The following is a 115,343-nucleotide window of genomic DNA, read 5'->3' on the forward strand; positions in this document are numbered from 1 at the left end:
ATCCGCTGCCAAGACATTAAGTGTCTTATACAAATCATCCATCGCTTGCACAACTTCCCCGAAGTACTGCCAAGACTGATCTGTCATCGGCTCATAAAACAACTGCTCTACATCATTACAAGCCTGTATCAAGTTAGGCAAAAACCTGCGGACTTCATCCAGCGTCGCAGTGAATTCAGTTTCTGTCCGTTTCATCATTATACCCCCCAGCTTCATACTCTATATATCGGATAGCTGTATGGTTTGTATAATATAAACCTTTATCCAGTTATAAAAAAAGACCGTCAGATTAATACTAACGGCTTTCAAGTCATTATTCTTTTCGATCAAAGAAGAAGCTGCCCGGGGTGTAGGAATCTTGATAGGCCTTTTTCTGAACCCGGGTCTTACTGAGCTTCTGTATTGCTTGTGCTGCTTCTTCCTTTAATTCCAGCATACGATTCAGGATAACGGAGTCAAACTCGCCGATTTGACGCAGCATATGCTTCTCATCTTCAGACATATCAGGCTTTTGCTGCAATTCCTGCAGAACGTTGTCCCTTAAAACAACCAGTTCGGTAAACTCCTCATATGGAGCGGTATCTAGCTGTTCCACTAAACGGACCACTGTGTTGTAGAGAGCGGCTACAGAGCTGCGAGCAGCCATTAGATCGAACCCGCTTCCTTCATAAGAGTCCCGGCTGTTTGTTTCGCCGCCTGCTTCCATGCATCTCTCAGCTCAGATAGATGCTCCAGAACTTCCGCAGCCTTGGACGCTTCCTTCTTCACATTCGCCTGGATTAACAGGTGCAGCATGTACTCGTAAATACGAAGCAAATCGTTGGCAATTTCATACTTGGTATCCAAGGAAGCAATAAGCTCATTCACGATCGCCTGCGCCTTCTTGAGATTTGTATTCGCCGCCTCGTAATTGCGGTTGTTGATGCCTTCAATTCCTGACTTTGTGAATCGGATTGCACCTTCGTAAAGCATGATTAACAGTTGGCTGCCACTGGCTGTCTGGACGGAAGATTGCTGGTAAATACTATATGGCGAGTTCAAAACCGTTCACTCCTTTAACCGCTGAAGAAGCTTGAGAGACTTCCAGCTTGACTGTTATATTTATTAATGGCTGTTTCCATTGCAGCAAACATTTTGTAATAACGATTTTCTAATGAGACAAGACGGCTTTCTTCTCTGGTCTCCCGCTGTTTCATACTGCGTATCTGATCACTAAGCAGCGAGCTCTCCAGAAAGCTTGCATTGAGGCTTGTGCTGGTCAGCGAGGTACCCGCTTTCTTCTGCATACTGTTCAGCGCATCCATTGAAGAGTCCATCATCTTGGCAAACACTCCGGAAGTCGTGCTGGCAGGAGAAGTATCCGAGCTCTTGGCGCTGAAAAGATTAATGACTTCGTCCGGATTGGACTCCAGTGCCTTCCGGAGCTTATCCTCGTCCAGCACGAGTCTTCCCTTCTCCGTGTAGCTGCCCGTGGTGATACCAATCTGAATGGAATTGCCTTGGGCATCTTTAATACCTGCTACCAGGGAAGTGGCGGCTGTCCGCAATTCACTGATCATGGTGCTCAGCGAATCATCATTGCGTAATGTACCGTTGCGGGCTCTGCCCTCCCACAATTTAATCTCATCTTCGGTCATGCCCTTCTTCTCTTCGCTAGTCAGCGGGTTGTAGCTGTAACTCCGTGTCTCGGACAGTTCACCGTTAATGTCACTGATCAAGCTATTGTAATCGTTAACGAAGGATTTAACCGTTTCGATTATTTTGTTGGTATCCTGTGTCGCTGTAATGGTTGTGCTTGTGGCGGATACAGCCTTGACAGTGAAATTAAACCCGTTAACGGAGAAGATATTGCTTGCCTGGTTGTACGAGATCCCGTTAATTGTAGCTTGAGCATTCTTCCCTGCTACGCTGTTCGTTGTGTCCAGAGTTCCAGCAAACCCCTCGACAATCAGTTTATCTGTGCCAGTTTGCGTGGCGGTGAGTGAGAATTTCCCACTTGCTTCGTCATACAGAGCCGATGCCTTCACCTTGCTGGAATTGGTATTGATAGTCGCTGCCAGATCTGCCAGTGTGCCGTCCTTACTTAAGGATAAGGTCGCACCGTTAATCTTAACGGCCACATTATTAGCATTCGCACTGTCAATCGTAAACCCCAGACCCTCCAAAGTCTTTGTCTTGTCAGTAGCAGAGTAAGTGTAAAGTTTAAGCTCCGAGCTCGCCACTTGAGTGACCTTAACGTCTAAACTTCCCGCGGCTGTCCCGCTGGTAGAATTAACAGTTAGAGCATTCATGTCGCCACTTACCGTTGATGTCTTAGCGTTAATAGCGCTCGACAGATTGTAGTTTGCCAGCTTATTATTCCGGAAATCGACAATCTTTGAAGCCATCGTCCGGTAATCATCACGCTGCCATTCAATTCTTGTGCGCTGCTTCACTATATTGTCAATCTTGGAACGCTGAGCCTGCATCAGTTCCTTGACCATGCTGTCGATATCCATGCCGGATGCTAAGCCTGATAGTCTCACTTCACAACCTCCTTCTCTTAAACCTTCTTGTCAATAAGCAACCCGTTCAATTCCATCAGCTTGGCTGCCATATCGAGCAGCTTCCGTTCCGGAATTTCCCGGATCAGCTCTCCTGAAGCTTTATCCGAAATCTTGTATATAATTTGGTTGGTTTCCTCGTGGACACTGCGTTCCACCGTCGTCTCCCTACCCTGCATTAACTGAATCATTTCATTAATATCTTTACTGAGTCTCTGTTCAATCGCACCCGATTTCTTCTCAGAGTCAGCTGCATCCTTGGAGCTGGCTGCACTCTCATTCGACGGCCTGCTGCTAATGGTCTCTTGTGTAAATCCTGCCGTGGCATTAATCGATGAAATATTCATCGTCATGCTTACCACCCCGAATTCCATATTCGATTGTCTATTAACTATATCGGATACTGCTATAGAGAATATTAGACTTGTTCAGTCATTAAGATTAAGAACAGTAGAATTTTATAAAGGAATATATACAAAAAGAGACCCTAGAATTTCTAAGGCCTCTTCTCGTACTGAAGATATTATCTGAGAAGGGACAGAACGCCTTGCGGCTGCGAATTTGCCTGGGAAAGCATCGACTGGGAAGCTTGCAGAAGAATGTTGTTCTTCGTCAGCTTAACCATTTCGCTGGCCATGTCTGTGTCACGGATACGGGACTCAGCAGCTGTCAGGTTCTCAACAGTAGTGCCCAGGTTGTTGGATGTGTACTCCAGACGGTTCTGAACTGCACCAAGCTTCGCACGCTCAGACGATACACTCTTAATAGCAGTCTCAACTTGTGTAAGTGTGGTAGTAGATGAAAGTGTATTGAAATCAGTTGTAACAATAGCGGAGACCGCAATCGTCTGTGAAGCATCGTCAGACTGAATTGTTGCGCCACCAGTGATATTCATGCCATTGAACTTTGTGTTGGACATGATCTTAGTGATCTGCGATCCGAGTGCGTTGAGCTCCAGGTTGATGTTGGACTTGTCGCCAGCGCTGTAAGTTCCGTTCAGCTTCTGAACATTCAGTTCTTTCATACGAGTCAGCATGGAGCTTACTTCGTTCATTGCGCCTTCAGCTGTTTGCACGAAGGAAATACCGTCTTGTACGTTACGCTGAGCTTGCTCAAGACCACGGATTTGACCGCGCATTTTCTCGGAAACTGCCAGACCTGCTGCATCGTCAGCTGCACGGTTGATACGAAGACCGGAAGACAGCTTCTCCATACCTTTACCAGCTGCTGAAGTGTTAAGTGTCATGTTACGGTGAGTGTTAAGAGCTGTGATGTTGTGATTGATACGCATTTTAAATTTCCTCCCTGAAGTTGGTTGTTTAATCCCACATCCATGTGGTGCACCGGTTTGAGGTCGGCCGCCCTTCCCCGGTGTTAATATATATATCGGGAGGTTTTACGGATAAGTTTATAGCTGTTACGAATTTTTTTTCGCTTTTTTTATAAATCCCTGCAGCTCCGTAAGATCCATGGTTGGAGCTGCTGATTCACGGTTAGTCTCCTGCACCTGCTGGTGAATTTCCTTACGCAGAATCTCCACGTGACGCGGGGCCTTGATCCCGATCTTCACGGTATCGGACGTTACATCAAGTATAGTGACCTCAATCTCATCTTGAATGACGATCGTCTCGCCTTTCTTACGCGACAGAACCAGCATATGTCGCCGCCTCCTCTTTATTTGGAATGGGATCGTAACAAAGGATGTCTAGTCGTATAGTCATTCGTCCCTAACACAATCTGCCGCCCCAGCCGATTCTCCATGTTCAATATAATGGGGGCCACCAAATTAATCGTAGCCTGCTCCCAATTATCTCGTACGCTTACAATGGAACGAATCATCAGCTGCTCCGTCCCTTCCAGCTTCAGATCCTCTTGAACGGTCTCAGGAGCGTCAAATTGGTATTCCGGATAGAATACGAATGGGTCTGCAATGATAAACATCAAAGCCGGATTTGTCGTTGAATGCAGATAGGATAAGGCTCCATCCTCATCCGCCTCCAAAATAACAAACTCAGTTTCATCTTCAAAACCTGGAATACCTTTGGTGAACGTGTAAATATCCTCTTCTTTAATAGCAAGCGTTCCAAAACGGCTTGTCTGCAGTTCCATTCATGTCAACTCCCGTTCTATAGCTCATATATCGTTCTGGTTTAAAGCTAAAAGAAAAAGCTATAGAACCTTTACGGTAACTATAGCCTGTATTTACCTACAATATAACATACCTGTATGCCTGATTTACAACAACACGCAAGCTTTAACGCAGAAAATCGACCAGTGTCGGTGTAATAATCTTGGCGCCTACTGACAAGGAAGCCTGATAAATATTTTCATTGATTTTGGAGCTGATCAGCAGATTCTCAATATCCGCATCTTCTGTCCGTGATTGCAAATCCGTCACATTGAGTTCCATGTCCTTCAACCGGTTCTGGACCAGCTCGACACGGTTCACACGGGCGCCGATCTCTGAACGAATAGTCAGAACTTGGTTCATGCGTGAATCAATACTGGTAAGCTCAGCGGCTACATCATCGTATTGCCCTGTCGAGAGTGCAGTCGATATACGGTCAATTACCGAGAATATATTATCGGTATCCGTCTGGCTTCCGAAGACTTCATTGCCCGAGATGTTAACAGGCAGGGTTACTCCTACACCCAACGCATATCTCACTTCACCCGTATCGGTTACTACTGTCTTCGCATCGAAGGCAGGGTCTGCCGTATTGTAAGGGATCGACGTATAATTTTCCCCGTTGAAAATGTATTTGCCGTTAAGCTTACTGTTGCCAATATCGATTAGCTGTTCCTTCAGCATTACAACCTCGTTATTGATCGCATCCAAAGCAGTTTGAGGGTTTGTTCCGTTGGAAGCCTGCACCGTCAGTTCCTTCAGCCGGTTCAGTACATCGCCCGTTTGCGACAATACCGTATCATTAAAATCCAGCCATGACAAAGCCGAATCCACGTTCTTCTGATATTGGGTGTTAGCGGACAGCTCGCTGCGGTAGCGCAGGGAATACGTAATACCCACCGGATCATCCGAAGGCTTATTAATCTTGCGGCCTGTTGCTGTCTGATTCTGCAAGTCCGACATTTGCGTTAAATTTTTGTTTAAGTTCCGGGTAAGCTGCATATGCATCATACCAGGGGTTACGCGCAGAGACATCGTTCTCAACCTCCAATATTAACGGCCAACAACACCGGTTCCATTAATTAATTTGTCCATCATTTCATCGAATGTGGTCATAATCCGCGCTGCAGCTGAGTAGGCATGCTGGAACCGGACGAGTTCTGACATCTCTTCATCAAGGGAAACTCCGCTTACAGATTGGCGGCTGCTGTTCACCTGATCAACCTGTGCTTGAGCATTCGTAGCCTGTCTAACCGCTTCCTGAGTCTGTACACCAAGCGAGCCGACCATCGAATTATAATAGTCAGATATGGTAGAAGCGGTGATATTCCCGCCCATTACTGACTCGTCAAAACTAAATTTGAAGTCTTTCAATTCAGACATAATCAGTGCAATCGTATTGTTCCCTTTAACAACTTCTCCGTTGGAGTCTAACCGGGCAGATGTAGCTATATTGTTCGAATCCGTCACAATATCCGGGTTAACTTGAATGCTTGCGGCTGTAATACCATTTGCGCCCGTGCCGAAGGTGAAGAAATCTCCACCGGCAGTCGCCGGAGATTTGAGTGTATAGCCTAGCTTATGCAGTCCGTTAATACCATTCACCTTCATCACGCGTGGCGCTGCAAGAGGGGCTGCTTCTCCTGGGATCGTCGATCCGGCGGGAATGGTAACCTCAATTTCGCCAGTAGCAATCGTGTTTGCCAACAGATTCAGCTGATCCTGGTACTCTTTCACATATATATCCCGGGAAACAATCATACCGAATACTTCACCGTTGTTCAAATCACCTGAAGTATAAGCAGCCTGCAGAGACGCCGCGGTGACAGGGGTAGTATTGATGCCCTGCACCAGCTGCTGGCCTCCCATTGTGATCGTATAGCCCTGCGCCCCATCCGTTACCTGAACATTGACGATCTTGGACAGCTTATCGGTCAACAGATCCCGCTGATCCCGCAAATCATTCGCATGATCACCAAGTCCCTCAATCCGTTTGATCTCATTATTCAGCGATGAGATCGTCCCCAGCATGGTGTTAATCTCCGTGGCTTTCACTTCTATATTGCTGGTCAAATCTACACTCAGGTCCGATAATTGTTTACTTACCTGATTAAATGCGTCTGTCAAAGCCAAGGCATTCTCTCTGACAATCTTTCGTCCCGTCACATTCTCCGGATCCTTGCTCAAGTCTGACCAAGCATTCCAGAAATTCTCCACTACAGTACGAATTCCCGTATCGCTAGGTTCATTCACAATCCCTTCCAGCTTCTGCAGCGTATCGCTCTGAACGCTCCAGCTGCCCAGATACTTGCTCTGGTTACGGAACTGATCATCCAGGAATGATACGCGAACCCGCTCAATGGATGTGAATTCCACACCCGTACCGAGCTGACCCGCTGCTACAGAACGGCTCATGCCATAGGCTTCAATCGGACGAGCCGCGGCCATCTTGACGATCTGGCGGGAGTACCCTTCTGTGTTAGCGTTGGCAATGTTGTGGCCAACGGTATTGATGGCAGCCTGCTGTGTGAATAAGCTGCGCTTCGCTGTCTCCAGCGTATGAAACGTTGATCTCATGACAGGTCTTCCCCTCCCTACGCTCTGGTGTCAAAAGCTCCGGCACGCCCTGCGCCCGGCATTCCCTTCATCGGATGCTTGTAAACAAGATCCTCTGTTGGATCATCTATTACTAAATCTATCGAATAATTAATGAATGCAAGTGATTGTTCGATTAATTGCTGATTGAGTGCATTATTGCGCTGCAGCTCCCCTAGAATACTCGACAGCTGCTGCTGTTTATCAATCAGTCTCTTCTTCTCTTCCGGATGATGGACCGACTGGACCAGCTCACGCAGGGTATTCAATCTGGAACGGTGCTTGATCTCGGCAAAGTACCAGTTCGTCTGCTGAATGCGGGCACGTTCTAACACTTCTGCCTGAGCAATAAGCTTCCGTTCCTTCTGAATGATGCCATTGAGCTTGTCCACATCGTTGTGAACCAGAACAGGGGTCTTTTCCTTCGCCGTCTCTAATAGTTGCTCATATAACTCCGTCTGGTGCTCCAGCGTTTGCATAATGTCTGCCAAAGACATGTTCTCGTTCACCTGTCCTTCAAATGTTATGGTCTCAGATATGGCAGGAGCTTCTCCGCAACCTTGCCGGCATCAACTTTATAGGTGCCTGTCGCTACCGATTGCTTCAGCTTCTCAATCCGCTCTGCCTGCTGCGGATCATTGATCCGGCTGCTCGTAAGCAGCTGCTTGGCTTCCGCAGAAATTTGAACCTCATCCTTCTGCCGCTTCTTATTAACTTGCCCTGCACGATGGTCCAGCTGCTTCTGATAGGAGTTCACAGCACCAATACGGTTTGTTTCATTGATCTTCATAGACGCCACCTCTTTTGTTAACAGCAATTAAAAAAACAACCGACAATCCCTTTATAAAGGTATTATCGGTTGTTTTGCAACAAAAATTTATAGATTGTAAGCAGATACCCAAATTATTCACGCTGTTTGTCTATCGAGTAGGTGTTATAAGTCCCTTCTGATGCGGATCTCGACTGGTCAGCCTTCTGGACTTCCCTGAAGTCACGGCTGATTCTATGGCGGCATTCCATGCAGAGATTGCCTTCACGAATCGGCGTGCCGCAGGACTCACATGCGAGCGCCATATTGGGGTGATTAAGAATTGAGATCCGGCCTTCCCGGATAAAGCGGGTTATCTGCTTCATCGGAACTTCAGTTGCTTCGGACAGCTCATGAATCGTGCAGCCTTTATTTTTCCTTAAATACTCGGCACACAGCTCATACTGCTTATCAACCTCTTTTATACATACAGGACACATATCACGAAGATTTTTGGCATACAGCTTACCACAGCGCGGGCAATTTCCAAGGTTCATGAGCAGTCGCCCCTCCATTAATCCTATTATGACTTATCACGGTTGCTAGTCATTTTATTGTAACGGATATGCGACAAAAATGCGATATTTTTCGACGCTTCTTTGATAAAAATCTGTCGAAAGCTGAGGGCTAGGAACGGGACCATGTAAGCGAATAAATTTCACACGCTGACTGACTTCGCTGAGTCAGCACCTCTGAGCAGGCCTGAATCGTACTTCCCGTCGTATAGATGTCATCTACCAGAAGAATACGGACAGAGGAGTAAATGGAACGATCGCCGGACTGATTATCCTTATATCTCTTCCCTGCAGGGTTAATCCGCTGATGGTACTGCTCCTCCCATGCTGCCCACCCTGCCTCGTCCGGAGCGAATAGGGAATGCATATCAATCATCCGCTCTCTCCGGGTCTTTAAGCTCTGCTTGCCGCTATGGCGTGTACGCACAAGCAGCGCTTGAACGGGCAGATTGAACCGGCCGCCCAGTACCGCTGCAAGCCGCTCCGCCTGGTTAAAACCGCGTTCTTGCGCGCGCTCGCCGCTAACCGGAACATAGGTAATCAAATCCCACGGCTCACAGCCCGGCGATACGGTACCGCTCCCGGCCGCCAGCCTGCTCAGCTCATAATAAGGGAGGTACAGCATTTCGGCAAGCAGCGGCTCAAGCCTCTCAAGGCCGCGGTACTTGTATAGCGCCAGCCAGTCCCGCATAGTTGAATCATACTGCACGGCACTCCGGTTATACAGGAAAGCTGGGCGTGAACGTCTATTGCAGTCTGGACATGCTATTCCCCGACCGCATACCCCGCATCTGATGTCGGTCAGCCATGGTATCAGGACCAGGCAGTCCCGACATAACTTATTTGAAATCGACTGGAAGATGCCGTAGACCGGGCGTCTATGCTGAGGAAGGAGATCACGGTACCAGCCGTTAAAGCTGTGAAAGGCGGCTGTACTATCCCTCCCGCCTGTTCTTCGGCCGCAGAGCAGGCAGCCGCAGCCTTGCTCTTGAAGGAATCCGGCTCCCGCACGCAGTCCTTGAGCAGCCCATGATCTTATGCGGTTTAACAGCATCAGCCTCCGCTCCCTTCACCCGACTGAATAATATATCCTTTAGCCGCCGCCATGCGGTTCATCACCCGGATATGGCGCACTGCCTGACGCTGCGCTCGGCTTGGGATAGAACTGCAGTAGTACACGCGGCCTGCCGGGTCATCCGCAGAGCGGCCGGCCCTGCCTGACATCTGTACGAGCGCCGCCTCATCGAACAGCCGGCTGTCGGCATCCAGAATGAAGACGTCGCTGCGGGGGATGGTGACGCCGCGTTCCAGAATCGTCGTGGTCACCAGGACGCGCAGCTCCCCGCTGCGAAACCGGTTCACCTTGTCCGCCCGCTCCTCATCCTGTGACGAGGTGCAGCCAACCTTCAGATCTGCAGGGCAGAATGTGCGCAGCAAGGCGGCAATGGGCTCGCACAGGTTGATCCTCTGGACAAAGACAAATACCTGGGCTCCCCTGGAAACTGACGCCAGCAGGACCTTCTTCAGGCCCGCAGGCACCTGCTTCTGCCTGAGTATCTCAGCGGCCGGCGGGACCCGAAGCTGTACAGGCACCGGCAGCGGATGTCTGTGGAACCGGACCGGTACTCGCGCATGCTGCAGACGCCCCGAAGTGGCTGCACGCTGAAGCAGGGCAGGAGGAGTGGCGGAGAGCAGTATACATCTGCCTTCAGATGCTGCCGCATGCTCCGCAGCGAAGTGAAGTATGGGGTCTCCATGATAGGGGAAGGCGTCCAGCTCATCGATAATGACAAGGTCAAACGCTTCACGGAACCGCATCAACTGATGGGTTGTGGCAAGCGTTATCGTTCCCCGCTCCCAGCGCTGCGGACTGCCTCCGTACAGCGTCACAACAGATAAATCCGGGAAGGCCTTTCTTATACGCGGGTCCAGTTCCAGCACGACATCCCGTCGCGGGGTTGCAATAAGCACCTGTCCGCCGCGGGCTGCTGCGGATTCTACAAGCGGAAAAATCATTTCGGTCTTGCCGGCGCCTGTTACAGCCCATAACAGAAACTTATGCTGATAATTGTTGGCCTTTGTCCATCGCAGCGATAGGCTCCTTAATAATGAGCGAAATGTGCTTTCAGCCGGGCCTGAGGAAACCTGTTCTGCCCAGCAACTAGATAACCTCTGTGCCGCTTGACTTGTCGGGGAGCGAGTCACCGGCTGCTCAATGAATGCCAAAGCAGCACCCGCAGCCTCAGCTTGCGCGGGACTGAGCTTCCAGCGTCTGATCCGCTCGTGGGCAGGCGCCTGTCGGGCAGCTGTGAATTCTTCCGAGTGTTGGCCTAGTCTGTTGGGTGCCGGGAACTGCCAGGCTGCCGGCATGCCAAGGCTTCGCTGCCCGCTGCCGATAATAAGCAGTTCGCATTCCCGGCTTCGGCCCAGCAGGATGCAGGCCTCGCAGCAGGCGCATACCCGCCCGCATGCTGCGCAGGGCGTGCTGCGCATCTTCGCCTCCCCGCTGCCGCAGCGCAGGCAGCGGAGGCGCCGCCGGGGGCGCGCCCCCGGCCATCGCCGGACTTCGTCCCGGGCGATGGCGCTGCAGAGGCGCAGCCTGCCCAGCAGGGCCGCCAGTTGGAGCACACCGCTCCAACCGGCGGCTGCCGGGCACTCGGCGCCCGCGGCGCCGAGCAGGGCGTGCGCTTCGCTGCCTAGCAGCGCACGCCCCTGCAGCGCAGCGGCGGCTGTCTGCGCCGCCGCTGCGAGCGCACGGGCCTCCCCCGCCGTGGCGGAGGCCCTGTGCGTCCCGCCGGTTCCGCCCGTACTGCCGGGGCGAATCCGGCGGACCCGGCCCCCGCAGCTGCTGCCCGGCGGCCTTCCTCCCGAGCCGCTTGCCATCCGCAGCGGCTCGCCCTCCAGCCCTGCCTCGAGTACACTTCTCTTCAGCACTTGTTCAGCAGAAAGACCTGCTCCGCTGAACGTTTTTTTCATACAGACTTCAAAATCTCTGCCCCTCTCTATACACCGTCTATGCGAGTCCCCCCTTCCCAAGGTCTCTCCCGTTCCTCTGCCTCCCGTCAGCCGGTCAAACCGCTTTGCAGCAGCAAGCGCAATGCCTAGCGGCAGCGGCTCATCCCAGATCATCATATCCTTGGCAGCAGCTGCAAGGGCCCCCTCGTCTCCATCTCTACTTTCCGCCCTGACTTGCTCCCGAAATAATTCATCCAGGTAGTACCTGATTACAACATCCATATCTACGGCTGCTCCTGCCTCCCAGACATTCTTCAGGCGCACCGCATACACGACTGCCTTCATTCGACACCTCCTGTAAATAAATATGGTCTCTCGCCATTTCCGCTACCCAGCATGACCCAACAAAAAAACACCCGAACAGCGCTTCTTAAGCGCTATCCGGGTGTGCTTCACACGGGTCGGTACTATTATGGCGGCCAGCCGCAGCTGCGAGCCGAACTGATGCCTGTATTATAAAATGTCCGCAGCCTTTTGACAAGCTGAGCCCCTTCGTTCTTCTATAGCGGCAGCTTATTGAGCTCTGCCGGGTTACGAAGATCCACGACTACAGCGTGATCGGCCGCATGGACATAGCCTTCACGCTGCAGCTGCCACAGCAGCCGGGAAGGCTCCAGCTCATCATTCTCTTGACCCAGAAGCTGGCTGGCACTATAATTTGCCCTTCTCATATCAGGACCCTGCTCATGTATGCGCTCCCATTTCTGAAGCCCGCTGACGGTCCCCTGAGTACCTGTTCCGCCGGTGCGGCATACCGCAATCCCGCTATCCTGCTTACGGAACCGCTTCACAATATCCATTGTCTCATCGTTTGTGTTGCAGTCCACAACCGTCACTTTGACCTCCGTTCCCGAACGGAGCGAGAATCCGCGAAGCACTCTGAGATACCATTCGATTCTCGGTGCCTGGTTATTTGCCATTAATACATAATGTCTGCCGCCCTGCTGTTTATCCCCACTAACTGCTGTCCAATATATGGCAAGGCCCGCAAGCATGTAGCAGCAGACAATCAATAAGAGGATATGAATCACCGCTCCCCGCCTCCTTCATGCCAACCTGTAATGATCGGGTATGGCTGTTGTACCAGATGCCACACTATATGCGTTACCCTGCCTACTGGTGAACATGAAGAAGGGACAGCCATAACAATATCCGGCAATAAGAGTTATTAAATATCCTGTCCACAGTTTTATCCACATGTTATACACATTATCCACAGCGGCGATCAGCAGCCTGTGTACATAGCAAAAACAGCTCCCGCCGGGGAGCTGTTCGCTTGTGAACCATACGTTTATATTATAAGGTTACCCAGCCAAACTTGATCGAATTAATAACCGCCTGCGTGCGGTCATCAACCTCCATCTTCTGCAGGATACTGCTGACATGGTTTTTGACTGTCTTCTCACTGATATACAGGTATTCGCCAATCATCTTGTTGCTCTTGCCTTCCGCCATTAAGCGGAGCACTTCCGCCTCGCGGCGTGTAAGCGGATTGTTATCGCCTGCAACGAACTTAACGCCAGGCTCCTGCGTTGCAGCCGCTCCGGATACCACACCAATCTCATCCAGATAGGTCATTCGGCGGAGCTGGTTAATCAGCTTTCCCGTCACCTTCGGATGAATGTAGGCGTGGCCATTGACTACCGAGCGGATCGCGTTGATCAGCGACTCGGCTTCCATATCCTTCAGCAAATAACCAGATGCGCCTTTACGGAGCGTCTCGAATACATAGCTTTCATCATCATGGATCGACAGGATAATAACTTTGATGTCGGGAAAAATATCACGGAGCCGCTCGGTTGCCACGACCCCGTTTTCTATTGGCATGTTAATGTCCATCAGAACCACTTCAGGCTTGGTATGGTTACAGAACTCCAGAACCTGGATCCCGTCTCCGCACTCTCCGATGACCTCAAGGTCATCCTCCATGTTTAAAATCCGTTTAAGGCCTTCCCGGAACAACTGATGATCGTCTGCAATCAACACTTTAATTTTCCGGTTGCCCGCGGGCTTCTGATCCATCGTCAATTACTCCTTTCTCTGTTCCGCATTTATCGGAATTTGAATCGAAATTTTCGTCCCCTGATTGATGGCGGATTCGATATGCATCCTCCCCTCCAGAAGCTCGACTCTCTCTCTCATGCCGATCAGGCCGAAATGAGTGCTATCCTTGGATCTTGCTTCTACTACATCAACATTGAAGCCCGAGCCGTTATCCTGGATGAGAATCTTCACCATGTCAGTTTGGTACTTCACTTCTAGTCCTATAAAAGTAGGATTCGCATGTTTTAACGCATTTGTACAGGCCTCTTGCACTAGCCGGTAGATCGCTGCCTCCATTGCGGAGGGGAGCCGGGTCTCACGGCCAATCGTCTCAAACACGGTGCGGATTTGCGTCTTTTCCTCAAAATCCTGCATGTATTTGCGCAGAGTCGGGACGAGTCCCAGATCATCCAAGGCCATCGGTCGCAGATTGAACATGATTTTCCTGATTTCTTCCAGTCCGGACCGGACCTGTCCCTTTAAGTCTATTAATTCGTCCTGCACTAGCTTAAATTCCTGCTTGCCGAGCATTCTTTCTGCAATTTCCGTCCTAAGCACTATATTGGCAAGGGACTGAGCAGGACCATCATGGATCTCTCTGGCTATCCGTTTGCGTTCTTCTTCTTGGGCTAGAATAATTTTTAAACCGAGCAGTTGGCGGTTCTTAGCTGACTCCAAAATTCGGGTCACCTGATTCAAGTCTCCAGAAAGGTACTCCAGCACTACATTAATCTGGGATCCTATTGTTTCGGCGCGCTCAAGAGAGAGCTCGACGTTCTTGACCCGCTTCTGCAGGTCATCACGCCGAGCCTTCAGATAAGCTTCCTTTTCCCTGTATACCATTAAATCCAGCTGCAGCTGTGTAGCTTTCTCATAAGCGGATTTAATATCGGCTTCCTTATAACGGATGAAATCCTTGCTGACCTCGGTCAGACGAATCCGCGCACGGCGGTATTCCAGCTCCAGCTGATCGACCTTCTCGATCGTATCAGCTGTCTCCCTCAATACCTCCTCAAGCTCCTGATTCAGCAGCAGAAGCTCCTCGCGCGCGGTTTCCCCTATCTCAAATATTTGGTATTTGCTGTCTTCCATCACCGTAATCGCATTCTTGATGACACGATCAATGTTGTATGTCCGGTCCTCCACGTGTTTTACGTCACCCTCCGGTTAAATTCACTAACCATTATCATACCATAAAACACGTTCGGGATGCCCGGGATCATTGGATCGTTATTGTTTTAGTTGTTCCTTCCCATTTTACACTCATGCCAAGCTGTTCCGACACCAATCGAACTGGGACTAAAGTGCGCCCATCCCGGACAATTGGCGATTGGTCCGCCTCGTTTCGTACGCCGTTTATAACAAAAGCCTTCTTGCCCAGCCACATATCCAGCATTCGGTCGCCGCGGATAGCCGTTGCACGCTTGGCCGGCTGATCCCAGTCTACCTGGCCGCCCATCGTATCAGCCACAAACCGCAGCGGCAGATAAGTCACACCCTTTAATGCTATTGGCGCTACATCAAGCTTAACCTTTTCCCCGTTCACGGTCGCCGATTTACTGCCGAGCTTCAGTATGACTTTGGCTTTGGAAGGGGCTGCAGTCACCGGATATTGTACGTTAATATTGTCAAAAGCCAGCTCGCCGGACGGCTCCCGTTCATCCTGTCCCTCGGCAAGTGTGACTACGTACAGATTTTTCAATTTAACCGGGTAGGCAATTCCTGTAGACGGAAATGCCGCTTTCACAGTCTTCCAGCCTGTCCAGCTAATCGCATCCGCCAAGGTCACCAGATGCTCCTTCCCGTTGGCGTCTACTAGTGTGGCCCGCAGCCAGTTTCGTCCCGCATCGCCGTATACATCCAGACTGAAGCCGTTAGGCGTCCCCGCAAGCGGGATACCTCCCCCACTGCTGTTGAGTACGGCGTAGGCCGCCTTGGTCTTATTCTCCGTACTTCCCTGGAAGTCATAGCTGAACTTCAGCACCTTGGAAGTCTCTCGGCCGCTGTAGCCTGTTACGAGCTGCACCGAGCCCTTCACACCGGCAGGAGTGCCGCTGGTTGTAATGCCATAGCTGACCTTCTCAAAGTCTTCCAGCCGCTGGTCAGTCGTTCCACCGGCAGACATCACCAGCACAGCTGAGTAGCCGTCATAACGTGCGATTGCATAGCCGGCCTTCGTTTCTGGCTTCACTGTATCAACCGTAAGAATGCCATCCTTCACGCTCCCGGTAAATCCGATGAGCTCCCACTTCAGCGACGCAGCCGGCACATGATATGCTTTCCCATCCTCCAGCACTGCCGTTACCGGTACCTGAACCGAAGAGCCTGCGTTCAGAACTGTGGACGATGCATTGATCGTCAGCTTATTAATCTTCGCTTCCCCTACCACTTCAATCGGGAGCTTGCTCGATCCCGTCCCGGATTTTACGGTCAAGTTCGCCTCTCCCGGCTTAATGCCCGTCACAGTCCCGTTATTCACTTTGGCTACCCCCGTCTTGTCAATACTCCAGGAGGCAGTGATGCCCGATGGGTCTACCGGATTATAGTACGTATCATAGGCTTTCACGCTATAGGCTGCCTGCTCGCCGATGAAGAGCGTCTGTTTGCCGCTGGCCGTGATCCCTTTTACTGAACCCTTGGGCGCTAATGTATAAACGCCGATGCCGTTAACGACCGGACGCTGATACGTCCCCCCGCTGTTATCTTCCGTCGGATGCGACAGCTTAATATTGAATTCACCGAGCGGGCGGTCTACCATCGTTGTCGAGCCTCCGCCATCGAGATTTACGCCCTTCCAGACCCCCAGCTTCACCATCACGGATTGAAGCTCCGACAGCGTCATTCCCTTACTGCTTCCGAAATCCTCCACCGTGATAAGATAAGCCTTCTTCCCATCCCTGGAATAGCCCGCAGCCGTCCTCGCCCGGTCCGAGTTAGGGCTGATCCCGCTCACGCTACGTGAATAGGAGGCCGCCTTACCTTCATTGACGAGAATAGTATGTCCGCCCACCATGAATTGAAAGGCTGATTCCGTATAGCTCTTCCCTGTTGTCACCGACTTTAGCTGGTAGTCGCTCTGAACCGGTGAGCCAACTGTCAGATTCTCGCGGACAAACTTGGCTGCCGTTCCATGGGCCCGGAGAATATAGCCATCCGCCGGAGCATTGGCCGCAAGCGAAGCGTTATCCGCTATCTGTGTGACGATCCCGTTCTGTACCAGCACTTCCGTTGGTGAAGTGGCACTAAGCACTGTATTCGGACGCTGAGCCGCCGTCCAGCTGCTGGTGTAGATATATAATGCGTTAGCATGACTATATGCATTATCGGGGGCCATCCGGTAAGATGACTCGTTAATGCCCGTGAGCGGAAAAGCAGCTCCGTTCGCTGCCGTCACGGTGCCCTCGAACGTAAATTGATCCACCATCGGCACCTTATCTGCTGTTACCGCAAACATATACATGCCCTGAATACGCTTCGGGCTCTTCACTAATTTACCGCTCGTAATCTGCGCGCCGAAAGGCACGGCCTCCGAGCTGCCCGTATCGAAGAAATCCGCATTAATGCCGGCCACGGCCCCGGTGTCCTTTGCCATCTTCATGACAGTGGACTTGCCCGGAAGGCTGCTGTTTCCGTTCATGGCATTAAGCTGGACATGAGGATTCGTCAGATCAACCTCAATGACGTGAATGTTAGCTGTATCCGTTTCACCGCTGCGTACAGAGGTCCACTTGTAATCCTTGCGTACCGCGCCAGATGTAATAATATTTTCGGCAAGAAGTTTTAACTGCTCGTTCCCCACAGCAGCCGCAGCTGTGCCGCCCAGCGTGATCCCTGTTCCCGCCATAAGGCCGGAAGCCCCTGGCTGAACCAGCAGTGCGCTCCCGAGTGCGAGTACAAGCAGTGTTTTTGCCGCCTTCTTCCGCTTTCCTGGCCGCAGTTGTCCGTTCCCGCTGCTGTGATATTTCAATCTATGCATAACCGTTTCATCGCTCCCATTCTAAAAGTCTATTAGTAATAGACTCCTAGAGGGAAGAAAAAGTTCCGCTAGATTAGAAGACTCTCATTTAGCAAAAGCTTCAAATAGAAAAAAACGCCCGGAATCCTATAGATAGATTCCAGGCGTTTATTGGTCATTTTCTCAATACTAATTTTTGGTGCAGGTCAGTTCCTTACTTTAAACATCCATAAAGTCTACATAATCGAGCAGACGTTTAATCATCACGGCCGCCTGGGCACGTGTGGCATTTGATTTCGGACTGAAAACAGTGGAAGATGTGCCGTTGATCAATTCGCTTGATACGGCTTTGGCGATATCCACCTGCGCCCATGGTGAGATCGATGTGCGGTCCTTGAACCGGGACAGGACCGACAATGTCGTTCCCGAGAGGGTCAGATCCTTACCGGCGGTATTAGCCGCCCGCACCAGCATGGCCGCAATCTGCTCTCTTGTAATCGGAGCATTAGGTTTGAACGTGCCATCCGTGTAGCCCTGGATAATCCCAGCCTTAGAAGCCGCTCCGATATACGCGGCCATGGTCGTCGCGGTGTTCACGTCCTTGAATTTGGCAGCCGCCGCCTTATCTCCAGCGAGGCCAAGACCTTTGGAGATGTAAGCTGCGAACTCACCCCTGGTAATCGCTTTGTCCGGTTCGAAGGCTGAAGCTGTTTTACCTTCCGCTACGAACTTATTTACCATCAATAGGACATCGTTGCGTCCCCAGTGCTTCTCAACATCTTTATAGGTCGTTGTTCCCTTAACAGCTGCAAATGAGCTGCTGATTTTGCTCTTAAATGTAATCAATGTGTAGCCGTCAGTCTGCGTCATCTTGGTCGGTGCATAAGACAAGATTCCCGTCTGCGGATCAAGCCATACCATACCGCTCTGACGCGGCGTAATAGCTTGAGCCGTCCGGATCGTGCGCGTGACATAGTCCTTGAATGCCGGAAGCTCAATATTTGGTCCATTATTGTGAAGAAAGGTTTGGTATATGACCGGACTTGTCATCAACTGTGCCTGAGATCGGTTAATGGCCGAGGTCAGCTCCGCCGTCTGAGTGGAGGTTGTCGGCTCCATCTTCAGCAGCAGATACCCGACCGTCCCCCCTGCGTTAAGCAGCTTGGCAGTTTCTGCGTAATCAATTGCGGATACAGGCACCTCATAGGTGGTGTCTTTGTACTTCACAATGAATGCCGCGTCAGCTGTCATACTCTTCACTTCTTCCAAAGCCCGCAGTGGTACGGCTACTACTGCCGCCCGTTCGGTCTCCGGTACGGCGAAGACAACGCGCCCTTTCGATGCACTTGAATTCCTTGCTGCACTGAATGCTGAAGACAACTTTTCGTTGGTAATCGTGTAGCGGTTAACCGTCATTCCCGTAGGCGTCGTATCTGAGGTAACCATAGCGCCCGCCTTATCCATCTGAATGGCGCCGTCGGTTGCCTGTGTCACACCATCGGGCAGCGTAACGGCTGTACCTGTGCCTGCCGTCTGGTTCAAAGCTGCGTTATCCATAAATCCGGGTATCGTTGTCCCGCTAGATGTACGGAGACCGATGCCCGAATTATAATAGCTTACGGTTACGACCTCGCCTGCCAGCACAGGCGAATGCAGAGTCAAGTATACAGAGGTTCCTGATACCATTACGGAAGCCACTGACCGAAGTGAGCCGCCCACCTTAACCGTAAATTGACTGGACAGCGGCGTGTATGCCGCATCAAGTGCCTGTGGGTAGGTAATCAAGATCTGGCTGCCGCTCGCATACAAGCCGCTGTACGTGCCCGTCGTGACGACGCCTGCGTTCATGCCACTGAATGGCAGTGCTGCATTGCCCGAAGCATCTGAAACGGCAGGTGTGCCTCCTGTGTAGCTGACAAGGACGGACTGTCCCGCTGTCACTTCCGAAGCCAGTGTTAACAGGACGGTTCTGCCTTCAACTCGTACATTCGTTATAGTCCGGCTGGTACCGTTAACAACCACTGTGAATTGACTGGCTGCAGGTACCCGCGCGGTGCTTAACGCCTCATCGTAGGTGAGCGTTACGGTAGATCCATTTACCGCAGCGCCCGTAATGACTGGCGCTCGCGTATCCAGGTTGTTTACAACACTGAATCCTGAGAATGCCTGTACGCTGTTGCCGCTTAAATCCTTAAGAGGGTAAGAACCAGGCGTATAGCTGACCGTAACGCTCTCGCCGTTGCCCGCCGCACTGCTCAGGGTAAGCGTCAGAGTCGAATTCGATCCGCTGATTTGCTGAACGTACCGTGCCGAACCACCGATCATGACGGAGAATTGGCTCCCTGCATAAGGAGATATTGTATTAAGGCTCTCATTAAATGTCAGGGTCAGCGTATTCCCGACTATCGTTCCGCTGGTTGGACGCGGCAGCACGTTATCCGATGTATTCGTTACTTCGTAATTATTAAAGGCTATTGCTTTGTTCTCGGAAAGGTCCTGTACCGCTTTGGAATCCTCTGGCACCGTGTAGGATATCTTCACCGTCTGTCCGAAGACAACTCCGCTCTGCAGTGTTACGAAGACGGTCTGACCTTCAACTGACACTGCTGTTACAGCTCTGGATACACCATTGACTGTGACATAATAGCTGCCGGGATACGGATAAGCACTCTTGGCCAGCTCCTCATTGTAGATCAAGGCAATCTTAGATCCGCCTGACATCTGCGCACCCGTAAGTGCTGGTGCCGTCCGGTCTGAGCCGATGGTTTGGAATGTCCACTCATAAGGATTCAGAATACCGCCAAATCGGTTCCCGGACATATCCGTAATCGAATCTGCAGCTATTTCCACGTAATAAGAAGTGGCTGCCGCCAGTCCTGCGTCACCTTGAGCTGGCGTAATTACTAGTTTGCGATTATCTTCCGGGCTTATGCTGAGGGTCGTCGCTATACTGGTCTGGCTGCCATTCATAGCTGTTGATGCCCGTTTGATGACAACCCCTGCCGGATTGGCAATACTGATGGGCTTGCTGAAGGTGGCTGTGAACTGTGAGTCAAGTCTGACACTGTTCGTGCCGGCAACAGGCGACAGAGATACGATCGTAGGAACTGTGCTGTCAGAGCTTGCCGTAAATTTCCATCCGTTCGTGTCGTGAATACCCACATAATAATTTCCTGAGGCATCCACGAAGGCTGAGCTTGATACCTGGACATAATATTGCGAGCCATTTACAAACTGCAAGCCTGTTTTAACGTTAATTTTCGTCGTGCCACCGCCCGTAACCTGATTGGAGGTTACAGGAATTGAAGTAAAGGTTGTGTGGTTGGCTGCATTACGAATTGTGATCGAACCGCTGCCCGGGAATACCGGTTCATCGAAGAGCAGCTCCAGTTCCCCCGCCAATATAGCCACTGTTCCATTTGGCTGAGGCTTCAGCCCTTCCCTGACGAGCTGCGGCGCTCTGGTATCGGAGCTTAGCCCTGTAGAGAAGTTCCATGTGCTGGCATCATAGATTCCCTGAAACGCTACATCTCTTGCAGCTTCGTAGACCAGCACCCCCGCATCCACCAATATGTAATACGCCGTGTTCCCTTCAAGCGCGGCAGAGAAGGATGCTGTATTGCCTGTAACTGTTACACTGCTCAGTGGAATCGTACGCACTGTCTCATTGTTGGCAAGCTTGTTGATTTTAATCGAGCCGCTGGTGCCTTTGACAATATTGGCATTAAAGGTCATGCTGAACTGCGGACTTGTTGAAACAGCATAGGCATTGTCCTCTGGTTTTAGTACTGGCATAGGCATCGGTGGGGCAGATGTGGTAAACGTCCAGCCGCTATACGCCGCAAAGCTGTTGCCCGCCGTATCCTGGAATGCACCTGCTGTAATGGATACCGAATACGAGGTATTCGATTTGAACGCTGTCAGCGGGGTGATGCGTATCTTATTAGTTCCTCCCCCCTGGACATTGGAGGATAGGACGCCTACGGTCTGGGTATCACCAGCCGAAGCAAACGTTACGGTACCGTTCGATGCAACGACCGGCTTGTTAAAGGTCAGTTCCACATAAGCGCCCGCATAGCTGACCGCTCCAGAGACCGGATACTGCTCCGTTACTACTGGAGCTGTCGTATCGCTTGCAGCAACCGTGAAAGACCAGTCCGTCGCATTGCGGATACCCGCATAGCTCTTACCCGAGTTGCTGACAAAGGCTCCCTCGTCTACAAGCACATAGTAGCTGGCGTTCACCAGCATATTTTTCTCTGGATCAATCGTCACTACCTTGGGATTGGTAGGCGAAATGGAGACTCTGCTGCTCGTCGCCACGGTATAGGACTCGACAATTTCATTAGTCGCTACATTCCGGAGCGTAATAGCGGCTGCTCCGCTTCCTTTGGTCACATCCTCATCAAATGTCAGTGTCAGATTACTGCCTGGCGAAATATGAACAGCCTTGTTCGCCGGGTATGTAGCAAGCAGCAGCGGGCCGTCTGATCCTGCTGATGCTTGTGGCAGTACCTGTCCTAACGGCGCTGTACCCAGTTGGATCATGACGATCGCCATTAAGCTTAGAATGAACTTCTTCCCTTTCCAGAACAAACCGGATCACTCCCCATAAAATTACACTTGTATCTTTATTGTCGGTTTTAACCAGTACGAACTTTAGGTTTTAGACGAAGTGTTAATATCTTCATGCAAAAAAGCCTGCATCCAGCTAATGCTGTTTGCAGGCTTCTATGGTTAGAACACATAATATAGAACGACTAGTTACGACTAGTTTAAGACCTTACAGACCAGCGTCAGCTTTCAGCTTGTCCGCTTTGTCTACACGTTCCCATGGCAGATCAATGTCCGTACGGCCGAAGTGTCCGTAAGCTGCTGTCTTGCCGTAGATCGGACGACGCAGGTCGAGCATCTTGATAATGCCTGCAGGACGAAGATCAAAGTTGCTGCTGATGATTTCAACCAGCTTCTCTTCGCTTACACGGCCTGTGCCATATGTATCGACACTGATCGATACCGGGTTGGCAACGCCAATCGCATAAGCCAGCTGAATCTCACACTTGTCTGCCAGACCAGCTGCCACAATGTTCTTCGCAACATATCGGGCAGCATAAGCAGCAGAACGGTCTACCTTTGTAGGATCCTTACCGGAGAACGCACCGCCGCCATGGCGAGCATATCCGCCGTACGTGTCGACGATGATTTTACGGCCGGTAAGACCTGCATCACCCTGTGGTCCGCCGATTACAAAACGGCCAGTTGGATTAATGAAATATTTAGTCTCATTGTCGAGCCACTCTTCCGGAACGACAGGGCGGATAACATGCTCGCGGATATCCCGCTGGATCTGTTCAAGTGTAATCTCTTCAGCATGCTGAGTCGATACAACGATCGCGTCGACACGGACTGGTTTACCGTCCATATACTCAATTGTAACCTGCGTCTTACCATCCGGACGGAGGTACTCAAGTGTGCCATCCTTACGCACTTCTGCAAGGCGACGGGAAATGCGGTGTGCAAGCGCGATCGGCAGCGGCATCAGTTCAGGGGTTTCATTGGAAGCAAAACCAAACATCAAACCTTGGTCGCCTGCACCGATATCCTCGTTCTCCTGCTGCACATCTTTGCCTTCGCGCGACTCGAGCGCTGCGTTGACGCCTTGGGCGATATCAGCGGACTGCTCGTTGAGGGAAGTCAATACGGCGCATGTACTTGCGTCAAAGCCATATTTCGCACGGGTATACCCGATATCTCTAACTGTACGGCGCACAATCGATGGAATATCCACATAATCAGCCCGTGTGCTGATCTCGCCGATGACGAGCACCAGACCTGTAGCAACCGAAACTTCACACGCAACCCGCGCGTAAGGGTCAACCTCCAAAAATGCATCTAATACCGCATCCGAAATCTGGTCACAGATCTTGTCCGGATGTCCTTCCGTAACCGACTCGGATGTAAATAAGTGCCGACCTTTCATCGTCATCCCGTATCGACCTCCTATAAATAGTATGAGTACAAGGCGTACCGTCTACACAAAAAATGAACCTTTTCCATGATGGAAAAGGTTGTTAGACAACTCTTCTAGGACAGTATGATACCGGATATGTTGCTTGATGTCAATTAAACACTGCTATTATAGCCCTCTGAGCACCTGTTCAGCCTGTTGCACGAGCCGTCTTGTAATCATACCGCCAACTGCGCCGGCATCACGGCTGGCGATTGTCGGCCAATCGACTTCACCATATACAGCAGCCGGTGACGAGCCAAGCTCGCCAGCGAACTCGCTGCTAAGGTCGCCAGTCACTCCCTTGGTCAGGCCAAGCTCTGCGGCAATCTCATACTTCATAACATCCAGTGCCTGACTACACCCGGGTACTACCTTCAGATTATTTCGGTTACGCGCCATTACGGCACCCCCTTAGCGGTTGATGCCAGTAGTATATGGAGCGATCCAGATACTCAAGCGTATAAGATGTTGTCACCAGGGGAAAAATGTCTCATTCACGCTATTATTTTATTTCGTAACCGCCACGAACCATTACCGTCAGGCTGGAATCAACTCCGGGGGCCGTCATAATGCCGCGCCCGCCTCTCGGAAATAGAATTAGGTGGTTATTCGGGACGGGCTTGCCGTTCGTGATATCCTTGCCATCCGTTACATCAGCGATGCCATTGGAGTCTTCGCTATAGGCTACTGCTTTGCCAGCACGTACCACGACCTCTGCACCATCCTTGGCAATCAATATTTTACCTGCCTTAACGGTTACAATCTCTATAGCACCGCTAGATGTATTAGAAGGCTGCTGCGCGCTGGCACCCGTATTGCCGCCTGCTGCAGCAGCCACTTTCTGATCGACATAACTCTTCGTCACAACCGGATCATCAACAGAGCCAGGTGTAATCACTTCGGAATCTGCATGAAGCTCTCTCTCCGGTGACAATATGGTTCCTGCCCACATACCGATCCCCAGAATTACGGTTGCTGTCATCATCCTAGCCACTTTGCTATTCAATGAATTGGCTCCTTCCTATCTAGCATCTCCTATTTATCATACTAGAATTTGAAAGGTATGACTAGCTTAAGGTCTACGACTGATCCTTCTCATACCAGGTCAGCTGTTTAGATGCAATTAATATCTTAGCGTCATTAATGACATCATAAACATTGATTGTATAGTCCTTGTACTCATTAATTTTCTCAAGTATTGCAGTATCTTTAAATGTAACGGTGGTATGCAAATTGCTGCCTTCTGATAAGAACTGAGATGATCCTTCGGATGCAGATACTAAATCATAGGTGGTCCTGTACGTTGATTTATTGAAGCCATGGTCAACAAATTCAAACATGATTTTGTGCTTGGTAGCAATGTAATCATATTCTCCTGATTTGGTGAGTTCATAGTCAAAGTCAAGCTTGACTCCGTCAACTGAACTGCCCTCTACCGACAGGGTATTGTACAGATTTCGCAGCGATAGATTATATCCACCAATTTCGAGATTTTTGAAATCAGTCTTGACTTTGGTCTCAGTGTTTAATTTATATGCTACAGGCTTAACAATAACCGTTCCCGTTTCGGCAGCTGCGCTATCTGTACCTGTTCCCGTTGGCGTTGTTTCAGTGATAGCTTGTCCCACGACCAGCTTATAGTTAGTAGAATCAAAATTACGGTTTAATTGTCCCCAAGCTGATAACAAGACTCTGCCGTCAGGCAGTACTTTTTCTTTTACTTTTGAAACTTCGACCGGGATTACTACACCTTGACTGTCTTCAATATAAGCACCAATATTTCCAATCACAGCTGCTCTTGATTCCTTATTAACAGCCGCAAATTCGGCATAAAAATATTTCGATGTATTAGAGGTATATACGGATGACTTTACGACATCAACACTTGTTCGCCGTCCCACACTTTTAATCTCGTAAGTTTGATTCGCTCGGTACAATGGTATTGTACTAACCGTCTGACTCTTGAACTGATAAAGAGTTTTTGATGACTTGTCATCAATCGGTGTAGTGAGAACGAAAGTTATATCGTCAAATGAGGCTGTATAAGGAATTTCAGAATAAACGACTAGGCTGTAAGTTCCGTTTGAAGCAATACTAATAGTATCATCCAGTTTGACAACTTTTGCATCAGAATTAACCTTCACACCATTTATCATGAAATAACCTGACAGATTCGGTGTCGCTTTGGAAGATGGGCTTATGTTCTTTATTTGTAATTCCGCGACTAATAAATCGTTATCCTTCTGAGGAGAACGCTGCACAGAGGCCATCTTGATTTCATATGTTTTATCATGTGTGTAAGCACCGCCTACAGTTCCTACTTGCGTAGACGCGGATAATAAATAAGTACCGATTACATAACTTTTTGTTGATTCAGTAGCTGCCTGGCGCACGACCAGTTTACTCGTTTTGGGATCTACCTTTGCTGCAATCTGCCCCGTAAGGCTGATCGTTTTCTCAATGCCCGGAAGAAGCTTTGCTCCCTCTTCTTTGGTGTAGGTAAGCGGGTATTCTTTACCTTCCTTAGTACGAAGCGCAAACTCCAAGGATGGCATTGCAATTGAAGTAGAATCTGCATTAGTAAGCGAGTAATCAAGCGTAACATTGCTCTGGGTTTCGGAAGCGTCTACGTACACTGTACCTGCAGAAGTCTTCACACTTCTTCCATCCATGAAGATCGCTCTTGACTTATCTGCGCCCACGGCTGACGAAGCTTTCAGAACCGGCATACTAAATGCACCATTAGCCAAATTAACCTTATTCGTCTCATCTAAGGTATAGGTATGCAGGGTTAGATTCTTGCCTAGTAAAGCCAGAGGAACTTCAGCTGTTAGATTGACGATCTTCCTCTGTCCTGGTTGAATAGTCTGATTCGCTAGTGATGAAGCATCCACATCATATACGGAATAACTTGATGACTGTAAGGCGAATTTCAACTTAGAGAGATCTGTACTCGAATATCCCACATTTTCTAACAAGAAACTGAGTGTTACATAAGCTGCATTGCTATCTTGGGTCACATAAAACTGTTTAAGTGCCCCTTTGATCTTGTTGCCGTTGAACTGAACTGTCTGGGCCTTAAACACAGGAGCCACCAATACTGAGGACGAAGAGTAGTTTATGGATCCAATTCTTCTTTCATAATTAGGGGCGCTGAAATCCCACTTAATTACGTCAAAGACCAGGTCTTTAACCTTTGTTCCTTTATCAACGATTACGTAATAAGTCAGATCCTTGGTAGTGTTCGGCGTTACTCTTGTTTCCTCTTTACTTTCCGTAGATGCTTTACCTGTGAACACCTTACCTGATTTTCCTCTTACCCGTATAAAATAATCAAGCAAGTCTAATGACTTGGTCCCATTATTAGTAATGGATACAGTGTACGCAGCCACAAGTCCTTGCTCTTGCATTAATAAGTGGATGTCTTTAATCGCCATCGTACTAGTTGCGTTCAGCTTAACACTTTTGACTGCTTTAACTGCTGCAGCCTCAGCTATGTGACTGGATTGAAATGGATCTAACACCATGGTGGGCTGCATTAGCAGAGCGATTGCTGTAGCAGTTGTTATCCCATGCCTCAATAATTTGCCTTTCAAAGCTATTCCCCCTATCAACTATTTCCTAATAATTAGACGGTTAAAAGCCGTACTTTGTTTCGTTTCCAAGAGAATCTTATGTATAAAATTACATGATAAACATGAATGAGTTATGAATAACGTACTAACTGCACATAATAAAACAAGGGACATCCCTTGTCCGAAGACTTAGGATGTCCCTGTGTGTCGGTTAAACTATCCAGAAATCCGAATTAGTTAACAGTTACGCCTACAGTACCGATAACGCCGTTAGCAGTGATGTAGGAGATTGTAGCGGAACCTTGACCAGCTTTCACAACAGTGCCATCAGCATTCAGCTGAAGGACATTTCTGTCGGAAGATGCCCATGTGCCATTAGCATAGTTCGTAATATCCACACCGTACTGATCCACAACTTTAAGATCATCAATGATTGTGGAGATAGTAGGGTTAGCCAGGCTCAGAGCTACTTCAGTTTTGTCGAATTCTACCTTAGCTGCTTGAGGAGCTGCATCAGAAGCTTTCACAGTCTTCTCAGCAATCTTCGTTGCACCATTGTAAGCAGTGATTGTTACTTCACCGTTAGCTTTACCAACCAGTTGCTTGCCTTCAACTGCAACAACACCCAGGTTGCTGGAAGTTACAGCAGTATAGAAGCGAGCTTGGTCGATTGCTACAGTCTTACCGTCAGTTGTTTTACCAACCAGTTCGATAGACTCTTTGTACAGAGCTTTTCTAGCTTCGGACATACCGTTTGCTGGAACGTGTACGGAGTTCACAGAGTTCAGGTCCTTAATTTCGAAGGAAGTTACTCTGTTGTCAGCTACAACATATACAGTTGGGTTGATTGTCGAACCCTTAACGTATTCAGTTTCGCCGTTCTTTTTCAGACCGATTGTCAGCGTAGTGCTCTTAACACCTGCGTTATCATTGATAGGTTGACCAATAACTTTGCCATCATAAGTTACAGATACTACGGAAGCATCCTTAGGGGTAGCTACGATGCTGTAACCAGTCAGCTTAGTCATTGTACGGCCATAGTTGTCAATAACTTTCACGCTGTCGATGTCAACAGTGTCCGAACCGTTAACGCCATAGTACAGAGCCAGATCGTTAACTGCAGAAACTTGCTTCGGAACAGCTGCTTCTCTGACCGTCAGGTTCAGAGTGCTGGTCATAGGAGTTTGGTTAACCGTAACATGGACATATGCTGCACCTGCAGTAGGGAAAGTAAGGCTCATTTCACCTTTAGAGTTGAATGTAGGTGTAACTTGTTGACCATTAAGGTTAACTTTCAATTGGTTCTTGTATTCAGCTTTTGCAAACTGAGATTGAGCAATTGCATTGCCATAGTTATCAGTTGCTGTGAAAGGAATTGTTACCGTTTCACCAGCAGCAATCAGTTTACCAGGGTTGCTCAGTTGGAACTTCGCAACTTTGGTTGTGTCAGCAACCACTACAGTGATACTTGTGGAAGCACCAGCGCTTGGGTTCATAACGTTGATCGTTGCAGTACCAGCTGCGTTAGCATTGAAAGTCAGTTTTCCTTCGTTGTCAACGCTGAAAGTAGAAGCGTCGATAACTGGAGTTGGTTGACCGTTAATGTAAGCATCACCATACACTGTGAAGATGAAAGGATCAAATACTACACGACGAGTTGGCTCGTTGTTCTCTGCAGACGATTTTTCGGAAGGCAGAGTGTATTTGTTGCCTTGAGCGTCTACGAACTCATAAGGCAGTACCAGACCAGTGTCGCCAGCAGTAATACGAGTGTTACCTTCCAACGGCTGAACTGTACCCAGTTTCAGGGATACGATCGCGCTAGCGTCAACAGCAGTGTAAGTTTTGCTGGCACTTACACCAGTACCTGTTACAATAGCGGATACGACGATTGCGTCGCCTTTTTGAACGTTAGGGTTGTTAGGTTCGCCAACAGTCATGTCAACAGATGTACCGCTAACATTCAGTGTACGACCTTTAGAACCATTGTAAGCGTTGATTTCCAAAGATGGATTAGTGATTTCTTCACCAAACTGGTTGAATACTTTCACACCCAGATCACGCTGAGCACCGATCATCAGGGATGCAGTACCGAACTCGATTTTTGCAGGAACAGCTTCAGTAACGTTTACTGTTTGTGCTGCGAAACCAGTAACTTCAACTGTGTACGTACCTGTGGACAGGTAAGAAGCAGTCAGCTTTACAGTTTTGTTGTCTTCAGAAAAAGTCTTAGTAGTTTCTACAGTAGTAGCATCATTCTTCACTGTGAATACCAGTTCATTCTTCTCTGCATCAGTCAGAGCGCGGTTGAATTCAACCGAAATTGCGGAAGCGCCAGATTGAGCAGCTTTAGCGATCGAAAGTTCGCCAACTGGAGCTTTAACTTCGCCACCAGAAACTACGTAAGCAGCTTCTACAAGCAGTTCGCGTGTAGCGTTTGACTTGTAGTTGGATTGTGCAGGGATGATGCCAGCTTCTACAGCTGCTGCAACATAACCTTTTGCCCAATCGCTTACAGTACCTTGAACTGCTACACTGGACTCTTCAAGACCAGCGGACAGAACAACTGTTTTAGCCATTTGCTCAACCGTTACTTTACCGTTCGGGTTGAACTTGTTCAGGCCAACACCTTCCATCAGACCAGCTTTAGTAACCGCACCGATAAAGCCAGCTGCCCAGTGACCCTTAGCAACATCAGTGTAGTTAGCTGCGGTTGCCTCTTGAGTCAGGCCGTTAACCAGTGCCAGAACTTTGGAGAATTCTGCACGAGTCATTTCTTTGTTAAGACCAGCAGTACCGTCCGGGTAACCCTCGAAGATACCAGCTTCTTTCAATGCATCAAACTTTTGTTGCGCAGTCAGCTCAGCTGCGGATGCCATGGATGCAAAAACGGAGAACACCATAGCGATTGCAACGAGCAAGGATAAACTTTTCTTCATAACCTTTTTTTCTCCTCCTCTAAAATGCTTCGGTTGTTGAGAGTTTTGTAAAGATAATTGATGGCTCGTTTCCCTCATCGGCCGATTCACCCCCTTCCCAGAGTAGAGCGCGATAATATAATTGATGTCTGCGTCCATGTTTAACCCTTTGTAAGAACATGTCGCAGAAACTCGTAAACACTAGAAGAAAATAATGGTAGAGCCCGTATAACACTATAACATTATACAATGGGTAATTTCTACCGTAAAGAGAAAGTTGCGATAACACTCTTTCAAGCATCCTTCCCGCTTCTCGTTTCGAGTCACATGTAATTAAACGCACGTTTCCCGAAAAAGTTGCGAGCCGGAGAAAAAAGTTTTAAAACTTTTTTTCTTCATGCGCTCAGCCGTCTCTCCGAAGCTTCTCAGAGAGCTCATTTTCCGAGTATCTAGCTTAGTATAGCTCGTACATACAACCTTCGTCGATGCAAAACATTTTCCATAGTAAAGGACGTTTACCGTCGAATCAAGGAAGATGTAACCCTGCAGCTTCTGACACGCAAAAGCCGGACAACCAGTAAACTGTTTGTCCGGCCGTTCACGGCTGCTTCCCGTTAATTGATTGCAGGGAGCTTTTTAAGGTCCTTCATCATCTTGGAGACAATAATGGCCGCGTCTGAACGCAGGAGATTGGAATTAGGCTCAAATACATAGCCTTTCTTCGGATCCTTCGCATCGACAGGAGAGCCTTGGATATAGCCCTTCTTAGCGATCGCTGCTACAGATGACTTTGCATAGTAACCAACGGATGCATGGTCCTTAAATGCCTTGGACAGAGCCGCATCAATCTTCTTCGGATCGGTTTCCAGCTTCATTTCCAATGCACGAGCAATAATGACTGCGCCTTCTGCTCTGGTCAATGTGTTACCCGGCTCGAAGGTACGCGGTTGTGTCCCGCGAATAATACCCTTACGAGCAGCTGTTTCTACATAACGGAAGTCCCACAGCGCATCAGGATTAATAATCCCTGGCACGTCGTCAAAATGAGGCTTGCTGAGCTCGTAATCGAGCGGCAGATCAAGCGCCTGAACCACCATGCGGGCAAATTCCCCCCGTGTAATGTACATATTTGCTCCAAACTCATCGAAACCAGCGGAGTTCATGACACCTTTGGAGTACATAGCCTCCATATAGTTCCGTGCATACGGATGACTTGTTATGTCTGTAAAGGAGTATACCATTTTGCCTACAACATAGTAGCCAAACTGGTCAAACGGAACGGTAATCGTATTTTTCTTGGCATCTACAACACCACCCATGTTCTCCCACACTTTGTTCTTTACGTCATAACGGAAGACGGTAATCATCGTGTTAATGCCTTCCCTCATGCTCGGATCAAAGCTCAAGGTCAGCTTGCCCGTCTTGGACGTTACCAGCTCACGCTCATCCGGACGGTCATCATAGGTTGGAATCTTCGTTCCTTTCGGTCCAGTAGCTCCAGGGAACTGATAAGGGTCCACCCCGTACGTCAGCGGATCATAGGTCCCTCTGGACAGTCCGCTGATATCATCAGCCAGACCGGCATCAATCCAGTAGACGTTGGACGCCTTCGTAAAGCGTGTCGGGTACGATACCCGGAATCTCGTGCCAAAGCCTTGCTGAATGGCGTCGAAGTTCGCAGGGAGCGTCTCAAACTCATGGCGGTCGACAACGCCGTCTTCACCATTAGCTATACCAAACAAAATCTTATGGTTCGTATATACCTGGTTCTTGAACTCAGCCGGTACATTATAATCACGGCGGACCAATGTCGTGCCTTTCGCGAAGGTCAGATTTACCGCGCCGTCAAATACTTTGTGCGAATTCTTCATTGCTTCCAAGTACTGTGCACCAGGTATGTTCGTAGGTGCATACACCACTTCGAATGAATCCGTTACTTTATCAGTGCCGCTGGTAATGGTGAACGAAATTTTGTTCGTGCCGACCTTCAGCTTATCCACTGTTACACGGAAAGCTTTTGTATAGTCTGGCACTGCGTCACCATCAATATCCAGGTTATTGACTTGCTCGGCTTTAAGCTTGTTCACTTCAACCGATTCAGCGCCGCTGGCGCTAATAATGACTTCAACAAAATTCTTGTTAACGATACGTTTGCCTGCTAACGGACGAACCAGCTCATATGGCAGCGCGATCGGGTCAACTTCGATACGGTAACTCGCCCGCGGGCCTGCTTTGCCAGAGTTATACACATAGATATTGTAGACGCTCGAGCTTCCATCAGCGTTCAGCTTCTGATCTTGAAGGATAAACGAGAATTGTTGGGTCTTGAGGTCATACCTCACAACTAGTCCGCCTACATTATTAGCAGTATTGGCTACATCAATCGTAGCATTTCCGGTTGGTTGACCGCTATCGTAAATCTCCAATCTTTTACTAAGATCCCATTCCAGGTTTCCGCCCGCATTCGTGCTCTCTATTCGAAGAATATAGTTTGCACGAGATAAAGCCGTAGTTGACTCCACTTTTGTCTTAACGGCGGAAGCCACTTGGCCTAGGTCAATAAAATCAAATGTACCGAATAGATGCATTGACTCACGTTTTGTAGTATAAATACTGCCGCTTTGCGGGAACTCCGGATCGTTGGGTGTCGGCGTATTTAGGTTAGTGCTGTAAGGGAACACACCAAGCGAGTCTTTAGCCGGAATCTCCGGTAAGTTATTCGGTATTAAATACAGTTTAAGCTTTTTCTCATACGAACTCTTGGCACCTTGGAAGACAATGCGAATTTCATTTTCTCCATTGAACAAAGCATCAAAAGCCGTTTTATGTGCCACAGATGGAACTAAGAAATCTTGTTTTGTCGTATTTTGAGTCGTTGGATTTCCTTGAACCATTTTGCCCTGTACTAAAGGAACAAGAGTGTTGTTAACGTACAGGAACACCGTCTGGGCTCTTCCATTTTCCGCTGCATAGCGGATTTCGCTGATATCATTAATGTTCTCCAGACGACCCGCAAGTGAATCCAACCGGGTCATGACCGACGACATTCTTGCACCATCAACTTCAGTTGTATCAACAGATAAATTCATCGTATCAAACAATTTATTAAAGGCAACGAAGGGACCGAACAGCAGGGTAGTTGTAGCTGTACCAGCGCCATTTACCCCTCCCAAGCTAAAACTAAGGGTTTGTGTTCCCTCGAAAGGCAGCTTCTTTGCCACAAGGATCGCTCTGTAGAATGTCCTAGGTGTACCATTAACTGTTCTGCTCACATAACCGGATGCTGTTGTATCAAGAGTTACTTCATAGTCCGTACCTGGATTTCCGTTTATATTCTTGATCTCATCAACAGCTACTGTCGGCGCAGTAGTCCCAGGATTACCTACGAGCACTTCAATAGCAATTGGCATGCCAAATTGGTTAGATCCATTTAACGGAGCTGCGCTCAAGCCATTAAATGTTCCGCCATCTTTGTACCCCTGAAGATAATTAATCTCATGGATATATGGTGCGTTCGCAGCCTTCAATGTAAAAGAAAGACCGCTTACCCCTTCAAACAGGGCCATCTTAGCTTCGTTTGGTGCTTCAAGACTCAGAGAATACAGCTTATTGTAAGTCAATGGCTCAGTTATATCAGCTGCTCCAAGACTTTTAGTGAATTCATATACGAAAAATGTATCCGTCGCTTGAGGATTGCCGGTAGGCAGGTTAGAAGACTTAAACGTCCCTGCATACGTATGTGCCGTGCCTGGCTTAGGTGAAAGATCATACTTAATGTCAATACCGTTCGTTATCGTAGGGAACGGAACAGGATCAAGAACATTGTCATTGTTCGTGTCGCGGCGTCCGCTCGGCACAATAACTTTACCCGTAACCTTCACCTTATCGATATCAGTAACCAAAAGCGTTGGACTATATTCGAGAGCCTCAGAATTAGTCGTACCATCCTCGCTAATATTCACATCAAAGAAGGTCACATTGCCGTTGTAGAAAGCTATTTCCCGTGTTGTTTCAACAGTTTGTGTTGAATTAAATACCCGGATGGTCACCAGGTTCTTGCCCTGTCTAAGGGTGATTGGCGAGGCTGCAAATGTATACCCGTTAGATGTGTTTACGGAGTAAGTTTTACTGCTCCCGTTAACAATAACAGTTACCTGCTGAGCATTCATCGCTTTACCTGTAATACTAATATCTGCTTGGCTTAATCCATTAGTTTGAGTCGAATGGACAACCGTAGTACCTGTTTCATTTAACGGAAAATTGTTTCCGTATAGACTGGCTACGAGATCAGAAAACACCGGGCCATTTCTAAAGTCAATGAAGAACGAACTGCTTACTTGTCCTCCGCCCTGGTTCCCCTTAAATGTGATCTGGTTCAAACCAGGGAATAATTGAACGTTAAAGACTTGAATATTAAAGCCGTTCACATAAACATTGCTCGTCAGGTTCTCTCTGGAAGCAGCCTTCTCTCCATTGATTAGCTGAATAACATCATACGTAATGGATGATGGATCAACATTACTGATTGAACCTGTTAAGGTAATCCTCTCTTCCGTTACGGTTGTAGGTGAACTTTGGTTTGTACTTATCCCATTAAAAGAAAAGTTCCCTGTGTTTGCTGAAACCTCCGAGGTACCTGTGTATGGCACCATTTGGAGGGCCATTGCGACGATTACTAGCATAATACTGAATTTCTTAAGCACGTTTAGCCTCCTCCGTTAGTCTTACGGTTTATCTGTACGTACCGTTAATATCGGCTATCGGTTCAGTAAACTTTAGGTTTTCGGCGGTTATTTTGACATAAAAAAGACTCCGTTTCCAAGGAAACGGAGTCTTCCACCTTTTATAGGAGTCAGATTAATTCCTTATTTCGTATTCGAATCGGTCTCGGTCTTCAGGCGAAGCCGCTGCAGCATATTGAGTACAGGACGTCTGGACTTATCGACGAGTCCAATCAGCTCGGCACCAATCTGCATCACAAACAGCAGGATAACGATTACGGCAAAGGTAACCCAGTTGGCTGCCGGGGACTGAACAACTGCCGCCTGGACAATTGCGCACGCACCGAAGAAAGCAGCGATGCCATAGATGATAAGGACTGTTTTACGATGACTGTACCCAAGCTCACGCAGGCAGTGATGCAAATGGCCCTTGTCGGGCGCAAAGATTGGCTTGCGCTGGACCATCCGGCGGACGATTGCAAAGAAGGTATCCGACAGCGGTACACCAATAATAAGCAAAGGCGTCACAAAGGATACAATGGTAACCTGCTTAAAGCCGAGCATAGACAGCGTGGCGAGACTGAAGCCCAGAAACAACGAACCTGAATCACCCATAAAAATCTTGGCTGGATGAAAGTTAAACACCAGGAAACCAAGGATACCGCCCAGCAGCAGAGTGCTCAGCAGAATGACCGGCTCAAAGCCCATCAGAACAGCCATCACTAGAATGGTACCAATCGCAATAGCCGACACGCCGGCTGCCAGACCATCTAGACCGTCAATTAGATTAATCGCGTTAGTTACACCGACAATCCAGAAGATCGTCAGCGGAATAGCAATCCATTCAGCAATCGGCTGCATGGAGGCACCGAAAGGTATGTTCAATAGATTAATTTTCACATCAAATCCAAACACTACAACACATGCTGCGGCAATCTGTCCCAGCAGCTTCACCTTCGCTGACAGCTCGAACCGGTCATCGAGTGCACCAAGCAGGACGATAATCGTGCCGCCGATCAGCATGCCCTTAATTAAGTTCATATCATAGCGGTTCAATAAACCATCCGGCAGGAATGGGTAGAGAAGCAGGAACGCCGCCACAAAAGCCGCATAAATAGCCAGCCCGCCCAGTCTTGGCATAATCCGCGTATGGACTTTGCGTGCGTTAGGTTTGTCAATCGCCCCCACTTTAAATGCTAACTTCTTGACCAACGGGGTCATGGCTAACGCAACAATTAATGCAATGACAAAACCTGTGACATAATAAACGCCCTCTGGCATCTCGACAACTCCCCTTTTTTTCTACCGGATAGAATTATACTCCGATCGAAAAATAATCTCCAACTCCGTTTTAAGGCGATTTTCACTGTTTTCATCAAATATTCACGGAGTTGGGCGGCGTTTTGTGACGTTTTCTTTCTCTCGGACGACTTTGAGCATGAATTTCGGAAGAACAAGCATCCTTTTGTACCTGCTAGGCTGCTGCAACAGCCGATAAAACCACTCGAGGCGCAGCTTCTGAAAGAGCACCGGGGCACGCTTCAGCTTGCCGGCGATAATATCGAAGCTGCCTCCTACGCCCATCATAACTGGAACGCCAAGCTCTTGCTTATAACGTCCAATCCAAGGCTCCTGGTTATCCAGCGCCCGGGCAACGAAGAGCATATCCGGGTTTGCTCTCCGGATTTCCTCAATGACCTTCGCATCCTCGCCCGGCCCGAAGAACCCGTTCCTGACACCCACAAAACGGATGAGCGGATATTGTTGTTTTAACCGTTCTGCGGACTCTTCTATCGTCTCTTGTGTTGTCCCCAGCAAAAAAACTGACCAGCGGTGCTTCTCGCCCGTCTCGAGGAGCCGATGCATCAGATCAAAGCCTGCTACTCGCTCCTTCACCGGCTGGCCTACGTATTCGGAAGCCCAAACTACACCTGCCCCATCCGGGACTATTAACTCTGCCTCCTCCATCACACGGTAATAATCCGGGTTCTCAAGACCCGCCATGACCATGATCGGATTGCCGGTAATAACCTGTGTAGGTATCCTAAGGTGGATCACATTGCTCAGGTAGTTTACAGTCTCCTGCATGTCCATCTTCGAGAACGGCAGCCCGTAGATGCTGACAGTGGGGTAGGATCTCGCCCCGCTGTCCTGCTGCTGACTGGCGTTCTTGTTGTTCGTATCACTCGTTTGTGCTTGTGCCTTACGATCTGTATTTGAGCTCATGTAACGGTTGTCACCTCTATTTATACTGACGCAGGAAGTCCGCGATTTGTTTCGCGGGCCTCTGGGCTTCAGCTATCAGCTTCAGGATCGCATCCCGATGCTTATCCCGCCAGGCAGCCGCGCCGCCAGGGGCCAGCAGCTCCCCCGCCGCGTCTGCGAATGCCTGCTCATCAAGTGCATCAGTCGATCCTACCGGCCGCAGGCCAAGCCGCTTTAGGAAGCTGTCTATCTTCGGATCATACGACAGCCCGAGCATCGGAACCTGCTGGTTAGCCGCGTAGATGAGCGCGTGGAGCCTCATTCCAAAGAGAATATCGCAGCGGCTGACTTCGAGCAGCATCTGCTGGGGATCATCTCCCGGCGCAGCCAGCTCAGCTGTACTGCTTCCGATTGCTCCAAGCCGCTCCATAACGAATTCGGAAGCCATAGCATCATCCGGTGTATGAAAGGGAAGAAAGCGCAGCCTGACCGGATGCTGCCTTGCCAGCAATGCGAGCGCTGAGGCAGCCCGTGTCAAATCAGCACAATCCTTACGCCAATAGCGGAGCGATACACCCACTACCGGAAGCCTTTCGCCGTCTGGCTCAGCCGTCCGGGCGCCACTGCTGCCTGTCTGCTGATCTGCGGCCAGCGGCAGCCCCATAACCGGGTCAGGCACGACCTCGATTCTACCCCGATCCACACCTATATCAGCAAGCAGCCGTGCGGACGCTTCGTCACGAACCGATATATAGCTGGATTTCTTCATCATAGTTCGGATTAGGGGATTCATCCATCCTCTGTTCACCGGACCTATGCCCTGCGAATAGATAAATGTCGGTTTGCCCAGCAGCTGCGCAAGCTTAACAATTCCCGTGTAGTAAGGGATTGTCTTCGCGCTTGTAGCATCCTGCAGCAGGCTGCCTCCGCCGCTGATCAGCCCGTCGCTACTCCGGATTGCTCCCAGAACATCGGAAGGGCGCATCCGGTGAGCGGCTTCTACTCCGTACATCTCTCTGGTCCATGACGGGTCGCATGAAAGCACGATTGGCTTTATATGGATGCCAGCTTGCTCCTGCGCTTCCGCCAGCGCATTAAGTATCGATTTCAGCACGGCCTCATCGCCGCTGTTGCGAAACCCGTAATAACCGGATATAACTAACCGGTACGTCCTGCCTTGAACTTGGGTGCCCATGCCTTCCATACTCCTTCCGCCAGCTGCCATGCTGCAATAAGCAGCAGGCCGATTATCCCGCCAAGACCAAGACCCAGCAGAACTCGGATCAGGGAAATGGCAATCGGTGTGTGGATATGTGCAAATGTATCTACCATGGACAGCTGTCCAATGGAGGCTACAATCATCAATACCCAGGCAGCCCTGTAACGAAGCGACAGGAACAGACCTAGCAGAAATACCGGATGCGCCAGCATAAACTCCTTATTGCGCGGCCGTACACCGAATGTCTCCTCCAGCAGGTTCCGGAAGACCAGCTCAATGCTCGATACTTGGCCCGCATTACCTGTACGGGAGAGATAGTACATGCCCACAACGCCCAGTACACCTGCAACAGCAACCATTAGAACGGTAATATTAAGACCAAGCAGCTTACGCAGGTTGTCCTTGACGGAGTGTCCTGTATACAAGAAGACATACAATGCTGTCAGGCCTATTGGCGCCAGATGCAGCAGGCTTACGCCCCTGAACTGCTCCAGTACAAGGCTGTAAGTGATATTGTTCAGCAGCCCGAACACATAAGCCGCACCCAGAAGAGAGATAACCGCTGTCAGGATATACAGGCTGATAGCCGATACAAGCCGCTTTCCAAACGAAGGGGCATCGAACAGCCACCGGCCGCCAAACAGTCTATCACTGCGGTCTGCAGCCAATGACGGCTGCTCCTCCCACGTGCCGCCAACAATCCGGCGGTCGCCTTCCGTATGCGAGCGAACCCGGCTAAGCGCCCAAATCACCCCTATGGTAGGGGCCGCTATCGAGGCGCCAAGCGCCAGCGCCTGCTCAAGAAGGGACGTCGATAGTACATAGAGACCCGCACTGCCGATCACCCCTAGGATGAACGCAGGCAATGTAAGTATCGGGATAAACAGGCCGATCAGCAGCGCAATGATCGCAATCGCGCCGAGCGCCACAATAGCGCGCAGCACTTTATGCCACGAAGGATATTCATAATCAAAAGGCTGTGCCGGTCCCGGTTCAAAGCCGAGCTCCTTAAGCTGCTCCACCGCACCCTTCTTCTCTGCATCCCCGCCAATTGCCAGATACAAATTCTCCATCGGGTGGGTAATTCCGCCTTTATCCAAGCTTCTGGCAGGGGAAGCATTCATATAGAACATTCGAATATTCCGGTCCTTGGCCGCCAGCTTGAAACGGTCAATAATCGCTTCAGGCGTCATCACTGACGCATCAGAACTGGACAGGGAATAAAGACGCGTAATGTTATAATTCGTCATATACGCCAATTTATTCATGCCGCTCTGAGGATTCTTGAGGTTTTCAATACGCACAAGCCCGATGTTGTGCTGCTTTAGCAGCTCTCCGAAGTGATTCAGGCTCTTCTTATCTGCCTGATCCGTATAGCCGGTAACCTTATCACCATCAAACAGAATTCTTGCAATCCCCAGGTCTGCATAAGACTGAAGAAGCTGACTCATTTCTTCCGGATCGTAAGGTCTGATACGGTCCGACAGACGGGGAAGCACATGGAACCCAGCCTCGAGGATCTTATCAATCGCTACGGGATCCGGCTGCATCGAGCGCAGAGAGGAATTCTCTACTGATGTCTCCAACCGGAGGCCCGGACGTTCTCCGAACGACCAATCACCTACGGAAATGCCTGCCTTCTCAAAGGCGGATCGGATCATCGGAGCATAAGCTGCCTCCGCGTCAGCATCCGCAAACAGAATATAAGTGAAATTCTCGCCCAGCGGGGCCGTTTCACCATTCAAGAGAGCCTGCTGAGCGGAATTATACACGGACAGTCTCCCGCTCCAAACCAGTTCTTCTAGAGTACTCTCAAATACCGCAAGCGTCGTGAAGCCGGCTTCCTTAAGCCTTGCAAGCTGCTCACTTACAAATTCCTGCGGTCTGGCTTGATAGTTCGAGATCAGCAGCAGGTCCCGGTAGTTAAATACATACTCCACATGATTACTGGTCTGCTCCATCTGATGGCGGGAGAAGCCGATCGGCAGCGCTGCGAGCACCCCCAGTATAGTGAGCCCCCACAGCAGCGTCCGCGCCCTGCGGTTCCAATTTTTTAGCATCTGAAACAAGCTGTCCACTCCTTAACCTCTATGATCTACCCGCGCCATGACTTCACTTGTCAGCTTAGAGATTGCAGCGGAAGCTTCCTCTTGCGTCGAACCCCGAACAGCAAAATAAACTTTTATCTTCGGCTCCGTGCCCGAAGGACGCAGGCAGAACCACGAGCCGTCCTCCAGCATATACTTCAGCACATTCTCAGGCGGAAGGCTGTCAATACCCGGAAGGTAGTCAAGCACCTTCGAAACCTTCACCCCGGCCACCTCGGCAGGCGGGTTGCTCCGCCAGTCTTCCATAATGGCGGCGATCTGCGCTACTCCGTCTATACCTTTAAGCGTTCTGGATTCCAGCTGCTCCAGATAGGTGCCGAACTGGGCATAGAGCTCCTGCAGAACTTCATACAGGGTTTTCCCCTTGCTCTTGTAGTAAGCTGCTGCTTCACAGATCAGCATGGAAGCAATCACCGCATCCTTGTCACGGGCATACGTTCCGGCCAGATAGCCGTAGCTCTCTTCGTATCCGAACAGGAACGTCCGCTCACCCGACTGCTCGTATCCGGTCATTTTCTCCCCGATATACTTAAAGCCGGTCAGCGTATTCACAACATCCACGCCAAAATGCCGGGCGATGTCCGCTCCCATCTCACTTGTTACAATCGTCTTTACGACGACACCGTTAGCCGGCAGCCTGCCCTGTTCCTTCAGCTGGCTCAGTACGTAGTAGACCATAAGTGCACCCGACTGGTTGCCGGACAGAACCACATACTCGCCTTCATTATTTTTGACTACTGCGCCCATACGGTCCGCATCAGGGTCGGTTCCGATAATAATGTCAGCTTCCGACTTCTTCGCCAGCTCCATCGCAATGGTGAAGGCTTCACGCTCTTCCGGATTCGGCGACTTGACCGTAGAGAAATATCCGTCAGGCTGCTCCTGCTCGCTGACCACCTGCACATTGCCAAAACCTGCTTGCTTCAATACATTACGAACCGGTAGGTTGCCCGTGCCGTGCAGAGGGGTGAAAATAACGCTCAGTGCGTCGCCCGCTCCGCCTTTCAGCAATTCAGGGTTCAAGCTTTCCGCTGTTACCGCATCTATGTATGCCTGGTCTTCCTTCTCGCCGAGCCACTGGATGAGTCCGGCCGCTTCCGCATCCTTACGGCTCATACGGTGGATTTCCGCGAAGGATTCCACCTTGCTGATATGAGCGATTACCTGCTCCGCATCTGCCGGCACAAGCTGGCAGCCATCCGGTCCGTATACCTTGTAGCCATTGTACTCCGGGGGGTTATGGCTGGCTGTTACAACGATGCCGCTGCTAGCCCCCAGCGCACGCACCGTGAACGACAGCTGCGGAGTCGGACGCAGGCTGGGCCACAAATATGTCGTAATTCCGTTCGCCGCCAGAACCTCTGCCGCAACAAGCGTGAATTCCGGCGAATTATTCCGGGAGTCATGCGCAATCACTACCGACGGCTTCTCACTACGGCTCAGAAGCCAGTTAGCAAGCCCCTGCGTTGCCTTGCCAACCGTATACGCATTCATGCGGTTAGTTCCCGCGCCCATCACGCCGCGCAGTCCGCCTGTACCGAAGGCCAGATCTTTGTAGAAGCGGTCGGCGATCTCCTTCTCGTCCGAGCTTATGCCGCGCAGCTCCTCCTTCGTCGCTTCATCAATCAGCGAGTCCTCTAGCCAGTCCTGATATCTCTTTTGCACATCAACAGTATTTGTCATAATAGCCCACTCCTTATTGTGAATTAAACTACCTCTATCCAAACACCATTTTTTTATCTTTTGAAACCTGTTGAATTATGTAAGTAAGCTTCATCCCTTCGTTTACGAAGGATTGGTCAGGGCAAACATCATTTCGCCTTCACAGACAACCTTGTCTCCGACCATGGCCGTAGCCTGACCCTTGCCGATAGAACCCTTAAGACGCGTAATCTCAACCGTCAGGGTCAATGTGTCACCGGGAACAACCTGTCCCCTGAAGCGCCAGTTATCAATTCCGGCAAACATTGCGATCTTCCCGCGGTTTGCTTCGACCATCAGAATCGACACCGCCCCTACCTGCGCCAGAGCTTCAACAATAAGCACACCTGGCATAACAGGGAAATCAGGGAAGTGGCCGGCGAAATAAGGCTCATTCATCGTGACATTTTTCAGACCGACCGCACGCACGCCCGCTTCGACCTCCAAAATCCGGTCAATCAGCAAAAACGGCTGGCGGTGAGGAATAATTTCCTGAATTTGTTTGATATCCAGCATAGGTTACAGACTCCTTCGGTTATCGTAATGTATAAATTTCATGGTCTACAGAAACAATAGAAACATCCTTTCTGAGCTGCAGATCAGAAGGTTGAGATAGGGAGTTGTCCATCTGGAATCTGAAGCATTCCGGGGGACAGCTCCTTTTCAGTGTGCAGTGTGCAGCAAGACGCTACCCGCATGTTAAGCAGGACCAGAAATATCGCTCCGCTCTTCCTGCGCCTTCCCCTTGTTTACCGCCAAAATCTGCACGACGTACAAAAAGGCCGTCACAAACGAAAAGCCCACCACGCTCCACAGCAGCTGCAATGCATACGGCAAATCGAAGAAAATAAACATAATAGCGGCATAGAGCAGCACTGTCGTTATTTTCCCCATTCGGTTAGCCGGGATCGTACGTTTTCCTTGAAAATGAAACAGAGCCGAACCCGCGATTAGTCCCGCATCCCGGATAATCAGCGCAAGGGCAGCACTCCACGGAATGTGCTCGTACAGAACAAGCGAGCCGAAAACGGTCAGCAGCATCAGCTTGTCCGCAAGCGGGTCCAGAAGAGCGCCTGCAGACGTGACCAATCCTCTCGAACGCGCAATATAGCCGTCAAGCACGTCAGTGATTCCAGCAGCTGCAACGACCAGAAAGGCCGGTATGAGATGTCCCTTCAGGAAGATTACCACATAAACGGGAATAAGCAGGAAGCGGACTCCGGTAAGCATGTTTGGGAGGTTCAAACGTCTCCTCTCCTTTTTTCTGTCTATGGAGCCGTTTATCCGAGTTCCTTCATCATTATACCTCTACCCCGTGAAAAAAAAAACCATTGTTCTCTCTCCTCCACGCAGCCGCTAACCCTTGACTGGCAAGGGTTTTACGTATTTACGCTCAAAAACTTCTGTTCTCCCGTATCCAAAATTTGTTATGAAATCTTCATTTTTATACCAGATTATCCGTTATTAATAGATAGAAACCCATCGACCAGGAGGTTCATATGCACGACTTATCTATTATTTCCAATACCGGTACCAGAAAAAGTAAACGCCCTTGGCATTTGTCCGCTTTCCTCGCATTGGTTATGATCAGCCAGCTGCTTGCCGGTGTTGCCGCCGCTGCAGAGACAGTGGATTCCATTGCCTTCGAGACCGTACCTGCCCCTCTCTCCCTCTATGTAGGAGACGATGCGTATCAGCTTAAGGTTTGGGCGAATATCTCGGGCGGCACAACCACGACCCGCGATGTTACAGGGGATGCCACCTGGACTTCTTCCAACAGCTCGGTTGTAAAAGTGACCAAGGGTCTGCTTACGCCAGCGGGTGAAGGCAGCGCCACTGTTACAGTTAAATATCAGACTGCCGCGGCTATTTCGCTTCAAGTGAAGGTGCTATACCAATATGACAAGGTGGAAATACGCTCCGGGGGCTCAGTTCTAACAAACGAACAGCATGTTAAGCTAGGTGAGACTCTGTCGCTAAATCTGTCGGCTTATCAAGGGAGCACCTCCACAGATGTTACCGCTGATGCGGCTTGGAGCTCGTCCAGCAGCTCTGTAGCAACAGTGGACGCAGATGGCGACGTTACACTGCTGGCCGCTGGTACAGCCGTTATCACGGGCTCCTATAAGGGCCGCAGCAGCAGTGTAACACTGAAGGTAACTAGCCCTTACAGCTCGATTAGCGTCTCTCCTGGACAACTGGTCGAGCTTAAGGTTGGAGACGACGATAAACTAATTACCGCTACAGCAGTCCGCACAACCGGCGGCAGCGAGAACGTGACCGCTGATGCTGCCTGGCATTCGGGTAATACGGCTGTCGCAACGACTGACAAGGGAGCGGTACGCCCTGTGGGTGCGGGAACAACAACCATCACAGTATCTCACCTGGGAGTTTCCAAGACGATCACTGTTGTTGTGCGCCCCTCCCACCAGGCGATGAAGCTTTCGAGGGATTCCGCACTGCACATGATCGTTACCGATGCTCCTGAAGCCTTGACCGCATTTGTACTTGATGATGCCGACAAGGCCCCTGAGGATGTCACTTCACGGGCCGAATGGACTTCCTCCAACGTATATACCGCCACCGTATCCGGCGGCGTTGTCACACCTAAGGCAGCAGGAACAACTAAGATTACCGTTACGTATAAAGGCTTATCCCGCTCGCTGAATGTTACCGTGTACCCGAGCCTGACAGAAATCAAGACCGGTGAGGATGCAATTAACGGTTTCATTGAAGGCAGCGGTTCTCTCCCCAAGGTTCAGGGGGTTACAATCGCTGAGGAGACGATCGATGTCTCATCGCTTGTTACCTGGACATCCAGCAAGCCCGGAGTTGTCGAGGCCGAGAACGGCAAATGGGTCGCGAAGAGTACCGGCGATGCGATCCTGACCGCATCGGCAGGCGGCAAGTCAATTGAAGTAAACATTGTAATCCATGAGAAGCCGCTGGCGCTGCTCAGTGAGTCAAATCAAATGAGCATTGTGCTCGGCAAGGAGACCGAGCTTCCGGCTCTGCGGATGATGTATGAGAATGGAGTAGAGGAAGAGGACCTGGCGGACAAGGTGACATGGAAGAGCTCCTCGCCCAACCTGCTCATCAGGAACGGCAAGATCAAAGGGCTTCTGGCGTCTAACGCAACCCTTACGGCATCCTATCTGGGCAAGAGTGTTTCCATTAAAGTCACCATAGAGCAGGAAATTACCAAGCTCGCAGCCCAGCCTGTTTCCGTGACGCTTAACCCCGGGAAGAGCAAATCCGTTAAAGTAATCGGCTATTATAAGGATGGCAGCAAGGTTTCGCTGGCTTCCAAGATCAATTGGTCTTCCGGTAATGAGAATATCTTTACGGTTAAAGGTTCGACAATCAAGGCCATAGCGGCGGGAAGCAGCAAGCTCACCGGAACTTACCAGGGCAAGACGGTAACCGTTAATGTAACAGTTGTACCCAAGCTGAAAAAGCTTACTGCATCATCTGCTTCCATTAAGCTGGCACCAGGTGCTGTATCAAGTGTCTCGGTGACTGCTCTGCTGGATACCGGAACAATCGTCAGTCTTAATGTTACGGAAACAGCTGCCTGGAGCAGTTCCAACACCAAGGTGGCCACGGTCACGGACGGCAAGATTACAGCTGTCGGCAAAGGCAGTGCCAGGATTAAAGCCGTTTATGAAGGTAAGAGCGTAAGCGTACGGGTTTCAGTTAAATAGAGATAACCGCCTCAACTAACTAATGGAGGGCTGTCTCCCCGGATGAAGATGAAATTCATCCGGGAGGCAGCCCTCGCTCTTAGGTATCTATATAGTAAAGCCGTGCACCAACAAGCGGTGCACGGCTTTACTATAGGCTATTCATTAGAGAATATAAGATCATACATGTGCTTCCACGTCTCCCACTTCCATACATCCTCAGCAGGACCTTTACCAAGCAGCACATATCCGGCGTACAAGCCTCCGACCAGAGCCACCAGCATCAACAGAGGGACAATGCTCTTGCGGAGCAGCCATAGTACTATCCGGGTGCCTGAAGGCCTTGCGGAAGAGCTTGGAGCCGCTTCGCCCTCTTTTACCTGATCCGCTACTCGTTCCTGTTCGCGTTCAGGGGTTCTTGCCGTTGTCATTGCACAATCATCCTATTCCTCAAGCACGGAGGTTATTCGCCAAGCCCATCATGGTATCGCTGGACGATAACGCACGCGCGCTCATTTGATATGCCCGCTGTACAATCATCAGTTCGGACATCTCCTGGGTCATATCCACATTGGACTGCTCCAGGAAGCCCTGCATAACGCGAACATCGTTCGTATCAGCCGGTAGAATTCGCTGCACAACCTGATCGGCATCCGTACCATCCGCTATGACGTACAGATTGTCGGCGGTCGCGGTAAGCGAGCCAGGCTTAACCGGCTCTACCAGCTTGAGCTGACCCAGATTGTTAACGGTATTCCCATCCGGGGATACTGCTTGAATATTACCATAAGCGTCTACCCGAGCGGAATAGCCCGCCGGTACAACGATCCGCCCTTCACCAGCAGGCGTTTGCGCGATAACCGGGTATCCGTCTGCTGTTGTCAGCACCTGCTCATTGTTGCGGTCAATGGACAGCTGGAATGAGCCGCTGCGCGTGTACGCACGGTTACCCTGGTCATCCACCGCAACCTCAAACAAAGCGCTTCCCTGAATAGCGAAGTCATAGGCATTGCCTGTCTGCTGCACAGTGCCCTGCGTCATGTCCGGCTGTATAGCAGATAGCCGCGAGCCCCATCCTACATTATACCCGAGCGGCGTCAGCCGTACCGGCTGTTCGAAAGCCTGCTCCTGCTGCTTCACGTTTGTCAACAGATCTTGAAAGGTTGAATCCTTGCGCTTATAACCGGCTGTATTCGCATTCGCGATATTATCAGAAATCATATCAAGCTTCTGCTGCAAACCGCCCATCGATACCATAGCGTTAATCATCGAATTGTTCAATGTGTATTCTCCCTTCCTATGCCGTTACCCCGTTAGACGCGGCCGATCTCGTTGACCGCCTTCTCAAGGCTCTTATCATAAAATTGTATCATCTTCTGGTTGGTCTCATAGGCGCGCTGAGCCGACATCAAGTCGACCATCGCTTGGGCAGTATCCACATTAGAACGCTCGGTGTAGCCTTGGCGTACTTCGAAGCGGTCTTCTCCGTTAACCGGTCTGACCAGGCCTTCTTCGCCATCAAAACGGAACTTCCCGTTTCCTTCCCGAACCAGCTTGTTCGGATTCTCGATACGGGATACCAGGAGCTGCCGGCCCGTCGGGTTTCCAGTTGCCGTATCAATAAAGTTAAGATCCTTTGAGAGATAAAGTCCTTCTAGAGAGGTCCCCGGCTCGAATTGAACCGGCTGATTGTCGGCCCCGAGCACATTAGAGCCGTCGGATGTGACCAGGAATCCCTGGTCATTCAGATGGAACGAGCCATCACGTGTATATTTCACTTCTCCGCCGCGGTCCTGTACCGTAAAGAATGCCTGCGGCTGAAACGTAACCGTACCATCAGGAGCAACATACTTGCCGGAAGCGTCGAACGCCATGCCGGGCACAGCGAGATCGGACACAAGGGCAAAATCAGAGACTCGTCCCGTATTGGATAAGTCACCCTGCAAATGAATGGACAAGCTTTCTTCCGCAAAAACCCCCGTATGGATCGAGCCGATCGATTTGGGCTGTTCGCCCTTAACGCCGCTGAGCTCAAGAAGCATTTCTGGGAAAGATCTGGAAACCGAATTGACCTGCTTGTAGCCAGGCGTATTTGCATTCGAGATGTTGTTGGTTACTGTATCATGGCGGCGCTGCTGGGTAACCATACCTGCTGCTGCCGTGTATAATCCGCGAAGCATAAATGACCTCCTGCGGCTGCCCGGCTCCGCTGCCGGCTAATCAGCCTTCTCAGTATACATGTCTATATTAGTTATCGGTCAGAAGGCTGTTACTTTTAATAGGCCGGGACCCTGTCTTAAGCACCATTCCTGCTGCCGGCGTATCCCCCCAGATACCCGGCACAGAATTTGGTTAGAATAATTTCTTGGCGGACACCTTGTCCAGGTTGTCAAGCATAATTCCCGTGCCCTTGACAACACACAGCATAGGGTCTTCCGCAATCAGAACCGGAACCTTCAGCTCCTCCGCGAGCAGAGTATCCAGCCCGTCCAGCAGCGCGCCGCCGCCAGTAACAATAACACCACGATCTATTATATCAGCAGACAATTCAGGCGGCGTCCGCTCCAATACAGACTTGGCAGCTTGTACGATCAGGGATACTGAGTCACTCAGCGCTTCCTGTATTTCCTCTGAACGAATCGTAACCGTAATAGGGAGCCCTGTGACCATGTCACGACCCCTGATATCCATCAATTCGCTGCGTCCGCCCGGATAGACGGTACCGATCCGCATCTTGATTTCCTCACTGGTCCGCTCACCGATCAGAAGCTTGTACTTGTTCTTGATGTACTTCATAATCTCTGAGTCGAACTTGTCCCCCGCGACCTTAATAGAAGAGGCCGTCACAACGTCACCCATGGACAGAACGGCAACGTCCGTTGTGCCGCCGCCGATATCAACGACCATATTGCCGCTGGGCTGGAAAATATCCATTCCAGCCCCGATCGCGGCAGCTTTCGGCTCTTCTTCAAGAAACACTTCACGGGCTCCGCTTCGTTCCGCAGCCTCACGGATCGCCTTCTGCTCGACGGATGTGATGTTCGTCGGCGCGCAGATCAAAATCCGCGGCCGGCTGTACCAGTTGCGGCCGCCCACCCGATCAATAAACTGCTTAAGCATAATTTCCGTAATCTCAAAATCCGCGATCACTCCGTCCTTCAACGGACGGATGGCCACAATGTTGCCAGGAGTCCGTCCAACCATACGGTGAGCTTCTTCACCGACCGCCAGCACACGCTTAGAATCACTTTCGATCGCTACGACCGAAGGTTCATCGAGCACGACTCCTTTCCCTTTCACATGAATGGATACGTTCGCCGTACCGAGGTCGATTCCGATATCCTTGCTCAACATAAGTCTTAAGTCCCCCAACACCGTGATAAATTAAGCGGCCGGCAGAAGCCCCCGCAGCCGAGAAAATTCTCTGAACCATAACATTCGCTGTTCTGGACGAAAATCCTCTATTTTTGTAGAAAAAAGGTCAGGATTTTCCGGCTGTGAGCACTTCCTTTTTCTTGCTCGGCGTTTTCTTATATTTGATCTTCGTTGCTTCGCCTCCTCTGAGATGCCTGATTGATTTGTGGTATTCGAGAATGTGCTTTACCTGATCAGCCAAATCAGGGTTGATTTCCGGCAAGCGTTCGGTCAGATCCTTATGAACCGTGCTTTTTGAGACACCGAATTCTTTGGCAATGGTCCGAACGGTATTTTTCGTTTCTACGATGCACCGACCGATTTTTATCGTCCGTTCCTTGATGTAATCATGCACGTTCCCGCCTCCCAACTCGAGATAGATTGGTACATTATATGAGGGGAGCAGGCATATATTCTTTGTGTCCAAGCGTGACAAGCCGATTCGTGCAAATATTTTCACACATCCGTACCGGACGACATTCCGGCAGCCCTTCTTTTAAATGCTGGCTCGTGCCAATAAGCAAAGAGCAGGGATTTCTCCCTGCTCGCATTATGATTCAGATCTGTCTTTGGGTAAGCTGCCTATTCTTCGAGGAGAATGGCCGGATTGATTGGAGAGCCGTTCTCGCGGACTTCGAAATGCACATGAACCCCAAGATCCTTCTCCAGCTCATTCTGGCCCGCTTTGGCGATTAGATCTCCCTGCTTAACCTGGTCGCCTTCCTTAACCTGAACCTCGCTCAGGCTTTGGTATACGGTTACGAGCCCGCCTTCATGCGTTATTTCTACAAAGTCGCCGTTGGTGGGGTGACTGTCGGCCATAGTAACCGTACCGCTCATAGCTGCTGCTACATCAAAGGTGCTGTTATCCGGCTTGGCCAGATCGATACCCATATGCGGGTAATACGTTGAGCCTGATACAACCATTGCCTTTTCGCGCTCATCCGCAGAGGCTGCAGCGTCGTAGAACCCGAGAACCGTTTCGATTCCTTCCCGGTCAGCTACAGGCCACTGAAGAGCCTCATTGCTCGTTGTTACCGGAACGCTGTCTTCGCCAGTTTCAGCCTCTAATTGATCACCGACGTTCTCGCTGACCCCAGCCGGATCGGTAATCTCGGATGTCGTAACTGCCTTGTCCGTCCCCTGGTAGACCCACATTAACGTTACGATGATTGCCGCGGCGGCCATAAATGCTGCTGGAGATACCCATTTCTTGGACAGGAACCTCTTCCATGCAGACGGCCCGGCGGCTTTGCTACCCCGATTCATTTTTGGGGCTTCTTCAGATGATTGGTTCATTTTCTCTTGATCATTCATCATCTCTCATCACCTCACTAGCCATTGTTGCCAGATGCCTGTCTTTTATACGTGAGGTGATAGCTAATTTTACAGATTGGTATCTTCCCGCTTTTCTCAGGCCCCATACAGGATCTGCACCGGTATGCACCAGGATGCGCCCGTATAATCTATCGGATCAGGAAGACTGAGGAAGCTTCGAAGCTTGCTCAATACGGACATCCGTATAATAGTGGGCGATAATGTCGGCTGCTCTCTTGCCCTCTTTGGCTAGCGCATTGGCTCCCCACTGGCTCATTCCGACTCCATGCCCGTAACCGTACGTTGTAATGCGAATATGATCCCTGCTTACCGTCCAGGAGAACGCAGAGGACCTTAGCCCCAGCTTCTCTCGAACCTCCCGTCCTGTAAAAGCTTTCCCGCCGATCATGACCTCCTTGACCCGGTGGCCGTCTGTCCTGCTGATGACCTGCATGGCAAGTCCGGCGTCCTGGCCAAGCCCGAGCTTGCGGCGTGCATCGCTGTGAGAGAGCTCAACCGTATCCTTATAGCGCGGCGATAGCTGCTTGTCCCAGGGACTGGCCACGCTGCGCAGGTACGGGAGGGCAAGACCCCAATAATCCTCCGAGTTTTCCGTGTAGCCATTGCTGGTTGAGAAGAACGCCGCCTGGATCGGCTCTCCCTTGTACGTGATAATGAGATTAGCGGTCTCCTCGACTGCCTGCCCGATACGTGCCAGCTTCTCCTTCGCCTTACCGTCGGTCCACAGTTCGTCGAGCCGCTCCAATGGGATATAAACCTGATCATCTGTCGTATCACTGACAAGCGGTTCATCCGACTGTCCACTATGCAGCAGCTTTCGGACAACATATGTCCTGGCGGCAATCGCCTGCGCCTTCAATGCTTCCATCTCGAAATCAGCCGGCATTTCCCCCGCAACTACGCCCCGGACATACCACTCCAGCGGTACAGTCTCTACTTTGTTGTCATGATTCAGCTTGACTCCGATCTGTACGCCTCTGGTAAAAGCGGATAGAGACCCGTCGCTTGCCGGTCTTGAGTGGCCACCGGACTTCTTCGCCTGTCCGTTCCCAGGCACTGTCTGACTCTCTCTCTCCTGCTCGTATTCTTGCCCCAGAGCAGCAACCCCTCCTCTGTCATCCGTCTGTTCCTTAGGCTGCATTCTCTCCGGCAGTACGCTTAGGCAGACAATTAACATACCGGCCGCGAAGCAGCACCACCACAAGGTATGCCCAGCCTTCATTCCCGGGCCGCGCTTGACCGGTTGCTTGTGCTTCATCCGCTTCTTCCCTCTCCTCCATGGTCCAGCATATGGAATCTCGTAATCGTCATGTAGTACATCCTATGAGCAGAATTGGTAGAATAGCACTCCAGGGCAGCACGTTAAGAAAAGATGAAAATAAAAAAACCGCTGCACTGGCGAGAGGCTTATTCAGCCTTTCATCAGAACAACGGTTTTTTAACTAATTGCTGCTAGCTGCGCTTCCGGGCCACTATGCCCAGGTTGGCTGTACTTTAAGGATCTTCAAATCCTTATCACGTGCAAAGGCAGTCTCTGCAATCTTCGCATCATCAGCCTGCTCTTCCAGCTCCAAAGCTGCAGTAACGGCCGCTACTGCCTGAGCCGCTTCGGTCGTTTCAACCGGAACAGGCTCTTCGCGTATAATATCAGCCCCGAGTGCCGCAAGCTTCTGAGTAATATTAACATAGCCGCGGTCGATATGATGCGTGCCCGTAATTTCGGATACGCCCTCTGCCCGCAGAGCGGCACAGATAAGCGCAGCACCTGCGCGAAGATCGGTGGCGCATACTTTCGCGCCTACAAGGCCTGTTCCGCCTGAAACAATTGCCGTTCGTCCTTCTACCTTAATCTGACCGCGCAGTTTCTTGAACTCCTCCACGTGCATGAAGCGATTTTCGAATACCGTTTCCGTCACAACGCTGGTTCCTTCCGAAACCATCAGCAGCGCCATCATCTGCGACTGCATATCGGTTGGAAATCCAGGGTGAGGAAGCGTCTTGACATCGACAGCACGCAGCTGCCCGGAGGCGGTTACGCGGATTCCATTCTCACACTCTTCAATTCCTACACCCATCTCTTCCAGCTTCGATATGACCGGAGCCAGATGATCGGCAATCGCATTCTCAATATATACATCGCCACCCGTAATGGCAGCAGCCACCATATAAGTGCCTGCCTCAACCCGGTCCGGGATTACCGTATGTACCGCTCCATGGAGCGACTCTACACCCTCTATCCGGATCATGCCGGTGCCCGCTCCGCGAACGACAGCACCCATGCTGTTCAGGTAATTCGCCAGATCAACGATCTCCGGCTCCTTGGCAGCATTTTCGATTGTCGTGGTGCCCTCTGCAAGCGTGGCTGCCATCATGATGTTCTGGGTAGCGCCTACACTGGCAACATCCAGATAAATTTTGGCGCCCTTCAGCCGGCTGCCCTTCCTGCTGGCTTCTATGAAGCCTTGCCCAAGTGTTATATCGGCGCCCATCGCCTCAAAGCCCTTCAAATGCTGATCGATCGGACGTGTACCGATGGCACAACCGCCTGGCAGCGAAATCCGGGCACAGCCCATCCTTGCCAGCAGTGGTCCCATAACCAAAAACGATGCGCGCATCTTACGCACCAGATCATAGGGGGCCTCGTATGAATGCAGTTGTTCCGCGTTTAATCGTACTGAATCGTTATCAAATGTAACTTCGGTGCCAAGAGAAGCCAGCACCTGATGAATCGTAATCACATCGTCAAGAAGAGGAACGTCATGAATGACACTCTCGCCTTCATCTGCCAATAAGGATGCCGCGAGTATCGGTAGCACGGAATTTTTTGCACCATGTACACGTACCGTACCCGATAGTCGCCGACCACCGCGGACGATTATTTTACTCATCTTTGGTCCCCCCGCGCGCTGTAGTTTCACTTACCACTTTGTGAATAATTTGGGATCTATCCCGTCCGATACCCATTAGACATCTTAACATTACCCTACACAAATCGACAAGCGTTATTTTCTGTGGTATCATAGCCAGTTAAAATTCCTGTTCCTGCCATAGCTTTCGTGCGATTTCACTGTTTTCGGTCCGTCATGTACTACCCATTGTTGACATGTTTCGTCCCGGTTATTCGACAATGTACCGGAGCAGCTGAGACCAGTTCCAGTAATCCAGAATAAACCTGGCGAACAAGTGTCCCATTATGACGGCAAGCATAATCTGCAGCAGCTTCGCCTGACCGCTCTTGGGACGCTTCAGAAAAGCCTCAAGCTTAACCTCCTGAATAACAACCCAGGCAAGATAGATACTAAGCAAGGTTACAATAATGGATAACAATCCGGTTACCCCAAGCGGTGTAAATGATTCCGCCATCCTGTCCTTCAACCCCTTCTGGCGAGCGCTCTGTAAACCATCGTGGCGAATTCCGCACGGCTGGCCGTTCCGTTAGGCTTAACCGCAAGGCCCGGATATCCGCCAATTACCCCGTCCGCGTGCATTCGAACCAGCATACCTGCTGCCCAGTGATCCGGACTCAGGTCCGAAAACGGCTCCATCACCGTCATGACCGGCTTGCTTCCGAGCGCCCTCCCAAGCATAACCGCAACCTCTGCTCTGGTTACTGCCCGCGAAGGATCAAACCTGCCATCCGGAAGCCCGGACACATAGCCGGCCCTGGATGCTTGCCTGATCAGCGAAGACGCCCAATGATCCTTGCCGACATCTTTGAACTCAGATACTGGCGCAAGGTTATTGTCCGCACCGAATGCGCGGACAATAACCGCAGCTGCTTCTGCCCGGGTAATGGAACGGTCGGGGCTGAACCTGTATTCTCCCAGACCGCTAACTACTGATTTATGGCTGAGTGAAGCGATCGCCGTCTCCGCCCAGTGGCCTTCTATATCCCGAAAGCCTGCCACTAGTTTATCGGCAGTCATGGTGAATTTGTAAAGACTTTCCGCAAAAGGCCGGTCTGCGGTCAGTTTTACATAGTATGTTCCCGCCTGCAGCAGCTGATTGGTCACGAGTGACCGCTTGCCGGGCTCTGACTTCGTACTGAATACGAGCTTCTGCCTCTTGTCATAGCCTTCTATTCTCATCTCCCTGTTACTCGGGAAATCATCCAGCCGGAGCGTCACGATATGCGTACCATCCAACCTCAACTGGTACCAATCCTGATCCTCCAAGCTATCTATAACACCCTTATAGTTCGTTCTAGGATTCAGGACAGTAGACGAGTAATACTCGTCGTTCGGTTCATTCGGATCCTCGAACCGGGTTTCAACTTCAAGTTTTAACGTGTAGGTTCCAGTAACCGGGCTTGCCTCGGCTGCAGCGGCATTATGCACACGGATGTAATATTTCCCGGGCTTAACGGCGATGGCACCCGATTGTTCAGCCTCTCCGTCCCCCTTCTCATCGTAAAGCGCTTCACGTTCACCAGCCCGTTGAATCATAAATGCCGGGTCAATCCGCGCAGTGTCTGTAGCGACATTAACCCTTATGGTGCCTGCTTTGTCCAACGTAACGGAGTACCAGTCCCGGTCACCCTTCTGATGAAAGGTGCCGGTCAGAGTCTGGGTAACGGGGGACAAGGTATAGGCCTCATACGGCTTGTCATTCTTCTCATAGGCATCGGCAGCAGGCTTCATCTGTGCGGATAACTGGTAGGGCAGGACGGTCTTCTTGCCCGAATCGGCCAGCCTGACCTCCAAATAGGCAATTCCCTGCCTGACCGGCCACTCCATGGTTCGATCCGAGATCCGCACGTCAGCTTCCTGCGCCTGCCGGCTGTCATCATGAAGGATGATCCGGACCGGGGGCATAGCAGCGTCCTCCTCCCGGGTTCCCTTGAAGCGGACATGCAGGATACCATCCTGCTTAAGGTTCAGCTTATACCAATCCGCATCTGTACCGCCTGTCAAGCGCGCCGGTCTCATCTTGCCCAGCGGAAGCATCCCCGCCGTACGCCGGGTATCATTAGGCTCGAAGCCGTCGACTGTCAGCTTGGCAGCAAGCAGGTCGCCGATTTGAAGCAGCCCGTAGCCCGACCAGTCATCTCTGCCTTTGGCGCCGATATCCTTGGCACTTTGCCTAAGCTGCTCCCTAATCTGGTAAGGTTTAAGCTCCGGTGATGCCGCCCACAGCAGCGCAGCGGCAGCGGCAACCTGAGGAGCCGCCATGGAAGTGCCCTGATCACGTTTATAACCGCCGCCGAGTGCTGTAGTATACACCTGCCAAGGCGCAGCGATGTCTACTTCCGGACCCGGGTTAGAGCGTTTTTCCGGCGCGCCTGAAGCTGTGACACCGGCAACAGCCACCACTGTCGGGTATGCCGCAGGATACTTGACGGCGGCCCGGCTGCCGAGCAGCTGGCCGTCATTGCCGCTGGCGGCGACCAGCAGCACGCCCTTGCTTTCCGCATAGTCTACAATGTCAGCCATATACGGCGAGTGGCGGTACAACCCTACCGACAAAACAACAATCTTTGCGCCATTATTGACGGCGTATAGAATGGCCTCGCCGAGCCGATCCTCCTCTCCCTGTCCCTTGCTGTCCAGAGCCTTGATCGGCATCAGCTTTGCCTTCCACAGTACGCCAGTTATGCCTTTTGAATTGTTCCCCACCGCAGCAAGAACACCGGCCACAAGCGTACCGTGACCATTGTCATCTGCCGGAGGTTTTCCTTTACTTACCAAATTTATACCTTCCACGAGGTTATCCTTCAAGTCAGGATGGTTCAAATCCACCCCGGTATCAATAAGCGCAATCTTGAAGTCAGTCTGCTCCCTCGCTACCCTCCAAGCCTTGTCGGCTCCAATCTGTTTCAGATACCTCTGCTGATCATAAATCGGGTCATTCGGAACGGCATCGTCTGCGGATGAGGGAGAAGACAGCAGTCCCACCGCCCCATTCGGGTGCACATACTCTACCTCGGGCATCGCCGCAAGGATACCCAGCCACTTGTCCGTGTCCATACCCGGTGACGGGCGAACGATACTGATTCCCGCCTCCGGCTGGCTGCCGAGCATGACGGTGAACGGCAGCGCATCCCCGCCCTTCGTCTTAGCGCCGTGCCATTTTACCAGCCAGGTTGGAAATTCAGCTGTTTGCGTTCCCAGCAGGCTGTCTGCGTAGGCATGGCGGTAGCTTCCCGTCTGGAGATGGTGTGGACTTACAGCCGTCCAGGCCAGTAAGAGTGCGAGCACGGACAGAACGAAGCAGGGGCGTGCGCCTCTCACACGTCCCGTTCGACTCGACTGACGCCGCCAGTCTGCCTGTTGTAAACTGCTTTGTCGGTTATCTTGTAAGGTTCCGTTAGTCATAGCGATTCAGCCTTTTCAACCATAAATATCTCATCCGTAATCTTTTCGACTTCAGCAGCCGTGATTCCTCTATTTGTCTCCTTATTTCACCGGAGGGGCGCAAATTTTTCTGTGCCCGCATGCTGTAATATACGAGCGGATTACAAATTTAAACCTAAAGATTTTATATGACCTGCGGGAGCCCCTTATAACAGGAAAGCCCGGATGCCCCCTAACCGCTTAGGTTAAGCATCCAGGCTTCAATCATTAATACCCAGTCTCCAAATTAAAATTACCAGTTTAGTAAAAATAATTACCATTTTATCAGCTGGACAGGACTTCCGTCTCATCCGGACATTATCCAAGAAGAATATCACGTAGGACCGATATCGTACTGTCCATCCAGTTCATCGCGAGACCTGGGAACAAGCCCAGCGTGATGGTAGCGGACACACACACCCATATCGTCAGCCCCGAACCTAATGGCATAGGAATACGACGCTCGGTCTCCCCTGCACGCATGAACATCTGACGGATAATAGCGAAGTAGAAGTAATAGGAAATAACACTGCTCAGCAGCATGATCCCTGCCAGCCAGTAATCTGAAGATTTAATAGAGCTCAATAAAATAAACAGCTTGCCAAGGAACCCTGCTGTCAGCGGAATACCCGCAAGGGACAATAACAGGATGACCATCGCCCAAGCCGTCCAGGGCGCCCTGTAATAGAGCCCCGCGTAACCGCTCATTTCGTCATGCCCCGCCTCCCGGCTGATCACAAGGTGAACGGTAAAGACACCAGTTGCCATCAACGCATACGCAATCAGGTAAAAACCCAGTTCAGCAGCGTTGCTCCACTGCACGAAGCCGCCCACCCCTACCGCTAGCGGAACCAGCATGTAGCCCGTATTGGCCGTACCTGACAGAGCCAGAAGACGCTTCATATTACGCTGCCTAAGAGCCGCCGTCGTTCCCGCAATCATCGCGGAACCGGCCAGCAGCTTTAAGGCCAGCAGGATATCTTCACCAAACGGCGTCTGCATCTGAGGCAGCGCCGTGTTAAACAAGAAGCGCAGGAGGGCAGCCAGGAATGCCCCCTTCGTGACCACCGCGAGAAATGCGGTCACAGATGCGGGCGCACCCTGATACACATCCGGCGCCCAGGCATGGAAAGGGAAAGCCGCGAGCTTAACGGCAAAGCCGCCGATCAGGAAGAAGAACCCCACATATACCAGTGCCTCATAATCTGACAAAGCGCGGGTTAAAGCCCCTCCTATTGCTCCATAGTTCGTCGATCCGGTCACACCGTAAATATAGGACATGCCAAACAATATAAACGCCGACGAAATCCCGCCCATAACCAGGTATTTAAATGCCCCCTCCTGGGAGCGTCCAGACCATTTACGGATGCCAACCAGTACATAGGTCGATATGCTGAGCAGCTCAAGACCGACGAACAATGTGATTAGATCACCCGTGGAACACATTACTAGCGCCCCCGCTGCAGCAGGGAGCATCAGCGTGTAGGCTTCCCCTTTATCCGTTACCTTTTCATCCCGCTGAACGGCGCGTATGCCCGGAAGGATAATCAGGGCCGAAGCGCCAAGAAGAATGATTTTGAAGACACTGGCATAGCCATCAACACGATAGCTGTCGCCCAGTAACCTGACTACACCGGGTCCTGCTCCATCCCCTGTCCCGCCCAGCTGCAACATATGCCAGCAGACGAAGCCAAGGGAGCCAAGTATACCCAGGAGAGTAAACCATCCTGTAAAGGCACGGTTAATCCGGTCAGGCAGCGCCAGATCGAGAAGCGTGACCAGAACCGCCATTGCAATCAGCGTGATTTCGGGGGCGAGGTAGCCCACGTCCTGCCAGGTTAAACCCTGCAGCAAGTCTGTGCTTGTCATGTTCTATCCCCCCGCCCTTAACTGAGATAAGATTTCCTGCACACTGTCGGCCGTCGTACCGTTAAGAACTGAGGGATAGAGGCCCAGAAGAATAATGAATGCTAACAGGGCAATCATGGGAACAGCCTCGATCAGCCTGGCGTCCTTCAGTTCCTCGCCGTTCTCCCTAAGCGGCCCGAAGGTAATGCCGAGCACACTGCGAAGCACATAAGCCGCCGTTATGACCATACCGGCAGCAGCCAGCACCGTCACCGCCTTCATGGATTCGAACAGCCCCAGGAAGGACAGTAACTCTCCGACAAAGCCGGACAGCCCCGGCATACCCAGAGAGGCCAGGCCTGCCGCCAGCAGAACACCGCTGATAAACGGCATAGAACGCGAAAGTCCGCCAAGCCTAGCGAGCTCCGTTGTGCCCGTTCGCTCCTGGATGCTCCCTGCAATAAGGAAGAGCAGAGCGGATATCAGCCCATGCGACACCAGCTGGAACACCGCGCCCTGGACTCCGATCTCGTTGAACGAAGCCAGCCCCAGCAGGACAATTCCCATATGGCTTAGCGAAGAATACGCGAGCACAAGCTTGAGATCTTGCTGCCTCAGGGCGAGCAGCGCCCCACACATAATATTCGCCAGTCCAAGCCAAGCGATAACTGCCGCCGCCTCCCGTGCCTCGGCCGGGAACAGCAGCATGCCGAAGCGCAGCACACCGTATGCGCCCATCTTAAGCAGCACGCCCGAGTGAATCATTACAACCGGTACCGGCGCCTCCTTATGCACGTGCAGCATCCAGGTATGGAGGGGCATGACCGGCAGTTTGATACCGAATGCTACCAGGAGCAGGATGAAGACGACCCACTTCATCTCCCCGCTCAGGTAGAATGGATTGTCTCCGCCCATCAGGTTCGGCGCCAAGTTAACGTAGGCTTCCGGATTTAGTAAGTTGGCAGCAATAATATCATAATTTCCGCTGTAGACAAGCTCTACACGATCAGCTGATTCGACCGCCTGGAAGCCGGCTGTATAGATGAGCAGAATAAAGGCGAACAGCATAACGGCCGAACCGAGACCGTTGTAGATCAAGAAGGTATTGGCTGCCTTTTCCCTGTCGAAGTAACCCCAGATGGCGATCAGGAAGAACATGGCGACAAGCGTGAGCTCGAAGAACAGGAAGAAGAGCAGCAGGTCACGGGCCAGAAACACGCCCAGCATGCCGGTCTCCAACAGCAGGAACCAGACATAGTAGGATTTTCTCCGCTTCCTGATGTTCACGGAAGCCAAGGCTGCCATGCATCCGATAAAGGCCGCCAGCATAACAAGCGGAAGCGATAATCCGTCTATCGCCAGATCATACTGGAACTGATAGATAAAGGATGTGACCGAGCCGTTTAACGCTTCGCGGTTCAAGGCCACATCCATCCAGGCCGTCTGTTCCCGGAATTGATCTGCTGTTGCAGCATCATATTGTCCGAACAGCCATAGTGAAAGCATAAACGGCAACAGCGCTGAGACAACAGCAGTCAGGCGCAGCAGCCGGGTCTGCCTGCGCGGCACAAGCAGCAGAACACAAACACCGAGAATCGGTGTAAACACCAGAAGAGTTAGCCATGGGATGGTTTCAGCCATTACCAGAACCTCCTTCCGGCGACAGCCACAATCAAGACAACCAGACCCGCTACGGCCAGCAATCCATACGTCTGCACCTGTCCGTTCTGCATGCGGGTTCCCGCCCTGCCCGCAAGCATAGCAAGGCCTCCGGCTAACCGGACTGCCCCGCCAACAACATAACGGTCAATGAGCACAAGCAGCGTTCCGAGCCCCAAGACCGGCCGCACAATGCAGTAGTGGTACAGTTCGTCGATGTAATATTTATTGTCCAGCAGGTTAACCAGCCATGGTAACCGGGCAGCTGCAGCCGACCGGGAGATCATGCCTTTCCCGTAGACAAGCCACCCGATGTAGAGGCCAAGAGCGGCAACTGCCGTTGACATGATCATAACCTCAGCGCCGCTGTCATGCTGCGGGCTGTACCCGCTGCCCAGCAGCCAGCTGCCGAGACGTCCCCAGCCCTCCCAAGGCAGCTCCACCAGACCCAGCAAAGCCGCCGGGACGGCCAGAATGATGAGCGGCACAGTCATGATCAATGGTGATTCGAGCGACTTCCGAGAACCTGGCTGCGCGCCGGATTTGCCGCCGAAGACCAGGATGAATAAGCGTGACATATACATTGCGGTAAGCAGCGAGGCTGCCAGCCCGGCAGCGAACAGCAGAGGATGGCCCTTATCCAGAACAGCGGCGAGGATTGCATCCTTCGACCAGAAGCCCGACAGCGGCGGAATGCCCGCAAGCGCGAGCGCGCCGATTGCGAAGGTGAAGGCCGTTACCCGCATCCGCCGTCCAAGGCCGCCCATCTCATGGATGTTTCGGGTATGGACGGCATGAATCACACTTCCCGCCCCCAGGAACAGCAGCGCCTGGAAGAAGGCATGTGTCAGCAGATGGAAGATGCCACCGGTCAGCGATCCTGCGCCCAGCGCCAGCATCATAAAGCCTAGTTGGCTGATGGCGGAATAGGCCAAAATCCGCTTTAAATCCTTTTGAACCAAAGCGATAGACGCCGCAAACAGGGCTGTAAAGGCCCCAATGATCGCTACAGTCTCCATCGCTGCCGCAGAGGCTTCGAATATACTGTATGTACGGGCGATCAGGAACACACCCGCTGCCACCATCGTAGCCGCATGAATAAGTGCGCTGATCGGCGTCGGGCCTTCCATCGCATCCGGAAGCCAGACATGCAGCGGGAATTGCCCCGACTTGCCTGCCGCCCCCGCGAAGATCAATAGAGCGATGACAGTCGTTATGCCTTGGGCAATTAGCCCGGACTGCCCTTCATTGAATACATTCTGAATAGCCGAGAACGACAGCTCATGCTCCGGCATATACCAGAACAGCATCAGGACAGCGATGAGAAGACCGACATCCCCGACCCTTGTGACCAGGAAAGCCTTCTTCGCCGCAGCCTTGGCGGCGGGCTTCGCATACCAGAAGCCAATCAGAAGGAACGAGCAAACACCTACAAGCTCCCAGAACATATAAAGCATCAGCAGATTATCGGCCAGCACGAGTCCCAGCATGGAGAAGGTGAAGAGCGAGATATAGGCGTAGAACACCGTTATCCGTTCGTCATTCTTCATGTATCCTGCTGAATACATGCAGACCAGAAAGCTGATTAGCGAGACCATCGCCAGCATCACGGCCGTCAGATTCGTAACGTCAAATCCGATCGTCAACTGAAAGCCGCGGGTTGCAATCCAGTCATAGGACGCATTGTACTCGGCCGCCCTGCCGTCCAGCCGTTCAACAAGCACAAGCATAGAGAGCAGGAATGACGCCAGGGATGCCGCCATAGCCGTCACAATTCCGGCTGTGCGCATTCCTCTGCCGGCCGCCGCGAGAATCAGGAAAGCACCGAGCGGAAAGATCGGAATGAGCCAAGCATAATGCGAATAAACAGTATCCACCCGTCTACCTCCTCATCTCATCAAATTCATCAGCCTGGACGGTTCCCTTAAGGCGGAACAAGGCAATCAGAAGGACGATCACCGCATTTCGCTTAGTCAGGGCCCCGCAGAGCCCAATACAGAACAGGATCGCGGCCAGCATCAGATAGGAAGGCAGCATTCCTAGTCAGCCTCCTTCCGGTGAGCACAATCGACCCAATAAAAGCCACCGTCAGCAGCACCGATACCAGCTCAAAGGGAATGACGTGCTGCGTAAACAGCAGCTTGCCAATCTCCAGTGTGTTATCCTCTGCTCGCTCTGCCTGCTCTGCCGCTGGAAAGGTCGTCGTGCGGATGGCGTAAAACAGGATGCCTAGCAGCGATACAGCCGCCAGCAGGCCGAGCACCTCGGGCGTCTTTCCGTCCGGTTGAGCTCCGAGACCGCCGCGATAATAAAAACTCCAAAAACCGATGATTTACGGAAGGAAATGCCAATTCCATAACCACCCGCCAGACTGCGCTTCTACGATTGTACGCAAATTCATGCTTTCGCTCAACATCACCGTGCCGACAATTGAGATGACCAAAGGCACTTCATAGCTGATCATCTAAGCTGCGGAGCGCATGCCGCCAAGCAGCTCATACTTATTATGGATGCCCAGCCGCCCAGCACAATGGCCAGAGTGGACATTAGAGCAGCCCGACCAGCAGCAGGGCCACGAAGATCAGCATTTCGACCAGCACGAAGAGGCCGAGCTTATGATAAGCGACGGCCCAGGGATATAAGATAACGGTTTCTACATCAAAAATGACAAACATGAGAGCCAACAAGTAGTAGCGGATGTTGAACCGCACTTGTCCTTCACCGACCGGCTCATTGCCCCTCTCGTACGTTGTCCGCTTCTCTTCCGTCGGTTTGTTCGGGCGCAGCAGCCTTCCAGCCGTTAACGCCGCAGCCGGAAGCAGGACACCAAGCAGGATGAAGATGGTTACCACAACATAGTTGTTCATGTACACCATACCGTCACCTCCAGCCGGACAATCGGCCAACTTGACAGAGGGCCGTCAAATTTCCTTCACAATTATAACAAAACCTTCCATTCTAGTCTATGATTCCGTTCACTACAATCCGGTCCTTTACATGCTTGCCCGTGTGCCTGACCTAGTCCTCCGTAAGGCTGGGCTGTGCCCCTCATCTTGTCCCTCACCGGTAAAATAAAGAAGACGAGCCCTCGCCGGAGGAGGAGTCGTCTTCACTATTCTATACACCGTAGCCGTGGCCGGCACTCCAATCTGCTTATTATACCGTCGATGCTTCGCCAAACTGCGCCCGGTGCAGCCTGGAGTAGACGCCGCCGCGAAGCAGCAGCTCCTCATGAGTGCCCTGTTCGGCAACTCCTTCCTCGGTCACGACCACAATCCGGTCTGCGCCGCGAATTGTAGCAAGACGGTGCGCAATAATCAACGTCGTCCGGTTAACGGCAAGCTCATCCAATGCCTGCTGGATAACCCTCTCCGTCTCGGTATCGAGTGCCGAAGTCGCCTCGTCCAGGATAAGAATCGGCGGATTCTTCAGGAACATCCGGGCAATCGCGAGACGCTGGCGCTGTCCGCCAGAGAGCTTCAGACCGCGTTCGCCAATGACCGTGTCCATCCCTTGCGGCAGGCCGGCTATCATGCCTTCCAAATGGGCACGGCGTGCCGCCTCCCATATCGCATCATCGTCTGCATCCAGCCTTCCATAGGCGATATTCTCTCGAATCGTGCCGCTGAACAAAAAGACATCCTGCTGCACAATGCCGATGTGAGAGCGCAGTGACTGCTGGGTCATATCACGGATATCGATACCATCGATGCGGATTTTCCCCATGTCAACATCATAGAAGCGGGGAATCAGGCTGCAGATAGTCGACTTGCCGGCACCCGAAGGGCCTACGAGGGCAATCGTCTCCCCTGCGCGAACCTGCAAATCCACATCCTGCAGAACAGGCAGCCCCGGCTCGTAGCCGAAGGTAACTCCACTGAACTCTATATCCCCCCGCAAATGCTGTACCTCTACTGCGTTTGGCTTGTCCTTCACGTCCGGCTCCGAATCCATCAGCTCACAGAACCGCTGGAAGCCGGCCATTCCCTTCGGATAGGATTCCATCAGGGCATTAATCTTCTCAATCGGCTTCAGAAAGATGTTGACATAAAGCAGGAAGCCAACTAACTCGCCGTAGCTCAGCCGGCCGTTATACGCGAACCATGCGCCGCAAACCAGCACAATGACCGAGATCAGCCGGGTCAGCATGTACATGCCGGATGAGCTGAACGAGATCGCCAAATAAGAGCTCAGCTTGGCTTGACGGAATTTGGCGTTATTCTTACGGAAACGGTTGATTTCAAATGCTTCGTTGCCGAATGATTTTACAACCCGGATACCCGAAATGCTGTCTTCTACCCGCGCATTCACATCGGCGATGCTTCTGAACATCTGGGTGGCCGCCTTGTGCAGCTTCACATTAAAGTACGCAATCAGCCAGGCAATAACCGGAACCACCGTAAAGGTAATAAGCGCCAGCTCCCAGTTCACGGTCCACATAATGCCGAATGCGCCAGCGAATGTCATCAGCGCAATGAACAGATCCTCCGGCCCATGATGCGCCATCTCACCGATTTCGAACAGATCGTTGGTAATCCGCGACATCAGGTGTCCAGTCTTCGTATTATCGAAGTAACGGAACGACTGCTTCTGCACATGGTTGAACGCCTGCTGCCGCATGTCGGTCTCAATATTGATACCCAGCTTGTGACCCCAGTAGCTGACTACAAAATGCAGAGCCATGCTCAGCAGATAGACAGCAAGCAAAATGACGCCAGCCGTCGCAATCTCACCCCACTGATTCTTCGGCAGCAGCTCATCGATCACCCACGATACAGCCAGCGGAAAAGCCAGCTCCAGCAAAGCGACCACTACAGCACAGCCGAAATCCAGTATAAACAGCCGCTTATGCGGCCGGTAATACCCCATAAAACGTCGAATCATCGTACGACCTCCCGGACACCTTACTGATAACAATTCTCACTAATCATAAGGAGTACTTCCCTGCCTGTCAAGTCCGCAGCCAGCTTTAGACATCTTCTGCAGACCAGCAGGCAAGTCAAGCCGTTATCCACTTCGATAGATGTATAAACAGAAAAAGCCGCCCCTCCGGGGTTGATCCCCGTCGGAGCCGCTTGTTTGGTTTCCGCTATGTGCTGGTGCTGGCTGTATAGGGCCAGGCTTCAGAGCGGCCATCGTATTCCTGTCTTATTTTCCCGCGTAGGAATCCAGCATCCAGATATGCTTCTGCAGCTTCTCAACCATACCGATCAGCATATCCGATGTCGGCATATCACCTTCCTCTTCAGCCGCCTCAGCAAGCTCCAGGAAGTCCTTCGCCATAGCGCGGTAGTCATCTGCAATGTTTTGAACCATTTCGGTCGGATCTTCTCCGCCCTGAGCTTCCTTGATTGTAGCCAGCTCCATATACTCTTTCATTGTGGCCGAAGGCTTCTCGCCGATTGCCAGCATGCGCTCAGCGATTTCGTCCATCATCTCAGTCACTTCATTATAGAGCTCTTCGAATTTCACATGCAGCGTGAAGAAGTTTGGTCCCTTTACATACCAGTGATAGTTATGCAGCTTGACGTACAGCACATTGCCGTTTGCCACTTGTTTGTTCAGCTCTTTGCCGATATTCACCTTGGTTGTGGTAGATTCCTTCTTAGCCATCTTCGAAAACCCCTTTCCGTTCCAATAGGATTTGCTTGTCCTGCATCAGGACTAGTCTGCCCTGCTGAACTGTATTTACCCCGGGGCTTTGCGGGCCAAACAGAAGGAGCGGCGTCCGTGCAAGCAGCTGGAGGTAAACGGGGACTCTCCTTAACATTAAATTGTCCATTAACCTGACTTTAGTTGCAGTTCTCTAGGCTTAAACAGATAGATGACTTGCCAAAAAAAAAGCGCAGCCCTGTTGATGAGTAAGGGCTGCGCTTTTCATTTTGTAATAATCTTTTTCAAATTTACGACCGCTTCGTCGAACGGCTGCTTGCGTACATCAACCAAACAAAGTAAGGTGCTCCCAGCAGTGCCGCTACAAGGCCGGAAGGTATCTCTACCGGTGCCAGCACGGCCCTGCCGACAAAGTCTGCCAAGACCAGAAGCAGGGCACCGAACAGCAGTGTTAACGGTACCAGCTTTCGGTGGGTTGGACCAGCCATCAGCCGCACGGCATGTGGGGCGATCAGCCCGATGAAGCCAACCGTACCGACGGTAGCTACTGCCGCCGCAGCCAGAAGTACACCCAGTATACCGATTATCAGTCTCGAACGGGCCGGGTTAACACCAAGACCGGATGACGACTCATCTGTAAATTGAATCATATCCATGCGCTTTGCCTGCCATAATGCGAGCGGAACGAGTATCAGAAGCACCACTCCAAGCTGCGGCAGCTGCGGCCACCCCTTGGCATAGGTACTCCCGGCCAGCCAGGCAAGTCCCGCTGCAGCGCTCATCCCTGACTTGATTACAAGAATATTGATAATCGCCGCCCCCATTGCCGACACGGCCATCCCGATCAGCGCCAGAACCGCAGGCTGTAATCCAGAACGAACTGACAATAGATATACGAGTCCCGCAGTTAGTACAGCCCCAGCACAGGCTGCTGCCGACAGATAATATCCGCCAAGTCCCGGGTAGAAGACCAACAAAGTCAGGACTCCCACTCCAGCCCCTTGGGTCACCCCTATAATCGAAGGGTCAGCGAGAGGGTTTCGCACCACACTCTGCAGCAGCAGACCGCTTAGTGCCAAGGCAGCTCCGGCCAGAGCGGCTATAAGCGTCCTGGGCAGCCTGAGCTTCATGACCAGGCTGCTGCTCATCTCACTGCCGCCGCTGCTGCCAAACAGAGCGGACACAACCTCCTGCAAAGGCAGGCGGATTCCGCCAAAGGCCTGCCCACCTATCATTAGGGCTGCCAGTACCACTGCCAATCCTGCCGCCCACCCCAAGTATGGGACATGCCGCAGATGTGCTCCTGTGCTCTGCGACGATGATTTGGGGACGTCCGAGCCTTTGCCTCTGCTGACCCTTCCAGCGAGCCAGATCAGCCAAGGTGCCCCTATTAAAGCAGTAACTGCTCCTACAGGCAGCTGTCCAATGGAAGAACGGAACATCATAGCAAACATATCTGCACCCAGTACAATGACCGCCCCCCACAGGAAGGCTGTTGGGATCAGCAGACGATGCCTGACAATACCGACCAATCGAAGCAGATGAGGCGCAATGAGACCAATGAAGCCGATAGGACCTACCACACTCACTGTTATGGCTGCAAGAAGCACGGCCAGCAGCAGTCCCGCTGTCCGCACCCGCGTTACATGCTGGCCAAGCGATTGGGCCATCTCATCGCCTAGTGCCATCGCATCCAAGTTTTTCGCCATGAACCAGGCGGCAGCTGATCCCCCGGCAATCCAAGGCCAGGCATACAGGAAGCCGCCCCAGCCCAGCTGTACTAATGAACCGGAGCCCCATAGATATAACCCTCTCGTCTCATTCTCAAAGAGGAGCAGCAAGGCGCTCGTTACCGCAGCCAGCGTCAACGATACAATCATGCCGGACAACGCCATCCGCACCGGTGTAGACCGTGATCCTCCAGCAAGCAGATAGGCGAACAACCCTGCCCCTCCTCCACCCAGCAGCGCAAGGGGGAGCGACAAGGAGGATGCCAGAGCCGGAGCCGCAACCGACGCTGCAACTACGGCGAAGTAAGCTCCAGCATTAATGCCGAACGTACTGGCCGATGCCAGAGGATTTCGGGTCAGTGCCTGCAGCAAGATGCCGGCAACCGCCAACGAACCGCCGGCCAGAAAGCCGATAGCTGTACGAGGAAGTCTGGCTGTCCAAACAATATGATCCTCTTTTTCTCCACTCGGCTGCAGGATAGCCTGCAGCACCCGTTCTGCTGTCAGTCCAGCTTCACCCTGCATAATGTGAAGGAGCGAGATCAGTGCAAGCAGCACGATCCCGCTAATCCCCATAATCCAGCCGGCAGCTGGTCTTCCCTTAACCGTTGCTCCTTGAGTTTGGGGCTGTCCGGTATGCAGGATATGCAGATTCTTCTTCATCTTCATTGACTTAATAGATCAGCTGTCTTCGCTGCAAATACTTCAGCCGCCAGCGGTCCGCCAAACGGCCATGTGTCACCGCCCAGTGCATAAACACGGCCTTCTTTTACAAAGGGATAGGCGTTCCAGACCGCGTTGTCCTTCAGCTGGTTCTCGAAGATATTGTCTTCATCCTGTACCATATGGAGCAGGCTTGCATCCTCGATCTTAGACAATGCCTCTACAGAATTGGTCGAAAAGCCGTACACCTCGAACTTGTCACTTTCCCAAGCATTCTCAAGACCGATTTTCTCAAGAATCTGGGCAGCCAGGGAGTTATCCGTGAACAACCGGAACTCCGGTACATTATTGGTGCTCCATGCTTGGGTCAAAACAACCTTGTGCCCTTCCTTGCCTGCTGCTTTGATCTTATCTGCGGCTGCTGCGAAAGCTTCCTGCATGTTCGCGAGAACCTGCTCGGCTTCTGCTTCCTTGCCTACAGCCTTGGCAATCTCACGGAACGTGCTCTCCATCTCTTCATATTGATCATAGCCTGCATCCTCGGCCGGGTAAGGACCGAATACGATCGTCGGTGCTATTGCCGCCAGCTGGTCATAGTTTGCTGCCGAGCGATAGTCCGGAACAATAATCAGATCGGGAGAGAGACTTGTAATCAACTCCAGGTTTGGCTCCTGTCTTGTACCTACGTCGGTGACCTCAGCAGACAGCTCTTGGGGAATGCTGTACCAGTTCTTATAGCCTTCTATATCCGCATGTCCAACAGGCTGGACACCAACCGCCAGCAGATCCTCTGTGTAGGTCCACTCCAGGGAAACGATTCTCTCTGCCGGTTTATCGAGTGTAACTTCTCCTTTAACGGTATTAATGGTGATTGGCCCATTGTTTGGCCCATTGTTTCCTGCTAGTGTATTATTCTCTGCCGGCTCTTGAACAGCTTCATTCTGTCCACCTGCATTACCCGTATTGCTGTTATTCGGCGCTCCGTTACTGCCTGCGTTATTTCCACCACATGCTGCAAGTACCAGCATCATAATAATAAGTCCGATACTCAAACTTTGTTTACGTATAGTCATTGAACCTAGCCCCCTGTAATAAATAATCATGATTATGTATAACTACCTTTATTATGATAACGATTCTCATTATCGGTGTCAACTGCAAATCAATCATTCATCTCCTGAGTTTCTGCACCCCTGGTACTTCAGCTGATGGCAGGGCAAATAAAAAAGAGGCTGCCAAGCAGCCGTAATGGCTACATGGACAACCTCTTAGCTTGCTTCCTGGTAAGGAAAGCTTATTTTACCCGATTGCTAACTTCCATCCGGTTAATCGCACGCTGCAGTGCGAGTTCCGCCCGGCGGTAGTCAATCTCATCCCGCCGGCCGCTGCCCAGACGCTGCTCCGCACGCTGGCGGGCCGCCAAAGCACGTTCTACGTCAATATCGCCAGGAAGCTCCGCGCTCTCTGCCAATATAACGACCTTGTCCTTACGAACTTCAACAAAACCGCCGTTAACAGCGATTGTCTCTTCCTGCTTGCCCTTCTTCACAATTACCGGTGCAATCTGAAGCGGTGTTACAAGCGGAATATGATTCGGCAGGATGCCGAGCTGGCCTTCCTCGCCCTTCACTACAACCATATCGACTTCCTGGGCATATACTTTACGCTCAGGTGTCACGATTTCCAGCAATAGAGTGCTCAAGTGGATACCCCCGTCCTACGCTTTACAGCGTTTTGGCTTTCTCCACGGCCTGTTCGATCGTACCGACATAACGGAAAGCACTTTCCGGTAGGTCGTCATGCTTGCCCTCAAGGATTTCCTTGAAGCTGCGGACGGTTTCTTTGACCGGTACGTAGATTCCCTTTTGTCCTGTAAACGGCTCGGCCACGTGGAACGGCTGAGACAGGAAGTTCTGAATTTTACGTGCGCGCGCAACAGTCAGTTTATCTTCTTCAGACAGCTCATCCATACCCAGGATTGCGATGATATCCTGCAGTTCCTTATAGCGCTGCAAAATACGCTTTACCCCTTGGGCTACATTGTAGTGCTCTTCGCCTACAACATCCGGGCTCAGAATCCGGGAGCTGGATGCCAATGGGTCAACCGCTGGGAAGATACCCATCTCGGAGATCCGGCGCTCCAGGTTAGTTGTAGCATCCAAGTGGGCAAATGTTGTTGCCGGAGCCGGGTCCGTATAGTCATCCGCAGGCACGTAGATCGCTTGGATGGATGTAACCGACCCCTTCTTGGTGGATGTAATACGTTCCTGAAGCTGACCCATTTCGGTTGCCAGCGTTGGCTGATAACCTACCGCGGACGGCATCCGGCCGAGGAGGGCGGAAACTTCGGAACCCGCTTGTGTAAAGCGGAAGATGTTATCGATGAACAGAAGAACGTCACGGCCTTCTTCATCGCGGAAATATTCAGCCATTGTGAGGCCTGTAAGGGCAACACGCAGACGGGCACCCGGCGGTTCGTTCATCTGACCGAATACCATGGCCGTCTTGCTGATAACGCCCGAGTCCTTCATTTCATGATATAGGTCATTACCTTCACGTGTACGCTCGCCTACACCGGCAAATACAGAGATACCGCCGTGCTCTTGAGCGATGTTGTTGATAAGCTCTTGAATGGTAACCGTCTTACCTACACCCGCACCACCGAAGAGACCGATCTTACCGCCCTTCGCATACGGTGCAAGCAGGTCGATAACTTTGATGCCGGTTTCCAGAATTTCTGCCTGTGTCGACAGCTCGTCGAAAGAAGGAGCTTGACGGTGAATCGGCAGATTAACTTCCGATTGCGCAACGCCAGCATTATCGATTGGTTCGCCAAGCACGTTGAATACGCGGCCCAGCGTAGCAGAGCCCACCGGTACCGTGATTGGCCCGCCAAGATCGACAGCTTCCATACCGCGAACGAGGCCATCTGTCGTACTCATAGCAATGGCACGTACCATATTATCGCCAAGGTGAACAGCCACTTCCAGTGTCAGATCGATATCTGCAGCACCGGCCTGGCCTTTCCGTTCAACCTTGATCGCGTTCAAAATTTCCGGCAGCTGTCCGCGCTCGAATTCGAGATCGACGACCGGACCCGTAACGGATATAACGCGTCCCTTATTCATTGTTTTCCCTCCTGGTTCCCTCATCTGTACTGCTTATCCGAATCAAGCCTCCGCCCCCCAGGGTACATTGCTAGTACCCTGCGGCTTCGAAGCTTAGCCTTGTGCGTTTGCTCCTGCCACGATTTCGGAAATTTCCTGCGTAATGGCCGCTTGACGCGCCCGGTTATACGTGAGCGTGAGCTCAGAGATCATCTTCTTCGCGTTCTTCGTAGCAGATCCCATTGCTGTCATTCTCGCGCCGAACTCGCTCGCTTTGCCGTTCAGTACAGAACTGTAAATCAGCGTCTCTGCATACTTTGGCAGCAGCACGTTCAGCACGCGCTCAGCAGACGGTTCATATTCATAACTAGTCAACTGCGTGCCGCCGCTCACTTCCTCAAGAGGAAGCAGCCGTTTTTCAGTTGGAATCTGAGTCATTGCATTCACAAAATGATTATAGTAAATGTAGAGCTCATCATAGGTGCCTTCCTCAAACTGCTTGACTGCCGTATAAGCAACAGACTTGATGTCCGCGAAGCTTGGGGAGTCAGGCAACCCGATCACTTCTTCCGTAATCGGCATATTCAGCCGGCGGAAGTAGTCCCGGCCCTTACGTCCGATCACGAACAGAACGTATTCATCAGCAGATTTATGCTTTTGACGGATGGTATTGACCAGCTTACGGAGTACGTTGGCATTATAACCGCCCGCTAAGCCTCTGTCCGACGTAATCACCAGATAACCTGTTTTCTTGATTTCACGCTTTTGCAGCATCGGATGAGTAACACCCTTCGTACCGGCTGCAATGCTCGCGACAACCTCTTTCAGCTTATCTGCGTATGGACTTGATGCCTGAGCCGCTTCTTGAGCACGGCGCAGCTTTGCAGCAGCGACCATTTCCATCGCTTTCGTGATCTGCATCGTATTCTGCGTACTCTTTATTTGGCTCTTGATTTCGCGCATGCCTTTTGCCATCTTGTTCACCCGCCTTTATTGCCCAGGCCTCCCAGCGGACAGTCCGCTTTCTCCAGCAGCTCTGCTCCTGTTCGGCCCAAGCCTGGTGTTTGGTGCAGCAGTTGACCGCCTGCCTACTCCATTTTCAGCCGCGGTCATCTATGCTTAGCGCCGGTTATACGGCGAAGCTTTTCTTAAATTTAACGATTGCATCCGTGAGGGCTTTCTCGGTGTCGCTGCTCAGATCCTTCGAATCGCGGATAGCCGCAGCAATCTGCGGACTGTTCGATTCCAGATACAGATGCAGTTCCTTCTCAAAACGTCCTACTGCCTCAACCGGCAGATCATCCAGATGACCCTTAACAGCGGCGAAGATACTGATAACCTGCTTCTCAACAGACATCGGCTGGTTAACGCCCTGCTTCAGAATTTCCATCGTACGCGCACCACGCGTCAGCTGAGCTTGAGTACTCTTGTCAAGATCGGAGCCGAACTGCGCGAACGCGGCGAGTGAACGGTATGCGGCAAGATCCAGACGGAGTGTACCGGCAACCTTCTTCATCGCTTTGATCTGTGCGGAACCACCTACACGGGATACAGAGATACCGACGTTGATCGCCGGACGTTGGCCCGCGTAGAACAAGTCAGCCTCAAGGAAGATCTGACCGTCTGTAATCGAGATTACGTTCGTCGGGATATATGCAGATACGTCAGATGCCTGCGTTTCGATGAATGGCAGGGCTGTCAGTGAACCGCCGCCAAGCTCGTCGCTCAGCTTCGCTGCACGCTCCAGAAGACGGGAGTGCAGGTAGAATACGTCACCCGGATAAGCTTCCCGGCCCGGTGGACGGCGGAGCAGCAGGGAGAGCTCGCGGTATGCAGCCGCCTGCTTCGACAGGTCATCATAGATTACGAGCACGTGCTCGCCCTTATACATAAAATATTCGCCCATTGCGCAGCCGGCATAAGGTGCCAGGAAGAGCAGCGGGGACGGCTCGGAAGCCGAAGCTGTAACAACGATTGTATAGTCAAGTGCACCGTTGCGGCGAAGTGTTTCCACTACGTTAGCAACTGTAGATTGCTTCTGGCCAATGGCAACGTAGATACATTTCACGCCATTGCCCTTCTGGTTAATGATTGCGTCGATGGCGATCGCTGTTTTACCTGTTTGACGGTCACCGATGATCAGCTCGCGCTGGCCACGGCCGATTGGTACCATCGAATCAATTGCCTTGATACCGGTCTGCATTGGTTCATGAACCGATTTCCGGTCAATAACGCCCGGAGCCGGAGATTCAACTGGACGGAAAGCCGTTGTTGCGATCGGGCCTTTGCCGTCGAGCGGCTGTCCGAGCGGATTAACGACGCGTCCGAGGAGCGCTTCGCCAACCGGAACTTCCATGATCCGGCCTGTACGCTTCACTTCGTCACCTTCACGGATGTCCGTGTATGGTCCCAAAATAACGACACCTACGTTGCTTTCCTCGAGGTTCAGAGCCATACCTACAACGCCGTTGGAGAACTCGAGGAGCTCACCGGACATTGCATTCTCAAGGCCGTGAACGCGGGCGATACCGTCGCTGACTTGGATTACAGTACCGACTTCGACGACTTGAATTTCCGTTTTATATTGTTCAATCTGCTGTTTAATCAGCGTGCTGATTTCATCAGGTCTGATACTCAATTCGCTCACCCCTATCTACAGTGCTTAAGATTTGATCGCCTTTTCGAGACGTTCAAGCTTACCGGACAAGCTGCCGTCATAGAGACGGTCCCCGATCCGGACTTTAATACCGCCGAGCAGTGAAGGATCCACTACCTGCTCCGCAACAATCATCTTGCCGACAATCGCGCTGAAGCGGGAAGCAATCTTGTTCATCTCCTCCGTATCAAGCGGCTTGGCTGTATAAACGGTCGCATGCGCCTGGCCCAGCGCTTCGCCCGCGATTTTCGTATAGGCATCGTACACACTGCCGATCGCATCCTGGCGGCCGCGTTCGATCAGCAGTTCAAGCGTATTCAGAACATCCTGCGAGATTTTTCCCTGCAGAGCCTGCTTGATCAGTGCTACTTTCTTCCCCGATTCAATGTTCGGATAGCTGAGAAAAGCGACGATCTGCGGGTCCTTTGCAATGGAATCCGCAACCAGCTTCAACTCCTGCTCCACGCCCGCAACACCGTTCTGCTGCTTGGCTACTTCAAACAGCGCCTTCGCGTAGCGTTTTGCAATGACGGTTTCCCGGCTCATGATTTGTTCCCTACCTGTTTCAGGTATTGGTCAACCAGCTGCTCCTGGGATTTCTCGTCGATTTGCTTCTCGATAATCTTCGAAGCGATCATGACGGACATGCCGCTAACCTGGCTGCGCAGAGCGGAGATCGCTTTGTTCTTCTCGTTCTCGATATCTTTGACAGCCTCTTCTTTAAGGCGCACCGATTCCTGCTTGGCAGCATCCAGAATATCATCCGCCTGCTTGGCGCTTGATCTCTTGGCCTGCTCAATAATTTCGAAGGCTTCCTTACGTGCCTCTTGAAGGGCTAGCTTCTGCTCGTTAAGCTGCTGTTCAGCCTGCTTGCGGCTTGCTTCCGCGTTTGCAATTTCATCCTTCACGAGCTGTCTGCGCTGCTCCATTACAGCGAAGAGCGGTCCGAATGCGTATTTGCTGAGCAGCATATACAGCAGGATGAACGCAACAATCGCGATTACTGTCGATTCCCAATAAAACTCCACAGTTCGGCACTCCTTTCTGAATCTATTAGTTCCCCTGCCGAGTGGCAGATTCATACAAACAGAAGGCGTGGAGGCTTACGCCTTCCCCGCCCCAGGATTTTGTAGATTACTTATATTACGAGAAGAACATCAGGAAGCCGAGGACGACACCGATCAAAGGAACAACCTCGACGATACCTACACCGATAAACATAGTCGTCTGCAGAGCACCGCGTGCTTCTGGCTGACGAGCGATACCTTCAACTGTCTTGCTCACGATCATACCGTTACCGAAACCTGCGCCGATTGCGCCCAGACCAACTGCAATTGCTGCTGCCAAAAATTCCATTTGTAAAATCCTCCTCGATTATCATTCAAATTTTGGTTTGTTCTATTAGTGATCCCGAGATAACCCGCCGTCAAATACATCAGACGGGATTCGAGTTAACAAGGGGAATGCTAGTGATCATCATGATCATCATCATGATCTTCATGCACAATGGCCTGTGAAATATACACCATTGTCAGAATCGTAAACAGGAACGCCTGAATGGCGCCTACGAATATACTGAAGCCCTGCCATACGGCAAGTAACGGGAAACCAACAAAGCCCAGCATCAAAATGGTTGCAATGAGCAGCTCACCGGCGAAGATGTTGGCGTACAGACGTACAGCCAGCGTAATCGGCCTAGCGACTTGCTCAAGCAGATTAAGCGGGAAGAAGAACCAGAAAGGCTGGAAATAGTGCTTGATGTAGTGCTTCCGGTTCTGGGTGAAGCCCAGATAGTGAATCAGGAAGAAGACAACTACCGCAAGGCCCAGCGTAACCATGATATCGGCTGTCGGCGATTTCCACCATGCCACATGCGCATGACCATCATGCTCAGCGACCATCTCGTCGGTCACATAGGTGTAACCGAAGATCTTCGACTCATGATGATGCTCGGTCACAATACCGAAGGGAAGACCCAGCACGTTGGATACGAAGATGAACATAATCAACGTCATCCCTAATGCGATAAACTTCTTCGCCTTCTCTAGCGGCATCGCACTGGCGACCAGGTTATGTACAAAATCCACGACCCATTCCAGAAAATTCTGCATCCTGGACGGATTATGAACCGACAGATTACTTACAGCTACCCTTGCGAGCACGAACACAACCGTACAGGAAACCAGAAGCGCAAGGATGGTTGACAGGTCCAAGTGAAAACCTCCAACCTCTATAACCGGAAATAAATGCATACTGTGTTTTCACCCCTTTCCGTTGTTACCCTTAATATTCTGTGCAACCGCTGTAAAAAAAACCGCAATCTGGACATAAAAACAACCTGCCAATGTTGCGGGCAATGCGAAATACCCGGGAAAGCGGTAAGACACCATGACAGCAAGCAGAATCGTCGCCAACCTGCTGGCCAGACCAAGCGTTGCTCTTCTCCCGCTGTTATCCAGCGCCAGACGTGCAATCAGCTCAATCCTCCTGCGCAATAAAAACGCATTCACAAGACTTGCTGCGGTGCCAAGGATTAGACCGGCAGCCACTGTTCTGCCATCCGGGGCAAGCGCCCACGCCGCGCACAGCGCAGACATAAAAAAAAGCGCAGACCTAGCGGCTCTCTTCAACAGCTCATCCATCGGAGTCCTCCAGTACATACTTGACCAAAACGATGCAGGAGAAAATACCGACGGCCAGCCCGGCAAGAATTCCGCCGACAACCCACCCACGCGAGCCGCCAAGCCAATTCCCAAGGAAATAGCCGAGCAAGATGCACAATGCGATATCAAGGCCCATGACGCCGACCAGACCGGCCGCCCGCCAGAGATTGTCACCGTTTTCTCTCTTGTTCATCTGCCACTACCCCTGTCAACCCTCATCTATTTTATCCAAGCGCCCTAACGTTTGTCAATGAATATAAATTCAAACATTTAGTGAACGAAGTCCCGAAAACCCTTGATACAACAGGTTTTTTTATACTTCCGAACCATACAGTGAAACTGTACACTGTTAAGTTTTTTAACGGTTTTCTAACAACTGCCCCATTTAAGACTTCACTAAGAACGGCTCCGGGCGTTCCGGGCGGCGTCCAAAATGGTGAAGAATTGCCTGCACGATCCGAGCAGATGCCTGACCATCCCCATAGGGATTCGCCGACTTGCTCATCCGGTCATAGGCTTCCTTGTCCGTCAACAGGCGTCTGGCACGCTCATACACAACTGCCTCTTCCGTTCCCGCCAGCTCTAGAGTGCCGGCCTCGATGCCTTCCGGCCGCTCAGTCGTATCCCTTAGCACAAGGGTAGGCACACCGAAAGAAGGCGCTTCCTCCTGCATGCCGCCAGAATCGGTCATAATCATGTAAGCATGCGGGTAGAAATTGTGAAATTCAAACACATCCGGCGGATCAATCAGACGAATGCGCGGATGCCCGCCCAAAATCTCCTGCGCCGGTTCCCGGACAGCCGGATTCGGGTGTACCGCATAGACAAACACAACATCCTCATATTCATCCGCCAGACGCTTAACAGCCCGGAAGATATTCCGGTGCGGCTCACCAATCGACTCGCGGCGATGCGCGGTCATCAAGATCATCCGTTTACCCTTTGCCCAATCCAATACAGGGTGGCTGAAGGACGGATCAACCGTATATTGAAATACGTCTGTAGCCGTATTGCCTGTCGTATAAATTGCCGTTTCAGGCTTGTTCTCCTTACGCAGGTTGCCGGCCGACCAGTCTGTCGGGGCAAAATGGATATCCGAAAGCACACCGGCCAGCTGCCGGTTCATTTCTTCCGGATAAGGGGACATCTTGTTCCAGGTCCGCAGTCCCGCCTCCACATGGCCGACCTGAATCTGCTTCAGGAACGCCGCGTAACTCGCCAGGAAGGTCGTCTGGGTATCGCCATGAACCAGCACAATATCCGGCTTGGCTTCTTCCAGAACCGGGTCCAAGCCCGACAGGACGCGAACCGTGGTTTCCGTCAGCGTCTGGCGGTCCTTCATGACATTGAGGTCATAATGGGGCTGGATTTCAAAGAAATCCAGCACCTGGTCCAGCATCTGACGGTGCTGAGCGGTTACGCATACTATAGAATCGATCTCTTCCTCAAACTTTTGGAGCTCAAGCACCAGCGGCGCCATCTTGATGGCTTCAGGGCGCGTCCCAAATATCGTCATTACTTTAAGCTTTTTCAATCTGTTCACTCCCATTAACTCAGTTCATCCGTGATGCCGCCTAAAGGCCAAGTCTAATTACTTCGTACCAAACAGCCTGTCGCCGGCATCACCAAGGCCAGGAACGATGTAACCATTCTCATTCAGGCGCTCGTCTACAGAAGCAACATAAATATCGACGTCAGGATGCGCGTCCTGCACCGCCTTCACACCCTCGGGAGCCGCTATAAGACACATCAGCTTCAGATGGGTACAGTCTCTCTTCTTCAAGGCTTCTATTGCCGCATTGGCCGAGCCCCCGGTAGCCAGCATCGGATCAATCACGATAAGCAGACGCTCCTGGGCATCTGTCGGTAAGTTTATGTAATATTCAATCGGCTGCAGCGTCTCCTCGTTGCGGTACAGGCCAATGTGGCCCACCTTTGCAGAAGGAATCAACTGCAGAATACCGTCCACCATGCCAAGACCCGCGCGCAGAATTGGTACAAGACCAATCATCCGGCCTGACAAAATATAACTCTCCATCTCACATACCGGCGTCTCGATCTGAATCGTTTCAAGTGGAACGTCTCTTGTAATTTCGTACGCCATCAGCGTAGCGACCTCACTGACGAGATCACGGAAGTCCTTCGTGTTCGTCGCTTTATCCCGGATAAACGTCAGTTTATGTTGGATTAAAGGATGGTCGCAGATGACCAGTTTACCCATGTGTGCTCCTCCTTGCTTGCAGCAGAAAGTCCTTATGCGGACAGCCTTCAAGCGCATAATCCTGTATATTATACCATTGTTTCAAACAAAAAACTGCGGCAGGCCGCAGTTTGTAAAAATAATTATGATGGTGTTAACTGCTGCATCCGCCACCGCAGCTGGACCCGCAGGATGAACCGCCGCCATCTCCTCCGGAAGGCGTGCAGTCCCCCGTATCCCTGCCGTCTCCGCCGTAGTAGCCTGAACTGCAGCTGAATGCAGAATTTTGGCTTCGCTCTGCCTTCTCCGTCAACTGCTCCATATGCCGGTCATACTGCTGAGGTTGTGACATGGAGGCAAAAATCATGGCAGCTCCCATCATGTCTACGGCTGGCGACCAGCTTCCCTTCTGCATACGGCCTTCTCCCTGCTCAATTCGCAGCTTGGCTTCGTTGATCTGCTCGCGTGCCGATTTAATCAGACGATTGACACTGGCCTCCAGATCGCCGAAACGCTCAGCGGCCCGCATATTGAATCTTCTTTCCTTCAAGGCACACTCCGACTTGTTCACTAGTTCCGCCAGCAGCTCAGGTGACATTGGCACCCGGTAGAACGGCCCCCAGATGTCCGGCCGTTGTGCAGGAGGCCCAAACAGTTCACTGTACACCCATTCGAACAGCGCACGCTCATCCGGTCTCGGCTGACCTGCCTTGCCATGCGGAGCATGATGTATCATTGCGCCGCAGAAGCGTTCGCAGAATAACTGGTATTCGCGTGTAAACATTAGCATCTCATGCCATATATCATCAACTTTGCTGCTGTACATAGGGACAGCTCTCATAATACCGCACATCAGAAAATATCGCTTGAGCTCAAACAAATGCCACTCCCACTGCAGCTCCGTCAAGTTTGGCTCCGCTTTCATGATTCGGTCCTTAACCCTCGCTACAAAGTCATCATCCAGCACCGCTTCAAGACGGAGGGCGGCACTGTAAGCGGGATGACCCTCCCGTACACCAAGCACTGGCGGAGGTTTGGTTCCGCTTTTACGACGTCCTCCCGTGTTCTGAACACGGGTTCGCCGGAAAGCAGCTGCTCCTACAGCAGAGACCACAGCAATGACGCCAATTGCAATCCAGAAAGGTTCCATGCCTTACTCCTCTCAGTCGTCCGCTGAGCGGACAGCTTTCATACTATCAGCATATCACAGCACCCGCCCTGATCTTCCTTAAAATTCGCTTAAGTTTGAGGGTTGACGGCAGTTTAATGCTATACATATAATTGTTATAACAACTAAGTTTTGAGGGGATATTATATATGAGCCTGAACGGATCTCCCGGATATCTGATCAGTAATACCGGACGTAAATTAAGTCACCTGCTTACCCGGCTGTATCAGCCGCATGGCATTACATCCGAGCAGTGGTCCCTTCTCCACCTGCTGTGTCAGGAAGAAGGCTTAACCCAGCGGGAGCTGGGCATGAAAGCGGACAAGGACCCCGCCAATACAACGAGAATTCTAGACCAGCTGGAGCGCAAGGGCTTGGTGGAACGCAGGCACAACCCGCTGGACCGCAGATCCTTTAAGCTTCATCCTACGGAAAGCGGGCGATCACTTAACAGGCAGCTCACTCCTGTTGAGCAGCAGTTTGCCGCCTCACTGACAGAGGGCATCAGCGAAGAAGATCTCACCATTTTCTACGCTGTAATGGCTGCTATTAACGAGAACGCCGATCAACAATCAGGTACCTGAATATTTGCCAAATAAGGTATACAAGCAAGGAGATATTAGGAGATGGACCATTATGCAACCAAGCTCTGGACCAGAAGCTTTACCCTGATCTGCTGGAGCAGCTTTTTTCTGTTTATGACCTTCTACATGCTCGCTACTGCACTCCCGCTGTTCGTGGAGAACAGCCTGCACGGCAGCCGCCAGCAAATCGGACTTGCAATGACCGTATTCGTAGCCGCTACTGTTATTTGCCGGCCCATCGCCGGGCGGCTGGCCAACCGGATTGGCAACCGGCCGATTCTGCTAACGGGCCTTATCCTGTTTGTGGCCACTTCCCTGCTGTATTACGCAATACCATCCCTGCACATGCTGCTTATCCTGCGCTTCGTGCACGGTATCGGATTCGGCCTCGCAGCCACTGCATCAAGCACGGCGGCAGCCCTTCTGGTACCGAACAGCCGCAAAGGCGAAGGAATCGGCTATTTCAGCCTGTTTATGAGTCTTGCCATGGTGCTCGGTCCATTCGTCGGGCTAACAGCATCTGAGCACAGCTTCACCTTATTCTTTGCACTTTGCGGCTTATTCGCCCTCTTGGCACTCCTAAGCGGAATACTGGCGAAGCTGCCGGCTCTGGATCGGGCCAAGCGCAAAGAGGCGGGTTCTGATACCAGCTGGGCTAGAAGTGTTTTTGAGCCCAAGGCTGTTCCAATCGCTTTAACCGCCCTTGTACTGGCTTTCGCCTACAGCGGCATTACCACCTTTCTCTCTGTGTATGCAGACGAACTGGGGCTGCACAAGGCAGCAAGCTGGTTCTTCGTCTGCTTTGCGCTCATGATTGTAATACCCCGTCCATTTACCGGACGCGTGTTCGACCGTTTTGGAGCCAGCGTTCTCATCTACCCGGGTCTCGTCTGCTTCACGACCGGCATGGTGCTTCTGAGCCAGGCTCACAGCTCCTTTACCCTGCTGCTCTCCGGGGGTATTCTCGGATTAGGCTACGGTGTGCTCTTTCCGAGCTATCAGACTCTGGCTATTCAAGCAGCTCCGGCAAGCACAGGCATTGCCATCAGCACCTTCTTTGTCTTGTTTGACTCCGGCTATGGTGCAGGCTCCTATTTCCTGGGCCTCTTAGCCTCATATGTTCACTACAACAATATGTATCTGTGCTCAGCGTTTCTGGTAGGCGTATCGACCATCCTTTATTACCGGGCTTCCAAGATTTCCGTTCCGAAGGATCGGCATCCTGCCCAACCCGCTGAAGCCTAGCATGTTGTTCGTAAGAGCCTGTCCTACAATAAGAAGAAGCTGCCGACATGTTGTCAGCAGCTTCTTCGTTTTGCAGATTAATAGTTAATGGAAGGGTAAAGCGGATATTTAGCCGTCAGCTCACTAACCATGCCGCGCGCCTTCTCGAGGACCGCTTCATCCTTCGGATTCTTGAGTGTCATGGCAATGACCTTAGCAATTGTCTTCATCGCAGATGTATCCATGCCGCGGGAAGTCACCGCCGGCGTGCCGATCCGGATACCGCTGGTAACGAACGGGCTGGTCGGATCGAACGGAATGGCGTTCTTATTTACCGTAATCGCCACGGAATCCAGTACATGCTCAGCTTCCTTACCCGAGATGTTCAGGTTGCGGGTATCAATCAGCATCAGGTGGTTATCCGTACCGCCGGATACCAGGTTCAGACCTTCTTCAGTTAATCCTTTAGCCAGTGCCTGAGCATTATCAATCACGTTCTGCGCATAAGTCTTAAAGGAAGGCTGAAGCGCTTCGCCGAACGCTACCGCCTTAGCTGCGATAATATGCATCAAAGGACCGCCCTGCGAGCCTGGGAATACCGCTTTATCAATCGCTGCTGCCCAAGGCTTACGGCACATAATCATACCGCCGCGCGGTCCGCGCAGGGTCTTATGCGTGGTCGTCGTTACAAAATGCGCATGAGGCACCGGGCTAGGGTGCAAGCCAGCAGCTACCAGACCGGCGATATGCGCCATGTCCACCATAAACAAAGCTCCGACTTCCTGTGCAATCTGACCCAGCTTTTCAAAATCAATGATTCGCGGATAGGCACTGGCGCCCGCCACGATCATACGGGGACGGTGCTTGAATGCCGCCTTGCGAACCTCTTCATAGTCAATCGTGAAGGAATCCTCGCTGACACCATAAGCAACGAAATTATAGAGCAGACCCGATGCATTGACCGGGCTGCCGTGCGTCAAGTGGCCGCCATGCGCCAGGTCCATACCCAGCACCGTATCGCCTGGCTTTAGAGCAGCAAGATATACCGCCATATTCGCCTGTGCGCCGGAATGCGGCTGGACATTCACGTGCTCAGCGCCAAACAGCTCCTTGGCACGGTTGCGCGCAATATCCTCGGCAATATCCACATGCTCACATCCGCCGTAATAGCGCTTGCCCGGATAGCCTTCCGCGTATTTGTTCGTCAATACCGTACCTACTGTTTCCAGCACTGCTTCGCTGACAATGTTCTCGGAAGCGATTAGCTCCAGGTTGTCACGCTGGCGCTGCAGCTCAAGTCCAAGCGCCTTGACGATCTCTGGGTCCTGCTTACGTAAGTTTTCCATAATTCCTCTGAATCCTCCTTCGCAAAGTTAACGATCTATCTATGTGCTAAAGCCGTTAATCACAGGTTGGGATGCGAGTTGCACGAGCTTCCCCGCTACCAGCTGTCACACCATTGCCGGGCGGCTCGAGCTGATAGACGGCGCGTGTGCCGCCGATCAGCTTCGGCCGGGTGAAGGCCATGGTGACATGCGCCTCACCGATCCGCTTCACAGAAGGCCTCACCGGGACGGCAACGGGTCGCAGGTGCATGCCGATCAGCGTATCGCCGATATCAATGCCCGCATGTGCCTGAACCTCTTCAATAAGCACACTGTCCTGCAGATGCCGGTAGGCATAGGCGGCCATAGAGCCGCCCGCCCCTGGAACCGGAACAGCTGCCACCTCAGTCAGGCCATAGCGCTCCTGTGCCTCGCGGGTCGTTACCAACGCGCGGTTCAGATGCTCACAGCACTGGTACAACGGGAGGAAGCCGACATCCTTGCGTACTGCTTCTATTCCCTCATAGATCGCTGCTGCCACATCCATAGTGCCCGCAGTTCCAATATGCGCACCTGAAACCTCGCTCGTGCTGGTTCCGATTACAAGCAGCTGGCCCGCTCTCAGGGAGCCTGCCGCCGCCAGCTCTCTCACCGCCGTCTCCACATCCGCCGCGATCGCTTGCGGCTTGCTAAGCTCTCTATTCATAAGGATCACCTCCGGTTACGGATGGATCGTGTATTTCTCTTCCAGCGCCTTTACCTTGCCAATTCGGCCCGCATGTCGCTCGCCGTTCGAGAATGGCGTCTCGATCCAGATACGGACAATTTCCTGCGCCAGGCCAGGGCCGATTACACGCTCTCCGAGCGCCAGCACATTCGTGTCGTTATGCTCCCTGGTCGCTTTGGCTGAGAACATGTCGTGCACCAAGGCGCAGCGGATGCCAGGCATCTTGTTGGCCGCAATCGACATGCCGATCCCTGTGCCGCAGATCAGAATTCCGCGCTCCGCCCGGCCCTCAACTACCGCTTCGCAAACCGGTATCGCGTAGTCTGGATAATCGACCGATTGACTGCAATCACAGCCGAAATCTTCAATCTCATGTCCCATCTCACGCAGCAGCGGAACAATCTCATCCTTCAAACGGTAGCCTGCGTGGTCTGCGCCAATTGCAATTTTCATCTGATAGTACCTCCTGATTATTGTTATGCTGCCTGCTTGGAGTGCCCTTTAACAATTCAGGCTTATTATACCTTAAACCATGTCCAAAAGAACAAAAAAAGAGCAAGACATGTCAAAAGACATGCTGCTCTTTGCCCAGGCGACCGGCCGTATGTTCCGATGCTCCACCGTGGTTACCCACTTCCGTCGCCAGTCACATCGGATCAAAATTCTTATCTTCATCATAACGGAAACATCAGGCAAAATCAATCATTCTTTGCCCGGTGTCCCATACCCAGCAGCAGCTTGTCCAGCAGCTTGTCTACTGCTCCTGTGATCTCATCGGCCACTTGGCGGTACTGCTCCAGAGAGCCGCCAAACGGATCAGCGATATCAAAGCTTGGAATTTGCTGTTCCAGCTGCAGAAGACGCGCCCGCTCCTCATCCGACAGCTGCTCGCCGAGCACCTGCTTCACCTGATATTCCGAATAAAGCCGCTCAAGCTCTCTGATATCTGACATAACATCCTTGCGGTCTTCCACATACTCCATCAGCGTGTGCGTCTTCTCCACCGCAACCGGAAACCGCTCAATCAGATTACGCTTGTGACTGGTCGTCATGGCCAAAATGAGATCGGCCCAGTCAATCATTTGACCTGTAACCGCATGGGACGATCCGGTGTGGGTGATGTTTCTGGCCCGCAGCGTTTCCGCCGCATGCGGGGAAACCGGTAAGCCGTCGACCGTCGAAACACCTGCCGAACGTACCTCTACCTCTATGCCCCTCGCTTTGGCCCGCTCTTTAAGCAGGGCTTCCGCCATCGGACTGCGGCAGGTGTTGCCTGTGCATACGAACAATATGCGTATCACAGCTGCACATCCCCCTTTCAGTCGCTATGCTTTAGACGTTATTGTACCTTACCACATCATATTATATTAAAAACAGAATGCCAAATGCGAATAAAATAATGCCCCCGCAAGCTTCGCCGTATTCCCCCAGATTACGGCTGACACGCTGCCCGAGAAGCAGCCCCATTATGGACATGATGCCGCCAAACAGTCCAAACATCAGCACCGTCGTAACGACATCGGTCGCGAACATGCCGAGCGAAACGCCAACCGAGAATGAGTCAATACTTACGCTGAGGGAGAAGAGCAGCATGCCCCATGCCGTTCTATGGTCAAATGACTGTACCGCATCCCCACGCAGCGAGCTGTAGATCATATGGCCGCCAAGCAGCAGCAGGAGCGCACCCCCCGCCTTGACAGCGACCCCCCCTAGAAGGCTGCCGACGTACTGGCCCATGAACATGCCCGTCAGCGGCATAACTACATGGAAAAAGGCGATCAGCAGGCTTAGTTTCACTATATCCAGCTTGCGTATTCCTTTCAGTCCGATGCCAATACCGAGCGAGAAAGCGTCCATTCCGAGGGCAACTGCCATCACTACGATGGTCATCAGCTGCCCGGCAGCGACAGATGTTCCAATTACAGCTCCATCCATTCCCGTATCTCTCCTTGTCCGCAGCATTCTCTAACCAATGTATGCGGACAAGACGCCGTTCATGACGGAGCCTGTTGTTCAAGTTTCTACACCTGTACCAGCCTGCCGCCCGCCGCCTTTGTCAAGCGGTTCATAAGGGCAGCGCCGATCCCCTCCAGCGGCCAGGCTTGCGCCCATATTTCTTCAATTCCCAGCTGGTCAAACGTTCTTAACGCATCGTAGAGGGTTCGTGCAGCATCAGCCGGACGGCTCAAACTGCCAAGCACAAGGACAGCATCAGCCTCGTAGGCTGCCGCATGCTCTTCATATACCAATACCCCCGTGCGCCTGCCTTTGGCGGCGGCCTTCACAGCTGCTTCCATAATATAGCCGCTTACCGCTTCCGGCGCGCCGGCTACCAGTGTCATGGCACCCGCCGGCGCATAATGCGTATATTTCATGCCGGGAGACCTCGGGGCTGCCTGCTGGCCGGACTGCTCGTCCGTCGCGCCTTCGGCATGTCCAATTACCTCGCACCCGCCCGCTGCCGCCAGTTCCTCAGCTGTAATGCTGCCCGGCCGAAGAATGCGGATGTATCCCTCTTCCGCTTCCACTACCGTAGATTCCAGACCGACAGCAGCAGGACCGCCGTCTACCAGCCCGTCAATACGGCCTTCCAGATCCTCCTGCACATGTCCGGCGCGGGTGGGGCTCGGCCTTCCTGAACGGTTCGCGCTTGGAGCAGCGATCGGGCATCCCGCGGCAGCAATTAACCTCAGAGCCGTCTCATGCGCCGGCATTCGCACAGCTACCGTATCGAGGCCGGCTGTAACCCTCGGAGAGACTGCACCTTGCCTGGCGGGAAGGACAATAGTCAGGGGGCCCGGCCAGAATGCGGCCATCAGCTTGGCGGCCGTACCGCTGTATGGCTTCACAATTGGTTCCAGCTGCCTCTCGGCTGCAATATGGACGATCAGCGGGTTGTCAGATGGTCTTCCTTTGGCCGCGAAGACCCGCTCCACCGCTTCCGTATTGACAGCGTCGCAGCCAAGTCCATACACCGTTTCAGTCGGAAAGGCTACAACCCCGCCTGCCCGGAGCAGTGCGCTCGCTTCCTCAATGGCTGTCCTGGCCTCAGGGGTATCATTATTATCTTCCGGTATTCTCCATAACTTCATCTTCAGCTCTGTCAAAGCCTGTTTCACTCCGAATCATCAAGTTGAATTGCGACTCCATTATATCACAATCTATTATGAAGCCCTCCTAAGGCTTTGCAAACCTTCTATTAACTGAACAAGTTCCGGAAGAAATCACCGATTGCTTGGAGCAGCTCCCACAGGAAGAACTTCACCTCCGGCTCTTGTCCTGGCACTTTTACCGCAGCAGCCCCTTCTCCGTCCTGCTCTGCCGGTGTCTCCTGAACAGCTGCAGCGGCAGCCGCTGCCGGTCCTTCCGTCGCCTCACCGCTGACTGCATCCACGAAGCAGAGCGGCGGAAACAGCACACACCACCAGTTCTGTCCCTCGCCGGCACCTAGTGTTATGCGCAGCGCTTCATAGTCGCCAGCCGGGTATACGCGGCTGCCGTACATTTTGGTAGGGAACGGAACCTCAGCCAGCTCCGCACGCACAGAATAAGTGAATCCCCTCTCGGCCAGCTCTTGACGAACCAGCGCTTCAATCTCAGGCAGACGGCCCCCGATCACCAGGCGGGCTTGCTCAATGGTAGACATTCCGGCTGTATAACGCTCCATATCGGCGACCACGGCATCACGCACATGGCGTTTGACAGCCTGGTCGGCAGGAGAATCGGAATTGGCAAGTATGCGGAGCCGGATCGATTCCTCAGGTACAGCGCCGCCCGCGAGAGCAGCATCGGACTTCAAGCTTTCCCAAGACATGACAAGCAGCATAAGTGCAAGAATCAGGTAACCATAAGAAGCACGGTAACGAATAGGAAATGAGATAGTATGATTGCGGATGACCATAACACAAGCCCCTCTTTCATGCGCCCGTCGGCGGCATTAGCTTGCGTTCCGGAACGGCTCTATCACCAGTATGCCCGGGTCCCGAATCTTTAAACCTAGCAATTCTCATATAGCAGGTATATTCATTTCTGATTCCTTATAGATTCTAAATATTTGCATGATAGACTCAACATAAAATCCGAAACCTCATAAGGAGTTCAGTGCGCATGAAGAAGATTTTACTTGTAGAAGACGACAGCAGTATTGCGGATATGATCTCGATATACCTGCGGGAAGAGGGCTACTCTGTTATTGGTGCCATGGACGGAGAATCCGCCCGCAAGGCTCTCTCTGGCACCGCGGCCGATCTGATTATTCTAGATATCATGCTGCCGGACACGGACGGCATGACATTATGCGCAGAAATCCGCTCCGTCTCGGACATTCCCATTCTGATGCTGTCAGCCAGGCAGGACGTCAACGACCGTGTCGAGGCCCTCTTAACCGGGGCCGACGACTATCTGTCTAAACCCTTCAGTATGCGTGAGCTGGCGGCACGGGTTGAAGCGCTTCTTCGGCGGGCTAACTACTCAGCCCGGACAGTCGGTCTTAGGAACAGCTCCGCCCTTACGCTTGACACTAATCGGAGGAAGCTGTTTCACAATGGAAAGCCCGTCGAAACGACTTATCATGAGTTTGAGCTAATGCGTGTCTTTCTTCTGTCACCAGGTAAGGTATTTAGCAGAGAAGAACTGCTGCGGAAAATTAAAGGCCCCCAGGTTCCCGTAACGGACCGGGCAATTGACGTGCATATTACAAACCTGCGCAAGAAGCTGGAGGCTAACCCCAGGTATCCGCGCTATATCAAGACCGTATGGGGCATCGGGTACAAGTATAACGCCGAGCATTATGATCATTACGGGCGGGGCTTGTACAGCTAGGAGCACCTTCATATGGTTAACACGGCATACAATCTGTTAGCAAGCAGCGCCCTTCTGATTGCTTATTATTTACTCGCCGACCATGCCCTCAAGCCGCTAATACTTGCTCCGCAGCACCCGTGGGCCCGGGCCGCTTCGGGTTTGATGGCCGGCGGGCTGGGTGCTCTGCTGATGCCTCTTGCAATTGAAATTGAGCCGGGGGCCCTCGTGGATCTCCATATTGTTGTAATTGTCCTGTCTGCGGTCTATGCAGGTTGGCCGGCTGCATTGTCCTGTGCCGTCGCACTGGTTACGGGACGGCTGGTGTTCTTCCCGCATGATGAGGGCTTCTATCTGTTAACCGCCCACCTGTTGAGCGCAGCCGTCTTAAGCAGTATGGCCGCCGACCTCTTCTGCCGCCGCCTTGTTTGGCTGCGCTGGTTTCTTGCGACAACTGCCTCGGTCATAACCGGCAGCCTGGCCCTGTATCTTAAAGTGCCGTCCCTTGAGCAGCCTGCCGGCGTTATTGCAGCGCTCTCGGCGCTTGCTTACCCGGTTGGAGCGCTTCTCATCCTGCTCCTTGAATCCATTCGCAAATCCGAGTCTAAGAGCAGCATGCTCAGAAGAATAGTGGAGACTAGCCGCGAAGGAGCGGTCATTTGTGACGCGGAAGGCCGCATTATGTTCCGGAATGCAAGCGCTAGAGAGTACTTCGGGGAAAAACTCCAGGTCGGCAGCCAAATGGCCGCCTGGGCTGGGATGGAAATTATCGGAGGGCGCGGTCCTGCTATCAGCCAGGCGCTGGCCCGCTTCTTGAGCGGCAGTGAAGCCGTGCTTCGTGAGCAGTTCACTTATCAGGGGCCCGCAGGCCAATCCGCCGGTTCCGCCATCCACCGGCATTATGAATTGTATGCTGCCCGCAAGACCAACGGAATAAGCCCAGCCAGGGAGCACATTTTCTTCTTTCGGGACCGGAGTGAGGAAGAGCACCTGCAGAAGATCAAGGACGATATGATCGGTGTGGTCACTCATGAGCTGAAGACTCCGCTCACGAGTATTATGGGCTTTGCCGAAATGATGTTGGATGAACAGCTTGATCAGCCCAGACAGCGCCATTATCTGGAGACCATCCACGAGGAGGCCGATAAGCTGAACCGGTTGGTCCACGACTATCTCGACCTCCGGCGGATGGAGGAAGGCCAGCTCGTGTTTCGTTCCGAACCAGTGGACGTCGGCTACCTTCTGGAAGATATAATCTGCGGCTGGAACGACCGGACAGGCCGCCGCATCGCCTGGAACCCGCCGCAGATCGACGCGATCGCGTATGCCGATCCGGTGAAGCTTATGCACGCGGTCAACAACCTGATCAGCAATGCAATCAAGTACTCCCCAGACACTGCAGCCATCCGTGTTGCCTGCGAGGTTACCCTTGAAGCGATAGGTATCCATGTTGCGGATGAAGGGCTCGGCATCCCCTCTGACGCCTATGAACGGTTATACGACAAATTCTACCGGATAGATACAGTTGACCGCCGCCACATCAGCGGCACGGGACTCGGGCTGTCCATCGTAAAAGAAATCGCAGATGCGCACGGCGGTTCGATCAGCTTCACCTCAGAGCCAGGCAAAGGCAGTACTTTCGTACTCGCACTCAAGCGGATGAAGGAAGATGAAGACCACACATCCATTACAGCCTAGCTCGCACATTCCCCTAATGATGGGCGTTAGGCTGACATGATGCTAATGCCCGCAGCAAGAAAAACAACCTCCAGCCCGCCGCTCAGCGGGGTGAAGGTTGTTTTTGTAAGTAATGAGGGCAGTTTCAGTTGCAGGATGAGCTGGTTCGCAGCGCAATGACGTGGCGGCCAATTCCCGCATAATCGTCAATGATGCGGATCTCATTCCACCATCGGGTGTCGGCCATCATTCGTGCCACCTCATGTGCCTGGCCCTGTCCCAGCTCAAATGCCGCAATGTGCGGAACCTCCGACATACACTGCATCTGCTTTAGCATTTTCCGGTAAGGATTCAGTCCATCCTCACCTCCATCAAGGGCCAGCCTTGGCTCATAATCACGAACCTCCCGCTGCAGCCCCTCGATGTCTCCTGCAGGGATATAAGGCGGGTTTGAGATAAGAATATCAACTGCCAGCGGCTGCTCCGCCGCTGTTACCGGCTCGAGCAGATCTCCCAGCAGCCACAGCATCCGGTCTTCGGCACCATGGCGCTTCGCATTAGAACGTGCCACCTGCAGCGCTTCGCCGGACAGGTCGGTAGCGCATACCTGCCACTCCGGGCGCTGAACTGCCAGTGTCACTGCGATGGCTCCGCTCCCTGTACCCACATCGACCGCTCTAAGCCTTCTTCGGCTCCGGCCTTCCAGCTCGCTCTGGCGCAAAGCTTCCGGTTCATCACCTGTGGCAGCAGGCCACAGCCGGTCAGCCGCAGCCAGCACCGCTTCGACGAGCAGCTCCGTCTCGGGACGGGGTATCAGGACAGCAGGCGTTACCCGAAAAGGCAGTCCGTAGAACCACTGCTCGCCCATAATATATTGGACCGGTTCGCCCTTCGCCTTACGCTCCACGAGCTCTGCCCACGCAGCTTCACACTTGCCAGGGAAAGGATCGCGCCAATCACGAAGCAGCGCGGATTTCTCAAGCCCCAGCAGGTGCATCAGCAGCAGCTCCGCATTGGCCCGTGCCTCGCCAACGCCTGCCTCCTCCAAAAAACAAGAAGCCTGCACGCAGGCTTCCCCAATCGTCATATTCGGCACCGGCGCGAACCGCCGGTCCGGCATTTCATGCTTCTCCATCCGGACATCCTCCTGAAGACGCTGCAATCACGTGCACTTACACGGTTGCGGAATTTTCTCTCTCTAGCAGCTCGGTCTGCTCAGCCAGCGTCAGGGCATTCACAATCTCGCCCATATCGCCGTTCATAACCGAATCCAGCTTATGAAGCGTCAGTCCGATCCGGTGATCCGTTACGCGGCTCTGCGGAAAATTGTACGTCCGAATCCGTTCACTCCGGTCGCCTGTACCGACCTTGCTCTTCCGCTCGCCGGCATACTTCGCTTCCTCTTCCTGGCGGCGGATATCATAAATCCGCGCACGAAGCACCTGCAGTGCCTTCTGCTTGTTGTCATTCTGCGATTTGCCGTCCTGGCATGTCGCCATAATACCTGTCGGGATATGCGTCACACGCACCGCCGACTTCGTCGTATTAACGGATTGCCCGCCCGCGCCGCTGGAGCAGAACGTATCGACACGGATATCCTTATCCAGTATCTCGATCTCTACATCTTCGACCTCTGGCATAACGGCTACCGTGGAGGTTGACGTATGAATGCGTCCGCCGGATTCCGTCACCGGAATACGCTGTACACGATGTGCGCCGCTCTCATATTTCAGCTTGCTGTATGCACCCTTGCCGGCAACCATAAAGATAATTTCCTTAAAGCCGCCGAGATCATTCTCGTTCGCTTCAAGCACTTCAACACGCCAGCCTTGGGAATCGGCAAACCGGGTATACATCCGGTATAGATCGGAAGCGAACAATGCCGCCTCATCACCGCCGGCCGCCCCGCGCACCTCAACGATAACGTTCTTGTCATCGTTAGGATCCTTCGGCAGCATCAGAACCCGGATACGCTCCTCCAGCTCTGTCTGCCGCTCGGACAGCTCCTCGATTTCCATCTTGACCATCTCGCGCATCTCATCATCCAGCTTCTCTGCCTGCATAGCCTTGGCGTCCTGAAGCTGGGTTGTGACTTCCTTATATTCATTAAAAGCATTGTACGCGTCCTGAAGATCCGACTGCTCCTTCGAGTAGTCACGCAGCTTCTTCGGATCAGCAGCCACATCCGGGTCGCAGAGCAGCTCGCTCAATTTCTCATATCGGTCCGCCAGTGCCTGTAAACGGTCCAGCATCATATATAAACACCCCTACTAAACATATATTCCGTCCCTTTATTATACCATAAATCCATCATCAGCGTCCCTAATTTCCTTACCCTCGGCAGCTGCTGATCTAACCTGCAGAAAGCCCCCTCCCTTAAGGCCGGGAGAGGGCTGTATATCTGCCATACCGCTGTATTAACATAAGCGACTAATCACACGTTAAACCGGAAGTGCATGACATCGCCGTCCTGCACAACATACTCCTTGCCTTCGAGGCGAAGCTGCCCCTTCTCCTTGGCAGCATTCATCGAGCCTGCCGCGATGAGATCGTTATAAGATACTACCTCCGCACGGATAAAGCCGCGTTCGAAGTCGGTGTGGATCACGCCTGCAGCCTGAGGCGCCTTCATGCCCTTGCGGATCGTCCAGGCGCGTACTTCCTGTACGCCAGCGGTGAAATAGGTATACAAGCCAAGCAGCTTGTACGCCGCCTTAATCAATCGATTAAGCCCCGATTCCTCAAGACCAAGCTCTTCGAGGAACATCGCTTTGTCCTCGCCCTCGAGCTCGGCAATCTCCGCTTCCACCTTCGCGCTGATCGGCACAACCTCCGCACCTTCGGCTGCAGCGAACTCGCGCACCTGCTGTACATACGGGTTGTCCTCTGCATTAGCCACTTCCGTCTCGCTGACGTTAGCCGCGTACAGCACAGGCTTGCTTGTAATTAGATGCAGCTCACGGATCAGAAGCTTCTCATCTTCGCTGAGCTCCACGCTGCGGACAGGCTGATCGTTGTAGAGCGCTTCCTTCACGCGCTCAAGCACTTCAACCTCCTGCGCAACCTTCTTGTCGCCGCCCTTCATGTTCTTGCGGCTGCGCTCCAGTCTGCGGTCGACTGAATCGATATCCGCCAGTATAAGCTCCAGATTAATCGTCTGGATATCGCTTAGCGGATCAACCTTGCCGGATACATGCGTAATGTTCTCATCCTGGAAGCAGCGAACCACATGCACAATCGCATCAACCTCGCGGATATGGGCCAGAAACTTGTTGCCAAGTCCTTCTCCTTTGCTGGCTCCGGCAACCAGGCCGGCAATATCTACAAATTCAAATGCGGTAGGCACCGTCTTATTCGGGACAACCAGTTCCGTCAGCTTGTCCAAACGCTCGTCCGGCACTTCCACCACACCGACATTCGGATCGATGGTACAGAACGGATAGTTCGCCGATTCCGCACCCGCTTGCGTAATCGCGTTAAACAGAGTCGATTTGCCGACATTCGGCAGGCCGACGATTCCACAGGAGAGTGGCATCTATGAACACTCCTCATCATCTTGAATAATCTTTCGCCATTATACCCGAAGGGCAGAAACAATGAAAGCCCCCGCTCCAAGCGGGCGCTTGCAGCGGGAGCTTTCAGCAGGGGCCTATGCCCCTGACTTAAGGACAGTTTACGGCTGCTGATTGATGCCTTCGGAACCCGCCTCGCCACCGGAAGCTCCAGCTCCGGCGTTACCGGATCCATCCGTTCCCCCAAGACCTTCTTGACCTCGAAGACCTTCAAGCTCCTCTTCCAGCCCCTCCAGATTCTCAAGCTCTTCCAAGTCCTCCGGGTTAATCGAAGGATCAAGCTCTGGAGCCTCCAACGCCTCTTCCGGCACCTCTATTGGCGTTATCGCATTGAACTTGCTGTAATCGGCCGTGAGCTGCTGGGTCATCTCCATTGGCGAACCGGGATCTAGGGCCAGCGTCATATCCGTATCGACATACAGCTTAACCGGGTAATAGGTTTTTGCATCCAGCGTAACCTGGTACACCAGCCGTTGGATCTTGATGCTGTCCTTGATATTGGCCAGGAATTCAGCTCCCCCGAAGGTGCTCTCAAGCAGGTCCTGGAGAAGTTCAATACCCGTCTCCTCCGCCCCTTCACGGAGACTGAGTACATACATCCCCTCCTGACTCTCCACCTCAAAATCCTTAGCAGCCAAGTGAAGCCGCCCGGCCTGAGCTTTCAGGTCGATCTGAAAATCGGACAGCGCTCCGCGGACCAGCTCAATCTCCGATTGCGGAAGCTGGTTCCATACCCCTATGGAAAGGTCTTGTATGAAATACTGTTGCGGCGTAAGTATCGTCTTGTAGACCGTTTCCTCCCCGCCATACTGGCTGGTTACCGTCTGCTGTATCTGGAGAGGTTCGACCTCGATACTGGACTGTGACGAAGCCGAGAAGGTCTCCTGGCCATTCCCGGTGTCCAGGTCCTGCTTCAGCTCCATGGCAAGCGCGTAGCTTCCTATCTTCGCCACCGCTTCCTGAGACCTGCCGAGCAACTCCTCCGCCTGCAGGCTTGTATCCTTATTTTCTGTACACGCTGTAAGCATCAATGCCATCAAGGCAACAACTGCAACCCATAGCTTCGATCTTGTATTCATTCTGCCTCCGTTCTCATTAGGCCTTGTTTTGGGCGAGGCCTCTTGTAGTGACCAGTATAACGATTATGAAACAGGCTGTGCAAGCCGGCAGCAGACATACCGGTGTCCGCAAGGGATGAAACACTGGAATCAATTCCTACTAATGGCTGGGCTGCCCCCCGGATATACTCCTCATGTATCCCAATACCATAGGAGGAGGCGATCCCGTGGAAAACAAAACCCACAAAGGGAACTATAAGGGTACTACAAACATGCATGCCAAGAATCAGGATATGGCGTTTGTTAACGATACGATTGAAGGATCAGAAACCGTAAGCAATTTCAGCAATAAGAACAAGAATCACAAGTAATTCGGGCTGCCATCTGCCTGCACTGTCCATTTCGTAAAGCACCCAAAGATTTACTTACCCGCATTTCTAATAAAAAAAACCGCCCGGCTGCAGCTTTCCAGTAACAGAAAGCCTGCAGCCAGGCGGCCGTTTAATTTTGCAATATTCCCCATAAGCGTACTCTGGCCAATCAGGCCGTCGCAAGCTTATTGGTTTTGAATTTTTGTCTTAAGCGATTCCTTGCTCTGCAGGCCAACCATCTTGTCAACCGGCTGTCCATCCTTGAACAGGATCAAAGTAGGAATACTCATAACGCCGAATTGGGAAGCGAGCTCAGGCTCTTCATCCACGTTAATCTTAGCGATGGTCGCTTGACCTTCCAGCTCAGCTGCAAGCTCCTCAACGATCGGAAGCTGCATCTTGCAAGGACCGCACCATGGTGCCCAGAAATCTACCAGCGCTACGCCGCTTTCAATGCTCTTCGCAAAATTGTCTTTTGTCAAAGCTACTGCCATGATAATCATCCTCTCCTTAGAATTTCATGTATGTTTAGGGGAATCCCGTCATACCTGATCTGCCGCTTCAGGAACACATTCCTGGATTTGCCCTAGAACGGAAGATATCGTAATATCTTCAAAGTACTTCTCCAGCTGCCGCTCGGCAGCACAGAAAATGCTATTCATGACAGACCGCATATTGGAACCGACGACACAATCCATATCCGGATCACCTGAGCACCAGCTCGGCATTACCGAACCCTGCGCCATAGTACGGTAGATATCAGCCAGCGTTACGACCGCTGGATCAATCGTTAGCCTGTACCCGCCGCGTGTACCCTCTCTTGTCTCGACGAATCCGCCTTTGCGGAGAACACCCATCACTTTGCGGACCCTGGCTGCGTTGGTCTGTACATTCTCTGCGATTGTCTCGCTTGAAGCCATCCGCTCCGGCAGATGAGCCAGCAAGACCAGGCTATGGACGGCTATTGTGAATTCGCTGTTCATCACGGCACCCCGCTTTATACTGTAATAATATCAGTTACAGTTGAAGTTGTCAATGGATGCCGTAAACAGCCGTCCTCCATGTATAGTGTGCGTTGCTCGCAGCCATTCCATTCGGCTTCCCGCCGGATACGGCCTGTCTATAGAGTAAGCAGCTATCACTCTAGAAATTAAAATTGTCCGGATCTGGACCAAACCGGTGATTGCGGTTCAGGTCACTGATCTGCTTCACTTCGTCTGCTGTCAGTTCAAAATCAAAGATATCCGCATTCGATGCAATGCGCTCGGCTTTAACCGACTTTGGAATCGTTAAGACACCTGTCTGCAGATCCCAGCGCAGTACGATCTGTGCAGGAGATTTGCCATATTTACCGCCAAGCTCTTTGAGAAGCGCCACATCCAGGTTGCCCTGCATCAGCGGACTCCAGGCCTGAAGCCGGATGTTCTGTTCCTTACAGTAGTCGAGCACTTCACGCTGTGTCAGAAGCGGATGATACTCCACCTGATTCACCGCCGGCTTGACTTCACAATCTGCAAGCAGATCCTTCAGATGATGAACCTGGAAGTTGCTGACGCCAATGGCGCGAACGGCTCCGTCTTTATAGAGCTTCTCAAGCGCCCGGTAAGTCTCTTTATATTTGCCGGCAACCGGCCAGTGTACCAGATATAAATCGATAGTCTCGAGACCGAGTTTTTTTCGGCTTTCCTCGAACGCACGCAGCGTCGAGTCATATCCCTGGTCTGAATTCCACACCTTCGTGGTTATGAACAGCTCGGAACGGTCTGTACCGCACTCCCTGATCGCGCGGCCGACGCCCTCTTCATTACCGTATACCGCAGCGGTGTCGATCAGGCGGTATCCCTGCTGCACGGCAGATGTCACCGCATCAACCACTTCCTGCCCTTCCTTGCTCTGGAACACGCCAAGCCCAAACCAAGGCATATGTACGCCATTATTTAACTCCACTCGGTCAGATAGACCAGTGATCTGTTTGCTTTCAACCATATTATGCATATCTCCTTTAGATGTAATGGTATCACTATACAGTATAGTAGCTTTATTCAATGATTTCATCCGTCAGTGTAAAAAGTTCCAGCTGCTCCGGCTGACGCCTAATCTTGAAGCTCCCTCTTGGCGGCGTCTGTCCCAGCTGTTTCATCATCTCCAGCGCATTGGCTGACGCATGCCCGCCAGAGTTATTGTTGAAGATTACACTGACGGCATCCGCCATACTCTCCAGACGTTTCAGGCGTTCCGCCCATTCCGCCAGCTCTGCCTCATTATAATTATATAGGTAACGAACCTCCCGCCAGTTGGGCTGGCCTGCGCTGTGCCATCCCTCCACATTGCGTCCATGGAACCGGACCATCGTCATCCCGTTGGCGGCGGCAGCCTCCACAATCGGCACCGAGCCTTTGCCCGCCTGGGGCTCGTCACAGACTGTGTGGTACCAGCCTTCAGACCGCATAAAGTCCAGCGTGCGCTCTGCCATGCCTTCTTCAAACCAGCTCTGATGACGAAACTCCAAGGCGCACGGTATTCCTTCCATCCTCGCCTTGGTCTCCCTCAGCTCCTGCACATTAGACTTCGTGCAATCGAACCACGGCGGATACTGAAACAATACCGCGCGCAGCTTGCCCGCCTCAATCATTGGAGCAATCGAAGCTTTGAACGCTGCAAACATCTCATCCGCCGCCTGTCCCTCCGGTGCGGGTCCTCTAGTGTGTCCTGTCATCCCCTGGTATGCCTTCACGATGAACCGGAACCCTGGAGGAGTTTCAGCCGTCCACTTCTCCATGTTGCGGAGCGGCTGAATCGCATAGAACGTGCTGTCGACTTCCACGCAGCTGAACCAGTTGCTGTAGGTGACCAGCTTATTCTTGGCTGAACCGGGTTCGGTGTACAGGGAATTATGGTCCCCCCAGCCGGCCAGTCCGATCTCGATCATGCGCCGCTCCTCCTCGTTTTATCTCCTATTAACCCTGCCGTACCTGTCTCAATCGCAATAACTTGTGATTCAGAAGGAGAGGCACAGGTAACTCAGAGAGCCGTAATCATAACCGCGATAGATTACGCTGCTCTCCGACTGCTCACTCTTGCTGCCCAGTGCCAGCAGGAGCGGGACAAAATGCTCCTCACGTGGAACCGCCCGCTCTGCATGGGGCGCAATCTCCCTGTAGCGGAACAAATCCTCATAGGAACCGCTACCGATGGTATGAACAAGCCAGTCATCGAATGCCACTGCCCACTCCTCCGGCTCCTGCATGTCCCAGCGCAGCTGCCGCAGGTTGTGAACGGTAGCTCCACTGCCGAGAACCAGGATGTCTTCTTCACCGAGCCCTCTGAGCGCTTCCCCGATCCGGAACTGTTCAGCAGGCGGCAGGAATGGATGGACAGAGACCTGCACGACCGGAATATCCGCTTCCGGGTACAGCCGTCTAAGCAGCGTCCACGAGCCGTGGTCCAGCCCCCTCTTGTTATCCATCCGCGTCTGTATACCGTGCTGGCCTAAGCGAGCAGCCAGCCGATCCGCAATTTCTATGGAACCTCGGGCTGGATACTTGATTGTGTACATTTCTGGAGGAAAACCCCCAAAATCATAGATCGTATCATAGCTTCCGTCCATTCGTGATATCGTGGTAACCGGCTCCTCCCAGTGGGCGGTAAATACAATGACGGCCTTTGGCCTCATGCTTTTTCCAAGCCGGGCAAGGAAATCAGTATAGCTGGAATCTTCTATGGCAAGCAGCGGGGAACCATGCGACAGGAACAAAGCTGGAATCATCGGCACGTCTCCTCTTTATCGTTAATTACTTATTGTAAGTAAACATACATGGAATAGTTCTTTCGGTCAAGAACAGCATCCCGCTTACACGGATAAACTTGGATGTCTCTTATGCTGTGCTGCAGAGAAATTTAATCATGCATCCCTCCGACAATCCGCAACCCGGCAACACCTGCTATGATCATTGCAATGAACAGCAGCTTAAGCGCCGCCCTCGATTCCTTGAATACCACCATACCCAGAATGACGCTGCCCGCCGAGCCGATCCCCGTCCATATGCCATAAGCCGTGCTGATCGGAATGTCCTGCAACGCCTTGGAGAGAAAGAAGAAGCTGACAAACCCGGACAGAACCGCGCCGATTGCCGGCTTCCACTTGCGAAAACCGTCTGAAAGCTTGAGGAAGGTGACACCGCTCACTTCTCCCAGCCCTGATATTAATAGGTAAATCCATGCCATGACTCTCTCACCCCTCTCCGGTCTGCGGCGAATTCCCGTTCTTCACATTAGAATCAGGTCCAGAAATCTGGCCCTCTGCCTTATCGGACCCCGCTTCCGCCGTCCCCGCTCCATCTCCTGAGATCATCTTCAGCCCCACAATGCCTCCCAGGAGCAGCAGCACAAAGAACAGCCGCCAAAAGCCCCCAGGCTCGCCAAGAAACAAGATACCGACGATTACGGTCCCCGCTGTACCAATTCCCGTGAACACCGCATACGCTGTGCCAATCTCAATCCGCCTCATCACCTTGGCGAAAAGATAGAAGCTCAGTACAAGCAGCGCGATTGTAACCACACTTGGCAGTGGCCTCGTGAACCCCTCCGACTGCTTCAAACCGAATGCCCAAACAACCTCAAGTATGCCCGCCAAGAACAGCAGCAGCCATGCCATAACCATCTCATCCCTTCACGCTCTGCCAATAATACTGCCAGATCATCTGTTGTCTTTCCCGGTATATTTCCCTGCTATACAGCTGACTCTCCACAAGCAGCCCGTCAATAAGTGCATAAAATACATTAATAAGCGGCTGTGCCGCCTGTTCACGTATTTCACCCTTTTCCATCGCTTGTTGAAGCATCCCGCCCAGCATCTCGCTTACACCCTTCTCATACTGTATAAAATCATGCTGCAGCTTCGGCTTTAGCAGCTTTGGCGGCATCAGCATCGTTTTCTTCAGAAAAGCCTGCATGCCTCCCGCTTCAGGGTCTGTATAATAATCATAAACAGCCTTCAGCCTGTCCTCGAGCGGCCCCGATGGCGAGGTTGACTGATCCACATAGTTGGCAAGACGCCAGCGTTCACTCTCCGCTGCCTCCGCAAATAAGCTGAGGAACAGCTGCTCCTTCGATTCAAAGTGCGCATAAATGGACGGCGTCTTAATACCGACCGCCTTGGCGATCTCAGCCAGCTTCACTCCGTCATATCCTGATTCCGCAAACATCTCGCGCGCCACTGCCTTGATCTGGCTTGCCGACATGGTACACCCCCTTATTGTCCGTCTACTATCGACTAACTAACGTTAGTTAGGTGAATTATATAAGATATGTCCCTCCTCCTGCAAGACCAAACGACTCTATATAGATGTAAGCATTACTCTATACAGCCTCCAAAATCCTCCAAGACCTTGGATTTGTCGCCATAAACCTTTTCGAGATGACTCTCTCCCCAGTAGCATAAATGGTCCAGCGCGGGCTTTAATCCCCAGCCGTAGGAAGTTAACTCATACTCCACTTTAGGCGGCATTTCGTTATAAACCTTTCGCGCAACAATCTCGTCCTTTTCCAGACCCCTTAGTTGGGTGGTCAGCATTTTTTGCGTAATGCCAGGCATTAACCGTCGCAGCTCAGACGTTCGTTTTGGTCCTGTCATCAGATGATAAATAATTAAAGGCTTCCACTTCCCCCCCATCACTTCTAATGCAGCCTCCACCCCAACTCTGTACTTCTTTTGAACACTGGTCCTCTCTTCAGTCATCACTTATCCCTCCGTGGATTGGCTGTATTTGCTAAGACCATTTCTTTCACTTCAGTCCGTTATTTAAGGAAATACCAGTCCGTCTATGCAGGAACTTCTATGTACCTATGGCACATGAAGCTCCCTATAGAACTTAAAAGTGCGTACTTCCAGAATATTTCAGTACTGTTTATAATAGCATCAGCCATTGATGATGGCTACAAGATAGCTGACAAGAAAGGTAGTGAAATACAAGTATGAGAGTATTAAGCGTCGTTTCGCACCCGAGAAAAGAATCCCTGACCTTTAAGGTTGCCGATCGTTTCGTCCAAGGTCTCACAGAGGCAGGCCACGATTATGAGATATTGGATTTACACAGAAATGGCTTTGATCCTGTCTTAAAAGGTGTAGATGAACCTGATTGGTCAGCTACGGAACAAACCTTTTCTCCTCAGGTAGAAACAGAGATAAGGCGAATGAAGGAGCATGATGCCCTGGCCTTTATATTTCCAGTTTGGTGGTGGCATCTGCCAGCGATGCTAAAAGGTTATATTGACCGTGTATGGAACAACGGGTTTGCGTACGGGGCGAACCAGCTCCATCATCAGCATGTCTTGTGGATTGGTTTGGCGGGCGTATCCGAAGAACAGATGAAAAAGCGTAACTACGATGAATCGATTACTCATCTGCTTAATGTGGGGATTGCAGATTATTGCGGCATTACCAATTCGAGGGTTGAATTTTTATATGAGACTATGAACTCCGCTGCCGAGCATCATGAGCTGCTGCTTAACCAAGCTTATCAATTAGGTTTGAATTATGGTAAGGAACAGCCGTCTTGAGTTAGAGGATGTCTTACTGGTGTTTCCCTAACAACGCAAAATGGTCGGTCAGGAATAAGCTTCCGACCGACCATTACATATTTCAAGCCAAACTCGCGAGGAGATGGTCAAGCTTTCCTAGCGGATAGTCCTCCATCCCGAGCAGTTGTCCCCGCAGTGCAACGACCGGCCCGACCACAATGGTCGCCGGGCTTTTCAGCTGCGCCTTCTCCTGCAGCTCGACAATTGTAGCGATCGTACCTGTCACCACGCGCTGCTCTTCCAATGAGCCGCTCTGGATGAGAGCGATCGGCGTATCCGGTGCCTTGCCCTCGCTCATCAGCTTCTGCGTAATGGCAGGCAGCTGCTGCAGCCCCATCAGGATCACGAGCGTCTCGGCCCCTGCCGCCCAGCTCCAATCCACGCAGGCGCCTGTCTTGCCTGTGCATTCATGCCCGGTTATGACTGCGAAGGAGGCGGCAAGCTTACGGTGCGTTACCGGGATACCGGCATAAGCGGGTGCCGCGATGCAGGAAGAAATCCCCGGTACAACCTCGAACAGGATCCCCCGCTCTGCCAGACAGAGCGCCTCTTCGCCGCCGCGTCCGTATACGAGCGGGTCGCCTCCCTTTAGCCGGGTAACAACCTTGCCCCGAAGCGCATGCCGAATGATGAGGTCATTGATATCCTCCTGCTTCATGGTATGGTGGCCCGATGCTTTGCCGACATAGATCATTTCACAGTGAGGCGATGCCTCATGCAGCAGCTCCTGCGATACCAGCCGGTCATAGATCAGCACTTCCGCTTCCCGGATCGACTCCAGACCTTTAACTGTGATCAGCTTCGGGTCTCCCGGGCCTGCTCCAGTTAAATATACGAACCCTCTCTCACTCATAAGCACGCCTCCTTCTAGACCGGCCACCCTTCTCTAGTACAGACAAGCCGCAAGGGAAGCTTCTATTCTCTTATTGCTCCCCCGGCTTCTTCGTACGGTCGGCGGGCTGGTCAGCTGCACATTCCCCGGCCGCAAGCTCGTCGGCGGCATCCTGCTCTGAACGGCCGCCAAAATGCCTGGACATGGCCACGATCATACTGCCCATCCGCTCTTCCTCCGGAAACAGCACACGCTTCACGCCTTCCTCATAGAGCGCCTCAGCGGTCACCTTACCGACCGCAACGGCCAGCACGCCATCATCAAATGCGGCCAGCATTGCATCAAGCATTCCTTGTTGTGCCGCCGATTGCATCACATACCGGACCTGAACCGTACTGGTAAAGGCGACTGCCTGCACCTTTGCGCCAACTATCTCTTCTATAAGCTGTCCGACGACAGAATCCTCTGGGGGGATATGCTGGTAGGGGAGCAGTTCCTCACAGAGCGCTCCCCTGGCAGCCAGCGCACCTGTTACCCGGGGAGCAGGATCGCCGTAGAGCTGCAGTGCAACCCGCTTGCCCTGAAGCTCATACGGAGCCATCTCCTCCAGCAGTCCGGCTGTTGTGCCGTCGTTATCCCGAACCGCCGGCGTCAATTCGAGCTTCCGCAGAACATTAACGGTCTTGTAACCCCTCGCAGCGAGCTTCATCTGACGCAGCGCCGCCATGAAATCTTCCTCAAGCCCAAGCTGCGAAGCCTTGTTCAACAACGCCTCGGTACCCACACCGGTAGTCAGGACAAGCCAATCTGCAGGGTCTGCAATCAGCCCTTTCAGCTGCTCTTCAATCTGCGAATCATCCACAAATACGGTGCCTTGGGCAGGACGGATTACCGCCCGCCCCCCAAACTTCTCAATCATACGGCTCATGTCCTCTGCCTTGCGCGGGCCGGTCACGGCCACCGTTATGCCTTCCAAGCGCGCCATTCACGCCGCCTCCTTGTATGGGTGGTGGTGTCTTACGGGCCGCTCCGATGGCATACCCGCATTACGATACCAATGATTGTACCCCATTCAAGTCGAGAATGACATGACCGTTCTCATCTACGGTGACCGGATAGGTAGATACACAGCCGTCGTCCGGCGCCTGAACCATCCCATCCTCCAGGTCTATCTTCCAGTCGTGAAGCGGGCAGTACACATGGTGGTCGCACACCATACCTTCCGACAGCTTGCCGTTCTTGTGCGGGCAGCGGTTCTCTACGGCCTTCACAGTGCCATCCGACAGCTTGAACAGCGCCAGCTCCAGTTCACCCATCCGGAAGACGCGGCCCCTGCGCTCCGGAAACTCCGAGATGTGGCCAATATTGAATTTTTTCATGGTCGCTCTCTCCCCTCGTTTGTTGGCAGGCATGCTGCCGGTCCCAAGCTGCACTTCCACACCGCTTCCTAGCGGTCCTTATCCGATAAAATCACCTTGCCGTCCACTGGCTCTCCAGCTGCACCGGCACCTCTTTCCGGCGCAGCCGTCAGAGCGTCGAACGCAGAGCGAAGTTCGTCATTCTCAATAATCTGCTTCCAAGGATCCTTCATCAAGCCGAGCGTTTTATCGATCCGGCTGACAAGCGCTTCACGGTCTTCCTTCTTCTCCAGCGCTTTCTTGACGGTATCCAGACCAACCCGCTGAACCCATTCACTTGTACGCTCTCCGAAGTTAGCCGTTTCCCGGTAATACTGCAGATAAGCTGCCGTCCACTCCAACACCTCTTCATCCGTCTTTACCTTGACCAGGAGCTCTGCCGCCCGCACTCTGGTACCGCCGTTGCCGCCGACATAAATTTCGCTGCCGCCATCGATCGCCACGACGCCCAGATCCTTGATCGTCGATTCTGCGCAGTTCCGCGGGCAGCCCGATACTGCGAGCTTTACCTTGGCCGGCGTATTCAGCCGCTCGAACCGCTTCTCCATCTCGATGCCCATCTTAATTGAGTCCTGGGTGCCGAAGCGGCAGAAGGTAGAGCCTACACAGGTCTTGACTGTGCGGAGCGCCTTGCCGTACGCATAGCCGGACGGCATATCCAATTCCTTCCACACCTGCGGCAGATCCTCTTTCTTGACGCCAAGCAGGTCAATCCGCTGACCGCCCGTTATTTTGACCAGGGGCACCTGATACTTCTGCGCCACACTGGCTATCTTCTGCAGATCGTCCGGCGTTGTCACGCCCCCGTAAATCCGCGGCACGACCGAGAATGTGCCGTCCTTCTGAATATTCGCGTGGTTGCGCTCGTTAACAAACCGGGATTCCGGCTCATCATCATGCTCTTCCGGCCATACCATGCCCAGATAGTAGTTGAGAGCAGGACGGCATTTGGAGCAGCCTTCCGGGTTATCCCATTCCATCACATGCATAACTTCCTTGGAGGTGGTCAGGCGCATCCGCTTGATCGCTTCTACAACCTCATCCCGGGTATGCCGGGTACAGCCGCAGATGCCTTCCTTGACCGTCTGCACATTATCTGCCCCAAGCGTGGCCGTCAAAATCGCCTCCACCAGCGGTTTACAGCCCCCGCATGATGCCGATGCCTTGGTGCACGCCTTGATCTCGTTCAAGCTGACGCAGCCGTTCTCGGTAATGGATTCCACGATGGTATCCTTCGTTACGCCGTTACAGCCGCATACGATTTCATCCCCGCTCATGGCCGTCACGAGGTCTTCATTGCTTGCCGGACTTGAACCGCCCCCTGTACCGAACAACACTTCCTTCTCCCGTCCGCTGAAATCCTCACCGCTGCGAATCAGCGAGAACAGCCTTGAGCCGTCGGCCGTATCGCCGAACAGCACGGCGCCCACCACCTTGCCGTCGCGGAATACAACCTTCTTATAAACACCGTCCAAATCATCCTGTACCCGCAGCGCCTTCGTCCCCGGCTCATCCGTGAAGATGCCCGCCGAGAATACATGAACGCCGGATACCTTAAGCTTTGTGGAAACAACGGATCCTTGGTAGCCCTCGTTCTCTACGCCAGCAAGGCTTTTCGCAAGAACCGCCCCCTGCTCATACAGCGGCGCAACCAGGCCATAAGCAATGCCGCGATGCTCGGCACACTCTCCGACTGCATATACATTCGGTATGCTGGTACGCATCTGATCATCGACCACAATGCCGCGGTTCACTTCAATGCCACTTTCCTTCGCCAGCTGCACATTCGGCCTGATTCCAACCGCCATGACGATGAGATCCGCCTCTACATGAGTTCCGTCCTTGAACTTCAGGCCCGCCACACGCTTGCGGCCAATGATCGCATCCGAATGCTTCTCCAGAAGGAACTGCATCCCCTGGGACTCAAGCTCTGCTTGCAGCATTCTGGATGCCGTCAAGTCCAGCTGACGCTCCATCAAATAGTTGTGAATGTGGACGACACTCACTTCCATGTTAAGATTCAGAAGTCCGCGTGCTGCTTCCAGACCAAGCAAGCCGCCGCCAATTACAACAGCTTTCTTATAGGATTTGGCCGTCTCGATCATCGTCTCGCAGTCCTTAATATCCCGGAAAGCGATAACACCTTCCTTATCAGCACCCGGTAGCGGCAGCATGAATGGAAGAGAGCCGGTTGCGAGTACAAGCTCGTCATAAACGACCTTCAGCCCCTTATCCGTTGTAACCGTCCGCCCCGCCGTATCAATATGGTTTACCGCCTGTCCGGTATGAAGCTCAATATGATTGCTGCTGTACCAGCTCCAGTCGTTCAGTACAATATCCTGCATGTTCGCGTCCCCCGCCAGTACGGAAGACAGCATGATTCTATTGTAGTTGGGGTGCGGCTCCGCACCGATTATTGTAATATCATAACGGTTCGGGTTCAGCTTCAGCAGCTGCTCCACGAATGAGACACCTGCCATACCATTGCCGATCATGACCAGTTTCTTCTTCATAATAGCCTCTCCTCCTGTGGCGCAATTCCCCGCTGTGCTGCACCAGCTCCAGTGCTGTTCAGCCTGCAGACAACAAAGACATTGCATCGCTTTGCCTTCAGGCAAATAGTTGGATGAAAACATGAAAAGCCCACCCCTTGTTTCAAGGAGCAGGCTTCATTGCCGAGGAACGCGGCACGCCGTTGTGCCAGAACATTCACTGATGTACTCAGTATACGAGGTCCCTTTCTTTATGTCAATATACCTAACATTAATTTTGAAACTATCTTCACATCGACACCCTATTGCATATATGTTATATTTTATTACACGTGTAACCATAACCATTACGCTAAGGTGGAATGAGGTGAAAATCATGCTGAAGACGGTTCTGCTTGTAGAAGACAGTCCCTCCATTGAACCCTTGGACAATCTTAAACAAAGCTGCCGCACCTTGTACAGGTGCCGGTCTGATGAGGAAATTCTTCCGCTCATTAGCGTGTCCGAGGCCGCTGTCCTCTTAACACCGCTGGAGAAGATGACAGACTGGCAGTCAACAATCAGCGGCATGAAGCGCCTGCCAATCCTGTGGCTGTGCCAGGAAAATCATTACCCGCAGGAAATGGAATGGGGCTATTCATTAGATGGCCTCCTATTCCCAACTATGACACAGACAGAGATGCTGTTCGCCTTGAAATGGGCAGTCCGCTCACATCATCAGCGCAAACGCTGGTTTGAGGAACGGGAGCAGCTGCTCCAGCGGCTTGAAGAGCGCAAGTGGATTGACCAAGCGAAGGCCGTGCTCTGTGAAATCAAGGGTATATCGGAAGCCGAAGCCTATGACTTTCTGCGCAAGCAGGCTATGAATGAACGGAAGCGGATCGGTGACATCGCCGCCTCTATTGTAAAAGTCTATCAGCTTATTCACGGATGAACATAATTATCAAATCATCAAACTTTTTTATGTTAGTATAGTTGACATACAAGAACTGACTCGCATATAATCCAACTAAGTTCACAATGCTGTGACAAATATTCGGAACGCACAATGACGTGCATCCGGTTGGCAATGCGGCCGCCTTTCATCTCTTTGGATGAAGTGCGGCCTTTTGATGTTTACATCAGATTTATGAAATCCCCGGGGATAACCTGCAAGTTAAATGACAGACAGACAATCAATCAAGCAAGCATCACAAGGCTGCAGACAAGAGAAGCATGAACATGGATTCGGGAGAGGAGTATTACAATGGAAAACAAGGGATTTTGGCAAAGCGGGCACAAGCCCTCGCTATTTAGCGCATTCCTGTATTTCGATGTCAGCTTTATGATTTGGGTTTTGATGGGACCGCTCGTAATCGTCATTATGAATGATTACCCGATGGACGCCTCACAAAAAGCGAATTTGGTCGCTCTTCCGATATTAGGCGGTTCTATTCTGCGTCTGGTGCTTGGCTTCTTGACCGACTATATCGGACCCAAACGAACGGGACAGATGGGCATGATTATTACGATGGTACCGCTGGTCTGGGCATGGCAATTCGTAGACTCACTTAATGAGCTGTATTATGTAGGCCTGCTGCTTGGCATGGCAGGGGCTTCGTTCGCAGCCGCGCTTCCGCTGGCAAGCCGCTGGTATCCGCCGCAGTATCAAGGACTGGCAATGGGCATTGCCGGCGCAGGCAATAGCGGCACAGTATTGACAACCTTATTTGCCAACCGGATCGCAGAGTATTTTGGCAGCTGGGAGATAGTCTTCGCTTTTGCCCTCATCCCGATCACGATCGTCTTTGTCGTCTTCAGTATCTTCGCCAAGGATAGTCCGAACCAGCCAGCTCCCAAGAAGCTCGGCGATTATGCTGCCATTCTCAAATACCGTGACACCTGGCTGTTCTGCATTCTCTACAGTGTCACTTTCGGCGGATTTGTCGGCATGTCCAACTACTTGACCATATTCTTCAACACCGAATACGGCTTGTCCGCTGTGAAAGCCGCTGACTTCACAACCATCTGCGTTATTGCAGGCAGCTTCTTCCGCCCTGTGGGCGGCTGGCTGGCTGACAAAATCGGCGGCATCCGCATGCTGATGCTCCTCTATGCCGGAGCAGGCATTATGCTGGCATCGGTATCATCCATACCGCCTCTATCCGTCGTAACCGTGCTCCTCTTCATCGGCATGATGTGTCTGGGTGCAGGCAACGGCTCGGTCTTCCAGCTTGTTCCTCAGCGCTTCCAGAATGAGATCGGCATTGTAACCGGCATTGTAGGGGCTGCGGGAGGGCTTGGCGGTTACTTCCTGCCCAAGATTCTCGGCAACCTGTATCAGTCCACCGGATCGTATACACCGGGCTTTCTGATTCTGAGCGGCATCGCCCTCGGATGTATGGTCCTCATGTTTATTGTTCAAGGCCAGTGGAAGAAGACATTCGTCGGCCATGGCGGCAAGGCATTGGAACAGCCTTCAGCAGCTTCCTAGCTGCCCGTCAACGGCTTGATGCCTAGAGCGCTTGATGGCATACGGGGTACGTCCAATCGGAACCACTAGTCAGGCAGCAGCACGATCGACCAGAAGGCATGCATCCCGCAGCATCCTCTGACGAGATCCCCCTGAATAACCGATCTCATTCCAAGCTCTAATAAGGACTTCACAATAGCGGGCACGGCTGCGCGCGGCAAACAGGAAGCAGAACTGACCACTCCCCTGCTACCCGGGAGCGCCGCCCGTGCCCGTGATTTTTTCATTTATATCGCGAATAGGCCACCTCATCACTTTTCCCTGTGCGCTCCTCACTCCCTTCTCCACTTGCACATTCTTAGCCAATTAACCCCCTTCAGAAGAAGGGGGTTAAGCTTTGTCGAAATAAGTCGATAAATAGGGGAGAAGATCCAGATGAGAAAGGACGAGTTTAATGAAAACATTCAGAGATATGAAGATTGGGTATAAACTTGCAATCGGCTTTGGCCTCATCATTCTGCTGTCATTTGGTGCTATTATCGGCTATAACCTAATGAATACCTATGACAGCAACTTGGCCTACGGTGAGGCTGTAGCCGCTGACACCTCAGCCGAGGCCGCCAAGCCATTGCAAATGCAGCTTGCGACCCTCCACTCCCGTCTTGATGCCGTACGCACCCAGTTGCTGGACGCAAGCATGAACGGTCCGGCACAGCGGGAAGATGTTGTCAGGCAGCTCAGCTCCTTGCTTGGGAATCATCCTGATCTTCTGGCCCTGTACACGCTGTGGGAACCGGATGCATTTGATGGCCAAGACGCAGATAATCGCAACAAGGCCGCTTATGATGATGCCACAGGCAGATTCGTGCCTTACGTATATCGCTCAGAAGGAGGCGCGATATCCAGTGAACCACTGCCTGATTATGTAACGCCTGGTGCAGGCGATTATTATCTCGAGCCCAAGCGGACGAAGCAGGTATATTGGATGGACCCTACTCCTTACTTGGTAGGCGGCAAAGAAATGACCATGACCTCCATCATTCTTCCGATAATCGGTGAAGGCGGCGAATTTCTCGGCATCGTGGGCGGTGACATACTGCTGGATACCCTGCAGCGGCAAATCGAAGAACAAAAACCAATGGGAGGTTATACCGTTCTCATTGCCGGCAACGGACAGTATATTGCCCATGGGCTTGAGCCCGAACGTGCCGGAACCTCCTTTATCGATCGTAACCCCGATACCTGGGAACAGCTTAAGAGAGGCGAGAGTAAGTTATACCAGCATAGAGCTGGCGGCGATGTCCTCCGGTTGTTCGAACCGGTTAGGGTACCCGGCAGTGAGACAACATGGTTTTACATGACGGTAATTCCGAAAGCAACGATTCTTGAGAGCTTCTATGAAGACCTTACCTTCTCCATGATTATTGCCGCCGTATCTCTGCTGATGTTAGCTGGTGTTACAGCACTTATTATCCGGTATATTGTTAAGCAGGTACGCCAGGTTAACCACCTTGCAACTCTCATGGCTGACGGTGACCTAACAGTAACCCTCCCGGTTCACTCCAAAGATGAATTTGGTACTATGGCGCTCAATCTGAACCGGATGAGCGATAATCTCAGAACGATGGTGCAGACGGTATCCCAGCATTCTTTATCTGTGGGTGCTACCTCTGAAGAACTGACCGCGAGTGCAGAGCAGACCAGCTCAGCCTCGGAAAGCATCGCCATCTCCATCCAGGAAGTATCCAGCGGCGCCGAAACTCAGCGCCATGAGCTGAGAGAGTCATCCCGGTCCATGCATGAGATAGCAGAAGGCGTCAACCGGATCGCGGTGTCTGCTTCTGCGGCTGCCAGCGCATCTCAGGAAGCTGCCCAGCGGACACAGCAGGGTAACCAGCGAATGCTTGAAGCGAGCAGCAGGATGGCATCAGCTCTGCAATCGGTTGAGGAAACAACGCTAACAATCCGTTCCCTGCACAGCCGTTCGGAGGAAATCGGCCGGATTACCGGTCTGATTACCCAGATCAGTAACCAGACCAATCTGCTGGCCCTGAACGCATCCATTGAAGCGGCACGTGCCGGTGAGCACGGCCGGGGCTTTGCGGTAGTGGCAGCAGAGATCCGAAAGCTGGCCGAGCAGTCCAAAGCTTCCGCCGAGCAGATCAACAGCATGCTTGCCGCCGTCCAGCAGGATACTCAAAAGGCTGTCCACGTCATGGAGCAGGGCAGCACAGAGGTGGCAGAGAGCGCAGAATCCGTTAAAGAGAGCGGACACTTGTTCTCCCTTATCCTAGAGCAAATCTCGGATGTCAGCAGACAGATGGAGGAAGTATCCGCTACCTCACAGCAGATTTCTGCCGGCAGCGAGCAGGTTTCCTCCACACTTGGCCAGCTGCGTCATGTCAGTGATGCCGCAGCAGATCAAGCCAACCAGGTTGCAGCCGCCTCTGAGGAGCAGCTGGCAACAATGGAAGAGATAACATCGGCATCCGAAGGCTTGGCGGATATGGTGCAGGAGCTGCTGGAGCTGATGTCCAGATTCCGCACCTAAAGGAATATATCTCCCGTCACGATTCAATAAACAAGCCGCACAGCTGCTATTACGCAGCTGTGCGGCTTGTTTTGTGACAGCATGAGTTATTCCATTTCGGATAAGAGCCGTTCGTAATCAACTGGTGTATTCATGTTCATAAAAGCTCTTCGCTCCTGTTCACCGCAAGGCTCCACTAACTCGGACCGCATCATCCGCAGAGCAGACATAAACCGCCGCTCTTCCCTCTCCAAGAGTTCGCCAAGCCTAACTGCCACCCGAGAATGGTACAGAGCATGCAGCGGTTGGTCATGTGCGTGTACGGCATCCGCTCCGCTGCGGACTGCCGCTTTCAGCTCCCTGTCGAACAGCGATACTGACAAGAACGGCATATCGCATGCAGTAGTGAAGGCATAACCCTCCGGCAGAACACTGAGCGCCGCATGCAGACCAGCAAGCGGCCCTTCGCCGTTATTCCGGTCTGTTACCCAGAGTATTTCTTCGGCTGATCGGCTGCCCGCGGACTGAGCCTCCTGGTAGATGCGCTTATACTGTCCCGCCCTCTCCAGGCTGCCGCATGCTATCGCAATACGGCCTTGATCACCAATTAACCGGCCGACACGGTCAATCAGATGCACCAGGATCGGCCTGCCCCCCAGCTCCAGCAGCGCCTTGTCACGGCCCATTCGGCTGCTCCGGCCGCCCGCAAGAATAATGCCGTTGACCCTCATCTCTTCACCACAATTCCTGTTCTGTCGCTAATAACGTATCCGATGACCACGGCTCGCCCAGAAGCCATTCCATTATTCATCTTCAGTCTAACGTTCGGATCATGCTGTGACAAGCCTCCTGCCACTGTCAGTCCACGCGCATTTTCACAAGAGCTTTTCCCAAACTGACCATCTCTTCAAAATACCTGCGGTATTCCTCCAATATGGCTGTACTAAAGCCGCCAGATTCAAGCTCCATCTTCGTTTCCGACAGGATCACCTCAAAATCCTCTGTACATTTTCCAAGCAGCTCCTCGCCCTGGCCCAGCAGCTTATTCCGCTCATCCTGACTTTCCGATTTTAAATACTTGTTAAATAAATCCGTCATATCAGCCTGGCATGCGTTCTGCAGCTCGGTAAGACGCTTTTCCGCTTTGGTGACGATAGCTGTATAAGCCTGGTCCACTGCACCTCCGCCGCCGGGGGCACCACCGCCGGGGGTACCGCCACCCGACGTTCCGCCGGATGCACCGCCATGATCGGACCCTTTGCTTGTAACGGGAACACCCCCAGATGCTCCGCCAGATTCTGAGGATGAATCTGAACCGGTTCCCTTTGCAGGCAGAGCGGAATTCTGTCCCTTCCTATAGGCATCTGAATACCCTGTAATTCGCTTATTGGCGGAATCCCAGACAATTTTTACACCCGCAGACTCCGACATGAAGCGGACCGGAACATAGAGCGTTCCCTTATAGCTGTAAACCTGCTGGCCTGGAGCTAGGCGCTTCTCATCCCCCATGAAAGCAAACTTAGCTTCCACCGGAATAACGGACAGGTTAGCGCCACCCTTGGCTGCCGCTTGATTGTCCTTAACCGCAGCGTCCTTCAAGTAGCCTATCAGCCGTTTGCGCTCCGCCTGATCCGGCTCCTCGACCCGAACGGAACGGTCCTTGGCATTCCATGTCACCTGCTTCAGCAGCGCATAAGAGACAAACCGGATGGGAACATATGCGCTGCCCTTAACCATGAACAGATACTGTCCTTCAGGAAGCTTGAGAGTCTTACCGTCAAACACCAGCTTTAAAGCGGTCGTCGTTACGCGAACAGAGGAAGGGGAAGAAGCGGCAGACACGGATGCGGAGCCTCCAACCAGCATACAGCAGATCCAGATCACAGCAAGCGCATGCAGTTTTGTACGTTTCATATAATCTCCTTCGCAATCGTAATAGCAGCATAAAACGAATAACTTATAAACCTATGATTATTCACTTTGAATAATAACTTTATTATACCTACCGTTTCAATCTCTTGGCAAGGCACCCCTCCGGCATACCTGTACCCGTTACCGCTGCTTGCACACAGCAAAAAGACCGGGCCGCAGGTATACTTCCATACCCGGCCCGGTCTCCGATTATTCTATAGTTCTGCGCTTGCCGCTTTAGCCTTTGACGTCAAATGAGCTCTTCAGCGAAACGATCCGGTTAAACACCAGCTTCTCTGCCGATGTGTGCTTCGGATCTACATTGAAATAGCCGTGACGGAAAAATTGGAATTTATCATGCGCCTTGGCTTCCTTCATGTTCGGCTCAACATATCCCTGCTGAATTTCCAGAGAATTCGGGTTGATGCATTCCAGGAACGGCTTGCCGTTATCTTCCGCTTCATCGGTGATAAGCGGCTCGTACAGCCGGAAATCAGCTGCAAGCGCCTGGGTCGCCTCCACCCAGTGGATGGTGCCCTTCACCTTCCGTCCGGTAAAGCCCGTACCGCTCTTCGTCTCCGGATCATAGGTACAGCGCAGTTCGACCACTTCTCCGCTGCTGTCTTTAATAACTTCCTGGCATGTAATGAAGTAGGCATGCTTCAGCCGGACCTCATTACCCGGAAACAGGCGGAAATACTTACTAGGGGGATTCTCCATAAAGTCATCCCGCTCAATATAGATCTCGCGCGAGAATGGGATCTGGCGCTTGCCCATTTCCTCATTCTCGGGGTTATTCTCCGCCTCCAGCATCTCCACCTGTCCTTCCGGATAGTTGGTTATGACGACCTTCAGCGGCTGCAGTACAGCCATCGTACGAGGAGCCTTCAGCTTGAGATCCTCGCGAATAAAATGCTCCAACATGCGCTCATCAACTGTGCTGTAGGCTCTTGCGACCCCGATCTCACGGCAGAATGCGCGGATGGCTTCCGCTGTGAAGCCCTTCCGGCGCAGTCCGGAAATCGTAGGCATCCGCGGATCATCCCAGCCGTCAACAACCCTTTCGTCCACAAGCATCTTAAGCTTACGTTTACTCATGACCGTATTCGTGAGGTTGAGGCGCGCAAACTCATATTGATGAGGCGTCGCCTCCATCTCGCATTCACGTACGACCCAGTCGTACAGCGGACGATGATCTTCAAACTCAAGCGTACAGATGGAATGGGTTACACCCTCAATCGCATCTCCCAGCGGGTGTGCATAATCGTACATTGGGTAGATGCACCAGGCATCGCCAGTCCGGTGATGGTGAGCATGAGCGATCCGGTAGAGGACCGGATCCCGAAGGTTGATATTTGGGGAAGCCATATCAATCTTCGCCCGCAGCACCTTCTCGCCGTCCTTGAACTCACCGGCGCGCATCCGGCTGAACAGCTCCAAGTTCTCTTCCACACTGCGGTTGCGGTACGGACTCTCCTGACCCGGCTGCGTCAGGGTGCCCCGCGATTCCCGAATCTGCTCAGCCGACAGATCACATACATAGGCCCTGCCCTTCTTAATCAGCAGAACCGCCCGCTCGTACATCTCTTCGAAATAGTCGGATGCAAAGCGCAGATTATCCCAATCGAAGCCGAGCCACTTCACATCCTCCTGAATGG

At 52.1% G+C, this 115,343-nt stretch carries 103 protein-coding genes, 3 pseudogenes and 1 riboswitch (2 of these 107 cut by a window edge); of the genes and pseudogenes, 11 read left to right on the top strand and 95 right to left on the bottom strand.

Annotation, left to right across the window (positions count from 1 at the left end; genetic code table 11):
• From L1N82_RS10895 to L1N82_RS10965, 15 genes are all read right to left on the bottom strand, one after another.
• Positions 1-195 carry the 5' end (the start) of a motility associated factor glycosyltransferase family protein gene (locus L1N82_RS10895; protein ID WP_235287421.1) on the bottom strand. The gene continues 2,067 nt to the left of window position 1, outside the view, so 195 of the gene's 2,262 nt are visible here — the first part of the coding sequence; it begins with the start codon at positions 193-195; the stop codon falls past the left edge of the window.
• 118 nt (positions 196-313) lie between these two features.
• Positions 314-595 (bottom strand): hypothetical protein, encoded by a 282-nt coding sequence (locus L1N82_RS10900; protein ID WP_235287422.1) that lies wholly within the window; start codon positions 593-595, stop codon positions 314-316.
• A 50-nt stretch (positions 596-645) separates the two neighbouring features.
• The gene (gene fliS / locus L1N82_RS10905; protein WP_235287423.1) at positions 646-1,041 is read right to left on the bottom strand and encodes a flagellar export chaperone FliS; all 396 of its coding nucleotides are present in this window, start codon (positions 1,039-1,041) and stop codon (positions 646-648) included.
• Between the two features lie 14 nt (positions 1,042-1,055).
• Positions 1,056-2,525 (bottom strand): flagellar filament capping protein FliD, encoded by a 1,470-nt coding sequence (fliD, locus tag L1N82_RS10910; RefSeq protein ID WP_235287424.1) that lies wholly within the window; start codon positions 2,523-2,525, stop codon positions 1,056-1,058.
• A 17-nt stretch (positions 2,526-2,542) separates the two neighbouring features.
• The gene (locus L1N82_RS10915; RefSeq protein ID WP_235287425.1) at positions 2,543-2,896 is read right to left on the bottom strand and encodes a flagellar protein FlaG; all 354 of its coding nucleotides are present in this window, start codon (positions 2,894-2,896) and stop codon (positions 2,543-2,545) included.
• A gap of 170 nt (positions 2,897-3,066) precedes the next feature.
• Entirely contained in the window at positions 3,067-3,834 is a 768-nt protein-coding gene (locus tag L1N82_RS10920; RefSeq protein WP_235287426.1) for a flagellin N-terminal helical domain-containing protein, read from the bottom strand.
• Positions 3,835-3,960: 126 nt separating this feature from the next.
• Positions 3,961-4,200, bottom strand: coding sequence for a carbon storage regulator CsrA (gene csrA, locus L1N82_RS10925; RefSeq protein ID WP_235287427.1), 240 nt, complete (start codon positions 4,198-4,200; stop codon positions 3,961-3,963).
• Between the two features lie 17 nt (positions 4,201-4,217).
• Positions 4,218-4,652: a flagellar assembly protein FliW gene (fliW, locus tag L1N82_RS10930; RefSeq protein WP_235287428.1), complete on the bottom strand. Its 435-nt coding sequence runs from the start codon at positions 4,650-4,652 to the stop codon at positions 4,218-4,220.
• 145 nt (positions 4,653-4,797) lie between these two features.
• Positions 4,798-5,706, bottom strand: coding sequence for a flagellar hook-associated protein FlgL (gene flgL, locus L1N82_RS10935; protein WP_235287429.1), 909 nt, complete (start codon positions 5,704-5,706; stop codon positions 4,798-4,800).
• Positions 5,707-5,724: 18 nt separating this feature from the next.
• Positions 5,725-7,248 carry a flagellar hook-associated protein FlgK gene (flgK, locus tag L1N82_RS10940; RefSeq protein ID WP_235287430.1) on the bottom strand — a complete coding sequence of 508 codons (1,524 nt, stop codon included), beginning with the start codon at positions 7,246-7,248 and terminating at the stop codon, positions 5,725-5,727.
• A gap of 17 nt (positions 7,249-7,265) precedes the next feature.
• On the bottom strand, positions 7,266-7,763 hold the full coding sequence (locus tag L1N82_RS10945; RefSeq protein WP_235287431.1) for a flagellar protein FlgN: 498 nt from the start codon (positions 7,761-7,763) through the stop codon (positions 7,266-7,268).
• 26 nt (positions 7,764-7,789) lie between these two features.
• On the bottom strand, positions 7,790-8,056 hold the full coding sequence (gene flgM, locus L1N82_RS10950) for a flagellar biosynthesis anti-sigma factor FlgM (RefSeq protein WP_235287432.1): 267 nt from the start codon (positions 8,054-8,056) through the stop codon (positions 7,790-7,792).
• A 113-nt stretch (positions 8,057-8,169) separates the two neighbouring features.
• Positions 8,170-8,571, bottom strand: coding sequence for a TIGR03826 family flagellar region protein (locus L1N82_RS10955; RefSeq protein ID WP_235287433.1), 402 nt, complete (start codon positions 8,569-8,571; stop codon positions 8,170-8,172).
• Between the two features lie 130 nt (positions 8,572-8,701).
• Positions 8,702-9,280, bottom strand: a complete 579-nt coding sequence (locus L1N82_RS10960) for a ComF family protein (protein ID WP_235287434.1) — start codon at positions 9,278-9,280, stop codon at positions 8,702-8,704.
• A gap of 362 nt (positions 9,281-9,642) precedes the next feature.
• The gene (locus L1N82_RS10965) at positions 9,643-11,889 is read right to left on the bottom strand and encodes a helicase-related protein (RefSeq protein WP_235287435.1); all 2,247 of its coding nucleotides are present in this window, start codon (positions 11,887-11,889) and stop codon (positions 9,643-9,645) included.
• Positions 11,890-11,940: 51 nt separating this feature from the next.
• Here L1N82_RS10965 and L1N82_RS23230 point away from each other — a divergent pair, with 51 nt between their 5' ends.
• A complete protein-coding gene (locus L1N82_RS23230; RefSeq protein ID WP_268821935.1) occupies positions 11,941-12,063 on the top strand; it encodes a hypothetical protein in 123 nt (40 codons plus the stop codon).
• A gap of 41 nt (positions 12,064-12,104) precedes the next feature.
• Here the strand turns inward: L1N82_RS23230 and L1N82_RS10970 are convergent, their stop codons facing one another.
• The 18 genes from L1N82_RS10970 to L1N82_RS11055 form a co-directional block, all read right to left on the bottom strand.
• On the bottom strand, positions 12,105-12,635 hold the full coding sequence (locus tag L1N82_RS10970) for a hypothetical protein (protein WP_235287436.1): 531 nt from the start codon (positions 12,633-12,635) through the stop codon (positions 12,105-12,107).
• Between the two features lie 265 nt (positions 12,636-12,900).
• Positions 12,901-13,626 (bottom strand): response regulator, encoded by a 726-nt coding sequence (locus L1N82_RS10975; protein WP_235287437.1) that lies wholly within the window; start codon positions 13,624-13,626, stop codon positions 12,901-12,903.
• A gap of 6 nt (positions 13,627-13,632) precedes the next feature.
• Positions 13,633-14,793, bottom strand: coding sequence for a sensor histidine kinase (locus L1N82_RS10980; RefSeq protein ID WP_328284468.1), 1,161 nt, complete (start codon positions 14,791-14,793; stop codon positions 13,633-13,635).
• Positions 14,794-14,866: 73 nt separating this feature from the next.
• On the bottom strand, positions 14,867-17,623 hold the full coding sequence (locus L1N82_RS10985; RefSeq protein ID WP_235287438.1) for a stalk domain-containing protein: 2,757 nt from the start codon (positions 17,621-17,623) through the stop codon (positions 14,867-14,869).
• A gap of 198 nt (positions 17,624-17,821) precedes the next feature.
• Positions 17,822-22,162 carry an Ig-like domain-containing protein gene (locus L1N82_RS10990; protein WP_235287439.1) on the bottom strand — a complete coding sequence of 1,447 codons (4,341 nt, stop codon included), beginning with the start codon at positions 22,160-22,162 and terminating at the stop codon, positions 17,822-17,824.
• Positions 22,163-22,385: 223 nt separating this feature from the next.
• Entirely contained in the window at positions 22,386-23,588 is a 1,203-nt protein-coding gene (metK, locus tag L1N82_RS10995) for a methionine adenosyltransferase (RefSeq protein WP_235287440.1), read from the bottom strand.
• Positions 23,589-23,738: 150 nt separating this feature from the next.
• Positions 23,739-24,011, bottom strand: coding sequence for an alpha/beta-type small acid-soluble spore protein (locus L1N82_RS11000; RefSeq protein WP_235287441.1), 273 nt, complete (start codon positions 24,009-24,011; stop codon positions 23,739-23,741).
• A gap of 103 nt (positions 24,012-24,114) precedes the next feature.
• The gene (locus L1N82_RS11005) at positions 24,115-24,618 is read right to left on the bottom strand and encodes a hypothetical protein (protein ID WP_235287442.1); all 504 of its coding nucleotides are present in this window, start codon (positions 24,616-24,618) and stop codon (positions 24,115-24,117) included.
• Between the two features lie 73 nt (positions 24,619-24,691).
• The gene (locus L1N82_RS11010) at positions 24,692-27,208 is read right to left on the bottom strand and encodes a hypothetical protein (protein ID WP_235287443.1); all 2,517 of its coding nucleotides are present in this window, start codon (positions 27,206-27,208) and stop codon (positions 24,692-24,694) included.
• Positions 27,209-27,420: 212 nt separating this feature from the next.
• Positions 27,421-30,204, bottom strand: coding sequence for an S-layer homology domain-containing protein (locus L1N82_RS11015; RefSeq protein ID WP_235287444.1), 2,784 nt, complete (start codon positions 30,202-30,204; stop codon positions 27,421-27,423).
• 515 nt (positions 30,205-30,719) lie between these two features.
• Positions 30,720-34,808 carry an S-layer homology domain-containing protein gene (locus L1N82_RS23455; protein WP_235287445.1) on the bottom strand — a complete coding sequence of 1,363 codons (4,089 nt, stop codon included), beginning with the start codon at positions 34,806-34,808 and terminating at the stop codon, positions 30,720-30,722.
• 162 nt (positions 34,809-34,970) lie between these two features.
• The gene (locus tag L1N82_RS11025; protein WP_235287446.1) at positions 34,971-36,107 is read right to left on the bottom strand and encodes a glycosyltransferase family 4 protein; all 1,137 of its coding nucleotides are present in this window, start codon (positions 36,105-36,107) and stop codon (positions 34,971-34,973) included.
• Positions 36,108-36,209: 102 nt separating this feature from the next.
• Entirely contained in the window at positions 36,210-36,920 is a 711-nt protein-coding gene (locus L1N82_RS11030; RefSeq protein ID WP_235287826.1) for a WecB/TagA/CpsF family glycosyltransferase, read from the bottom strand.
• A gap of 148 nt (positions 36,921-37,068) precedes the next feature.
• Positions 37,069-38,226 carry a polysaccharide pyruvyl transferase CsaB gene (gene csaB / locus L1N82_RS11035; RefSeq protein ID WP_235287447.1) on the bottom strand — a complete coding sequence of 386 codons (1,158 nt, stop codon included), beginning with the start codon at positions 38,224-38,226 and terminating at the stop codon, positions 37,069-37,071.
• Positions 38,190-40,310: a DUF5693 family protein gene (locus L1N82_RS11040; RefSeq protein WP_235287827.1), complete on the bottom strand. Its 2,121-nt coding sequence runs from the start codon at positions 40,308-40,310 to the stop codon at positions 38,190-38,192. Before L1N82_RS11040 ends, csaB begins: the two co-directional genes overlap by 37 nt.
• Before the next feature lie 21 nt (positions 40,311-40,331).
• Positions 40,332-42,041, bottom strand: a complete 1,710-nt coding sequence (locus L1N82_RS11045; protein WP_235287448.1) for a phospho-sugar mutase — start codon at positions 42,039-42,041, stop codon at positions 40,332-40,334.
• Between the two features lie 102 nt (positions 42,042-42,143).
• On the bottom strand, positions 42,144-42,575 hold the full coding sequence (fabZ, locus tag L1N82_RS11050) for a 3-hydroxyacyl-ACP dehydratase FabZ (protein WP_235287449.1): 432 nt from the start codon (positions 42,573-42,575) through the stop codon (positions 42,144-42,146).
• Between the two features lie 183 nt (positions 42,576-42,758).
• Positions 42,759-43,304, bottom strand: coding sequence for a CDP-alcohol phosphatidyltransferase family protein (locus L1N82_RS11055; protein WP_328284469.1), 546 nt, complete (start codon positions 43,302-43,304; stop codon positions 42,759-42,761).
• 254 nt (positions 43,305-43,558) lie between these two features.
• Between L1N82_RS11055 and L1N82_RS11060 the strand changes: the two genes are divergently transcribed.
• Positions 43,559-45,763 carry an Ig-like domain-containing protein gene (locus tag L1N82_RS11060; protein ID WP_235287451.1) on the top strand — a complete coding sequence of 735 codons (2,205 nt, stop codon included), beginning with the start codon at positions 43,559-43,561 and terminating at the stop codon, positions 45,761-45,763.
• 137 nt (positions 45,764-45,900) lie between these two features.
• Here the strand turns inward: L1N82_RS11060 and L1N82_RS11065 are convergent, their stop codons facing one another.
• From L1N82_RS11065 to L1N82_RS11220, 34 genes and pseudogenes are all read right to left on the bottom strand, one after another.
• The gene (locus L1N82_RS11065; protein ID WP_235287452.1) at positions 45,901-46,173 is read right to left on the bottom strand and encodes a DNA-directed RNA polymerase subunit beta; all 273 of its coding nucleotides are present in this window, start codon (positions 46,171-46,173) and stop codon (positions 45,901-45,903) included.
• A 19-nt stretch (positions 46,174-46,192) separates the two neighbouring features.
• Complete coding sequence (locus L1N82_RS11070; protein WP_328284470.1) at positions 46,193-47,011, bottom strand: flagellar hook-basal body protein; 819 nt, start codon at positions 47,009-47,011, stop codon at positions 46,193-46,195.
• 44 nt (positions 47,012-47,055) lie between these two features.
• Positions 47,056-47,922 carry a flagellar hook-basal body protein gene (locus L1N82_RS11075; protein WP_235287454.1) on the bottom strand — a complete coding sequence of 289 codons (867 nt, stop codon included), beginning with the start codon at positions 47,920-47,922 and terminating at the stop codon, positions 47,056-47,058.
• Between the two features lie 172 nt (positions 47,923-48,094).
• Positions 48,095-49,096 carry a rod shape-determining protein gene (gene mreB / locus L1N82_RS11080; protein WP_268821936.1) on the bottom strand — a complete coding sequence of 334 codons (1,002 nt, stop codon included), beginning with the start codon at positions 49,094-49,096 and terminating at the stop codon, positions 48,095-48,097.
• Between the two features lie 127 nt (positions 49,097-49,223).
• Positions 49,224-49,511: a sporulation transcriptional regulator SpoIIID gene (gene spoIIID, locus L1N82_RS11085; RefSeq protein ID WP_235287456.1), complete on the bottom strand. Its 288-nt coding sequence runs from the start codon at positions 49,509-49,511 to the stop codon at positions 49,224-49,226.
• 227 nt (positions 49,512-49,738) lie between these two features.
• Positions 49,739-50,476, bottom strand: a complete 738-nt coding sequence (locus tag L1N82_RS11090; protein WP_328284471.1) for a M23 family metallopeptidase — start codon at positions 50,474-50,476, stop codon at positions 49,739-49,741.
• Positions 50,477-50,630: 154 nt separating this feature from the next.
• Positions 50,631-51,752 (bottom strand): stage II sporulation protein D, encoded by a 1,122-nt coding sequence (gene spoIID, locus L1N82_RS11095; RefSeq protein WP_235287457.1) that lies wholly within the window; start codon positions 51,750-51,752, stop codon positions 50,631-50,633.
• 214 nt (positions 51,753-51,966) lie between these two features.
• Positions 51,967-53,382 carry a UDP-N-acetylglucosamine 1-carboxyvinyltransferase gene (gene murA, locus L1N82_RS11100; protein WP_235287458.1) on the bottom strand — a complete coding sequence of 472 codons (1,416 nt, stop codon included), beginning with the start codon at positions 53,380-53,382 and terminating at the stop codon, positions 51,967-51,969.
• A 229-nt stretch (positions 53,383-53,611) separates the two neighbouring features.
• Positions 53,612-53,857, bottom strand: coding sequence for a DUF1146 family protein (locus L1N82_RS11105; RefSeq protein ID WP_235287459.1), 246 nt, complete (start codon positions 53,855-53,857; stop codon positions 53,612-53,614).
• 8 nt (positions 53,858-53,865) lie between these two features.
• Positions 53,866-56,724 carry a S8 family serine peptidase gene (locus L1N82_RS11110; protein WP_235287460.1) on the bottom strand — a complete coding sequence of 953 codons (2,859 nt, stop codon included), beginning with the start codon at positions 56,722-56,724 and terminating at the stop codon, positions 53,866-53,868.
• Positions 56,725-57,144: 420 nt separating this feature from the next.
• Entirely contained in the window at positions 57,145-58,695 is a 1,551-nt protein-coding gene (locus tag L1N82_RS11115; RefSeq protein ID WP_235287461.1) for an NADH-quinone oxidoreductase subunit N, read from the bottom strand.
• A gap of 3 nt (positions 58,696-58,698) precedes the next feature.
• Positions 58,699-60,315 (bottom strand): complex I subunit 4 family protein, encoded by a 1,617-nt coding sequence (locus L1N82_RS11120; RefSeq protein ID WP_235287462.1) that lies wholly within the window; start codon positions 60,313-60,315, stop codon positions 58,699-58,701.
• Positions 60,315-62,210: an NADH-quinone oxidoreductase subunit L gene (nuoL, locus tag L1N82_RS11125; protein ID WP_235287463.1), complete on the bottom strand. Its 1,896-nt coding sequence runs from the start codon at positions 62,208-62,210 to the stop codon at positions 60,315-60,317. The genes L1N82_RS11120 and nuoL overlap by 1 nt, the downstream gene beginning before the upstream one ends.
• Before the next feature lie 67 nt (positions 62,211-62,277).
• Positions 62,278-62,370: pseudogene (locus L1N82_RS23570) on the bottom strand (NADH-quinone oxidoreductase subunit K); the annotation flags it as partial.
• Positions 62,371-62,452: 82 nt separating this feature from the next.
• Positions 62,453-62,596, bottom strand: a pseudogene (locus L1N82_RS23575) (NADH-quinone oxidoreductase subunit J); the annotation flags it as partial.
• 14 nt (positions 62,597-62,610) lie between these two features.
• A pseudogene (locus L1N82_RS23580) lies at positions 62,611-62,880 on the bottom strand (NADH-quinone oxidoreductase subunit H); the annotation flags it as partial.
• Entirely contained in the window at positions 62,880-63,209 is a 330-nt protein-coding gene (locus tag L1N82_RS11135) for an NADH-quinone oxidoreductase subunit A (protein WP_235287464.1), read from the bottom strand. The pseudogene L1N82_RS23580 and the gene L1N82_RS11135, both read right to left, overlap by 1 nt.
• 280 nt (positions 63,210-63,489) lie before the next feature.
• Positions 63,490-65,217, bottom strand: coding sequence for an ABC transporter ATP-binding protein (locus tag L1N82_RS11140; RefSeq protein ID WP_235287465.1), 1,728 nt, complete (start codon positions 65,215-65,217; stop codon positions 63,490-63,492).
• 264 nt (positions 65,218-65,481) lie between these two features.
• Positions 65,482-65,946 carry a Dps family protein gene (locus L1N82_RS11145; protein WP_235287466.1) on the bottom strand — a complete coding sequence of 155 codons (465 nt, stop codon included), beginning with the start codon at positions 65,944-65,946 and terminating at the stop codon, positions 65,482-65,484.
• A 290-nt stretch (positions 65,947-66,236) separates the two neighbouring features.
• Positions 66,237-68,339, bottom strand: coding sequence for an iron ABC transporter permease (locus L1N82_RS11150; protein ID WP_235287467.1), 2,103 nt, complete (start codon positions 68,337-68,339; stop codon positions 66,237-66,239).
• Between the two features lie 2 nt (positions 68,340-68,341).
• Complete coding sequence (locus L1N82_RS11155; protein WP_235287468.1) at positions 68,342-69,412, bottom strand: ABC transporter substrate-binding protein; 1,071 nt, start codon at positions 69,410-69,412, stop codon at positions 68,342-68,344.
• Between the two features lie 221 nt (positions 69,413-69,633).
• The gene (locus L1N82_RS11160; protein ID WP_235287469.1) at positions 69,634-70,041 is read right to left on the bottom strand and encodes a F0F1 ATP synthase subunit epsilon; all 408 of its coding nucleotides are present in this window, start codon (positions 70,039-70,041) and stop codon (positions 69,634-69,636) included.
• Positions 70,042-70,063: 22 nt separating this feature from the next.
• The gene (gene atpD / locus L1N82_RS11165; RefSeq protein WP_235287470.1) at positions 70,064-71,467 is read right to left on the bottom strand and encodes a F0F1 ATP synthase subunit beta; all 1,404 of its coding nucleotides are present in this window, start codon (positions 71,465-71,467) and stop codon (positions 70,064-70,066) included.
• A gap of 93 nt (positions 71,468-71,560) precedes the next feature.
• Complete coding sequence (gene atpG / locus L1N82_RS11170) at positions 71,561-72,421, bottom strand: ATP synthase F1 subunit gamma (protein WP_235287471.1); 861 nt, start codon at positions 72,419-72,421, stop codon at positions 71,561-71,563.
• A gap of 154 nt (positions 72,422-72,575) precedes the next feature.
• On the bottom strand, positions 72,576-74,084 hold the full coding sequence (atpA, locus tag L1N82_RS11175; protein ID WP_235287472.1) for a F0F1 ATP synthase subunit alpha: 1,509 nt from the start codon (positions 74,082-74,084) through the stop codon (positions 72,576-72,578).
• Positions 74,085-74,108: 24 nt separating this feature from the next.
• Positions 74,109-74,648 (bottom strand): F0F1 ATP synthase subunit delta, encoded by a 540-nt coding sequence (locus L1N82_RS11180; protein WP_235287473.1) that lies wholly within the window; start codon positions 74,646-74,648, stop codon positions 74,109-74,111.
• On the bottom strand, positions 74,645-75,130 hold the full coding sequence (gene atpF / locus L1N82_RS11185) for a F0F1 ATP synthase subunit B (protein ID WP_235287474.1): 486 nt from the start codon (positions 75,128-75,130) through the stop codon (positions 74,645-74,647). Before atpF ends, L1N82_RS11180 begins: the two co-directional genes overlap by 4 nt.
• A gap of 115 nt (positions 75,131-75,245) precedes the next feature.
• Positions 75,246-75,458 (bottom strand): F0F1 ATP synthase subunit C, encoded by a 213-nt coding sequence (gene atpE, locus L1N82_RS11190; protein ID WP_111144745.1) that lies wholly within the window; start codon positions 75,456-75,458, stop codon positions 75,246-75,248.
• A gap of 110 nt (positions 75,459-75,568) precedes the next feature.
• Positions 75,569-76,354: a F0F1 ATP synthase subunit A gene (gene atpB, locus L1N82_RS11195; RefSeq protein ID WP_235287475.1), complete on the bottom strand. Its 786-nt coding sequence runs from the start codon at positions 76,352-76,354 to the stop codon at positions 75,569-75,571.
• A gap of 9 nt (positions 76,355-76,363) precedes the next feature.
• The gene (locus L1N82_RS11200; protein ID WP_235287476.1) at positions 76,364-76,744 is read right to left on the bottom strand and encodes an ATP synthase subunit I; all 381 of its coding nucleotides are present in this window, start codon (positions 76,742-76,744) and stop codon (positions 76,364-76,366) included.
• Positions 76,737-76,958 carry an AtpZ/AtpI family protein gene (locus tag L1N82_RS11205; RefSeq protein ID WP_235287477.1) on the bottom strand — a complete coding sequence of 74 codons (222 nt, stop codon included), beginning with the start codon at positions 76,956-76,958 and terminating at the stop codon, positions 76,737-76,739. Before L1N82_RS11205 ends, L1N82_RS11200 begins: the two co-directional genes overlap by 8 nt.
• Before the next feature lie 192 nt (positions 76,959-77,150).
• Positions 77,151-78,299, bottom strand: coding sequence for a non-hydrolyzing UDP-N-acetylglucosamine 2-epimerase (gene wecB / locus L1N82_RS11210; protein WP_328284474.1), 1,149 nt, complete (start codon positions 78,297-78,299; stop codon positions 77,151-77,153).
• 57 nt (positions 78,300-78,356) lie between these two features.
• A complete protein-coding gene (gene upp, locus L1N82_RS11215) occupies positions 78,357-78,986 on the bottom strand; it encodes a uracil phosphoribosyltransferase (protein WP_235287478.1) in 630 nt (209 codons plus the stop codon).
• 133 nt (positions 78,987-79,119) lie between these two features.
• On the bottom strand, positions 79,120-80,115 hold the full coding sequence (locus tag L1N82_RS11220) for a glycine-rich domain-containing protein (protein WP_235287479.1): 996 nt from the start codon (positions 80,113-80,115) through the stop codon (positions 79,120-79,122).
• Between the two features lie 167 nt (positions 80,116-80,282).
• Here L1N82_RS11220 and L1N82_RS11225 point away from each other — a divergent pair, with 167 nt between their 5' ends.
• Together L1N82_RS11225 and L1N82_RS11230 are read left to right on the top strand one after the other, a co-directional pair.
• Complete coding sequence (locus L1N82_RS11225; RefSeq protein ID WP_235287480.1) at positions 80,283-80,717, top strand: MarR family winged helix-turn-helix transcriptional regulator; 435 nt, start codon at positions 80,283-80,285, stop codon at positions 80,715-80,717.
• A 42-nt stretch (positions 80,718-80,759) separates the two neighbouring features.
• Complete coding sequence (locus tag L1N82_RS11230; RefSeq protein WP_235287481.1) at positions 80,760-81,962, top strand: MFS transporter; 1,203 nt, start codon at positions 80,760-80,762, stop codon at positions 81,960-81,962.
• 77 nt (positions 81,963-82,039) lie between these two features.
• Here the strand turns inward: L1N82_RS11230 and L1N82_RS11235 are convergent, their stop codons facing one another.
• The 7 genes from L1N82_RS11235 to spoIIR form a co-directional block, all read right to left on the bottom strand.
• Complete coding sequence (locus L1N82_RS11235) at positions 82,040-83,287, bottom strand: serine hydroxymethyltransferase (protein WP_235287482.1); 1,248 nt, start codon at positions 83,285-83,287, stop codon at positions 82,040-82,042.
• 55 nt (positions 83,288-83,342) lie between these two features.
• Positions 83,343-83,972: a TIGR01440 family protein gene (locus L1N82_RS11240; protein ID WP_235287483.1), complete on the bottom strand. Its 630-nt coding sequence runs from the start codon at positions 83,970-83,972 to the stop codon at positions 83,343-83,345.
• Positions 83,973-83,987: 15 nt separating this feature from the next.
• Entirely contained in the window at positions 83,988-84,446 is a 459-nt protein-coding gene (rpiB, locus tag L1N82_RS11245; RefSeq protein ID WP_235287484.1) for a ribose 5-phosphate isomerase B, read from the bottom strand.
• A 126-nt stretch (positions 84,447-84,572) separates the two neighbouring features.
• A riboswitch (ZMP/ZTP riboswitch) is annotated at positions 84,573-84,653 on the bottom strand.
• Positions 84,654-84,691: 38 nt separating this feature from the next.
• On the bottom strand, positions 84,692-85,294 hold the full coding sequence (locus L1N82_RS11250; RefSeq protein WP_235287485.1) for a low molecular weight protein arginine phosphatase: 603 nt from the start codon (positions 85,292-85,294) through the stop codon (positions 84,692-84,694).
• Positions 85,295-85,355: 61 nt separating this feature from the next.
• On the bottom strand, positions 85,356-85,928 hold the full coding sequence (locus L1N82_RS11255) for a manganese efflux pump MntP (RefSeq protein WP_235287486.1): 573 nt from the start codon (positions 85,926-85,928) through the stop codon (positions 85,356-85,358).
• Positions 85,929-86,014: 86 nt separating this feature from the next.
• The gene (locus L1N82_RS11260) at positions 86,015-87,085 is read right to left on the bottom strand and encodes an L-threonylcarbamoyladenylate synthase (protein WP_235287830.1); all 1,071 of its coding nucleotides are present in this window, start codon (positions 87,083-87,085) and stop codon (positions 86,015-86,017) included.
• A gap of 107 nt (positions 87,086-87,192) precedes the next feature.
• The gene (gene spoIIR / locus L1N82_RS11265; protein ID WP_235287487.1) at positions 87,193-87,894 is read right to left on the bottom strand and encodes a stage II sporulation protein R; all 702 of its coding nucleotides are present in this window, start codon (positions 87,892-87,894) and stop codon (positions 87,193-87,195) included.
• Between the two features lie 206 nt (positions 87,895-88,100).
• Between spoIIR and L1N82_RS11270 the strand changes: the two genes are divergently transcribed.
• Positions 88,101-88,814 (top strand): response regulator transcription factor, encoded by a 714-nt coding sequence (locus L1N82_RS11270; RefSeq protein ID WP_235287488.1) that lies wholly within the window; start codon positions 88,101-88,103, stop codon positions 88,812-88,814.
• 12 nt (positions 88,815-88,826) lie between these two features.
• Entirely contained in the window at positions 88,827-90,491 is a 1,665-nt protein-coding gene (locus tag L1N82_RS11275; RefSeq protein ID WP_235287489.1) for an ATP-binding protein, read from the top strand.
• A 124-nt stretch (positions 90,492-90,615) separates the two neighbouring features.
• Here L1N82_RS11275 and prmC read toward each other — a convergent pair whose 3' ends face one another.
• The 4 genes from prmC to L1N82_RS11295 all read right to left on the bottom strand — a co-directional run bounded on the left by prmC (position 90,616) and on the right by L1N82_RS11295 (position 95,121).
• Positions 90,616-91,605: a peptide chain release factor N(5)-glutamine methyltransferase gene (gene prmC, locus L1N82_RS11280; RefSeq protein ID WP_235287490.1), complete on the bottom strand. Its 990-nt coding sequence runs from the start codon at positions 91,603-91,605 to the stop codon at positions 90,616-90,618.
• 37 nt (positions 91,606-91,642) lie between these two features.
• Positions 91,643-92,722 carry a peptide chain release factor 1 gene (gene prfA / locus L1N82_RS11285; RefSeq protein WP_235287491.1) on the bottom strand — a complete coding sequence of 360 codons (1,080 nt, stop codon included), beginning with the start codon at positions 92,720-92,722 and terminating at the stop codon, positions 91,643-91,645.
• Between the two features lie 182 nt (positions 92,723-92,904).
• Entirely contained in the window at positions 92,905-94,005 is a 1,101-nt protein-coding gene (gene ychF / locus L1N82_RS11290) for a redox-regulated ATPase YchF (RefSeq protein ID WP_235287492.1), read from the bottom strand.
• A 138-nt stretch (positions 94,006-94,143) separates the two neighbouring features.
• Positions 94,144-95,121 (bottom strand): DUF6612 family protein, encoded by a 978-nt coding sequence (locus L1N82_RS11295; RefSeq protein WP_235287493.1) that lies wholly within the window; start codon positions 95,119-95,121, stop codon positions 94,144-94,146.
• A gap of 206 nt (positions 95,122-95,327) precedes the next feature.
• Here L1N82_RS11295 and L1N82_RS11300 point away from each other — a divergent pair, with 206 nt between their 5' ends.
• Positions 95,328-95,471 (top strand): hypothetical protein, encoded by a 144-nt coding sequence (locus tag L1N82_RS11300; RefSeq protein WP_235287494.1) that lies wholly within the window; start codon positions 95,328-95,330, stop codon positions 95,469-95,471.
• A 185-nt stretch (positions 95,472-95,656) separates the two neighbouring features.
• Here the strand turns inward: L1N82_RS11300 and trxA are convergent, their stop codons facing one another.
• The 9 genes from trxA to L1N82_RS11345 form a co-directional block, all read right to left on the bottom strand.
• Positions 95,657-95,965: a thioredoxin gene (trxA, locus tag L1N82_RS11305; RefSeq protein ID WP_235287495.1), complete on the bottom strand. Its 309-nt coding sequence runs from the start codon at positions 95,963-95,965 to the stop codon at positions 95,657-95,659.
• 48 nt (positions 95,966-96,013) lie between these two features.
• Positions 96,014-96,454 carry an RrF2 family transcriptional regulator gene (locus tag L1N82_RS11310; RefSeq protein ID WP_235287496.1) on the bottom strand — a complete coding sequence of 147 codons (441 nt, stop codon included), beginning with the start codon at positions 96,452-96,454 and terminating at the stop codon, positions 96,014-96,016.
• Positions 96,455-96,614: 160 nt separating this feature from the next.
• Positions 96,615-97,457 carry an aldo/keto reductase gene (locus L1N82_RS11315; RefSeq protein WP_235287497.1) on the bottom strand — a complete coding sequence of 281 codons (843 nt, stop codon included), beginning with the start codon at positions 97,455-97,457 and terminating at the stop codon, positions 96,615-96,617.
• A gap of 52 nt (positions 97,458-97,509) precedes the next feature.
• The gene (locus L1N82_RS11320; protein ID WP_235287498.1) at positions 97,510-98,400 is read right to left on the bottom strand and encodes a DUF72 domain-containing protein; all 891 of its coding nucleotides are present in this window, start codon (positions 98,398-98,400) and stop codon (positions 97,510-97,512) included.
• Between the two features lie 69 nt (positions 98,401-98,469).
• The gene (locus L1N82_RS11325) at positions 98,470-99,237 is read right to left on the bottom strand and encodes a DODA-type extradiol aromatic ring-opening family dioxygenase (RefSeq protein WP_235287499.1); all 768 of its coding nucleotides are present in this window, start codon (positions 99,235-99,237) and stop codon (positions 98,470-98,472) included.
• 131 nt (positions 99,238-99,368) lie between these two features.
• On the bottom strand, positions 99,369-99,695 hold the full coding sequence (locus tag L1N82_RS11330; RefSeq protein ID WP_235287500.1) for a DMT family transporter: 327 nt from the start codon (positions 99,693-99,695) through the stop codon (positions 99,369-99,371).
• A gap of 7 nt (positions 99,696-99,702) precedes the next feature.
• Positions 99,703-100,125: a DMT family transporter gene (locus L1N82_RS11335; RefSeq protein ID WP_235287501.1), complete on the bottom strand. Its 423-nt coding sequence runs from the start codon at positions 100,123-100,125 to the stop codon at positions 99,703-99,705.
• Positions 100,126-100,132: 7 nt separating this feature from the next.
• Positions 100,133-100,711, bottom strand: a complete 579-nt coding sequence (locus tag L1N82_RS11340; protein WP_235287502.1) for a TetR/AcrR family transcriptional regulator — start codon at positions 100,709-100,711, stop codon at positions 100,133-100,135.
• Between the two features lie 113 nt (positions 100,712-100,824).
• Positions 100,825-101,208 (bottom strand): winged helix-turn-helix transcriptional regulator, encoded by a 384-nt coding sequence (locus L1N82_RS11345; RefSeq protein WP_235287503.1) that lies wholly within the window; start codon positions 101,206-101,208, stop codon positions 100,825-100,827.
• Positions 101,209-101,444: 236 nt separating this feature from the next.
• On the opposite strand from L1N82_RS11345, the gene L1N82_RS11350 reads away from it, so the two are divergent.
• On the top strand, positions 101,445-102,029 hold the full coding sequence (locus tag L1N82_RS11350; protein ID WP_235287504.1) for an NAD(P)H oxidoreductase: 585 nt from the start codon (positions 101,445-101,447) through the stop codon (positions 102,027-102,029).
• A gap of 82 nt (positions 102,030-102,111) precedes the next feature.
• Here L1N82_RS11350 and cobA read toward each other — a convergent pair whose 3' ends face one another.
• The 4 genes from cobA to nirB form a co-directional block, all read right to left on the bottom strand.
• The gene (gene cobA / locus L1N82_RS11355; RefSeq protein WP_235287505.1) at positions 102,112-102,903 is read right to left on the bottom strand and encodes a uroporphyrinogen-III C-methyltransferase; all 792 of its coding nucleotides are present in this window, start codon (positions 102,901-102,903) and stop codon (positions 102,112-102,114) included.
• Between the two features lie 70 nt (positions 102,904-102,973).
• Entirely contained in the window at positions 102,974-103,867 is an 894-nt protein-coding gene (locus tag L1N82_RS11360) for a uroporphyrinogen-III synthase (protein WP_235287506.1), read from the bottom strand.
• A gap of 61 nt (positions 103,868-103,928) precedes the next feature.
• Positions 103,929-104,261, bottom strand: a complete 333-nt coding sequence (gene nirD / locus L1N82_RS11365; protein WP_235287507.1) for a nitrite reductase small subunit NirD — start codon at positions 104,259-104,261, stop codon at positions 103,929-103,931.
• Between the two features lie 68 nt (positions 104,262-104,329).
• The gene (gene nirB, locus L1N82_RS11370; protein WP_268821937.1) at positions 104,330-106,813 is read right to left on the bottom strand and encodes a nitrite reductase large subunit NirB; all 2,484 of its coding nucleotides are present in this window, start codon (positions 106,811-106,813) and stop codon (positions 104,330-104,332) included.
• Positions 106,814-107,168: 355 nt separating this feature from the next.
• Here nirB and L1N82_RS11375 point away from each other — a divergent pair, with 355 nt between their 5' ends.
• Together L1N82_RS11375 and L1N82_RS11380 are read left to right on the top strand one after the other, a co-directional pair.
• The gene (locus L1N82_RS11375; protein WP_235287832.1) at positions 107,169-107,726 is read left to right on the top strand and encodes an ANTAR domain-containing response regulator; all 558 of its coding nucleotides are present in this window, start codon (positions 107,169-107,171) and stop codon (positions 107,724-107,726) included.
• Between the two features lie 312 nt (positions 107,727-108,038).
• On the top strand, positions 108,039-109,265 hold the full coding sequence (locus tag L1N82_RS11380; protein WP_235287508.1) for a nitrate/nitrite transporter: 1,227 nt from the start codon (positions 108,039-108,041) through the stop codon (positions 109,263-109,265).
• Between the two features lie 65 nt (positions 109,266-109,330).
• On the opposite strand, the gene L1N82_RS11385 is transcribed toward L1N82_RS11380, so the two are convergent.
• Positions 109,331-109,531, bottom strand: a complete 201-nt coding sequence (locus L1N82_RS11385; RefSeq protein ID WP_235287509.1) for a hypothetical protein — start codon at positions 109,529-109,531, stop codon at positions 109,331-109,333.
• A gap of 185 nt (positions 109,532-109,716) precedes the next feature.
• Here L1N82_RS11385 and L1N82_RS11390 point away from each other — a divergent pair, with 185 nt between their 5' ends.
• Positions 109,717-111,795 (top strand): methyl-accepting chemotaxis protein, encoded by a 2,079-nt coding sequence (locus L1N82_RS11390; protein ID WP_235287510.1) that lies wholly within the window; start codon positions 109,717-109,719, stop codon positions 111,793-111,795.
• A gap of 86 nt (positions 111,796-111,881) precedes the next feature.
• Here the strand turns inward: L1N82_RS11390 and mobA are convergent, their stop codons facing one another.
• The 3 genes from mobA to L1N82_RS11405 form a co-directional block, all read right to left on the bottom strand.
• The gene (mobA, locus tag L1N82_RS11395) at positions 111,882-112,505 is read right to left on the bottom strand and encodes a molybdenum cofactor guanylyltransferase (protein WP_235287511.1); all 624 of its coding nucleotides are present in this window, start codon (positions 112,503-112,505) and stop codon (positions 111,882-111,884) included.
• Between the two features lie 127 nt (positions 112,506-112,632).
• Positions 112,633-113,688 (bottom strand): copper amine oxidase N-terminal domain-containing protein, encoded by a 1,056-nt coding sequence (locus L1N82_RS11400; protein WP_235287512.1) that lies wholly within the window; start codon positions 113,686-113,688, stop codon positions 112,633-112,635.
• 234 nt (positions 113,689-113,922) lie between these two features.
• On the bottom strand, positions 113,923-115,343 hold the 3' portion of the coding sequence (locus L1N82_RS11405) for a glutamine--tRNA ligase/YqeY domain fusion protein (RefSeq protein ID WP_235287513.1). Its footprint extends 247 nt past the window's final position; 1,421 of the gene's 1,668 nt are visible here — the last part of the coding sequence; its start codon lies off the right edge, out of view; it ends in the stop codon at positions 113,923-113,925.

This window comes from Paenibacillus tarimensis (assembly GCF_021532315.1).
In the GTDB taxonomy this organism is placed as follows: Bacteria; Bacillota; Bacilli; order Paenibacillales; family Paenibacillaceae; genus Paenibacillus_I; species Paenibacillus_I tarimensis.

Bases quoted from the DNA above. Each gene is read 5' to 3' on its own strand.
- L1N82_RS10915 (WP_235287425.1), bottom strand. From the start codon at position 2,896: ATGACGATGAATATTTCATCGATTAATGCCACGGCAGGATTTACACAA.
- L1N82_RS10920 (WP_235287426.1), bottom strand. From the start codon at position 3,834: ATGCGTATCAATCACAACATCACAGCTCTTAACACTCACCGTAACATG.
- csrA (WP_235287427.1), bottom strand. From the start codon at position 4,200: ATGCTGGTTCTGTCGCGTAAGAAAGGCGAGACGATCGTCATTCAAGAT.
- fliW (WP_235287428.1), bottom strand. From the start codon at position 4,652: ATGGAACTGCAGACAAGCCGTTTTGGAACGCTTGCTATTAAAGAAGAG.
- flgL (WP_235287429.1), bottom strand. From the start codon at position 5,706: ATGTCTCTGCGCGTAACCCCTGGTATGATGCATATGCAGCTTACCCGG.
- flgK (WP_235287430.1), bottom strand. From the start codon at position 7,248: ATGAGATCAACGTTTCATACGCTGGAGACAGCGAAGCGCAGCTTATTC.
- L1N82_RS10945 (WP_235287431.1), bottom strand. From the start codon at position 7,763: ATGTCTTTGGCAGACATTATGCAAACGCTGGAGCACCAGACGGAGTTA.
- flgM (WP_235287432.1), bottom strand. From the start codon at position 8,056: ATGAAGATCAATGAAACAAACCGTATTGGTGCTGTGAACTCCTATCAG.
- L1N82_RS10955 (WP_235287433.1), bottom strand. From the start codon at position 8,571: ATGAACCTTGGAAATTGCCCGCGCTGTGGTAAGCTGTATGCCAAAAAT.
- L1N82_RS10960 (WP_235287434.1), bottom strand. From the start codon at position 9,280: ATGCGGGACTGGCTGGCGCTATACAAGTACCGCGGCCTTGAGAGGCTT.
- L1N82_RS10965 (WP_235287435.1), bottom strand. From the start codon at position 11,889: ATGAAGGCAGTCGTGTATGCGGTGCGCCTGAAGAATGTCTGGGAGGCA.
- L1N82_RS23230 (WP_268821935.1), top strand. From the start codon at position 11,941: ATGACCCAACAAAAAAACACCCGAACAGCGCTTCTTAAGCGCTATCCG.
- L1N82_RS10975 (WP_235287437.1), bottom strand. From the start codon at position 13,626: ATGGATCAGAAGCCCGCGGGCAACCGGAAAATTAAAGTGTTGATTGCA.
- L1N82_RS10985 (WP_235287438.1), bottom strand. From the start codon at position 17,623: ATGCATAGATTGAAATATCACAGCAGCGGGAACGGACAACTGCGGCCA.
- L1N82_RS10990 (WP_235287439.1), bottom strand. From the start codon at position 22,162: ATGGCGATCGTCATGATCCAACTGGGTACAGCGCCGTTAGGACAGGTA.
- metK (WP_235287440.1), bottom strand. From the start codon at position 23,588: ATGACGATGAAAGGTCGGCACTTATTTACATCCGAGTCGGTTACGGAA.
- L1N82_RS11000 (WP_235287441.1), bottom strand. From the start codon at position 24,011: ATGGCGCGTAACCGAAATAATCTGAAGGTAGTACCCGGGTGTAGTCAG.
- L1N82_RS11015 (WP_235287444.1), bottom strand. From the start codon at position 30,204: ATGAGGGAAACGAGCCATCAATTATCTTTACAAAACTCTCAACAACCG.
- L1N82_RS11025 (WP_235287446.1), bottom strand. From the start codon at position 36,107: ATGCCAGAGGGCGTTTATTATGTCACAGGTTTTGTCATTGCATTAATT.
- L1N82_RS11030 (WP_235287826.1), bottom strand. From the start codon at position 36,920: ATGGACATGCAGGAGACTGTAAACTACCTGAGCAATGTGATCCACCTT.
- csaB (WP_235287447.1), bottom strand. From the start codon at position 38,226: ATGGGCACCCAAGTTCAAGGCAGGACGTACCGGTTAGTTATATCCGGT.
- L1N82_RS11040 (WP_235287827.1), bottom strand. From the start codon at position 40,310: ATGCTAAAAAATTGGAACCGCAGGGCGCGGACGCTGCTGTGGGGGCTC.
- L1N82_RS11045 (WP_235287448.1), bottom strand. From the start codon at position 42,041: ATGACAAATACTGTTGATGTGCAAAAGAGATATCAGGACTGGCTAGAG.
- fabZ (WP_235287449.1), bottom strand. From the start codon at position 42,575: ATGCTGGATATCAAACAAATTCAGGAAATTATTCCTCACCGCCAGCCG.
- L1N82_RS11060 (WP_235287451.1), top strand. From the start codon at position 43,559: ATGCACGACTTATCTATTATTTCCAATACCGGTACCAGAAAAAGTAAA.
- L1N82_RS11065 (WP_235287452.1), bottom strand. From the start codon at position 46,173: ATGACAACGGCAAGAACCCCTGAACGCGAACAGGAACGAGTAGCGGAT.
- L1N82_RS11070 (WP_328284470.1), bottom strand. From the start codon at position 47,011: ATGATTAACGCTATGGTATCGATGGGCGGTTTGCAGCAGAAGCTTGAT.
- L1N82_RS11075 (WP_235287454.1), bottom strand. From the start codon at position 47,922: ATGCTTCGCGGATTATACACGGCAGCAGCAGGTATGGTTACCCAGCAG.
- mreB (WP_268821936.1), bottom strand. From the start codon at position 49,096: ATGTTGAGCAAGGATATCGGAATCGACCTCGGTACGGCGAACGTATCC.
- L1N82_RS11090 (WP_328284471.1), bottom strand. From the start codon at position 50,476: ATGATGAATGATCAAGAGAAAATGAACCAATCATCTGAAGAAGCCCCA.
- spoIID (WP_235287457.1), bottom strand. From the start codon at position 51,752: ATGAAGCACAAGCAACCGGTCAAGCGCGGCCCGGGAATGAAGGCTGGG.
- murA (WP_235287458.1), bottom strand. From the start codon at position 53,382: ATGAGTAAAATAATCGTCCGCGGTGGTCGGCGACTATCGGGTACGGTA.
- L1N82_RS11105 (WP_235287459.1), bottom strand. From the start codon at position 53,857: ATGGCGGAATCATTTACACCGCTTGGGGTAACCGGATTGTTATCCATT.
- L1N82_RS11115 (WP_235287461.1), bottom strand. From the start codon at position 58,695: ATGACAAGCACAGACTTGCTGCAGGGTTTAACCTGGCAGGACGTGGGC.
- L1N82_RS11120 (WP_235287462.1), bottom strand. From the start codon at position 60,315: ATGGCTGAAACCATCCCATGGCTAACTCTTCTGGTGTTTACACCGATT.
- L1N82_RS11135 (WP_235287464.1), bottom strand. From the start codon at position 63,209: ATGGTGTACATGAACAACTATGTTGTGGTAACCATCTTCATCCTGCTT.
- L1N82_RS11140 (WP_235287465.1), bottom strand. From the start codon at position 65,217: ATGATTCGACGTTTTATGGGGTATTACCGGCCGCATAAGCGGCTGTTT.
- L1N82_RS11145 (WP_235287466.1), bottom strand. From the start codon at position 65,946: ATGGCTAAGAAGGAATCTACCACAACCAAGGTGAATATCGGCAAAGAG.
- L1N82_RS11150 (WP_235287467.1), bottom strand. From the start codon at position 68,339: ATGAAGAAGAATCTGCATATCCTGCATACCGGACAGCCCCAAACTCAA.
- L1N82_RS11155 (WP_235287468.1), bottom strand. From the start codon at position 69,412: ATGACTATACGTAAACAAAGTTTGAGTATCGGACTTATTATTATGATG.
- atpD (WP_235287470.1), bottom strand. From the start codon at position 71,467: ATGAATAAGGGACGCGTTATATCCGTTACGGGTCCGGTCGTCGATCTC.
- atpG (WP_235287471.1), bottom strand. From the start codon at position 72,421: ATGGCAAAAGGCATGCGCGAAATCAAGAGCCAAATAAAGAGTACGCAG.
- L1N82_RS11180 (WP_235287473.1), bottom strand. From the start codon at position 74,648: ATGAGCCGGGAAACCGTCATTGCAAAACGCTACGCGAAGGCGCTGTTT.
- atpE (WP_111144745.1), bottom strand. From the start codon at position 75,458: ATGGAATTTTTGGCAGCAGCAATTGCAGTTGGTCTGGGCGCAATCGGC.
- atpB (WP_235287475.1), bottom strand. From the start codon at position 76,354: ATGCATTTATTTCCGGTTATAGAGGTTGGAGGTTTTCACTTGGACCTG.
- L1N82_RS11200 (WP_235287476.1), bottom strand. From the start codon at position 76,744: ATGGATGAGCTGTTGAAGAGAGCCGCTAGGTCTGCGCTTTTTTTTATG.
- L1N82_RS11205 (WP_235287477.1), bottom strand. From the start codon at position 76,958: ATGAACAAGAGAGAAAACGGTGACAATCTCTGGCGGGCGGCCGGTCTG.
- upp (WP_235287478.1), bottom strand. From the start codon at position 78,986: ATGGGTAAACTGGTCATCTGCGACCATCCTTTAATCCAACATAAACTG.
- L1N82_RS11220 (WP_235287479.1), bottom strand. From the start codon at position 80,115: ATGGAACCTTTCTGGATTGCAATTGGCGTCATTGCTGTGGTCTCTGCT.
- L1N82_RS11225 (WP_235287480.1), top strand. From the start codon at position 80,283: ATGAGCCTGAACGGATCTCCCGGATATCTGATCAGTAATACCGGACGT.
- L1N82_RS11230 (WP_235287481.1), top strand. From the start codon at position 80,760: ATGGACCATTATGCAACCAAGCTCTGGACCAGAAGCTTTACCCTGATC.
- L1N82_RS11235 (WP_235287482.1), bottom strand. From the start codon at position 83,287: ATGGAAAACTTACGTAAGCAGGACCCAGAGATCGTCAAGGCGCTTGGA.
- L1N82_RS11240 (WP_235287483.1), bottom strand. From the start codon at position 83,972: ATGAATAGAGAGCTTAGCAAGCCGCAAGCGATCGCGGCGGATGTGGAG.
- rpiB (WP_235287484.1), bottom strand. From the start codon at position 84,446: ATGAAAATTGCAATTGGCGCAGACCACGCAGGCTACCGTTTGAAGGAT.
- L1N82_RS11255 (WP_235287486.1), bottom strand. From the start codon at position 85,928: ATGGATGGAGCTGTAATTGGAACATCTGTCGCTGCCGGGCAGCTGATG.
- L1N82_RS11260 (WP_235287830.1), bottom strand. From the start codon at position 87,085: ATGAAGTTATGGAGAATACCGGAAGATAATAATGATACCCCTGAGGCC.
- spoIIR (WP_235287487.1), bottom strand. From the start codon at position 87,894: ATGGTCATCCGCAATCATACTATCTCATTTCCTATTCGTTACCGTGCT.
- L1N82_RS11270 (WP_235287488.1), top strand. From the start codon at position 88,101: ATGAAGAAGATTTTACTTGTAGAAGACGACAGCAGTATTGCGGATATG.
- L1N82_RS11275 (WP_235287489.1), top strand. From the start codon at position 88,827: ATGGTTAACACGGCATACAATCTGTTAGCAAGCAGCGCCCTTCTGATT.
- prmC (WP_235287490.1), bottom strand. From the start codon at position 91,605: ATGGAGAAGCATGAAATGCCGGACCGGCGGTTCGCGCCGGTGCCGAAT.
- prfA (WP_235287491.1), bottom strand. From the start codon at position 92,722: ATGCTGGACCGTTTACAGGCACTGGCGGACCGATATGAGAAATTGAGC.
- ychF (WP_235287492.1), bottom strand. From the start codon at position 94,005: ATGCCACTCTCCTGTGGAATCGTCGGCCTGCCGAATGTCGGCAAATCG.
- L1N82_RS11295 (WP_235287493.1), bottom strand. From the start codon at position 95,121: ATGAATACAAGATCGAAGCTATGGGTTGCAGTTGTTGCCTTGATGGCA.
- trxA (WP_235287495.1), bottom strand. From the start codon at position 95,965: ATGGCAGTAGCTTTGACAAAAGACAATTTTGCGAAGAGCATTGAAAGC.
- L1N82_RS11310 (WP_235287496.1), bottom strand. From the start codon at position 96,454: ATGAACAGCGAATTCACAATAGCCGTCCATAGCCTGGTCTTGCTGGCT.
- L1N82_RS11315 (WP_235287497.1), bottom strand. From the start codon at position 97,457: ATGGTTGAAAGCAAACAGATCACTGGTCTATCTGACCGAGTGGAGTTA.
- L1N82_RS11320 (WP_235287498.1), bottom strand. From the start codon at position 98,400: ATGATCGAGATCGGACTGGCCGGCTGGGGGGACCATAATTCCCTGTAC.
- L1N82_RS11325 (WP_235287499.1), bottom strand. From the start codon at position 99,237: ATGATTCCAGCTTTGTTCCTGTCGCATGGTTCCCCGCTGCTTGCCATA.
- L1N82_RS11330 (WP_235287500.1), bottom strand. From the start codon at position 99,695: ATGGCATGGATTTACCTATTAATATCAGGGCTGGGAGAAGTGAGCGGT.
- L1N82_RS11335 (WP_235287501.1), bottom strand. From the start codon at position 100,125: ATGGCATGGCTGCTGCTGTTCTTGGCGGGCATACTTGAGGTTGTTTGG.
- L1N82_RS11340 (WP_235287502.1), bottom strand. From the start codon at position 100,711: ATGTCGGCAAGCCAGATCAAGGCAGTGGCGCGCGAGATGTTTGCGGAA.
- L1N82_RS11345 (WP_235287503.1), bottom strand. From the start codon at position 101,208: ATGACTGAAGAGAGGACCAGTGTTCAAAAGAAGTACAGAGTTGGGGTG.
- L1N82_RS11350 (WP_235287504.1), top strand. From the start codon at position 101,445: ATGAGAGTATTAAGCGTCGTTTCGCACCCGAGAAAAGAATCCCTGACC.
- cobA (WP_235287505.1), bottom strand. From the start codon at position 102,903: ATGAGTGAGAGAGGGTTCGTATATTTAACTGGAGCAGGCCCGGGAGAC.
- L1N82_RS11360 (WP_235287506.1), bottom strand. From the start codon at position 103,867: ATGGCGCGCTTGGAAGGCATAACGGTGGCCGTGACCGGCCCGCGCAAG.
- nirD (WP_235287507.1), bottom strand. From the start codon at position 104,261: ATGAAAAAATTCAATATTGGCCACATCTCGGAGTTTCCGGAGCGCAGG.
- nirB (WP_268821937.1), bottom strand. From the start codon at position 106,813: ATGAAGAAGAAACTGGTCATGATCGGCAATGGTATGGCAGGTGTCTCA.
- L1N82_RS11375 (WP_235287832.1), top strand. From the start codon at position 107,169: ATGCTGAAGACGGTTCTGCTTGTAGAAGACAGTCCCTCCATTGAACCC.
- L1N82_RS11380 (WP_235287508.1), top strand. From the start codon at position 108,039: ATGGAAAACAAGGGATTTTGGCAAAGCGGGCACAAGCCCTCGCTATTT.
- L1N82_RS11385 (WP_235287509.1), bottom strand. From the start codon at position 109,531: ATGAAAAAATCACGGGCACGGGCGGCGCTCCCGGGTAGCAGGGGAGTG.
- L1N82_RS11390 (WP_235287510.1), top strand. From the start codon at position 109,717: ATGAAGATTGGGTATAAACTTGCAATCGGCTTTGGCCTCATCATTCTG.
- mobA (WP_235287511.1), bottom strand. From the start codon at position 112,505: ATGAGGGTCAACGGCATTATTCTTGCGGGCGGCCGGAGCAGCCGAATG.
- L1N82_RS11400 (WP_235287512.1), bottom strand. From the start codon at position 113,688: ATGAAACGTACAAAACTGCATGCGCTTGCTGTGATCTGGATCTGCTGT.